General features: G+C 31.5%; 74 protein-coding genes, 2 tRNA genes and 1 pseudogene (1 of these 77 cut by a window edge). 43 read left to right on the top strand and 34 right to left on the bottom strand.

Annotation, left to right across the window (positions count from 1 at the left end):
* Positions 1–93: 93 nt before the first annotated feature.
* The 5 genes from D3P13_RS12290 to D3P13_RS12270 all read right to left on the bottom strand — a co-directional run bounded on the left by D3P13_RS12290 (position 94) and on the right by D3P13_RS12270 (position 3,664).
* Entirely contained in the window at positions 94–726 is a 633-nt protein-coding gene (locus D3P13_RS12290; protein ID WP_117882804.1) for a nitroreductase family protein, read from the bottom strand.
* A 4-nt stretch (positions 727–730) separates the two neighbouring features.
* On the bottom strand, positions 731–1,585 hold the full coding sequence (hchA, locus tag D3P13_RS12285; RefSeq protein WP_117882801.1) for a glyoxalase III HchA: 855 nt from the start codon (positions 1,583–1,585) through the stop codon (positions 731–733).
* 75 nt (positions 1,586–1,660) lie between these two features.
* Positions 1,661–2,236: a Crp/Fnr family transcriptional regulator gene (locus D3P13_RS12280; protein ID WP_117882799.1), complete on the bottom strand. Its 576-nt coding sequence runs from the start codon at positions 2,234–2,236 to the stop codon at positions 1,661–1,663.
* A gap of 131 nt (positions 2,237–2,367) precedes the next feature.
* Positions 2,368–2,979 carry a hypothetical protein gene (locus D3P13_RS12275; protein ID WP_117882797.1) on the bottom strand — a complete coding sequence of 204 codons (612 nt, stop codon included), beginning with the start codon at positions 2,977–2,979 and terminating at the stop codon, positions 2,368–2,370.
* A 175-nt stretch (positions 2,980–3,154) separates the two neighbouring features.
* On the bottom strand, positions 3,155–3,664 hold the full coding sequence (locus D3P13_RS12270) for a YceI family protein (protein WP_117882795.1): 510 nt from the start codon (positions 3,662–3,664) through the stop codon (positions 3,155–3,157).
* Positions 3,665–3,869: 205 nt separating this feature from the next.
* On the opposite strand from D3P13_RS12270, the gene D3P13_RS12265 reads away from it, so the two are divergent.
* The gene (locus D3P13_RS12265) at positions 3,870–4,586 is read left to right on the top strand and encodes a hypothetical protein (protein ID WP_117882792.1); all 717 of its coding nucleotides are present in this window, start codon (positions 3,870–3,872) and stop codon (positions 4,584–4,586) included.
* Positions 4,587–5,766: 1,180 nt separating this feature from the next.
* Here the strand turns inward: D3P13_RS12265 and D3P13_RS12255 are convergent.
* Positions 5,767–7,092 (bottom strand): sulfatase-like hydrolase/transferase, encoded by a 1,326-nt coding sequence (locus tag D3P13_RS12255; protein ID WP_117882788.1) that lies wholly within the window; start codon positions 7,090–7,092, stop codon positions 5,767–5,769.
* Between the two features lie 169 nt (positions 7,093–7,261).
* On the opposite strand from D3P13_RS12255, the gene D3P13_RS22225 reads away from it, so the two are divergent.
* The 6 genes from D3P13_RS22225 (at position 7,262) to D3P13_RS12225 (ending at position 11,552) form a co-directional block, all read left to right on the top strand.
* On the top strand, positions 7,262–8,260 hold the full coding sequence (locus D3P13_RS22225; protein ID WP_232829179.1) for a DUF2141 domain-containing protein: 999 nt from the start codon (positions 7,262–7,264) through the stop codon (positions 8,258–8,260).
* An 80-nt stretch (positions 8,261–8,340) separates the two neighbouring features.
* Positions 8,341–9,669 (top strand): 2TM domain-containing protein, encoded by a 1,329-nt coding sequence (locus D3P13_RS12245; RefSeq protein WP_117882786.1) that lies wholly within the window; start codon positions 8,341–8,343, stop codon positions 9,667–9,669.
* 30 nt (positions 9,670–9,699) lie between these two features.
* Positions 9,700–10,014, top strand: coding sequence for a 2TM domain-containing protein (locus D3P13_RS12240; protein ID WP_117882784.1), 315 nt, complete (start codon positions 9,700–9,702; stop codon positions 10,012–10,014).
* 11 nt (positions 10,015–10,025) lie between these two features.
* Positions 10,026–10,370 carry a 2TM domain-containing protein gene (locus D3P13_RS12235; RefSeq protein WP_157972908.1) on the top strand — a complete coding sequence of 115 codons (345 nt, stop codon included), beginning with the start codon at positions 10,026–10,028 and terminating at the stop codon, positions 10,368–10,370.
* A gap of 12 nt (positions 10,371–10,382) precedes the next feature.
* The gene (locus D3P13_RS12230; RefSeq protein ID WP_117882780.1) at positions 10,383–10,718 is read left to right on the top strand and encodes a 2TM domain-containing protein; all 336 of its coding nucleotides are present in this window, start codon (positions 10,383–10,385) and stop codon (positions 10,716–10,718) included.
* A 78-nt stretch (positions 10,719–10,796) separates the two neighbouring features.
* The gene (locus D3P13_RS12225; protein ID WP_117882778.1) at positions 10,797–11,552 is read left to right on the top strand and encodes a LytR/AlgR family response regulator transcription factor; all 756 of its coding nucleotides are present in this window, start codon (positions 10,797–10,799) and stop codon (positions 11,550–11,552) included.
* An 8-nt stretch (positions 11,553–11,560) separates the two neighbouring features.
* Here D3P13_RS12225 and D3P13_RS12220 read toward each other — a convergent pair whose 3' ends face one another.
* Positions 11,561–12,484, bottom strand: a complete 924-nt coding sequence (locus tag D3P13_RS12220) for a homoserine kinase (RefSeq protein ID WP_117882776.1) — start codon at positions 12,482–12,484, stop codon at positions 11,561–11,563.
* A 2-nt stretch (positions 12,485–12,486) separates the two neighbouring features.
* On the bottom strand, positions 12,487–14,931 hold the full coding sequence (thrA, locus tag D3P13_RS12215; protein WP_117882774.1) for a bifunctional aspartate kinase/homoserine dehydrogenase I: 2,445 nt from the start codon (positions 14,929–14,931) through the stop codon (positions 12,487–12,489).
* Positions 14,932–15,273: 342 nt separating this feature from the next.
* Between thrA and D3P13_RS12210 the strand changes: the two genes are divergently transcribed.
* A complete protein-coding gene (locus D3P13_RS12210; RefSeq protein ID WP_117882846.1) occupies positions 15,274–16,911 on the top strand; it encodes an aminopeptidase P N-terminal domain-containing protein in 1,638 nt (545 codons plus the stop codon).
* A 204-nt stretch (positions 16,912–17,115) separates the two neighbouring features.
* Here D3P13_RS12210 and D3P13_RS12200 read toward each other — a convergent pair whose 3' ends face one another.
* From D3P13_RS12200 to D3P13_RS12180, 5 genes are all read right to left on the bottom strand, one after another.
* Positions 17,116–17,673, bottom strand: a complete 558-nt coding sequence (locus D3P13_RS12200) for a hypothetical protein (RefSeq protein WP_117882772.1) — start codon at positions 17,671–17,673, stop codon at positions 17,116–17,118.
* Between the two features lie 144 nt (positions 17,674–17,817).
* Complete coding sequence (gene lysA, locus D3P13_RS12195) at positions 17,818–19,026, bottom strand: diaminopimelate decarboxylase (RefSeq protein WP_117882770.1); 1,209 nt, start codon at positions 19,024–19,026, stop codon at positions 17,818–17,820.
* Positions 19,027–19,104: 78 nt separating this feature from the next.
* Positions 19,105–20,343: a peptidase T gene (pepT, locus tag D3P13_RS12190; RefSeq protein WP_117882768.1), complete on the bottom strand. Its 1,239-nt coding sequence runs from the start codon at positions 20,341–20,343 to the stop codon at positions 19,105–19,107.
* 41 nt (positions 20,344–20,384) lie between these two features.
* A complete protein-coding gene (locus D3P13_RS12185; protein ID WP_117882766.1) occupies positions 20,385–20,942 on the bottom strand; it encodes a hypothetical protein in 558 nt (185 codons plus the stop codon).
* A gap of 21 nt (positions 20,943–20,963) precedes the next feature.
* Positions 20,964–22,010 carry a WD40/YVTN/BNR-like repeat-containing protein gene (locus D3P13_RS12180; protein ID WP_117882764.1) on the bottom strand — a complete coding sequence of 349 codons (1,047 nt, stop codon included), beginning with the start codon at positions 22,008–22,010 and terminating at the stop codon, positions 20,964–20,966.
* A gap of 66 nt (positions 22,011–22,076) precedes the next feature.
* Between D3P13_RS12180 and D3P13_RS12175 the strand changes: the two genes are divergently transcribed.
* The 10 genes from D3P13_RS12175 (at position 22,077) to D3P13_RS12130 (ending at position 31,995) form a co-directional block, all read left to right on the top strand.
* Positions 22,077–22,985, top strand: a complete 909-nt coding sequence (locus D3P13_RS12175; protein ID WP_117882762.1) for a patatin-like phospholipase family protein — start codon at positions 22,077–22,079, stop codon at positions 22,983–22,985.
* Positions 22,986–23,244: 259 nt separating this feature from the next.
* Positions 23,245–24,102 carry an ATP phosphoribosyltransferase gene (gene hisG / locus D3P13_RS12170; protein ID WP_117882760.1) on the top strand — a complete coding sequence of 286 codons (858 nt, stop codon included), beginning with the start codon at positions 23,245–23,247 and terminating at the stop codon, positions 24,100–24,102.
* Complete coding sequence (locus tag D3P13_RS12165; protein WP_117882758.1) at positions 24,103–24,540, top strand: GNAT family N-acetyltransferase; 438 nt, start codon at positions 24,103–24,105, stop codon at positions 24,538–24,540.
* On the top strand, positions 24,533–25,822 hold the full coding sequence (gene hisD / locus D3P13_RS12160) for a histidinol dehydrogenase (RefSeq protein WP_117882756.1): 1,290 nt from the start codon (positions 24,533–24,535) through the stop codon (positions 25,820–25,822). The genes D3P13_RS12165 and hisD overlap by 8 nt, the downstream gene beginning before the upstream one ends.
* Positions 25,815–26,858 carry a histidinol-phosphate transaminase gene (gene hisC, locus D3P13_RS12155; protein ID WP_117882754.1) on the top strand — a complete coding sequence of 348 codons (1,044 nt, stop codon included), beginning with the start codon at positions 25,815–25,817 and terminating at the stop codon, positions 26,856–26,858. Before hisD ends, hisC begins: the two co-directional genes overlap by 8 nt.
* A 2-nt stretch (positions 26,859–26,860) precedes the next feature.
* Positions 26,861–27,994 carry a bifunctional histidinol-phosphatase/imidazoleglycerol-phosphate dehydratase HisB gene (gene hisB, locus D3P13_RS12150; RefSeq protein WP_198680023.1) on the top strand — a complete coding sequence of 378 codons (1,134 nt, stop codon included), beginning with the start codon at positions 26,861–26,863 and terminating at the stop codon, positions 27,992–27,994.
* Between the two features lie 116 nt (positions 27,995–28,110).
* A complete protein-coding gene (gene hisH, locus D3P13_RS12145; protein WP_117882750.1) occupies positions 28,111–28,695 on the top strand; it encodes an imidazole glycerol phosphate synthase subunit HisH in 585 nt (194 codons plus the stop codon).
* A gap of 64 nt (positions 28,696–28,759) precedes the next feature.
* On the top strand, positions 28,760–30,193 hold the full coding sequence (locus D3P13_RS12140; protein WP_117882748.1) for a sulfatase: 1,434 nt from the start codon (positions 28,760–28,762) through the stop codon (positions 30,191–30,193).
* A 2-nt stretch (positions 30,194–30,195) separates the two neighbouring features.
* Positions 30,196–30,594, top strand: a complete 399-nt coding sequence (locus tag D3P13_RS12135; RefSeq protein ID WP_117882746.1) for an RDD family protein — start codon at positions 30,196–30,198, stop codon at positions 30,592–30,594.
* A gap of 69 nt (positions 30,595–30,663) precedes the next feature.
* On the top strand, positions 30,664–31,995 hold the full coding sequence (locus D3P13_RS12130) for a DUF58 domain-containing protein (RefSeq protein ID WP_117882844.1): 1,332 nt from the start codon (positions 30,664–30,666) through the stop codon (positions 31,993–31,995).
* A 109-nt stretch (positions 31,996–32,104) separates the two neighbouring features.
* Here D3P13_RS12130 and D3P13_RS12125 read toward each other — a convergent pair whose 3' ends face one another.
* Together D3P13_RS12125 and D3P13_RS12120 are read right to left on the bottom strand one after the other, a co-directional pair.
* Positions 32,105–33,106, bottom strand: coding sequence for a glycosyltransferase family 2 protein (locus D3P13_RS12125; protein WP_117882744.1), 1,002 nt, complete (start codon positions 33,104–33,106; stop codon positions 32,105–32,107).
* Between the two features lie 97 nt (positions 33,107–33,203).
* Positions 33,204–33,650, bottom strand: coding sequence for a type I restriction enzyme HsdR N-terminal domain-containing protein (locus D3P13_RS12120; RefSeq protein ID WP_117882742.1), 447 nt, complete (start codon positions 33,648–33,650; stop codon positions 33,204–33,206).
* 29 nt (positions 33,651–33,679) lie between these two features.
* Here D3P13_RS12120 and holA point away from each other — a divergent pair, with 29 nt between their 5' ends.
* Positions 33,680–34,684, top strand: a complete 1,005-nt coding sequence (gene holA / locus D3P13_RS12115) for a DNA polymerase III subunit delta (RefSeq protein ID WP_117882740.1) — start codon at positions 33,680–33,682, stop codon at positions 34,682–34,684.
* Between the two features lie 52 nt (positions 34,685–34,736).
* Here holA and D3P13_RS12110 read toward each other — a convergent pair whose 3' ends face one another.
* From D3P13_RS12110 to D3P13_RS12095, 4 genes are all read right to left on the bottom strand, one after another.
* Positions 34,737–35,786, bottom strand: a complete 1,050-nt coding sequence (locus tag D3P13_RS12110) for a T9SS type A sorting domain-containing protein (protein WP_117882738.1) — start codon at positions 35,784–35,786, stop codon at positions 34,737–34,739.
* Positions 35,787–36,065: 279 nt separating this feature from the next.
* Positions 36,066–36,629 carry a PepSY domain-containing protein gene (locus D3P13_RS12105; protein ID WP_117882736.1) on the bottom strand — a complete coding sequence of 188 codons (564 nt, stop codon included), beginning with the start codon at positions 36,627–36,629 and terminating at the stop codon, positions 36,066–36,068.
* A 180-nt stretch (positions 36,630–36,809) separates the two neighbouring features.
* Positions 36,810–38,054, bottom strand: coding sequence for an OmpP1/FadL family transporter (locus D3P13_RS12100; protein ID WP_157972907.1), 1,245 nt, complete (start codon positions 38,052–38,054; stop codon positions 36,810–36,812).
* A gap of 7 nt (positions 38,055–38,061) precedes the next feature.
* Positions 38,062–39,402: a DUF4270 family protein gene (locus D3P13_RS12095; RefSeq protein ID WP_117882732.1), complete on the bottom strand. Its 1,341-nt coding sequence runs from the start codon at positions 39,400–39,402 to the stop codon at positions 38,062–38,064.
* Positions 39,403–39,680: 278 nt separating this feature from the next.
* On the opposite strand from D3P13_RS12095, the gene D3P13_RS12090 reads away from it, so the two are divergent.
* The 4 genes from D3P13_RS12090 to D3P13_RS12075 all read left to right on the top strand — a co-directional run bounded on the left by D3P13_RS12090 (position 39,681) and on the right by D3P13_RS12075 (position 42,873).
* Complete coding sequence (locus D3P13_RS12090) at positions 39,681–40,655, top strand: Kelch repeat-containing protein (RefSeq protein WP_232829178.1); 975 nt, start codon at positions 39,681–39,683, stop codon at positions 40,653–40,655.
* A gap of 90 nt (positions 40,656–40,745) precedes the next feature.
* Positions 40,746–41,081 carry a DUF4907 domain-containing protein gene (locus D3P13_RS12085; RefSeq protein ID WP_117882728.1) on the top strand — a complete coding sequence of 112 codons (336 nt, stop codon included), beginning with the start codon at positions 40,746–40,748 and terminating at the stop codon, positions 41,079–41,081.
* A 284-nt stretch (positions 41,082–41,365) separates the two neighbouring features.
* The gene (locus D3P13_RS12080) at positions 41,366–42,160 is read left to right on the top strand and encodes a sensor histidine kinase (protein ID WP_157972906.1); all 795 of its coding nucleotides are present in this window, start codon (positions 41,366–41,368) and stop codon (positions 42,158–42,160) included.
* Positions 42,157–42,873, top strand: coding sequence for a LytR/AlgR family response regulator transcription factor (locus D3P13_RS12075; RefSeq protein WP_317124794.1), 717 nt, complete (start codon positions 42,157–42,159; stop codon positions 42,871–42,873). The genes D3P13_RS12080 and D3P13_RS12075 overlap by 4 nt, the downstream gene beginning before the upstream one ends.
* Positions 42,874–42,879: 6 nt before the next feature.
* Here the strand turns inward: D3P13_RS12075 and D3P13_RS12070 are convergent, their stop codons facing one another.
* The 4 genes from D3P13_RS12070 to porX form a co-directional block, all read right to left on the bottom strand.
* Positions 42,880–43,533, bottom strand: a complete 654-nt coding sequence (locus D3P13_RS12070) for a YggS family pyridoxal phosphate-dependent enzyme (RefSeq protein WP_117882724.1) — start codon at positions 43,531–43,533, stop codon at positions 42,880–42,882.
* Between the two features lie 89 nt (positions 43,534–43,622).
* On the bottom strand, positions 43,623–44,573 hold the full coding sequence (locus tag D3P13_RS12065) for a D-2-hydroxyacid dehydrogenase (protein WP_117882722.1): 951 nt from the start codon (positions 44,571–44,573) through the stop codon (positions 43,623–43,625).
* A 10-nt stretch (positions 44,574–44,583) separates the two neighbouring features.
* Positions 44,584–45,648 (bottom strand): 3-phosphoserine/phosphohydroxythreonine transaminase, encoded by a 1,065-nt coding sequence (gene serC, locus D3P13_RS12060; protein WP_117882720.1) that lies wholly within the window; start codon positions 45,646–45,648, stop codon positions 44,584–44,586.
* 203 nt (positions 45,649–45,851) lie between these two features.
* Positions 45,852–47,396 (bottom strand): T9SS response regulator signal transducer PorX, encoded by a 1,545-nt coding sequence (porX, locus tag D3P13_RS12055; RefSeq protein WP_117882718.1) that lies wholly within the window; start codon positions 47,394–47,396, stop codon positions 45,852–45,854.
* Positions 47,397–47,460: 64 nt separating this feature from the next.
* Here porX and D3P13_RS12050 point away from each other — a divergent pair, with 64 nt between their 5' ends.
* The 14 genes from D3P13_RS12050 (at position 47,461) to D3P13_RS11985 (ending at position 63,925) form a co-directional block, all read left to right on the top strand.
* Positions 47,461–48,672, top strand: a complete 1,212-nt coding sequence (locus D3P13_RS12050) for an HD domain-containing protein (RefSeq protein ID WP_394336461.1) — start codon at positions 47,461–47,463, stop codon at positions 48,670–48,672.
* A 69-nt stretch (positions 48,673–48,741) separates the two neighbouring features.
* Positions 48,742–49,785, top strand: coding sequence for a UDP-3-O-(3-hydroxymyristoyl)glucosamine N-acyltransferase (lpxD, locus tag D3P13_RS12045; RefSeq protein WP_117882716.1), 1,044 nt, complete (start codon positions 48,742–48,744; stop codon positions 49,783–49,785).
* A complete protein-coding gene (locus D3P13_RS12040) occupies positions 49,775–51,169 on the top strand; it encodes a bifunctional UDP-3-O-[3-hydroxymyristoyl] N-acetylglucosamine deacetylase/3-hydroxyacyl-ACP dehydratase (RefSeq protein WP_117882838.1) in 1,395 nt (464 codons plus the stop codon). The genes lpxD and D3P13_RS12040 overlap by 11 nt, the downstream gene beginning before the upstream one ends.
* A gap of 2 nt (positions 51,170–51,171) precedes the next feature.
* Positions 51,172–51,957 (top strand): acyl-ACP--UDP-N-acetylglucosamine O-acyltransferase, encoded by a 786-nt coding sequence (gene lpxA, locus D3P13_RS12035; RefSeq protein ID WP_117882714.1) that lies wholly within the window; start codon positions 51,172–51,174, stop codon positions 51,955–51,957.
* 8 nt (positions 51,958–51,965) lie between these two features.
* Complete coding sequence (gene efp, locus D3P13_RS12030) at positions 51,966–52,535, top strand: elongation factor P (RefSeq protein ID WP_117882712.1); 570 nt, start codon at positions 51,966–51,968, stop codon at positions 52,533–52,535.
* Positions 52,536–52,540: 5 nt separating this feature from the next.
* Complete coding sequence (locus D3P13_RS12025; protein WP_117882710.1) at positions 52,541–53,134, top strand: hypothetical protein; 594 nt, start codon at positions 52,541–52,543, stop codon at positions 53,132–53,134.
* Positions 53,135–53,143: 9 nt separating this feature from the next.
* Positions 53,144–54,079, top strand: a complete 936-nt coding sequence (locus tag D3P13_RS12020) for a UDP-3-O-(3-hydroxymyristoyl)glucosamine N-acyltransferase (protein ID WP_117882708.1) — start codon at positions 53,144–53,146, stop codon at positions 54,077–54,079.
* Between the two features lie 93 nt (positions 54,080–54,172).
* On the top strand, positions 54,173–55,051 hold the full coding sequence (sucD, locus tag D3P13_RS12015) for a succinate--CoA ligase subunit alpha (RefSeq protein ID WP_117882706.1): 879 nt from the start codon (positions 54,173–54,175) through the stop codon (positions 55,049–55,051).
* 182 nt (positions 55,052–55,233) lie between these two features.
* Positions 55,234–58,200 (top strand): M16 family metallopeptidase, encoded by a 2,967-nt coding sequence (locus D3P13_RS12010; RefSeq protein ID WP_117882836.1) that lies wholly within the window; start codon positions 55,234–55,236, stop codon positions 58,198–58,200.
* Positions 58,201–58,305: 105 nt separating this feature from the next.
* The gene (gene fabG, locus D3P13_RS12005; protein ID WP_117882704.1) at positions 58,306–59,052 is read left to right on the top strand and encodes a 3-oxoacyl-[acyl-carrier-protein] reductase; all 747 of its coding nucleotides are present in this window, start codon (positions 58,306–58,308) and stop codon (positions 59,050–59,052) included.
* Positions 59,053–59,270: 218 nt separating this feature from the next.
* Positions 59,271–61,142: a VWA domain-containing protein gene (locus D3P13_RS12000; RefSeq protein WP_157972905.1), complete on the top strand. Its 1,872-nt coding sequence runs from the start codon at positions 59,271–59,273 to the stop codon at positions 61,140–61,142.
* A complete protein-coding gene (locus tag D3P13_RS11995) occupies positions 61,129–62,073 on the top strand; it encodes a hypothetical protein (protein WP_117882700.1) in 945 nt (314 codons plus the stop codon). The genes D3P13_RS12000 and D3P13_RS11995 overlap by 14 nt, the downstream gene beginning before the upstream one ends.
* Positions 62,074–62,129: 56 nt before the next feature.
* A complete protein-coding gene (locus D3P13_RS11990; protein WP_117882698.1) occupies positions 62,130–63,023 on the top strand; it encodes a cation diffusion facilitator family transporter in 894 nt (297 codons plus the stop codon).
* 74 nt (positions 63,024–63,097) lie between these two features.
* On the top strand, positions 63,098–63,925 hold the full coding sequence (locus tag D3P13_RS11985; RefSeq protein WP_117882696.1) for a prohibitin family protein: 828 nt from the start codon (positions 63,098–63,100) through the stop codon (positions 63,923–63,925).
* 79 nt (positions 63,926–64,004) lie between these two features.
* Here the strand turns inward: D3P13_RS11985 and D3P13_RS11980 are convergent, their stop codons facing one another.
* The 3 genes from D3P13_RS11980 to D3P13_RS11970 form a co-directional block, all read right to left on the bottom strand.
* Entirely contained in the window at positions 64,005–64,841 is an 837-nt protein-coding gene (locus tag D3P13_RS11980; RefSeq protein ID WP_117882694.1) for a carboxypeptidase-like regulatory domain-containing protein, read from the bottom strand.
* A 176-nt stretch (positions 64,842–65,017) separates the two neighbouring features.
* Positions 65,018–65,101, bottom strand: a tRNA-Leu gene (locus D3P13_RS11975).
* Between the two features lie 51 nt (positions 65,102–65,152).
* A tRNA-Lys gene (locus tag D3P13_RS11970) sits at positions 65,153–65,228 on the bottom strand.
* Between the two features lie 126 nt (positions 65,229–65,354).
* On the opposite strand from D3P13_RS11970, the gene D3P13_RS11965 reads away from it, so the two are divergent.
* Positions 65,355–65,894 carry a shikimate kinase gene (locus D3P13_RS11965; protein ID WP_117882693.1) on the top strand — a complete coding sequence of 180 codons (540 nt, stop codon included), beginning with the start codon at positions 65,355–65,357 and terminating at the stop codon, positions 65,892–65,894.
* A gap of 84 nt (positions 65,895–65,978) precedes the next feature.
* Here D3P13_RS11965 and D3P13_RS11960 read toward each other — a convergent pair whose 3' ends face one another.
* Positions 65,979–66,476, bottom strand: coding sequence for a phosphoribosyltransferase family protein (locus tag D3P13_RS11960; RefSeq protein ID WP_117882691.1), 498 nt, complete (start codon positions 66,474–66,476; stop codon positions 65,979–65,981).
* Between the two features lie 182 nt (positions 66,477–66,658).
* Here D3P13_RS11960 and D3P13_RS11955 point away from each other — a divergent pair, with 182 nt between their 5' ends.
* On the top strand, positions 66,659–67,612 hold the full coding sequence (locus D3P13_RS11955) for an acetyl-CoA carboxylase carboxyltransferase subunit alpha (RefSeq protein ID WP_117882689.1): 954 nt from the start codon (positions 66,659–66,661) through the stop codon (positions 67,610–67,612).
* 44 nt (positions 67,613–67,656) lie between these two features.
* Here D3P13_RS11955 and fdhD read toward each other — a convergent pair whose 3' ends face one another.
* From fdhD to D3P13_RS11925, 6 genes are all read right to left on the bottom strand, one after another.
* Entirely contained in the window at positions 67,657–68,430 is a 774-nt protein-coding gene (gene fdhD / locus D3P13_RS11950) for a formate dehydrogenase accessory sulfurtransferase FdhD (protein ID WP_117882834.1), read from the bottom strand.
* A 10-nt stretch (positions 68,431–68,440) separates the two neighbouring features.
* On the bottom strand, positions 68,441–71,152 hold the full coding sequence (gene fdhF / locus D3P13_RS11945) for a formate dehydrogenase subunit alpha (RefSeq protein ID WP_117882687.1): 2,712 nt from the start codon (positions 71,150–71,152) through the stop codon (positions 68,441–68,443).
* Positions 71,153–71,217: 65 nt separating this feature from the next.
* The gene (locus D3P13_RS11940) at positions 71,218–72,837 is read right to left on the bottom strand and encodes an NADH-ubiquinone oxidoreductase-F iron-sulfur binding region domain-containing protein (RefSeq protein WP_117882686.1); all 1,620 of its coding nucleotides are present in this window, start codon (positions 72,835–72,837) and stop codon (positions 71,218–71,220) included.
* A 61-nt stretch (positions 72,838–72,898) separates the two neighbouring features.
* Complete coding sequence (locus D3P13_RS11935; protein WP_117882684.1) at positions 72,899–74,077, bottom strand: THUMP-like domain-containing protein; 1,179 nt, start codon at positions 74,075–74,077, stop codon at positions 72,899–72,901.
* 43 nt (positions 74,078–74,120) lie between these two features.
* On the bottom strand, positions 74,121–75,203 hold the full coding sequence (locus tag D3P13_RS11930) for an AI-2E family transporter (protein ID WP_117882682.1): 1,083 nt from the start codon (positions 75,201–75,203) through the stop codon (positions 74,121–74,123).
* Positions 75,204–75,296: 93 nt separating this feature from the next.
* The gene (locus tag D3P13_RS11925) at positions 75,297–76,319 is read right to left on the bottom strand and encodes a TlpA family protein disulfide reductase (protein WP_117882680.1); all 1,023 of its coding nucleotides are present in this window, start codon (positions 76,317–76,319) and stop codon (positions 75,297–75,299) included.
* 150 nt (positions 76,320–76,469) lie between these two features.
* Here D3P13_RS11925 and hutH point away from each other — a divergent pair, with 150 nt between their 5' ends.
* The 4 genes and pseudogenes from hutH to D3P13_RS11905 all read left to right on the top strand — a co-directional run.
* Positions 76,470–77,984, top strand: coding sequence for a histidine ammonia-lyase (gene hutH / locus D3P13_RS11920; protein ID WP_117882678.1), 1,515 nt, complete (start codon positions 76,470–76,472; stop codon positions 77,982–77,984).
* A gap of 332 nt (positions 77,985–78,316) precedes the next feature.
* Entirely contained in the window at positions 78,317–83,323 is a 5,007-nt protein-coding gene (locus D3P13_RS11915) for a S8 family serine peptidase (protein ID WP_117882676.1), read from the top strand.
* A gap of 23 nt (positions 83,324–83,346) precedes the next feature.
* A complete protein-coding gene (locus D3P13_RS11910) occupies positions 83,347–85,326 on the top strand; it encodes an adenylate/guanylate cyclase domain-containing protein (protein WP_232829177.1) in 1,980 nt (659 codons plus the stop codon).
* 410 nt (positions 85,327–85,736) lie between these two features.
* Positions 85,737–86,197 (top strand): annotated as a pseudogene (locus tag D3P13_RS11905) (aromatic amino acid lyase); the annotation flags it as partial.
* 232 nt (positions 86,198–86,429) lie between these two features.
* Here the strand turns inward: D3P13_RS11905 and katG are convergent.
* Positions 86,430–87,315, bottom strand: partial view of a catalase/peroxidase HPI gene (gene katG / locus D3P13_RS11900; RefSeq protein WP_117882672.1) — the 3' end only. It continues 1,361 nt past the right edge of the window; 886 of the gene's 2,247 nt are visible here — the last part of the coding sequence; its start codon lies off the right edge, out of view; its stop codon occupies positions 86,430–86,432.

The following is an 87,315-nucleotide window of genomic DNA, read 5'->3' as shown; positions in this document are numbered from 1 at the left end:
GCCGTATACGAGACCCGTATGTACGGTGGTGTGAGGGGTGCACTCCGTCAATTATTGGCGGAGCCATCCACTCGATTGTAAGTAGTTTTTTATCTAATCAATTACTGTAATTAAATCTTCTCTACTTTTTCTTACTTTTTTTAGACTGACTAACCAATCGTTTTTAGTATCTCTATAACCTATTGGCAACATTACACAGCTTCTTAATCCTTTTTCTCTCAACCCTAGAATTTTATCCAAAGCTGAAGGGTCAAATCCTTCTAATGGAGTAGCATCTACTTGCTCAAACGCTGCAGCTGCAATCGCTTGTGAAAAAGCAATATATGCTTGTTTTGCTGCATGATTAAAGTTTTCTTCAGCATCCTTTTGTGGGTAACTACCTAATAACATTTGACGGTAGTTTTCCCAACCTTCATTTTTAAACCCTCTAACCGTATTAGTTAAATCAAACATCTTGTTTATTCGATCTTCTGTGTACGTGTCCCAAGCTGCAAATACTAGTAAATGCGAACAATCAGTTATTACGGATTGGTTCCATGCAATAGGTTTGATTTCTTCTTTTACTTTCTGATTCGTAATTACAAAGACCTCAAAAGGTTGCAATCCGCTCGATGTTGGAGCAAGTGATATCGCTTCAATAATATTATCTACTTTTTCTTGAGGTACTTTTTTGCCGTTCATTGCTTTTGCAGCATAACGCCAATTTAATTTATCTAATAATTCCATATATTTATTTTAATTCTTTTAATAAAGTTTCTGCTGCTAGTTTTCCTAAATTATTTGAAGCCAAGGGGCTTGCTCCCGTAATTAATTTTCTATCTACGCATACTGTTTTGTCCATTTTTGTATTCATCAAATTAACTCCCAAACTTTTTAATTTTTCACTTAAACCCCAAGGCATTTGTCCTGGTAAATATCCCATCATAGGCGATTGTTTATCTACGGAATCAGGAAATACAGCTATGTTGTATCCTTCATATAAAAATTTCTGGTTATTAAGTGTTGTTGTTAATAATGAACCTGGTCCATGACATAGTGTAATGGTAAACAAATCGTTTTGATGTGCCCAATTCAATATTTTACCAACGTTTTTATCTTCTGGAATACCCAACATAGCTCCATGTCCTCCGGGAACAAAAACTGCTGCATAAGATGCCGAATCTGTTAATGAATTATCTACAAAATCTTGTAACTTACTAGGCTTTTCAAAATTAGATTTGTAGTCATTATAGATGGCTTTCACATGTTCATCTTTTTCGGGAAAAGCCCACATTTCGAACACGACTGGCTTCCCAGTTGGTGTAGCTATTTCAAATTCAAAACCTGCATTTTTTAAATGTAACATGGGCAATAAGGCCTCCACAGGATGATTTCCTGTAGAAAACAATTTACCATTTTTCATTTTTAAGTTTTTTTGTTCTGTGAAAATTACTAAGATTTTAGATTTCTTACCTTGATATTTAGTGTATGAAATTTTTTCATAATCTGTTTTATCAACCGTACCTAATTTAATGGCTAATTTTGATGGGCTAAACGAACCATCTGACTCTAATTTGGGAGCAATTCCTAATATTTTTTTAAGCATAATTTTTTGTATTTATTAATTTAATACAAAACTAGAATACTGTTGCCTCAAAAAAATAACCCTATGGTAAGAAAACTAGTTTTTTGCTCTCTCAACTCTTATACGGCTTAAGCTTTGTTGTGTAATACCTAAATAAGATGCAATGTGATAGTTTGGCGTGTACTGCTCAATGTCCTTGTATTGCTCTACGAATAAGTCGTATCTCTCTCTAGCAGTTAATTGTAATTGATTTAAAATTCTTTTATGGAGACTCACCACATGCTGTTCTAAATTTTTTCTTTGAAAAGCTTCAAATTCAGGAAATTGAGCATATATATTGTTTAATTTAGATGCGTTAAATTCAATCACTTTAGATTCTTTAATACACTCTACTGTTAGTTTTGCAAGTTCATTGTTATAGATGGCAATAAAATCGCTTATCCACCAGTCTTTAATTGCAAACTGTAAGGTGTGTTCTTTACCACTTTTATCGGTGCAAAAAGACCTTAAACATCCATCTGAAACAAAATATGTTTTCTTTACAGTTTGTCCTTGTCGGATTAAAACTTCTCCTTTTGAAATAGTTTTTTCTTTCGATATGGAATAAAGAAATTCTTCCGCTTCCGAAGTTAGATCTAGACTGCTTTTTATTTTATTGATAAAATGTTCCAATTTATTTTAATGGTTTGTCTAATTACTTACAACGTCAGTGTATAATTACTATGAACCATACATCTCAAATATAAGAAATATAGTTAATTGTTTATTTATATTTTATCTCAGTTATGTGTTAGGCGTTAGTGTTAATATTTTTCATTCCTCCAATTTTGATCATTCAATGTCATATAATGTATTGCTATTACCAATTTAGTTTTTAGTTTAGTAATTTTAAATAATTCATAATTTTCAGCCATTTCAGCAAACATAGAAGGTGATAAGCCTGCAGAGACATTATAACTTTCATCATATTTTTTAATTTCTATATTTTCTTTTCCATATTCGTTTAAAAAATTTCTATATTTTCCTTCGTAATTTAATTCAAGATTTTTCAAAGTATCTTTTCTTTCATTAAGTGGTAAATTTTTTTGAAAAACCCATATTTCGTTGAAAGTATTATTATCAATTTTGCTATATAATTTTCGCTGTTTTTCAAAGTTTAGATTAGAATTGAAAGTGCCAGTTTTTTCAAATTGTGTAATAATTTCTAAGCAATAATTAAGATAACATTCATTTATGTTCCCATAATTTGAATTACAAATTTCATTATTAAAAAAGTCCAAAATATGTTGTAAGTCTTTAATTTCTGATTTATTAAATGTTTCATTAATTAAATTATCAGTACTTAAAGTACTGTTACTTTCAGAAAAGCAACTTGTTAAGAAAAAAGCAATTAAGATGTAGGTTATTTTTTTCATTTTGGAATTTAGTCCCAACATTTTTGTATAAAACAGTAGTTGATTATAACACTCTAATTTTCGGATAACAATATACTTAATTAAATACAAAACGGTTTGAGTAGAGACTCAAACCGTTATTGCTTTTATAGCTTATTACAGTAAATTAATAACCACAAAGTTTATATTCTAAATCTTAGACTTGTTTTATGAATTGTGCATCAATTACTATTTTCACCTTATCAGAAACGACTATATTCCCTGCCTCCGTAACTGCATTCCAAGTTAGATTATAATCCTTTCTATTGATGTCTCCACTTATTTCAAAACCTGCTTTTGTTTGTCCATAAGGGTCAACCGCTATACCATTAAAATCAACATCTAATTGAACTACTTTAGTAACATCTTTTATAGTTAAATCCCCAATTAATTGTTGTCCGTCAAATGATTTAGAAATAAATTTCATTTCTGGAAATTTTTCCGAATTGAAAAAATCATCAGATTTAAGATGTGTATCTCTATCTTTATTTTTTGTGTTTATAGAATTTATTTTAGCATTAAATTCTACAGATGCGTTTTCGAAGCTTTCATCATTTGTATTAATAGTTGCATCAAAATTTTCAAAATAACCTGTTACTGTTGAAATCATCATATGTTTTACTTTGAATGTAATTTCTGAATGTGTGTTATCTATTTTCCAATTCATTTTATTATATTTTATATGTTAATAATTTATTTAATACAAAATAACTTAGAAAAAAAAATCTGTGCATTGATGTATGGTAAGAAATTATGCTTTAAAATATTTTTAAGCCAATTCTTTCAGAATGCGACTAAGAATATAAAATGGACTTAATTATTTAATGGTTTATACTGTTTGTTTTATTAATTTGCATCTATAATTCTTCTTTATGTATTATTACATTATTGTCGCTTTACAAATTTTTTGTATTTATCATTTACTTAAAAATAAAAACCAATATTATTGGATTTTTATTATTCTTTTTGTTCCTATATTAGGTAGCATCGTTTACTTAATAACGCAGGTATATAACAAACGTGATGCTGAATTAATTACTGATGGAATAACTGCAATTATCAATCCCACCAAAAAAGTAAAAGACTTACAAGCAAAACTGGAATTTTCTGATACTTTTCAAAATAAAATAGATTTAGCAGACGCCTATTTTGAAATAAACGACTTTGAAAATGCTATTATACAGTATGAATCAGCATTGGAAGGTAGATTTCAAAATGACTTTTATACGCAAAAGCAATTGGTTAAAGCATATGATAAGGTGGACAATTATAAAAAAGTGATAATGTATGCAGAAAATATTGAAAGTCATGGTGAATTTAAAAAGTCGAATACACAATTTTTATATGGAAAGGCTTTGGTAAAAGCAGGTCGGTTTTATGAAGCAGAACCAGAGTTAGAACAAATTAATAGTAGTTTTGCCAATTATGAAGAGCGTTTGGCTTATGCCAAATTATTACTTGATAATGGAAAACAAGCTAAAGGAATGGATATTTTAAACGAGTTGTCATCAGAGTCTAAACATATTGTAAAACAAAATTTACGGAAGTATAGAGCCACCTTTGCTGAAGTAGAAAAACTCCGTAACTAAGAGATAAGTATTTAATGCTCTGGTTTTATAGTTACATCCATATTGAAATCTATTTTATGCATGTATTTCACGCAATGGTCATGTTTTTCATTTGAATAAATCAATTTTTGGAACCATAAAATTCGGTAAAATTTCACTCAAATAAAAATACTTATTGAATAGCTTAATATTTTCTGATGTCATCGATTTATACATATTTGGAGAAGTTCCCCAATTTTCTATATTTCTACAAAACACTCCTATTAATCTCTCACTGAAATTTTCTTTATTAGCTTTTCTCCAATCTTTCACAAACCTTTTAATATAGCGATTTACATAATTCTTGTGATAACCTGCTATTACTTTCAATCCATCTTCTAATGGAATTATATGTATAAAACCCTGTTCGTAAGGTTTATTAGGATTGGTAGAACCAAAAGAAAAGGTTTTAGGAGGACTAAATATTGCAGAAGCATAAACTTCAAATTTAGGTAACTCAAAATACTCAAAATGAAAATTGTCTTTTGGATTTTCAATTTCAGATTCAATTAATTTTTTAAAAATATTTAAATCATTAATTCCATATTGAGTTCCAGTTACAAATGCTTCTTGATTTTCTCTTTTGTGAAATTTTATTTCTTTTGAATTTAAAATCTTTGTAAAAATATCAATTAAAATTTCCTTTTTTCTACTTTATGCTAAAGTAACTCTACAACTCAGAAGTAATTGTGCTTTATAATCATTAAACTCTAAAGGAGATGTTTCAATTGATTTGAAAATCTCACTATCGTGTTTACTGCAAAATAATGGTATTGAAAATGCTTTTTTGAGACCAATTTTTACAAACTCCGCTATTTCACCACTATCAGTCCATTTATATGGATCTTTTAATTTTCGCTCAATTAAATGCCCTTGATTAGAAATGTTCTTTAAAATTCCATTTCTCTGAAGTAGGTGTGAATTTATATCAGAATCAATACACTCATCGACGATTCAAATCCTTATTTTTTTATTTTCATCTTCAGTTATTTTAGAAATAAATTTACGATTTGAATTCATTAAATTCAGTTTTTCTCGTAATTACACCCAACAAGTGGATATGAAATCGTTTTAATTTTTTATATCTAATATTAAACGAAGGTCGTTTTTTATGGAGAAAGTTATGCCAAGAATTAATTCTTAAAAAAACAAAATTTTAATATCATTCGTTTTTAAGCCAAATTGGATGCTTTTTTAACTCACTTTCTAGCGTTGTTTTTATTGTATTTTCATTCACCGTCAATGAATCAATTGCCAATGGCATCTTTTCTAACTTATCATTATTTAAATTAAAAAACTTTCCATCTGGGTATAATTTATAGTCAACAGTTCTTACAAATTGATTTCTATATCGATTTACATTTTGACCCCATTTAGGGTCATAATGAACAAAAGCGGTTTTTCTTCCATTATATTCCTTTCCTGTCAATAAAGGGTAGAAACTTTTTCCATCAGCTGTTACTTTTTTTGCAACAATGTCTGAGAATGTGGCAAAAAAGTCGCTAAACTCAATGAGTTCTTTGGATACCTGTCCTTTTTTAATCTCTTTAGGCCAAGATATAATTAGCGGTACATGTGTACCGGCATCTATGGTATTGCCTTTTGCACCTTGTATAATTGTATTCTTTGTCTTGGTAAAAATTGTAGGATGGTTGCCATTATCACCTGTAAAAATAACAATCGTGTTATCATCTATGTCCAGTTCTTTGAGCTTATCTACTATATTTCCTACTATTTTATCTGTATATACAACCATATCTTTGAAATAAGTAGTGTCGTTTTTGTACCGTTTATCTTTATCATTCCACGCTTCAGAATCAGGTGTGGGCACAAACGGATCATGAACCAATACCATAGGATAATATATGAAGAAGGGCTTGTCTTTTTTTCTTTCTATAAAATCTAATATATAATTAGAAAATAGGTCAGGACCGTAATTTACCTCTTCTGTTGTAAGAATTTTTCCATTTTGTTCAATTAAGGGGTTGGCATACCTACCACCTTCATTTCCTTTTTTTGTCAATTGCCACAAACAATATTCTTCAAAGCCAAATTTATTAGGTTTGGTATTGTCATTCCAATCCGTAATTTTGTCTTTATAATTCAATCCGTTTAATTGCCATTTTCCAGCTATGCAGGTTGAGTATCCCGCATCTTGCATCAAATTACCAAAGGTATATTGGTCCGAAGCCAAATGTCCGAAAAAATCATAATTACGATAATTATAGAGCCCAGTCATTATTTTAACTCTTGATGGTGTACATAAAGGTTGAGAGACACAATTATCAAATCGAATACCTTCTGAAGCCATTTTATCAAGAACAGGCGTGTTATATTCCGAATTACCGTAGGTGCTTAAAGATTCGTAACCCATGTCATCCGCCATAATAAGAATAATGTTAGGTTTTTTCTTTACATTATTTGTCACACTGCAAGAAAATAGAGTAATACTTAAGGCAATTACAATTATTAATGACCGCTTATTCATAATTAATGATTTTGATTTGCTTTAGGATTTGAGTTAATACCTTCTTTTTATTAATTCAACTAATTTAACAATTCATCCTTAAAAAAATACAATTGGGTCATTACTTTTTTTAAACACCTTTCTTTTTATGGACTTTTGAAGGGTAATTAATAACTAAAAACAAATAATCATGATCAGACTCGTAACAGTACTCGTAATTTTCTTAGTAAGTCAAGTAATAACATCACAAACAAAATTTGAACAAGGCATGCAAAAAGCGTACATGCTAATGTCAGAAAATAAAAATGATGAAGCCGCCAATACTTTTGAACGGATCGCTCAAGTAGAAACCGAAAATTGGTTACCCTATTATAATTTAGCCTTATTAAAAGCCAGAACTACTTTTGAAATGAAAGACAAAAAAAAGGTAGCTACCCATTTAAAGGCTGCTGCAGAATTTGCTGATAAAGCAGCTGCTATTTCACCAGATAATTCAGAAATTTATGTGTTAAAAGCATTTATTAATGTGGCTAAAATTGTAATGGACCCTATGACATATGGTGCAAGTTTAACACCAGAAACAACTGGTTTCTATCAAAAAGCCATTGCATTAGATAAAATTAACCCAAGAGCACAAAGTGGTTTGGTAGAATTTGAAATGGGCGGAGCTCAGTTCTTTAATCAAGATTTAAGTCCGTACTGTAAACGATTAAAAGCAACGGTTGCTATGTATGATAATTTTAAACCTAAATCTAAATTTCATCCAAACTGGGGTAAAGATAGAGTGTTAGAAGTACTAAAAACATGTGGAAGTACCGAAGAAAGTACTAATGAAGTTGAAGGGATAACCCTTACTGTAAAAGTGCCAAATGTTACTAGTGATAAAGGTGTATTACGTTTTGCATTATATAACAAAGCTACTTTTATGAAAGCTCCATTAGATGGGCAAATAAGTTCCATAAAAGAAGGTGTAGCCTCAATTGAGTTAAAAAATGTAGCTCCAGGCGAATATGCTATTATTTGTTATCACGATAGTAATAATAACGATACACTTGATTATGATGAAAACGGAATGCCAAAAGAAGATTGGGGTATGTCTAATAATCCTGTTTTAATGGGACCTCCCACTTTTGATATTGCTAAATTTACAGTTGAAAATAAATCATTAGATTTAACTATTAAATTTTAAGAAGGTGCCAACTACGAACAGTATTCTTATAAAAGTGACTTGGCAACAGTAAAAACAGGGATTAATTAGAAAGATAAAAAATGTCTGAATATAGAAAAGTAATATTTATTGGGTTTATAATTGGTGTTCTGATAATGGTTATTGATATGATCTTTAGAGTATTATCAGGGTATTCAATTACTTTTAATAATCAACTATTAATTGCCTTCGGATATTATCAAATGTATTCTATAATATTAACTTTTGTAAATTCAAGTTTCTTTGGGTATTTGAATAAGATTGAGTGGAAAAAATATGGCCGATATAGGATGCTAATTGGCAGTCTAGGAGGTGTTGTGTTGACAATGATTGCCATTGTTTTTTTGAGAATGTTTCAAGAAATGGCTGTAAAAGGAGAGGGGTTTACAGAATTTTATACGGAAGAGTTAAGTAATGGTAAGTTTTATTTTACTTGTATTATCATTACTGTTGTAGCAAGCATTTTTTTTCATGCGGTTTATTTTTATCAAAAATCACAAAAGGAAAAAGTAACAGAACAGAAAATTATTGCAGGTACCGCTTCAGCTCAATTCGATGCCTTAAAAAACCAATTGGATCCGCATTTTTTATTCAATAGTTTAAATGTATTAACGAGTTTAATTGATGAAAACCCTGATGCCGCTCAAGACTTTACAACGGCATTGTCAAAGGTGTATCGCTATGTGTTAGAACAAAAGAATAAAGAGCTTATAAGTGTAGATGAAGAATTAAAATTTGCTAAAACCTATGTGAGCTTATTAAAAATGCGATTTGAAGATAGTATTGTGTTTAGCGTTCCGGAGAAGGCGAGTAATCCTGAAGCTAAAGTAGTACCATTAGCATTGCAATTGTTACTAGAAAATGCAGTAAAACACAATGTTGTAAATTCTAAGAATCCGTTAACTATAAAAATTTACGAAGAAGGTGGGCAATTGGTAGTTGAAAATAATTTACAGATTAAAGAAGTATTAAAAAAGAGTAGTGGAGTAGGGTTAACAAATATTCAACAGCGGTATCAATTGATATCAGATCGTAAAGTGAGTATAAATAAAACAGAGGATGTTTTTATTGTAAAATTACCCATGTTAACAAAACAAATTTCAGTTATGCAAACACAAGAAAATTATATAGAAGATAAACGCTATTTAAAAGCAAAAGAAAAGGTAGAAAAAATTAAGGGATTTTATAGTAATGTAATTTCTTATGTTATCATAATTCCTTGTTTAGCGTATCTTAATTATAGAACTACAAGTTTTCCATGGGTTGTTTTTCCAACGCTTGGTTGGGGGTTTGGACTTGTAATGCACGGTATGGAAGCTTATGGTTATAATCCGCTTTTAGGTAAAGATTGGGAAGATCGCAAGATTAGAGAATTTATGAATAAAGATTAATATAAATTACATAAATAAAAATTAACTAGTATGGAAAATTTAGATAACGAAAATAAATATATAAAAGCGAAAGAACGAGTAGAAAGAATTAAAAAATTTTATGGGCATTTACTTTCCTATTTAATATTTATAGGGTTTTTAGCAGGGTTAAATTATTATACCGATGGTTGGAGATATCCTTGGTTTTTATGGGCTGCCTTTGGTTGGGGTATTGGTTTATTCTTTCATGCTCTCAAAGCTCTTGATTGGAACCCATTTATGGGGAAAGATTGGGAAGAACGAAAAATTAAAGAATATATGGATAGGGATAATAAAGAGTACAAAAAGACCCAACATTGGGAGTAAAATTTATTATGATGAAAAAATATATAAATTCAACAAAATATGAAGATGCACTGGAGCATGTAACTAGGTTGAGAGAGTTTTATCAGCAGGTTTTTGTTTACATTATTTTTGTTATTGTTTGTCTTAATTTTAAAAATAATATTATAGTGTTTGTACGAACACATACTGATAATGTGGATAATAATTTTTTAAGTTGGTTAAACATAAACATAATATTGGTACCCGTTTTATGGGGCATAGCAATACTTGTTTATGGGCTGTACCTCAGTAAATTTAAACCGTCACTTCTCAAAAAATGGGAAGAGAAAAAGTTAAAAAAATTTATGGATGAACAAACCATAAGTGGTTTTCATTAAAAATATATAAGCATGGAATCAGAACACAGAAACAATAGAAAATATAGACAGGCAAAACAACGCGTTAAAGAATTGAAAGGTTTTTATTGGCATTTTGCAATTTATATGTTGGTAAATTTATTTATAACAGTTAATAAAGTGATTAGAAACTACTATAATGGAGAATCTTTAAATGAAGCTATTTGGAATTTTGACACATTCTCAGTTTGGTTTTTTTGGGGAATAGGAATCTTTTTTCATGGAATGCATGTTTTTGGTTATCCACTAATTTTAGGTAAAAATTGGGAAGAACAGAAGATCAAAAAAATTATGGAAGAAGAAGAGAATCGATCAAAACGGTATAAATAAAAAAACATATTAAATATCTAAAGTTATATACTATACTTTTATTAAGCATTAACTAATTTAATTATTTTAAAAAATTTCATGAACGTAATTATAATAGAAGACGAAAAACCAGCGGCAAGAAGATTAGATAGAATGTTGCAAAAAATTGGTGTCACAGCCATGGCTATGTTACATTCTGTAGAAGAATCTTTAACGTGGTTTAATGAAAATGAACATCCTGATCTTATTTTCTTAGATATTCAATTGTCTGATGGTTTGTCGTTTGAAATTTTTGAAAACATAGATATTAATAGTGCTATTATTTTTACCACAGCCTATGATGAATATGCATTACAAGCTTTTAAATTGAATAGTATTGACTATTTATTAAAGCCAATTGATACGGATGATTTGGAAAATGCATACACAAAATTTAAAGAACGAATCCCCACAAAACAAAAAGTGGCCATTGACTTTGATGATATAAAAAAGTTATTGGTTAATCCGTTAGAACGTGAATACAAAAAACGTTTTACCATCAAGGTCGGACAACATTTAAAAATGGTTTCTATTGATACTATTGAATGTTTTTATAGTGAGAATAAAGGAACATATATCCATACCAAAGAAGGTAGAGATTATTTAATAGATTTAACCTTAGATCAATTAGAACAAGAACTAGAACCGCAAACCTTTTTTAGAACCAGTCGTAAGTTCTATGTGAATGTAAATGCGATTAAAGACATAATATCATATACAAATTCACGCCTTCAAATCAAACTAAACACGTACAAACAACAAGATATTATTGTAAGTAGAGAACGTGTAAGAGATTTTAAAGATTGGTTGGAATAAAATATCAATTAGTTGATAATAGTAACGCCGCTTAAATTTACTTTTGAAACGTGAATATTAAAATCAATAGTTGTGTTTTGATATATGTTCCGCATAGATTCGGCTACTTTTTTAGCAATTTGTTCTCCTTTAGATAACGCAAAAATTGTTGGACCAGACCCTGAAATTCCAACACCTAAAGCTCCGGCTTTTAAGCCTTCTGTTTTAATAGCATCAAAATGAGGGATTAATTTTTTGCGAAAAGGTTCCGCAATTACATCTTCTAATGAGCGACTAATCAACTCATAATCATCTGTGTACAATCCGCTAATTAAACCCGCTAAGTTGGCACTTTGCTTTACAGCATTGGCAACGGTTACCGTTGAGTGTATTGCATTACGAGCATCTTCTGTTTTGATTTCTATTTGTGGATGAATAACGGTGGCCCATAATTCTTTTGGTACAGGTAATTTTACAATCTCTAACGGTTCATAGCTTTTTACCAATATAAAGCCACCATAAATAGCCGCGGCAACATTGTCGGCTATCGGAGATCCACAGGCTGCTTTTTCTCCTAAGCGAGCAAATTCTGTAAGTTCTAAATTGGTAAATGGTTTTCCTAATAATTCGTTCACGCCAAAAGCAGCACCTGCTGAGCTTGATGCACTGCTGCCCAATCCGCTACCTGGTTTTACTTTTTTGAAAAGTTGTATGTCTATTCCGAAATCAGGTTTGGCTTCATCTATCATTGCCCAAGCCACAACACTAGCCGCATTTTTACGACTATCATAAGTTAATTCAGCTCCTTCAATTTTACTTATGGTAACCCCTTTTTCGACCGTTTTTGTAAAGATCATTTCATCACCAACAGCATTTATTGCAAATCCTAAGGCATCAAATCCACAGGACACATTAGCAACGGTTGCGGGAGCAAATATTTTGATTGAGTTCATAATTAATTATTTGCAATTTTAATAATATCTGCAAAAAGTCCTGAAGCTGTAACGTCTGCACCAGCACCAGCACCTTTAATAATCATGGGTTGTTCTGGATATCTTTTTGTATAAAACATTACGATATTATCCTTGCCTTCTAAATTGTAAAAAGGATGTCCTACTGGTATTTCCTTTAAACCTACTTTAGCCTTACCGTTAATAAGCTCAGCTACATACTTTAACTGACATTTGTTACTGTTCGCTGATTTTAATAACGCTTTAAAGTGATCAGCATCGGTTTTTAATGAATTGTAAAAGTCATCAACACTATCAGCTTTGTGATTATTCTCCGTAAGGAATGAATCATTTTCAATATCTTCTAAGTTGATTTTTATACCACTTTCTCTTGCTAAAATCAGTATTTTTCGAGCAACATCAACACCACTTAAATCAATTCTAGGGTCTGGTTCTGTATAGCCTTCTAATTGTGCTTGTTTAACCACATCATAAAATTCAGTTTTAGTGTTAAAGTTGTTAAAGATGAAATTTAAACTTCCAGATAAAACCGCTTGAATTTTATGTACTTGATCTCCTGAAGTAATTAAATTATTTAAGGTATCTATAATAGGTAAACCTGCACCAACATTCGTTTCAAATAAATAAGGCACGTCATATGATCGTGATAATTCTTTAAGCTCTTTGTACTTTTTATAAGTAGCAGAGCTCGCAATTTTATTGCAGGCAACAACAGCTGTACTGTTTTTTAAATACTTAGCATACATATCAGCCACTTTTGCATTCGCTGTAATATCTACAAAAACGCTATTTCTAAGGTTTAATGCTTTTACTTGTTCAAGAAAACTATCTAACGAAGCTGGTAAGCCCTTATTTATCTGTTCTTTCCATGAAGATAGGTTTATGCCTTCTTCATCAAAAATCATTTGTCTTGAATTTGACAAACCAACAATTCTGATATTAATGTTTAAATTATTTAACAAAAATTCATGCTGTTGTTCTATTTGCTCAATCAGTTTAGCACCCACATTACCAACACCTGTAATAAATAAATTAAGTTGCTTGTTATTGTTTTTAAAGAAACTTTCATGTAGACTATTTAATGCTTTTTTGACATCTTTAGCCGCAATTACTGCCGAAATGTTCTTTTCAGAAGCACCTTGTGCAATGGCTCTTATGTTCACATTATTCTTACCTAAAGTACCAAACATTCTTCCGCTAATACCTTGGTGACTTTTCATATGATCGCCAACAATAGCTATAATAGATAAGTTTTTTTCTATCTGTAAGGGTTTGATTTTATTTTTTAAAATTTCGAATTCAAAAGTGCTATCAATAGCAATTTTGGCCAAATTAGCATTACTATCATCAATACCTATACAAATAGAATGCTCAGATGATGCTTGCGTAATTAACTTCACGTTAATTTTTTCAGTAGCTAATGTTTCAAATAATCGTTTTGAAAATCCCGGAATACCTACCATTCCAGATCCTTCTAAAGTAATTAATGTTACATCATCAATATGACTAATTCCTTTTACAGGATTTTTTTTGTCTTTACTGGTTTTTGTAATAAGTGTACCTGCGTCTTCTGGTTTTAATGTGTTTTTTATAAGAATAGGTATTTCCTTTTTTAAAACCGGGTGAATCGTTGGAGGGTATATAACTTTGGCTCCAAAGTGCGATAATTCCATTGCTTCTTCATAAGAAATTTGCTCTATAGGCATGGCCTGAGCAACAACATTAGGATTTGCTGTAAACATTCCACTTACATCAGTCCATATTTCTAATACATCTACATCAAGTGCTGAAGCTACAATAGCGGCAGTGTAATCAGAACCACCACGACCTAGTACTGTGGTGTCTCCATTTTCTGCAGAAGAAATAAAGCCAGGTAAAACAGTAACTTTCGCTTTATTTGATTTAAAATAATCTTGAATTTGACGATTCGAAACTTCAAAATTTACTGAAGCATTTGTATAATTTGTATTGGTTAAAATCAGTTCTCTAGTATCTTTTCGTTCCGCATCAATATGATTCACTTGTAATACTTTTGCAATTACAAATGAGGATAATAGTTCACCATGACTAACAATATTAGCTTCGCTTTTTGCTGAAAGTTCGCTTATTAATGAAATACTATCTAATATAGATTTAAGATCCGTAAGTTTTTGATTTACAAATTTTAAAACTTCATTTTTATCCTTCTCTGTAAATAAATCTAAAATTATCTGATTGTGTATTGTTTTAATATCTTCAATAACAGAAGTGTATGCTGTTTTTTTGATAGATGCAAGCTGAGCAGCTTCTAGCAATAAATTGGTGACTTTTGCAAATGCAGAAACAACAATAATTTGTTTTTCTTCTTGGTTAGCTTTTACAATTTCAATTATTTTATTAATATTTTTTGATGAACCTACTGATGTTCCTCCAAATTTTAAAACTTTCATAAATAGTGGATTACTGATAAATAATTATTTTATGGTTATTCTTTAATAGACCAAATAATACGGATGTGTAAGAATGATTAACCCCAAAGGGTGAAAACTGAAGTAAATGCATTAAAAATCGTACTTTTTATGCGTGTAGTTGTGTTGGTATGTAATGTTCTTAATTGCACACTTCAAATGTACTAGATATTGTTTTAATAACAATCTATGTTTAATGTTTTATTGTGTTTTTTATTAATTATTGATGAATCCGTAATTTTTTTTTGCAAATAATTATAATTTATGACTTTCATTGAAAGGAATATAATTGTACTTTTGATTTATAACCAATTATTACATATAATGAAATCCCTACTAACTTGTTTGTTTGCTTTACTTCTTTTTCAATTCAGTTTTGGACAAGATGATCAATTACCAACTGATTACTTGTCTAAAGAATTTCATAAAGAAAGAAGAGCTGCATTACGACAAAAAATGCCAAAAAACAGTGTTGCCGTATTATTTGCTAACCCTGTTCGGAATAGAGCAAATGATGTAGAGTATATATATCATCAAGATCCCAATTTCTATTATTTAACTGGTTATAAAGAACCTCATGCTGTTTTATTGATTTTTTCAGAAAATCAGACGGATGGAGATACTACATATAACGAAGCAATTTATGTACAAGAAAAAGATCCTAGAGCAGAACAGTGGACAGGTAAAAGGTTGGGCGTAACTGGTGTTAAAGAACAGTTAGGGTTTAATAAAGTGTTTAACGGAAGTGAGTTTAGTACTGCAACCTATGATTTTGAAAAATTCAGTAAAGTATTAATTGTTGATTTTAATGATGATTATAGAGATTCAGGTAAAAATAAGGCCGACTTATATGATTTAGTACAACAGTTTAAAGAAAAGGCAAAATATGATAAAAGTTTATTGTCAAATCCTACAACCGACAGAATATATGAAGTAATAAAAGCAACGGGAATAGAAAACAGTGCAAATGTGGCTCAAGATTTAGGTCGGTATATGGATTATTATCCAGAATTAAAGGAAGATGAATTGATCAATGGATATCATAATGCGGCGAATGATGAGCTCAGAAATGAATTTAAACAAAAAATAAGCTTAAAATTAGAAGCTCCACCTAAAACGAATATTGATATCAGTAGTTTAAATGATTTTATGGGAGCCTTACGAGAAAAAAAGCAACCCGAAGAAATGAAGTTGTTAAAAAAAGCGGTTGAAATATCAGCTATAGGACAAAGAGAAATTATGAAGGCAATGCACCCTAATATGTCGGAAGCTGAAATTCAAGGAGTGCATGAATTTGTATATAAAAAGTATGGTGCAGAATACGAAGGGTATCCATCTATTGTTGGAGGTGGTCATAATGGCTGTATTCTACATTATATAGAGAATAGTAAAACAAAAGTAGGTAATGATTTGGTATTGATGGATTTGGGAGCAGAATATAGAGGCTATACAGCCGATGTAACTAGAACAATTCCAGCAAATGGTAAGTTTTCAACGGAACAAAGAGCCATTTATGATATTGTTTATGATGCCCAAGAAGCGGGTATCGCTTTGGTAAAAACAGGAAGTACTTTTGCAACATCTCATGAAGCTACACGAAAAATAGTGAATGCAGGTTTGTTGAAATTAGGCATTATTAAAACCATCGATGAGAAACATAATTATTATCCACATGGCTCATCGCATCATATTGGTTTAGACGTACACGATGCGGGTAGTCAAGGTGAATTTAAATTAGATATGGTAGTGACCGTTGAACCGGGAATCTATATTCCTGAAAATAGTCCATGTGATAAAAAATGGTGGGGTATTGCCGTCCGCATCGAAGATGATATTTTAGTGACTGAAAAGGGGCCTGTAAATTTATCAGCCGCTGCACCAAGAAAAGCAGATGAAATTGAAATGTTAATGAAAGAAACGAGTGTATTAAACAGTTTTAACTTACCAAAGTTAGATGAATAACTTTTTTAACTTGTAAATAGAACAATAAAAGAAGCCTAAAGAATAATAAAGTTAAATTGGATAGGGAAGCAGATGAAACAACAACTGGACCTACCAGTATGATGTTAACTGACCCTGATGGTAATCACATTCTTATAGACCAACATGTTTGATACATAACTCTAAAATGTTTTAAACCCTCTCAAGGTTGAAATCTAAGTATTCTTAAAAGCGATACCCAATTCGTAAATGTAAATTAATGGCAGTACCACTTTCATTACTAGAATATCCATTTTGTTTATAAAATTCTTTGTAATATCCAATTCCAAGCCCAGTTTCATAGTTAAAATGTTTTCCTAAATTTCTTCGAATTCCCCATGTTGGGACTATTTGTAGCGTTGGAATAATAGATACATTTTCATGATTTGAAATTATAAATAAATCAGGATTAAAACTTGTTTTTATGGAGATGAAATTACCACTATTACCGTCAATTCTTTTTGACTTTTTAACACGCTTTTCTAAGTTATAGTAAAATCTAGGTTCTATAACAATAACAGGGACTAAAACGAAATTGTAATACACATTACTTTGCCAAAATCCAAAATCTAGTCCTAGTTCACCTCTGAGAGCAAATTTATCTGACAATTTAGTTTCCCCATGAAAATAGAGACCTAAAAACCCTGTTTGTACACCAAATACTTTGTTTTCAACTGAAGCATTTTGAGATTTAACACTAAAAGAAAGTAAAACCAAGACCGTGGCAACTATAATTTTTTTCATAGATGAATTTGTGTTGAGTTTGTAAACGAAATAGGTAACAACAATAATACCTAATATCTTAGAATGGTTCTAAATTAAATAACCCTGAAAGGACTTGAATTCATTTCAGGGTTATTTATGTAGTATTAAGTAAATATTTTGAATCTAAAAATTCAAATCTAAATTTTGTCCTTTCAGTAAATCTTCAATTGTTTCTCGTTCACGTATTAGATAATCTTTACCATCTTTCACTAAAACTTCTGCAGGTCTATAACGAGAATTGTAATTGGAAGCCATTGAAAAACAATACGCTCCTGCATTACTAAAACTCAAAATGTCACCTTCAGTTATTTCAGTAATTCTTCGGTTGGCACCCAAGGTGTCGGTCTCACAGATGTAACCAACAACCGTATAAAAACGTTCTTTTCCTTTTGGGTTAGAAATGTTTTCTATATGATGATAAGAATCATAAAACATCGGTCTTATCAAGTGATTCAATCCGCTATCTACACCTGCAAAAACAGTTGAAGTAGTTTGTTTTACAACATTTACATGAACTAATAGTTTACCTGCTTCACTTACTAAAAATTTACCAGGTTCAAACATAATCGTTAGCTCTCTACCATAACTTTTACAAAACTCATTAAAACGTTTACTGAGTTTTTTACCTAACTCTTCAATATCTGTAGAGATGTCGTTTTCTTTATAAGGAACTTTAAAACCACTTCCGAAATCAATAGATTCTAAGTCTTTAAATGATTCAGCCGCAGTAAAAAGAATTTCAGTTGCTCTTAAAAAGGCATCTACATCATAAATGTCAGAGCCGGTGTGCATATGTATTCCATTAATTCGCATACCCGTATTTTCTACCACACGTAGAATTAACGGTAATTGATGTACAGAAATACCAAATTTAGAATCGATGTGACCTACAGAAATTTTTGAATTTCCACCTGCCATAACGTGCGGGTTGATACGGATACAAACAGGTGTCTCTGGATATTTTTGTCCAAATTGCTCTAAAATAGAAATATTATCGATGTTAATATGAACTCCTAAATCTTTAGCTTGTTCAATTTCTTCTAAAGAAACACCATTGGGTGTAAAAATAATATCTTCTGGTGCAAAACCAGCTTTCAACCCTAATTGGACTTCTTGAACAGAAACGGTGTCAATTCCAGAATCTAATTGCTTAAAAACTTTTAATACATTAATGTTAGAAAGTGCTTTAACTGCATAATTTATTTTCAGATTTTTAACTCCTGAAAAGGCTTTAGTCATACGCTCATATTGCGAGATGATTTTGTCAGCATCGTAAACATATAAAGGTGTATCGTATTTTTTAGCAAGCGATAATAATAATTTTCTATCCATGATTGAAATTTAGAAGCGGTAAAAATAAGGAACTAATTAAAAGGATTTAACTTTTGTTTGAATAAATACAAAATTAACTTATTTGTTCAGTTCTCTCGTTGCTGTAATCTCAGCAATTTTCACAATTACTTCAACTGCTTTTTCCATAGATTCTGCAGGAACATACTCATAACGTCCATGAAAATTATGTCCACCTGCAAATATATTAGGGCAGGGTAGTCCTTTATACGATAATTGAGAACCATCGGTACCTCCACGGATGGCCTTAATTAATGGTATTACACCAACAGCCTTCATAGCTTCTTCGGCAATATCAACAATATGCATTACAGGTACTACTTTTTCCTTCATATTATAATACTGATCTGTAATTTCAACATGAACTAAATCTTTGCCTAGTTTGGCATTAAGATCATCTGCTACTTTTTGAAAAATAGCTTTCCTTTTGTTGAATAATTCCATATCATGGTCACGTATAATATAGCCTAATTCTGTTTTTTCAACTTCACCATTCAAGGTATGTAAATGATAGAATCCTTCATAACCTTCTGTTCTTTCTGGCACTTCATCTTTAGGTAGAGCGGCAATAAACTCATTTGCAATGAGCATTGAATTAATCATTTTTCCCTTAGCATAACCGGGATGAACAATCTTTCCAGTTATAATAACCTTCGCACCAGCAGCGTTAAAATTTTCATATTCAAGTTCTCCAATTTGGCTACCATCTAGGGTATAAGCCCATTCGGCTCCAAATTTATCTACATCAAAAAGATGTGCTCCTTTGCCAACTTCTTCATCAGGAGTAAAGCCAATTCTAATTTCGCCATGTTTTATTTCAGGATGTTGAATGAGGTATTCCATTGCGGTTATAATTTCTGTAATACCAGCTTTATCATCAGCACCTAATAGGGTAGAACCATCAGTTGTAATTAGTGTCTGTCCTTTGTATTGTAATAAATCATCAAAATAATCTGGAGATAAAATGATTTTTTCTTCTTGGTTTAAAACAATGTCTTTTCCATCATAATTCTTATGAATTTGTGGATTAACATTCGTTCCACTATAATCTGGACTCGTATCTATATGAGAAATAAAACCTATAGTTGGCACCTCATGATCAACATTACTTGGCAGCGTTGCCATGATATAGCAATGATCATCTAAAGTAACATCTTGTAAGCCAATCTTCTTTAAATCATCCACCAAAACGTTGGCCAAGTCCCATTGTTTTTCTGTACTTGGAAAGGCTTCGTTTTCAGGATCAGATTGTGTGTCAATGGTAACGTATTTTATAAATCTATCTATAATGTGTTGCATGCTATTATTGTTTATTATTAAGAAACGAGTACTTAAAAAGACTATTCAATAAGTTTAAGGTTGTCAAAAAGATCTATTGATTTACATATTCTTTCATCAACTAAACTGTCGCCATAAACTTTTGAAGTTAAGGTAATATATTCATCAATATTTGTTTTTAAATATACCTGTAATAATTTGTGATTAATTCCCGAACGAGATCCTTCCGATAGGTTAAAGTACATTGGTTTCTCCTTGAATTCTCCAAAACCAGATTTGACCATTTTTAGTTTCTCTTTGAATTGTAACGTATCATTTATTTTTTTTGCAAAAGACTCATCTAAAGTCAGTTCTCCTTGTTTCCAAGAAATTTCTACGACAAAAGAATCTGTAAATTGTTTTGAAGTATCGGCTGAATAAATATCTGAAGAATATTCATCATAATAAAGGGTCGTTTTCCAGCTTTTAGGAATCTCAATTTTAAAATGTTTTAAAAAATCGCGATACTCTTTCATTTCTAAATTTTCAATACCAGTATCGCAATTAAATTGCTTCTTTAAGGAATTACTTTGGCAACTAACCAAACCTATGGCCAAAACTATAATTATTAATTTTTTCATTTTTATTATTGAGTTGATTTACTATTTATTTAAAATGAGCTTTCCTATCTTATTATTTCCAGCCAACCATGCGAAATTCTTATTTACAAATCGGATCGTATAATAAGCATCGTCACTTACTTTTTTCCAAGTGGCTCCACTATCATTAGAAAAGGAAATACCAGTGGTGCCTACAGCAAATATTTCTTGTCCATTTGTGTCTGGAACATATTGCACACAGCTTTTATAACCAGGTTCCAAACCTTCGGCCACTAATTGCCAAGATTTACCGCCATCCTTTGTAACGGCTTTATTACCTTTATTATTATCTTTATTATTCCAATCGCCTCCAAATATAATTCCGTTTTTCGTATCATAAAAATCGATACTATAAATTCCTGTCATGTCATCTCCTTGAATAATTGGTGTTTCGTAAGCTTTCCAATTTTTTCCCATATCAGGAGAATGAAAGACTCTGGCTGATTTTCCTCCAGTAACTAACCATACATTTTTTCCTTGGATTGCGATGTTGCTATTACTTGCGGCAAAAGCAGCTTCGCCTTCATTAATTTTTGGTAAGACATCACATGGTAGTTTTTGCCAAGATTTACCCCCATTATTAGTTAGAATAACAGATAAGCAATCTTCCGTTGGGTCACCCATAGCAATACCATTATTTTCATCAAAAAAGGCCATGGCATCATAAAAAACTTTCGGATGATTTTCTGAATAAACAATTTCTAAATCACCTTCGTCATATTTGTACAAAAGAGCAGGGTTACCTACGCTTAGCATAAAAATATGTTCTGAATTAGAGGCTATAGCTCTGAAATGAGGAACAATAGTATCATAAAAAACCTTTTTATCTTTAATATTTTGATTTGTAGGTAACATTAAACCCAAATAACCATCAGAAGTAGCGTAAAAGAGACTAGAATCTTTCATTGGATAAATTGCTCTTATACTTGAACTATCAATAGTTATTTCTTCGATAGTGATCTTTTCAATAGCTCTAGGGATAATTGTTTTTTTACAGGAAAATATTAAAAAGGTAGTAATAAATAGAAAAATAAATAATTTCAATTTCATATAAATGTGTTAGTTTTATCAAAAGTAAAATTTTAAATTAAAACAGCTAAGAATTATAGTATAAATATGAGAGCATTAGTAATTTCAGGAGGAGGGAGTAAAGGGGCATTTGCAGGTGGCGTTGCTGAATATCTTATAGATGAAAAAAACAATAAATACGATTTATTTTTAGGTACATCAACCGGTAGCTTAATGGTATCGCACTTAGCATTAGGAAAACTATATGAGCTTAAAGCGATTTATACGACTATTAATCAACGAAAAATTTTCAGCAATAATCCTTTTGTCGTAAAAACTGTTGATGGAGAAAAAGTGGTTTCCATTAATCATTTAAATACAGTGTGGAATTTTATTAATGGACGGCGGACTTTTGGTGAAAGTAAAAACTTAAGAAAATTAATAAAAAAGTATGTAACTGAATCTTATTTTGATCGCATAAAAGCATCAGAAAAGGATGTGGTAGTAACTGTATCAAACTTAACCAAAAATGTAGTTGAATATAAAGCTATTCAAGATTGTAGCTACCTCGATTTTTGTGATTGGATTTGGGCATCTTGTAACTATGTGCCATTTATGAGTTTATTGCGTAAAAATGGAAGCGAATATGCCGATGGAGGCTTTGGTTCTTTAGTTCCTATCAGAGAAGCTATTTTGAGAGGAGCAACTGAAATTGATGTAATTATTTTAGAAACCGAAGTAAGCCAACTCAATAGAATTCCTTCAAAAAATCCCTTTTCATTAATTACTCATGTGGTTCAATTTATGATGGATCAAGTAGAAAGACATAATGTAACTATAGGTAAATTACAGGCTGCACATGATAATGTGAAGCTTAATTTATATTATACGCCAACCGTTTTAACTACAAATTCATTAGTGTTCAATAAAAAGTTAATGGCCAAATGGTGGCACTACGGTTATACTTATGCTAAAAAACAACATCAGGTAGAAATGAATAAGTTAAAGGAAGGATAAGTTATTGAACAATCGTTATATAAGTATTTCAGAAACCAGAAAAAAAAATCTTAAAAAATTTGCATTATAAAAAATTTATCCATTAAATTTGTGCTTCAATAATATAAAAAATGACTTTAAATCACATCCATCATCATTTCCATACTGGCTTTCAGGCGAGGTGAGTTGTTGTGTTTTAAATCTAAAATCATATAAACCCGTTTGAATAGTTCAAGCGGGTTTTTTATTTGTTTGCACTATCGAACCTAATTTTAAATAAATGAATAAATTAAAAATTGCCATTCAAAAATCAGGCAGATTAAATGAAGAGTCATTAGAATTGCTTAAAAATTGTGGTATTTCCATAGATAATGGAAAAGATCAGTTAAAAGCTTTTGCAAGAAATTTTCCTATTGAAGTTTTGTATCTAAGAAATGGAGATATACCTCAGTATCTTAGAGATGGTGTTGTAGATGCTGCCATAATAGGAGAAAACACGTTAATTGAAAAAGGAAACGACTTACCCATAGTTGAAAAATTAGGTTTTTCGAAATGTAAAGTTTCTATTGCTGTGCCTAAATCAGTTGAATACGGTTCAATTAAGGATTTAGAAGGTAAGAGAATTGCAACCTCATATCCAAATACGGTCAATCAGTTTTTAGATAAAAAAGGCGTAAAATCAGAGCTACATGTTATTAATGGTTCTGTAGAGATTGCTCCAAATATTGGGTTGGCTGATGCCATTGTCGATATTGTTTCAAGTGGAAGTACCTTATTTAAAAATAACTTAAAAGAAGTTGAAGTCTTATTAAAAAGTGAGGCTGTTTTAACGGTTTCACCTTCATTATCTGATGAAAAGCAAAGTATATTAAATAAACTTCAATTTAGAATTCAATCGGTTCTTAAAGCGAGAAATAGTAAATATGTGTTGTTAAATGCTCCAAACGATAAGGTAGCCGACATTATAAAAATACTGCCAGGAATGAAAAGCCCAACAGTTTTGCCTTTGGCAGAAGCAGGTTGGAGTTCAATACATACCGTAATTAATAAAGATAGATTTTGGGATGTAATTGATGAATTAAAGTTGAATGGAGCAGAAGGGATTTTAGTGTGCCCAATTGAAAAAATGGTTTTATAAATGGATTCACCTTATCAAATCAAATTTATAGCTGATGAGGATATTTTTACAATTATTCCTTATTTAAGACGGCTAGATGATAGAATAAGTGTTGAGGTTTTAAAAGAAAGGCTCCCAGAAATGCTAAAGCATCATTATAAATGTGCTGGAGTCTATGAAGAAGATAGATTGATTGGAATTTGTGGTGTATGGGTGTTGTTCAAGTATTATATTGGTAAACATTTAGAAGCTGATAATGTTATGATTCATCCAGATTATAGAGGAAAAGAAATTGGCCCATTACTTTTAGATTGGGTTAATGATTATGGCAAATCAATTGGTTGTGTTGCCACAGAATTAAATAGTTATATTGGTAACAATAGAGGAAATAAATTTTGGGAAAACTATGGTTGTCAAAAGCTAGGTTTCCATTTTAGAAAGACATATACAAATGAATAAAATATACAACCCGGAAAAAGACAGTTGGTCAACGATATTATCGAGACCTACACAGACTGTGGAAGATATTGAAGCAACGGTGTTAGAAATTTTCAATGAGGTAAAACAGAAAGGTGATGTTGCCATTGAAAAATACACCAATCTTTTTGATGGTATAGAGTTAAAGAATATACAAGTTTCTGCAACTGAAATTTCTGAAAAAGGGAAACCCATTGACGAGAGTTTAAAACAAGCCATTCTTTTGGCTAAGAAGAACATAGAAAAATTCCATAAAGCACAAAAAACATCAAAAATTGAAGTTGAGACTGCTGTTGGTGTCAATTGTTGGCAAGAAAAACGCCCTATTCAAAAAGTAGGAATTTACATTCCAGGAGGTACTGCTCCGTTGTTTTCAACGGTATTAATGTTGGCTATTCCTGCTAAATTGGCTGGTTGCTCAGAAATTGTTTTGTGTTCTCCTCCTGATAAGGAAGGAAATATAAATCCAGCAATTTTATATGCCGCTGAACTTTGTGGGGTTACTAAGGTTTATAAAGTTGGTGGGATTCAGGCTATTGCCGGAATGACTTTTGGTACCGAAACGATACCGCAAGTGTTTAAAATTTTTGGCCCTGGTAATCAATTCGTAACCGTTGCTAAGCAATTAGCAACAAAATATGGTGTAGCTATTGATATGCCAGCAGGACCATCTGAATTGTTAATAGTAGCTGATGATACAGCAAATGCAAGTTTTGTGGCTTCAGATTTATTGAGTCAGGCTGAACATGGTTCCGATAGTCAAGTAATTCTAGTTTCTACCTCTAAATCTTTGATAGATAAAGTGGAAACAGAAATAGAATTACAAATAAATGATCTGCCTAGAAAAACTATGGCTCAGAAAGCGATAGATAATTCCAAATTAATTTATGTTGATAATGATGCTATTGCCTTAAATTTAATCAATCAATATGGACCGGAACATTTTATTATTTGTACTAAAAATGAAGATTTTTATATAGATGGTATACAAAATGCAGGTTCTGTTTTTATAGGGAACTATACACCTGAGAGTGCTGGAGATTATGCTTCGGGTACTAATCATACCTTACCTACTAATGGTTATGCTAAGCAATATAGTGGTGTAAATTTAGATAGCTTTTTAAAGAGTATGACTTTTCAAAAAGTGACGAAAATAGGAATTAAGAATATAGGCAATGCCATAGAAATAATGGCTAGTGCCGAAGGTTTACAAGCTCATAAAAATGCAGTTACATTGCGGTTAAATAGTTTAAAAGATGAATAATTTTAATCTAAATAGTTTAATTCGTCCAAATGTTAAGGCGTTAAAACCGTATTCATCAGCACGTGATGAATTTAAGAATTTTGATCAGGATATGGTCTTTTTAGATGCGAATGAAAATCCTTTTGAAAATGGTGTAAATCGTTATCCGGATCCGCAACAAAGGACTGTGAAAAAAATATTAGCAGAACAAAAAGGTGTTCAACTAGAGAATATTTTGTTAGGTAATGGGAGTGATGAAGTTTTAGATCTCATTTATCGAGCTTTTTGTGAGCCCAAAGAAGATAATGTAATTACATTACCACCAACATATGGCATGTACGGAGTTTTGGCTAATATTAATAATGTTGAGAATAAGGAAGTGTTGCTAGTAAATGACTTTCAGCCGGATGTTGATGCAATTTTGGAGGCAGTTGACAAGCACACAAAGTTGTTGTTTATATGTTCACCAAATAACCCTTCGGGTAATACTTTTGATGCTGTAATTATTGAAAATTTACTAAAATCATTTAATGGTTTGGTAGTCATTGATGAAGCATATGTCGATTTTTCATCAGAAGAAAGTTGGTTGAATAAACTTCAGAATTATCCAAATTTAATAGTTACACAAACACTATCTAAGGCGTATGGTATGGCAGGAATACGACTGGGAATTTGTTATGCTTCTTCAGAAATTATTGCAGTAGTAAACAAAATTAAACCACCATATAATGTTAATGAATTAACGCAACAGCGAGCAATTAAAAGGTTGGATGATACTGAAAACGTTAAAAATGAAATCAGCATAATTACAACTGGAAAGAGTAAGTTACTTAAAGAATTACTTGAGGTGGGTTTTGTAGATACTATTTATCCCACAGATAGTAATTTTGTGTTAGTGAAAGTAGACAATGCGGATAAAAGGTATGCACAATTATTAGAAAAGGGAATTGTAGTTAGAAATAGATCAAGTCAACCATTATGTGAAAATTGTTTACGATTTACTATTGGTACAGAACAAGAAAATAAAAAATTGATAAAAGCATTAAAAGAAATATAATTATGAAGAAAGTCCTTTTCATTGATAGAGACGGAACAATTATTAGAGAGACTACTGATGAGCAAATTGATAGTTTTGAAAAATTAACATTTTATCCAAAAGCATTGGCCTATTTACCTAAAATAGCAAATGAATTAGACTATGAATTGGTTATGATAACCAACCAAGATGGATTGGGAACAGAGAGTTTTCCAGAAGATACATTTTGGCCCGTTCATAATTTTATTGTCGATGTTTTTAAAAATGAAGGTGTTGTATTTAACGAAATAGTAATTGATAAAACGTATGCTAAAGATAACGCACCGACAAGAAAGCCAAATACAGGCTTATTGACAAAGTATTTTTCAGAGGACTATGATTTAAAAAATTCATTTGTTATTGGAGATCGTTTAACTGATATTGAGTTGGCTAAAAATCTAGGGTCAAAAGGTTTTTTTATAAATGATAATACTCATTTAGGAACAGATGAGATTACCGTTAAGCGTGATGAATTAGATGAGTACATAGCATTGGAAACCAATAATTGGCAACGCATTTATGAGTTTTTGAAATTAGATAATAGGACTGCAGAGATTCAAAGAAAAACGAATGAAACGGATATTAGCATCAAATTAAATCTTGATGGTACCGGAAAAAGTAAAATTGATACTGGAATTGCTTTTTTTGACCATATGTTAGACCAAATTTCACGTCACGGACAAATGGACTTAGAAATTAGTGTTAAAGGCGATTTGGAAGTTGACGAACATCATACTATTGAAGATACAGCCATAGCTCTAGGAGAAGTTTTTAGTGAGGCATTAGGTAATAAACTAGGCATAGAACGTTACGGTTTTTCATTACCTATGGACGATTGTTTAGCTCAAGTTAGTATTGATTTTGGAGGCAGAAATTGGTTGGTTTGGGATGCTGATTTTAAACGCGAAATGATTGGAAAAATGCCTACAGAGATGTTTTATCATTTCTTTAAATCTTTTACAGATGGTGCCAAAGCGAACTTAAATGTAAAAGTTGAAGGCGAAAATGAACATCATAAAATTGAGGCAATTTTTAAAGCTTTTGCTAAAGCTATTAAAGCTTCTGTAAAACGTGATGCCGATAAAATGATACTACCAAGCACAAAAGGAATGTTGTAAATAGAGAGAGCTCCCTTTTTAACCTGTAAGCTTATATTTGTTAAGCAATTAATTTAAGGTTTGTAAAAAAAGGAGGGAGGGATTATTTATTTAAATCTTATAATAATATTTATACTATGAAGATAGTCATCATCGACTACGGAGCCGGAAACATTCAAAGCATCAAATTTGCTATTCAAAGATTGGGGTATGAAGCCATTCTCAGTCATGATGCAGTGACGATTCAATCCGCCGATAAAGTTATTTTTCCTGGTGTAGGAGAGGCGAGTAGTGCTATGGAAAAGTTAAGATCCACTGGGTTGGATACTCTTATTCCACAATTAAAACAACCCGTTTTGGGTATTTGCTTAGGAATGCAATTGATGTGTAACTATAGTGAAGAAGGCAATACAAAGGGGTTAGGTATTTTTGATGTAGACGTTGTCAAATTTAGTAACAAAGTAAAAGTACCCCAAATTGGATGGAATACACTTACGGATTTAAAATCTACTTTGTTTAAGGGGATAAGAGAGCAGGAATATATGTACTTGGTACATAGTTTTTATGCACCCATTTGTGCTGAAACTATTGCAGTCACTAATTATGAAATGGACTATTCTTCAGCTTTAAAAAAAGGTAATTTTTATGGTGTTCAGTTTCATCCGGAAAAAAGTAGCAATGCTGGGGAGTTGTTATTGGAGAATTTTTTGGAGTTGAAATAAGTCATAAATTAGTAGAATAGGACTTTAAATATATATTTTAACTTGTAATTATAAATAACTAACTATGAAGCAATTTATTTTTATATTCATTTTTTTTTGGAGTTTTAATTCCATTTCTCAACAGAAAAAACCAAACATCTTATTTATTATATCTGATGATTTAACAGCAACTGCGGTTTCATCTTATGAAAATAACGCCTGTAAAACGCCAAATATAGATAAATTAGCTTCAGAAGGTGTGCGATATACAAAAGCATATTCTCAATATCCTGTATGTGGGCCCTCTAGAGCTTCGTTTATGTCTGGTTATTATCCTAATGCTACTAAGACTTTCGGCTATGTTAGTGGACGAGAAAATATTGGTCCCGACAGAAAAACAATGACACAATTGTTCAAGGATAATGGATACTATACGGCAAGAGTAAGTAAGATTTTTCATATGGGAGTTCCTATTGATATTGAAACAGGATCTAATGGACAAGATGATGAAGCGTCTTGGACGGAGCGTTTTAATAGTCAAGGTCCTGAATGGAAAGCCATCGGAGAAGCAGAACTAGTTCAAGGGAATCCTGATGGTAAAATAGAAAGAAAGGGAGGTAATGTGATGACCATTGTTAAGGCGGAAGGTGATGACTTAGTGCATTCTGATGGGAAAACAGCTCAAAAAGCCATACAATTAATAAAGAAACATAAAAACGAACCCTTCTTTATAGCCGTAGGTTTTGTACGTCCTCATGTTCCTTTTGTAGCTCCAAAAGCATATTTTGAACCCTATCCACACGAAGAAATCATAATGCCTCAAAAAGTAAAAGGCGATTGGGATGATATTCCTAAGAGAGGGATCAATTATGTTACAAGTGTTAATGGACAAATGTCTTTAGAGCAAGAGAAAAAAGCGGTGGCTGCATATTATGCCTCGGTATCATATATGGATACTCAAGTGGGTAAAGTGCTAGAAACTTTAAAAAATGAGGGATTAGAGGATAACACTATCGTTATTTTTACTTCAGATCATGGTTTTCATTTAGGAGAACATAATTTTTGGATGAAAGTGAGTTTACATGAAGAATCTGTCCAGGTTCCTTTAATTATTAAAGTTCCAGGTAAAGAGCCGAAAGTTTGTAATTCATTTGTAGAGTTGTTGGATTTATATCCTACAATTTCTGAATTGGCGGGTATAAAATCTTCAATACACTTACAGGGTAAGAGTTTGGTTAAAACAATTGATAATGCTGAGTTTCAAGTTAGACAAGAAGCTTTTAGTGTATCACAAGGTGGTAAGTCTTTTTTGTTAAGAACAGAAAAATGGGCTTATATTCAATACAACGAAGATGCTTCTGCAGGTATTGAATTATTTGATATGGTCAAAGACCCTCAGCAATTTACAAACTTGGCAAATGACCTTAACTACAAAAAGATAGTATCCTCTTTTCAAAAGAAATTAAAGAAGAAATTAAAAAAAGTAAGGCATAATGATTTAGGTTTTAAATATCCATAATTATGAAAATAGAATACGCAATTTTACCTAGTCGAGTTAAAGCATTGTTTATTGATACGATTATAATAGTAGCCTTAATCTTTTTGGCTTCTGAAATCCTAGCTCAGTTTGAATATGTACCTAATTATGTTAGAATAATTATTTTTATCTTATTTTTTCATTTGTACGACCCATTATTTGTAAGTATTTATGGTGGAACAATCGGACATTCTAAAATGGGTATAACAGTCCGGGATGCTCAAAATCCTAAAAATAAAATTAACTTTATCCGTGCATTATTTCGATTCGTTTTTAAAGTAGCACTAGGTTGGATCTCATTTCTTACCATTTCGGGGAACAAAAAAAAACAAGCCATACATGATTTAATAGGTAATTCTATCGTAATAGAAGATGAAAAATAGTTTTCCGTTAAAATTAGTTATCAGAATCTCTTATTTTAGCTAAAAATTAGTATAGCATAGTATTCTATGATCAATCTTTTCAAAAACTTGTACATCCATCAACGCTTTTTTGTGTATATAAGCATCATAGCAGCCCTTTTTCTGGTTTCTTATTGGGTGGACTTATTATATCAAGTAGCTTGGTTATTTGTGTTAGGCTTAGCAGTGTTATTCTTATTTGATGCTTTTGTTCTATTTCGTTTTAAAAACGGAATAAAAGCAAGACGTATTTTACCAGAAAAATTTTCTAATTCTGATGAAAACCCAGTCCCAGTTACTATCGAAAATAAATATCCTATAAAAATAGTTTTAAAAGTTATAGATGAGTTGCCCAAGCAATTTCAAAAAAGAGATTTTGAACTTAATACCGAGATTGCTGCACAACAATCTCATAATTTTGAATATCAAGTGCGACCAGTAGAACGAGGTGAATATAATTTTGGGAACTTAAATTTATTTGTTTCCTCTTCTTTGCAAATGGTAGCCAGGCGTTACCGATTTGATGCTGAACAAATGGTGGCTGTATATCCGTCGTATATTCAAATGCGTAAATATGAATTTTTAGCATTGAGTAATAAATTAACTGAATTTGGACTTAAAAAAATACGTCGAATAGGGCATACGATGGAGTTTGAACAGATTAAAAATTATGTTGCTGGTGATGATGTAAGAACCATAAACTGGAAAGCAACAGCGAAGCGAGCTCAATTGATGGTGAATCAATATCAAGATGAAAAGTCGCAACCTATTTATTCGATTGTGGATACGGGACGGGTTATGAAAATGCCTTTTGAAGAATTGAAATTATTAGATTATGCCATAAATTCAACGTTGGCATTATCAAATATTGCGTTGCTAAAGAATGACAAAGCAGGTCTGCTTATGTTTTCAAAAAAATTAGAGAAACTTATTCCGGCTAGTAATAAACGGACTCATATTAACGTAATAAATAAAGCTCTTTATAATGTTGACACTCAATTTACAGATTCTGACTTTGGTTATTTATATGCTACTATTAAAAGAAAAATAAATCAGCGTAGTCTCTTAATTTTATATACTAATTTTGAACATATTTCTTCATTACATAGACAATTACCATTTTTAAAAGCAATTTCGAGACAACATTTATTAGTGACGGTATTTTTTGAAAATACAGAATTGGATGATCTAATTTCTGAAAATGTAGAAGATTTACAAAGTATATACCATAAAACAATAGCAGAAAAATTTGCTTACGAAAAACGTTTAATCGTAAAAGAATTAGAAAATAGAGGAATTCATGCTATTCTTACAAGGCCTCAGAACTTAAGTGTTAATGTAATTAATAAGTATCTAGAGTTTAAGGCTAAAGGGCTTATTTAATTCAAAAGAAATTTATAAATTAGGTTGTCCTGTAGAGGGGACTTTAGGAGGATGTTGATTTTAGAGGTTTTATGTAATTTAGAACACTTATTTTGGTGGAGGTAAATTTTCAATCTATCTCGTCAAATGTCTTCCGTTTCAATACAAAATGTTGCCAAACAATACTTTTACTTTGATAATAATTGATACTTTTAGTGTTTGTTTTTCTACGTTTTTTTAAGAATTTTGGAATATTCCAATAAAAGTTAAAATGGGCTCTGACAATTGCCCAAGTATGTCCTGGACGTAATTCTGTCAAAAATTTAACTCCAGCAAAACCATCAAGTATAAATCTTGATAATAGTACTACAATCAAATATTTGTTTGGTACATTTTTTAGAATTGAAAGTAAACTATTTCTAAAATTTAAATAGGTTTTTTTAGGATTGGCTTGGTTTAAAGTAGCACCACCAACATGATATACCGTTGAGGTTCCTATATATTTTATTGTATAGCCTTCATTTTTTATTCTCCAACACAAGTCTATTTCTTCATAATGTGCAAAAAAATCTTCATCAAAGCCATTTAACTGATGATAGATTTCTTTACGAATAAAAAAACAGGCACCTGAAGCCCAGAATATGCCCATATTATCATCGTATTGACCTTTGTCTTCTTCTACATCAGAGAATAATCTACCTCTACAATATGGATACCCATAAAAATCTATAAATCCTCCGCCAGCACCCGCGTATTCAAATTTAGATTTATCCTTGAAGTCTAAAATTTTTGGCTGAATAGCCACGGTATCTTTAGAGGACTCAAATTCAGCAATAATTGGCTTTAACCAGTTTTCTGTTACCTCTATATCTGAATTTACTAATGCGTAGATATCAGCGTCGATATGTTTTAGAGCGTCATTATATCCTTTGGCATAACCACCATTTTCGCTATTCTGAATAATTTTAACCGTAGGGAAAAGTTGCTGCACAAATGCAACAGAGTCGTCTGGTGAGTTATTGTCAGCTACATAAATATCAGCGTCACCTTTACTATATTTTAGCATTGCAGGTAAAAACTGCTCTAAGAGTTTTTTTCCATTCCAATTTAATATGACTACGGCTATTTTCAATGGGTAATTTTAGGTTGCAAACTTAAGGTTTTTATTATTCTTGTCATTCCGAGGTACTAGGAATCTATTTATTATTTATATGAGAATGCGTAATTGATTAACGACTATAATTAGGCAACGCTTCCAAAAACACATATTTTTCATTCTCTGAATCCATTTGGCAAAAATAATGATTAAGACCATTTGTAACCATTAAGTATTTTGCATTTAAATTTAAGTTGTATCGTGCAATTTGGTCAAATGTATCTTGGGTTATTTTTACTTTAGGAGCTTTGCATTCAATAATTATTTCTGGGTTTCCTTTTGTATTGAACACCAAGATATCAAAACGTTTTATTAAGGTGTTAATGGTCAATTGCTTTTCAACGGCAATTATAGATTTTGGATAATTTAGATGGTTAATTAAATAATGAACCACATGTTGCCTTACCCATTCTTCGGGTGTAAGCACCATATTTTTTTTTCTGATAATATCAAAAATAAACTGCTTATTTTCTTTACTTTTGATGCTTAGTTCGGCTTTAGGTAAATTCAATATAACCATACTACAAAAATGAATATTTTTTCTTAGAAATGGAACGTATCAATCAAATAGTTTCTGACATCAAAAACGGAAATATCAAACCCATTTATTTTTTAATGGGTGAAGAGTCGTATTATATTGATAAAATTTCAGATTACATTGAACGTAAGGTGCTTACCGAAGAAGAAAAAGGGTTTAACCAAATGGTATTGTATGGTAGAGATGTTAGCATTGATGATATTGTTTCTAATGCAAAACGATACCCAATGATGGCTGAAAGGCAGGTGGTAATTGTAAAAGAAGCCCAAGACCTATCAAGAACAATAGAGAATTTGGTTTCTTATGTTGAAAACCCACAGCCTTCCACAGTTTTGGTTATATGTTATAAATATAAAACCTTAGACAAACGTAAAAAACTAAGTAAGGTTATCGGGAAAAACGGACTGCTTTTTGAAAGTAAGAAATTATATGAAAATCAAGTAGGTGATTGGATTCGTAGAGTATTGGCCGGTAAAGGGTATCAAATTGAACCTAAAGCAGCGTTGATGCTTGTTGAATTCTTAGGAACTGATCTTTCCAAAATTGCAAATGAATTGGAAAAGTTGATGGTTGTTTTACCTAAAGAAAGTTTGATTAGGCCCATTCATATTGAAGAGAATATAGGAATCAGTAAAGATTTTAATAATTTTGAATTACGTAAAGCAGTAGGGGAAAGGGAACTGGTAAAAGCGAATCAGATTATAAATTATTTTGCTGAAAACCCCAAAAGTAATCCCTTAGTGGTTACGATCTCTTTACTCAATAGTTTCTTTACACAGCTATTAATTTATCATGGTTTATCAGATAAATCAAAAGGAAATGTTGCCAGAGCCTTACGAGTTAATCCTTATTTTGTGGGTGATTATGTAAATGCTGCACGGAATTATCCCATGCGAAAAGTGTCACAAGTTATTGCCTATTTACGAGAAGCAGATTTGAAAAGTAAGGGGGTTGGAGCTCAAAATATGCCTAACGGAGACATTCTAAAAGAGTTGTTATTTAAGGTAATGCATTAATCTTCGATTCAACAATTAATTGGTGTTTTCATTTGAAACCAAATAAAACATTTTAAAATTTCAGTAATTTCTTTACTACACTTATTTCATTATCTTTTTTAAATACAACAAAATAAATACCATTCTTTAAGTTAGAAACATTAAATGAATTATTATCCATAGGTCTTTTTAATCGCACTTCTCTACCAAAACTGTCATGAAGTTCAATAGCATCATAGCCATCTAAGTCGTTTCCTTTCATGGTTACTTTATCAGTAGCAGGATTAGGGTAAATTGAAATAGCCTTACTATCTAAGGATGATTGAAATTTAGAAATATTAACGTTTTCTTCAATGTTAAAATCAGAGAAATATATCTTTTTTTCTGTCGTAGTATCTATATCAATAGATGCTTTAAAAATACCCCATTTTGGTCTGATAAATTCAGCATCTGTTTTCCATGTTCTAATGGCATCATCATTATATTCTAATACTGTTTTTTCATCATTCAATGTTTTTATACTAATATCATAAGCACCTATTTCATTGTAGGTAATTGTCTCAGAAACTTCAATCCATTGTCCTTTTAAATTGGTAATGTCAATATATTTTAAAATAATTTGAGTATCCATTTCCGCATATCGTAATTCTAAACTTTCAAATCTACCTTTTCTAGTTGTTGTTAATGTGAATAAGGGAACATCAGCTTCAGAACCGCCAATAGCTTTTAATTGATGAATATCCATATTGTTATTACGAACAACAAAATGATCATCAAATTTAAATTTCCATGTATAAGTTATGGTTTCACCAGCTTCTCCTAATAAATTTTTTGGTGCATCTGATACAGTTTCAAATTCATTAAACTTAGTACCGAAATTTTCACAAGCTTCAGTATCATCAGATTTATGTATTTGAAATTGACCAATTGTAATATTTAATTCATCGTCATGAATTTCATTATAATGTCCTCCAAAACCATTCTGATTACAACTGGTATGAGTAACCAAATTATCGGGTGCTAACATTGCGGAAATTAATTCAGGATTATCTGAAATTGACTGAGAAAAAATAAGTTGTAACGTAAAAACGCAACTTAAAATGCATAAATTAAACTTCTTCATTTTTGAGATAAAAACATTAGGGTTATAAGAAGTAATTTATGCTACATATAATAATGGGTGTTTGTTTTTGTTAATAACTCTTAAAATATCATTTTAGTATAATAAGCGTATTAAAAACTTGTAATTTTACTAATTTAATTAAGGTAATATCTTTTAAAATGCTGTATTTCAGTATATTAATATCAAAACAAAAGATTTACTAAGAAAAGATGTAAATTGCTGTTATTCACAAAGTTGTTCAAATAGCAAGTTTTTTTATTAACAATTTTCTTTTTGGTGTTACCTCGTCTTTTTCATTCTTTTAGGTCCGTACCAAAGCCAAAAACCTGTTATTGTAAAGAGGAGTAAAGCGAAACTCATTGTTGTAGTGTAAATAATTTTTATTTGGCTGTATGAAGTGTCAAAATAATTATCTAATATAGAACCATCATGTATGTTTTCTATCGTATCTGAATGTCTTTTTCCAATATTTAATACATTGCCAGTAGCTCCGTCTAACTGAACTTCGTTAGCATGATTTAAGTAAACAAATTTAACAATACCTTTTTCTTTTCTAATATCAATTCGATCAAGTTCTAGTGATAAATTGTTATCTATAGAATCGTGTATAACCTGATTTGCTATTTCATGAAGTTGGTCAATAGCAATCCATTCCGTTAGATTAATTGAGGTACCAACATAAGTGTTAGGTAAGAGAAGTTCATTACTATTTTTTTTCAATCCTAATAGAAAGCCTGTAATTGATATGATAAAAAAAAATATAAATAAGAAAGCACCCATAGTTCGGTGTATTTTTCTGAAAATTCGTAAAATTTTAGCTTGGTTTTGTCTCTTCTCTCTCATTTAAAAATTAAAAAATAAGGTGTGAAGATATAGCTTTTATACAAGAATTTCAAAACAAATCAAATCCGAAAATTAGACAGGTGCAGTGACAGTTTAATTGATAATATTTATTAGGGTAAATACTATCAATTAAATGTATAAGGTGAATTAAATTGTTTAAAAAAAATTACTAAATTGTATTTAAAATATTTTTTTCTTTTTAAACCAATCTCCTTTTAAGCTGATATTTAATGTGAATTTATGGAAATTTTCAAGAATTAAACTATTGTCTGTAGTACCTTGTTTCCCATAGCTATAGGATAAATTTAATGTTGAATTATTTGAAGGGGTTAAAGGTATACCTAAACCTATTGATCCAAAATAGCTATCTATATCATTGTTTGATAAATTTAAGAAACCTGAATCATAATTAAATCCTAATCTATATTTTACCCTATTCCAAAAATAAAACTCGTCACCAATTTTACGATATTCTATTCCAAAAGCATAAATATCTTGATTTATGTATGATCCGGTATCATCCTTTTGGCTCGTATTTGACCAAAAGTTTTTCTTATAATCAAAGTTTAAGATTAAATTTTGATTAATTCTACTACTTATTCCGAAGCCAACCTTCATTGGCATTTGAAAATTATCTAAATCTGTTTCTTCTCCAGTTTCGAATGTAACTTCGCTCGAATTTGAAAGTGTTTTATAGCCATCCAGAGTATTTTTTCCACTCAAATTGGAAGGTACATCAAAAGTTGCCCCAAAAGTAGTTCCTTTCAATAATTTATAATTAGTATAATGTATACCAAATTTAGCATTAAAACCATTATAAAAGCTTGAGTTTTCAATATATGCACTTGAATTTGTTGTATAAACCCATTTTTCTTGACTAATTTCTCCAAAGAGAAAAGACATATCTGCCCCAACATTTATATTCTTATTAAGTTTAAAACCATTACCTAAAAAAACCTTATTTAAGCCACCAGATCCGATAATATTTGTTAGGTAACTACTCGAAGACCCTATAATGTTTTCTGATATATCTACTTCATAACCAACTTTTGTGTAGGGTAATAGTCCAAAGCTTAGTCCCCAACCTTTTTTAATAGGAAATGCTAATGCTAAGTGGGAAAAATTAAAGTCATAAGTGTTTTCATGAATTGAACTTGTTTGATTGTTTGAAATTGTGGCATTTAAACCTAACTCATATAAAAAAGTATTAATACCTATATCTGCAAGTGACGCTGGGTTTGTATTATTTAATGAAAAAGCATCTCTATAAGCAATACCAGAGTTTCCTAAAGAAGTAAAACGATTAAAGTAAGTGGTGTTTTCAACTCCTAGTCCGAATAGTGAATATGGAGAACTCGTGTCGTTTTGTCCACTAACGATACTTGATAAACCGATCGTTATTAAAATTATAAATTTTTTTATCATGATCATTTTAATAAGTTAGATATGTTATAGCTAATTCAATTTTGTTGTTTTCAGAACTTGAGAAATCGTCTAATTTTAATTTATCTATTGTTTTGTCAGAATCTGGTAATAGTAGCATTATGGAATAGTTATTATCATAGTCTGTAGTTACTATACTCTCGACGAACGAAGTTAAATTTAACGTGTAATAGGTATTATTATTAAACTCATCATCTTCATTTTGAAGTGTAGCATATAAAGTGCTTGAGTCTGAATCTAAAAGTTGACTAACATATCTGTTTTTACTATCTATAACATAGGCAATTATAGATTCACTCAATTTGGTTTTGCTGTTGTAACTACTTTTGTTGGGTACTATTTTTAATATGGCTTCTAATAGCGTACTGTTTTCTTCAAGCCTTAATAATTCTTTTAAATTTGAAATTTCAATTTTGGTACAAATACCAGTACCTGATTGTATAAAAGTTGAATTATTGGTTTCACAACTTGACAAGGAGCTTTCGCTGTCTACAATACCATTTAAAATGGAGTTTTCTTTATCATAGGATATATTGTTAAACTGATTGGCTGAACTTGTAATATAAAATTCTTTATAGTAATCATTGTTTTCATCATCGTCATCCTTTATTGTGTAATACAGCCTTAAAGCAGAATTATTAAAAGTAGCCTCTGCTGAAAAACTAAAACCTAAAAATGAGCTATTATTTTTGTCTGGAATTACAGCTATTCCTTTTAAATAATCTGTAAAATCATTATTATCTTCAATTTCATCATTCTGTATTTTATCAAATAAATCTAATCCAAACTCGTAACTAAGTTTAATATATAATGAATCATGTTCTGCATCTATAGGTTTAGGATAAAAATTTAAAGTTCCCAAAGCTGCATCATCATAAGTTAATGAAGAAGAGTTGTAAAAATTATCATCATCTTCGTCGTCATCATCATTGTTTGGTTCAAAAGTTTCATTAATTCTATGTACATTAAATGTTTGTACTTTGGTTGTGTCTCCATAATAATAAGTATCATAATATAGAACTAAGGCAATAGAGTCATATTCAGCATTTTCATCAATAGTTAGACTACTGTTTCCTACTTGGAAAAAGCTTTTTGAAGTGATACTTCCCAAATCATCATCATTAATAGTACCTAATAAAATTCTTTCTGTACCCGAAGTAACAATTGAATCAAAAACTATAGTTGAACTATTTATTGTCAATGTATCAACCAACTTAACCTTTAGGTTATTATCAACAAAATCTTCACCTATTTCATAGGTTGCACTATCACTTTCACATGACATAGAAAGTAGTAATAAACACAGTAAACCAATCGTATAATATCTCATTTAGCTTTGAATTTTGAGCAAAAGTATCTCAATCATAATGTATAAGTTCTACAAAATAGATTAAGCACGTATTTGTATCGACTAAAAAGCTAAAATTTTGTTAAAACACTGTAAATCAGTAATTTTAATGATTTGTATGTAAGTATTGTCAGTTAGTAGACAAAAAGTGATGGTTCATCTATTTTATAATTTTAATTAAAACCTTTGGTTATACTTTTGCTTCATAAAGTAATGCTAGAAGGTACTTATGCATTAATATAATTATAAATATGATAAATATGAAATTAACAAAAATGATTTTTAAAAGCATGTTCTTTATGCTTTTTATGATAACTATCGGTTGTACAGACGATGATGATGATGATTTTGGCAACTGGATTGAAAGCTCTGATTTTGATGGAGATGCTCGAGCAAATGCAGTTTCGTTTGTAATTGGTGATAAAGGATATTTAGCAACTGGTTATGATGGGGATGATTATTTAGTCGATGTTTGGGAGTACTCCGTTGAGGGTAATTATTGGGTTCAGAAAGCTGATTTTCCGGGTACGGCTCGTAGTGGAGCTGTTGGCTTTGAGTTAAATGGAGTTGGTTATTTAGGTACTGGTTATGATGGAGACGATAAACTAAACGATTTTTGGGCCTATGATGCAACAACGAATACATGGGAGCCTAGAGCCGATTTTATAGGGTCCGAACGATATGGTGCAGTAGGATTTTCAGTTTCAGATAAAGGTTATATAGGAACTGGTTATGACGGCAGTGAATTGAAAGATTTTTACAAATATGATGACGTATCTGATTCTTGGGAACAATCTGTTGGATACAGTGGTTCAAAAAGAAAAGATGCAGCTACTTTTACCATTGGAAATAATGTTTATTTAGGAACAGGTATTCATAATGGTATTTATGAGGAAGATTTTTATGTATTTGATGGTGATACAGAAGTGTGGACTAAATTGACAGATTTAGATGAGGAGGATGAATACTCAATTACTAGAAGTAGTTCTGTAGGGTTTACATTAGACGGAAAAGGATATTTTGTATCTGGTAATTACACTTCTGATGTTTGGGAATATGACCCATCTGATGATACTTGGGAGGAGTTGTCAAGTTTTGAAGGAAGTGGACGTCAAGACGCTTCAGGTTTTAATTTTGGTGATAGAGCTTTTTTAACCATGGGTAATAGTGGTAGTTACTACTTTGACGATATTTGGGAGTTTAAACCTTTAGATGAAGTTGATGAAGACGACTAAAAATTTTATAGTTCATGTTAATATAGATTAATTATTTAAAAGGGAGTAGGTTTGAAATTATAATCTACTGCCTTTTGTTATTTTGTAAAGATGAAAAATAGATTCCTAATAATAAGTATTGTTATAATATTAACAGCCTTAACTGTATTTCTTTTTAAGAAAAACAATAATTTAGACCCCGTTTTGAAAATATATTCAATTGAAACTTTTAAAGTTGATAAGGGGTGGGGGTATAAGGTATTGAAAGATAATAAAATTTTTATTAAGCAAAATTTTATACCAGCAGTAAAAGGCAATCGACCTTTTGTCTCAGAAATGGAGGCGTATAATACTGCTAATTTGGTAATAATAAGATTAGATCAAAACAAATTACCAACAATTACTATTGCAGATTTAAATAGTATTGATGTCACACTACTAAATTAACTTACAGATTTTGAACCATACTAACTGTTATTTTGATAAAAAATCATAAATATATAAACGTCATAATAATCCACGTTTTAGCATGGGTGCTCATGTTTGCAATTGGTATAATTCAGCTATATTACAAGTTGGAGTATATTCCTACTAATGTTTATATATTTTGGTTAGTTCTAGTCTTAATCTTTTATATCAATTATTTTATTTTAGTTCCCAAACTACTTTTAAAACATAAGATTTTATTTTATGTAATTATTGTATTGATAATTGCCACTACCGTCTATGTAATGGGACACGAATTCAGGCCAGATACAATGTTAAATCAGTTTAGGCCCAATCTACTTTTAAATAGGTTAGAAGGAGAGAGAAAAGCACCTCCATTTTTTGTTAAATATTCAAAATTAATAACCGTTTTATTGTTTTTTGCAATAAGCACCAGTCTTAGATTGGCATTAGAGTGGTATAAAAATGAAAAGCAAAAGGTACTTATGCAATCGGAAAAGGTTAATACTGAATTGTCATTTTTAAAAGCACAGTTAAATCCTCATTTTTTATTTAATTCGTTAAATAGCATTTATGCATTAGCTAATAAAAAATCTGATGATACTAGTGAGGCAATTATAACATTATCTGAATTAATGAGATACATGATTTATGAAACGGATAGAGCGTTAGTACCTTTAGAAGACGAATTAAATTATATCAAAAACTATATATCCTTACAGACATTAAGGATAAAAGATTCTATTGGAGTGCGTTTTAATATGCATGGTAGTTTAGACCATAAGATAGAGCCATTATTATTGATTTCATTTATTGAAAATGCCTTTAAGTATGGCACTGATTTTACGGGTAAAACTGATATTAGAATTAAGATGACCGTTGAAGATGAACATTTAATTTTTGAAGTTATCAATCATATTTCATCATTGCGTAAAAAGAATGAGCATAATTCTGGAGTTGGTTTACACAATATAAAAAACAGATTGAATTTATTATATCCCAATAATCATGAGTTAATTATAACAGATGAAAATGATCACTTTCGTGTTTTTTTAACTTTAAAATTAAAAAGAAAATGATGCGATGTTTAATTATTGATGATGAGCCACTAGCTATAGAGTTATTAGAAGATTTTGTTTCAAAGGTTCCTTTTTTACAATTAGAAAAAAGTTGTTCAAATGCAATGGAAGCAACTGAAACAATAAAATCTAGCCAAATAGATTTAATATTTACAGATATTGAAATGCCTGATTTTTCTGGTGTTGAGTTTATCAAATCATTGGAAGTAAAACCACTATTTATATTTACCACAGCTTATTCACATTATGCGTTGGAGGGTTTTAATTTAAATGCAGTTGATTATTTAGTAAAACCGATACCTTTTCATAGATTCATTAAAGCGGTAAACAGAGCTCAAGACCTTTTTAGCTTAAAAAATGATTCAAAAAAGGACATAGCAATTGCAAAATCGGCACCGCCAGAATTTATTTTTGTAAAATCTGATTATGAAAATGTTAAGGTAAATCTAAAGAGTATTCTTTATATTGAAGGTTTAAAGGATTATGTAAAAATTTATACAAACTTAAATCCTAAACCTATTTTAACCTTAAACAGTTTGAAAATTTTTGAAGAAAAATTATCAACCGCTAATTTTATAAGAGTTCATAGGTCATTTATAGTGTCATTAAAGCATATTAAATCAGTACAACGAAATAGAATTGTAATCGACGATAAAAGAATACCTATTGGATTAAACTATAAAGATGCATTTATAAAACGCATTGATGGTTGATTTTTTTTAATTTCTAGTGCCAAATATTGCACTGCCAACCCTAACCATAGTGCTTCCACATTCAATGGCGAGTTTGTAATCACCACTCATACCAATAGATAAAGAAGTAAATGCTTTGTGATCGGTTTTTAATTTTTTAAAGAGGGTATTTATTTTTGTAAACTCTCCTTTCACTTGTTCTATGTTATCGGTAAAGGTTGCCATACCCATTAAACCGGTAATCGATATGTTTTCTAATGTTTCTAGCTCTTTTGAAGATAATATTTCTTCAATTTCGGTAAACGGAAGTCCAAACTTAGTATCTTCTTCTGCTATTCTGGCTTGCAATAAGCAATGAATTACCCTATTATGTTTTTTTGCTTGTTTATTAATTTCTTGAAGGGTTTTAAGACTATCAACACCGTGAATAAGGTTTACAAAATGGGCCATATATTTTACCTTGTTTCGCTGCAAATGACCAATCATATGCCATTCAATATCTTTTGGTAGAGCATCATATTTATCAACCATTTCTTGAATTCTATTCTCTCCAAAAATACGTTGTCCAGTACTGTAGGCTTCTAAAATAGCTGAATTTGGTTTCGTTTTAGAAACAGCAACCAATTCAACATTAGAAGGTAGGCTTAGTTTAATTTTTTTTAGATTTTCAGATATGCTCATATTAATATTATTAAATAACTATAATTAAATTACTCCTTAAAAATAAGGAGTAATTTAATTATGAAAAATTTTAAATAAAAAAGATATGATTACCCTAAAATAGCAATAATCTGTTCTGCCAATTCACTACCAATTCTTTCTTGAGCTTCATTCGTAGCAGCACCAATATGTGGTGTTAATGAAATGTTTGGATTCATTAATAATTGAATTTCTGGCATAGGTTCTTTTTCAAAAACATCTAATGCCGCTTGTGCAATTTTACCATTATCAATAGCCTCAACCAACGCAATTTCATCAATAACTCCACCACGTGCAGCATTAACAATACAAGCCTTGTCTTTCATTAGTTCAAATTCCTTAGTAGAAATAACATACTCATCTTGGGCCGGAACATGTAATGTAATAAAATCTGATTGCTTTAATACTTCTTCTTTTGATATCGTATCTATTTTGAAATTTAGACTTTGCCCATCATAAAAATCTAATTCTAAATCAGCTGATTCTAGAAAAGGGTCAAATGCCACAACTTTCATTCCAACTCCTAAAGCAATTTTTGCAGTAGCTTGTCCAATACGACCAAAACCTAAAACACCTAAAGTTTTTCCTTTTAACTCTACACCCTTTGCATATGCCTTTTTTAAATCTTTAAATTTTGAATCTCCTTCTAATGGCATATTTCTGTTAGAGTCATGTAAGAAACGAACCATACCAAATAGGTGAGCAAAAACTAGCTCTGCTACCGAATGAGAAGATGCTGCTGGTGTATTAATGACTTTGAGTCCTTTTTCTCTAGCATATTCTACATCAATATTATCCATACCAACACCGCCACGGCCTATTATTTTTAAAGAAGGACACGCATCTATAAGGTTTTTACGAACAGTAGTTGCACTTCTAACCAATAATACGGCAACTTTATTTTCGTTTATATAATCAATTAATTGATCTTGTGCTACTGTGGTTAAATCTACTTTATAACCTGCATTTTCTAATGCTGTAACACCACTCTGTGCGATGCCATCATTTGCTAATACTATCATCTACTTGTTTTTATTTATTTAATTCTTTCATTACATTTACTAAGGCTTGTACACTTTCCAATGGTAGGGCATTATACATACTCGCTCTATAACCACCAACTGATCTGTGACCATTAATACCACTTAGACCAGCAGCTTTGCACATTGCATTAAATTTGTCTTTTAAGGTTTCATCCGTTAAAACAAAAGTAGCATTCATGTTAGATCTATCTTCTTTTTCGGCAACCCCTTTAAATAGAGGGTTACTATCAATTTCATTATATAATAATGCAGCTTTGGTATTGTTTATTTTTTCAATTCCAGCAACACCACCTAAATCTTTTAACCATTGTAATGTTAGCATAGATACATAAACAGCAAAAACAGGAGGTGTATTAAACATACTGTCTTTAGAAATATGTATTTGATAATCTAACATTGAAGGTATTTTACGTCCGGTTTTTCCTAAAACGTCATCTTTTACTACAACTAAAGTTGCTCCAGCTGGTCCCATGTTTTTTTGAGCTCCGGCATAGATTAAATCGAATTGAGAAAAATCTAAAGAACGAGAAAATATATCCGAACTCATATCACATACGAGTAAACTATCGTTTTTCGGAAATGATTTCATTTGGGTACCATATATAGTGTTATTACTTGTACAATGAAAGTAATCAGCATCAACTGGTATTTCAAATCCTTTGGGTATGTAATTGTAATTTTTATCTTTAGAAGATGCAACTATTTCTACATCACCAAACAATTTTGCTTCTTTGATAGCTTTTGAACTCCAAGCTCCAGTATCTAAATAAGCGGCTTTCCCCCCCTCTTTCATTAGATTATAAGGAGTCATTAAAAATTCTAAACTGGCACCACCTTGTAAAAATAATGCAGAATAACCTTTGTTTTTAAGGTTTAGTAACTCCAAAACTAGATTGCTGGCTTTTTCCATTACCGCAACAAAGGCTGGACTTCTATGCGAGATTTCTATTAATGATAAATTTTCATCATTAAAATTTAATATTGCTTCTGAGGCTTTTTGCAAAACTTCTTGTGGTAAAATAGAAGGTCCTGCACTAAAATTATGCTTTTTCATTTATTGTAAAATTAGAGCACAAATTTGAGGATTTTATAATGAATAATTGTTAAGAATTATTCAAAATTTGATAACAAAGACAGAAAATTTGTTAATAATTACTGATTTTTATCAGGTTTATAAAAGAATTAATAATGATAAACCCTATAATATTATTTAAAAAATAATATTATAGGGTTTATCTTACTGATTTCGGTCAATAATTACTTTGGGTCCATTATAACACAAGGTATAATCATTTCTTCTAAACTAACACCACCATGTTGGTATGTGTTTTTATAGTATTTTACAAAATGATTATAATTATTAGGATAAGCAAAAAAGTAATCTTCTTTGGCAAAAACAAAAGAGCTACTCATGTGAATTGAAGGTAATTGAATGTCTTCTGGGTTTTTAACCGCATAAACTTCCTTATCAGTATACGTTAAGCTTCTTCCAGTTTTGTAACGCAAATTTGAGCTGATACTTTTTTCTCCGACAATTTTTGATGGTTTTTTAGTATTTATCGTTCCGTGATCTGTAGTAATTATTAATTTAAGTCCGTACTCTTGGGCTTTTTGAATCATTTCTAATAATGGAGAGTTTTTAAACCAACTTAAAGTTAAAGAACGATATGCTTTATCGTCACTGGCTAACTCTTTTATCATTTCCATTTCAGTCCTAGAGTGCGATAGCATATCCACAAAATTGTAAACAATAACAGTTAAATCATTGTCTTTTATAGATTTGAAATTTGCTGCCAAGTCACGTCCTTTTGGCATGCTTGTAATTTTAAAGTACTCATGCTTAATATCTAATTTTAAACGTTTCAGTTGAGCTTCTAAAAATTCATTTTCAAATAGATTTTTTCCGCCTTCATCAGTATCATTTTTCCAGTAGTCAGGATGCTTTTTAGACATTTCTAAAGGTGTTAATCCTGAGAATATTGCGTTTCTAGCATACTGCGTCGCAGTAGGCAAGATGCTGAAAAAAGAAATTTCTTCTTCTTTCTTATAATAATTGTTAATGATTGGTTCTAATACGCGTAATTGATCGAAACGTAAATTATCAATAACAATAAGTAATGTTTTTTCTTTTTTTATTTGAGGAACAATAATTTCCTCAAATAAATTATGTGAAAGTAATGGTTTTTCTTCACCTTCAAACCATCCTTGGTAATTTTTCTGTATAAATTTAAAGAATTGAGAATTTGCTTCTTCTTTTTGACTTTCAAGAATTTCAATCATTCCAGGATCATCAATTGACTCCAATTGAATTTCCCAATGAACTAATTTTTTATAAAGATCAATCCATTCATCATAAGTGTTTACCATTGCAAGATCTAAAGATATTTGTCTAAATTCTTGTTGGTAAGTAGAAGTGGTCTTTTCTGAAACCAATCTCGAATGGTCCAAGTTTTTCTTCAAACTCAATAAAATTTGATTAGGATTTACGGGCTTTATCAAGTAATCAGCTATCTTAGAACCAATAGCCTCTTCCATAATATATTCTTCTTCACTTTTTGTAATCATTACAATTGGAAGATTTGGTAATTTTGCTTTTATCTTAGTTAGTGTTTCAATTCCAGATAAACCGGGCATGTTTTCATCTAAAAAAACAACATCAAAATTGCCATCGTCTACACATTCAATCGCTTCAGCACCATTATTACATGTACTTACGTCATAATTTTTCTTCTCTAAAAATAATAAGTGTGGTTTTAATAATTCAATTTCATCGTCTACCCAAAGTATTTTGATTGCATTCATTCCTTTTATATAATGATTAAAAATTAAACGTCTATTTTTGTGTTGTAATTTTAAAAAAATTCAATTGAACAAATTTAAAATTTTTAACGACCCAATTTACGGATTTATAAACATTCCGAGTGAATTAATTTTTGATATTATTGAACACCCTTATTTTCAGAGGTTAAGGCGGATTTCTCAAATGGGTTTGTCATCTTTTGTTTATCCAGGGGCACATCATACGCGTTTTGAACATGCAATAGGAGCGATGCACCTGATGGATAAAACGATAACTATATTAAAAAATAAATCTATTGCAATTTCTAAAGAGGAAGAACAGGCACTTCTTATTGCCATTTTATTGCACGATATTGGTCATGGTCCTTTTTCTCATACCTTAGAACATAGTTTGGTGACAAGCATTAAGCACGAAGACATTTCTATTATTTTTATGGAGAAACTCAATAATGAGTTTCAAGGAAAGTTAAGTTTGGCTATTGAAATATTTAAAGGAAATTATCATAGAAAATTTTTACATCAGTTAATTTCTAGTCAGCTTGATGTAGATAGATTAGACTATTTAAAACGCGATAGTTTTTACACAGGAGTAACAGAAGGTAATATTAATGCTGAACGAATAATCTCCATGTTAACGGTCGTAGATGATAACTTGGTTGTAGAAGAAAAAGGTATTTATTCTGTAGAAAAATTTATAGTCGCAAGGCGTTTGATGTATTGGATGGTTTATTTACATAAGACTAGTTTAGTTGCTGATTACTTGTTGGTTAAAATTTTAAAAAGAGCTAAGAGCCTAATTTTGAGCGGTTCCAGTTTACCATGCAGTAAACCATTAAGGTTTTTTTTGGAGGCTGATGAAAATATGAAGTTTGATGAAAGTAAACTCAACTACTTTTCACAGATTGATGATTATGATATAATTATGGCTTTAAAGGAATGGAGACATAATGATGATTTCATTTTGTCATCATTATGTACTTCAATATTAGATAGAAAATTACCCAAAATTATTATACAAGATGATGAGTTTTCTGATGAACAACTTCAACTAATAAAAGAAAAAGTCACATTAGTGAGTACATCTGATAAGTGTGAAAAACATTATTTTACAGATACGGGTATTATTAAAAACCAAGCTTATTATTTACATCATGACTCCATAAGTATTTTGTATAAAAATGGACAAATTAAAGATTTGACAGATGCTTCTGACCATATGAATTTATTGGCTTTAACTAAACCTGTAATTAAACATTTTGTCTATTACCCCAAATCATAGTTTTATATTAAACTGAAAACATAATTTATATTTAGCATATCGTTAATCTTTTTTTATATTTTTGCAACAATGAAATTTACAGCACAGCAAATCTCAGAAATACTTCATGGGGAGATAAAAGGTAATCCTTTAGTTGAAGTTTATAAACTTTCAAAAATAGAAGAGGGAGGTAAAGGGTCGTTGACTTTTTTGTCAAATCCTAAATATACTTCATTTTTATATTCAACAAATGCATCGATAGCCATAGTAAATAAGAGTTTTATACCTGAAAAGGATATAAATGCAACTTTAATTATGGTTGAAGATTCTTATAAAGCTTTTTCGAAATTATTAGAGTTTTACAATCAGGTGAAATTGAATAAAACAGGTATTGAAAGACCAAATTTTATTAGTGATTCTGCCAAACTAGGTAAAGAGGTTTACATAGGTGCGTTTGCTTATATAGGAAATAATGTGATTATAGAAGACTATGTCAAAATCTATCCCAATGTATTTATAGGTGATAATGTTACCATAGGAGAGGGGAGTATGCTATTCGCTGGTTCAAAGATTAACTCTGAAACTGTAATTGGTAAACATTGTGTAATTCACCCTGGAGTAATCGTAGGGTGTGATGGTTTTGGTTTTACTCCAGATTCAAAGGGTGTGTATAGTAAAATACCGCAAACGGGTAATGTTATTCTTGAAGATAACGTTGAAATAGGCTCGGGCAGTACTATTGATAGAGCTACTCTAGGTTCGACAATTATTAGAAAGGGTGTGAAGTTAGACAATCAAATTCAGATTGCTCATAATGTTGAAATTGATGAAAATACCGTAATTGCAGCTCAAACAGGAATTGCCGGTTCTAGCAAAATTGGAAAAAACTGTAAAATAGGAGGGCAAGTAGGTATCGTTGGGCATCTTAAAATAGGTGATAACGTGAGTATACAAGCTCAATCAGGCATTGGTAGAAACTTGAAAGATAACGAAGTTGTACAAGGAAGTCCCGCATTACCTTATGCAGACTATAATAAATCTTATGTACATTTTAAAAATCTATCCAAATTAATGGATAGAATAGATGAGTTAGAAAAAATGTTAAATGCACAAAAAGAAATTAATGAGCAATAAACAAAAAACAATAAAAAAAGAGATTTCACTTTCAGGTGTAGGTCTTCATACTGGTAAACAGGTTAATTTAACGTTTAAACCTGCTCCAGAAAATTATGGTTTTGCTTTTACTAGAGTTGATCTAGAAGGAAGTCCTGTTATAGAAGCAAGAGCAGAATATGTTGTGGACACACAACGTGGTACAAACATTGAGAAAAATGGGGTTAAAATCCAAACGAGTGAGCATGTTTTAGCTGCAGTTGTAGGATTGGGAATAGATAATATTTGTATAGAATTAGATTCTCCGGAGCCACCTATAATGGATGGTTCTTCTTGGTTTTTTATTGAGGCGTTAGAAAAAGCAGGCTTACAAGAACAAGATGCAGAAGTTGAGGAATATATAGTAAAAGAAATAGTTTCATATAAGGATGAAAATACAGGGAGTGAGATTATCTTAATGCCTGCAGATCATTATGAGGTTACTGCAATGGTGGATTTTGGGACAAAGGTTTTAGGAACTCAAAATGCAACTTTAAAGAAAATAACTGATTTTAAAGAGGAGATATCTTCTGCAAGAACTTTTAGTTTCTTACATGAAATTGAAATGTTATTGGATAACAATTTAATTAAAGGAGGCGATTTAAATAATGCTATTGTCTATGTTGATAATGAAATTTCTCCTGAAACAATGGAAAAATTAAGAAAGGCATTTAATAAAGAAGCAATAGCTGTTAAACCTAATGGGATTCTTGATAATTTGACATTGCATTATCCAAATGAAGCTGCGAGACATAAGCTTTTAGATGTTATTGGCGATTTAGCTTTGGTTGGTGTAAAAATAAGAGGTAAGGTCATAGCGAACAAACCAGGGCATGGAGTGAATACACAGTTTGCTAAGAAATTATCAAAAATTATCAAAATTGAAAAACGAAATAACGTTCCTAAGTTTGATTTAAATGAACCACCTTTAATGGATATTCATCAAATAATGGATATTTTACCACATAGGCCTCCATTTTTATTAATAGATAGGATTTTAGAGTTAACTGATAAAACAGTAGTTGGTGTAAAAAATGTTACAATGAATGAACATTTTTTTGTGGGGCATTTTCCTGGAGCACCAGTAATGCCAGGAGTTTTACAAATTGAGGCTATGGCTCAAACGGGTGGTATTTTAGTGTTAAGCACTGTGCCTGATCCTGAGAACTATTTAACATATTTCATGAAAATGGATAATGTTAAATTTAAACGAAAAGTCTTACCAGGAGATACACTTATATTTAAAGCAGAACTAATTTCACCAATACGAAGAGGTATTTGCCATATGCAAGCTTATGGATATGCTAATAATAAATTAGTTGTAGAAGCACAACTTATGGCACAAATTGTAAAAAGAACGGAGTAATTATGAACCAACCACTCGCTTATATTCATCCAGGGGCTAAAATTGCCAAAAATGTTGTTGTAGAACCTTTTACAACTATTCATAATAATGTTACTATTGGTTCCGGAACATGGATTGGGTCAAATGTTACGATAATGGAAGGAGCCAGAATTGGAAAAAATTGTAATATTTTTCCCGGTTCAGTAATCTCTGCAATTCCTCAAGATTTAAAATATCAAGGTGAGGAAACGACCGTTGTTATTGGTGACAATACCACTATTAGAGAATGTGCGACGATTAATAAAGGAACGTCTGATAGAATGAAAACGGTTATAGGGGAAAATTGTTTAATAATGGCATATTGCCATATTGCTCATGATTGTTTGATCGGCGATAACTGTATCTTTTCTAATAATTCTACATTAGCAGGCCATGTTACTATTGGTGATAATGTGATCTTGGCAGGATTGGTTGCAGTGCATCAATTTGTTTCTGTAGGTCAGCATGCTTTTGTTACCGGAGGTTCTTTAGTTCGTAAAGACGTACCTCCTTTTGTAAAGGCTGCTAGAGAGCCGCTTTCTTATGTTGGTATTAATTCTGTAGGTTTACGTAGAAGAGGTTTTAGTTCAGAAAAAATTAGAGAAATTCAGAATATTTATAGAATATTATATCAAAAAAATTATAATAATTCACAAGGGGCTCAAATTATTGAGGCGGAAATGGAAGCAACCCCAGAAAGAGATGAGATCCTTCAATTTATAAGAGATTCTCAACGAGGAATTATGAAGGGATATTTTAGTAATAATTAATAAAATTTATGGCAACTACATCAGATATAAAAAAAGGATTATGTATCGTATATAATAATGATACTTTTAAAATAACAGAATTTCAACACGTAAAACCGGGTAAAGGTCCTGCTTTTGTACGTACTAAAATGAAAAGTTTAACCAATGGTAAAACATTAGATAATACTTTTTCAGCCGGACATAAAATAGAAGAAGTACGTGTTGAAACACGTAAATATCAATATTTATATAAAGAGGGTGATGCTACATATCATTTTATGAATAATGATGACTATTCTCAAATTGCTCTTCAAAAAGATATTTTAGACAGTCCAGATTTGATGAAAGAAGGTGAAACTGTAACAATTGTAGTTCGTGCAGAAGATGAATTACCCCTTGCTGTAGAAATGCCTGCTAGTGTCATATTAGAAGTTACACAAACAGAACCAGGTGTAAAAGGTAATACGGCTACCAATGCTACAAAGCCAGCAACAGTTGAGACTGGAGCAAGTGTAAACGTTCCGTTATTTATTAATGAAGGTGACAAAATAAAAATTGAAACAGAAAAGGGTACCTATCAAGAAAGAGTGACGAATTAAGAAACATGAAGAAAATAGTTGTTGTTTTTTTATTATTGAGCTTGTTTTCTTGTAAGGAGATAATTAAAGGAGTTATCAATTCAGGTTCAAATGCTACAATAGAAAAATTAGAACCTTCTGATTACAATGAGGTTGTGACAGATAGTTTATTCAAATTATCTTTACCGAGTTACATGAAGAAGTTAAGTAATTTGAACGATGATGCTTCTTTACAATATGCCAATATTTATAAGGAAACATATACGGTTGTTATTTACGAAAATAAGCAAGAGTTTATTGATTCTTTTAAAGAGTATAATGAGTATGATGATGCTATTTCTTTTATAGATAATTATAGTAGAGCTCAAACAAATTTTATTACAGAGAGCTTGACAAATAAGCAGGTAATTCCTTATAATTTGAAAGAAATTGGAGGTTTAGATGCAAGACAAATTATGATGAAGGGAAGTTTGGATGGTGACGATATAGGTTATGTTATGGGATATGTTGAAGGGAAAGAAAATGTGTACATGATTATGACGTGGACTTTATTAGAGAAACTGAATAAATACGAGGAAACCTTTAAAGGTATAATAGGTTCTTTTAAACTGATGAATTAAATTTTTTACATGAAATTCTCTAAAACTTATACTTTAAAAAAAATAGCACAAATCATTAATAGTGAGTTTGTTGGTGATTCAAATTTTCCTGTTTTAGGAATGAACGAAATTCATGTTGTTAAAGAAGGTGATATTGTATTTGTAGACCATCCTAAATATTATGAAAAGGCATTAAATTCTGCGGCATCAGTAGTTTTAATTAATAAAAATGTGGCTTGTCCAGAAGGTAAAGCATTGTTAATATCGGACGATCCTTTTCGTGATTTCAGTAAACTTGCCAAATATTTCAATCCTTTTCAAAAAGCAGATAAAGCGATTTCAGATTCTGCTATAATTGGTGAAGGAACAATTATTCAACCTAATGTGTTTTTAGGTAATAATGTGAAAATTGGTAAAAATTGTCTTATCCATCCCAATGTTGTTATTTATGATGGATGTACCATTGGCGATAATGTTACTATACATGCGGGTACTATTTTGGGTTCAGATGCTTTTTATTATAAAAATAGGGAAACGGGATTTGATAAATTAATATCCTGTGGAAGTATAATCATAGAAGATAATGTAGATATTGGGGCTTCTTGTACTATTGACAGAGGTGTAACAGGTAATACGCATATCAAGGAAGGTACAAAAATTGATAATCAGGTTCAAATTGCACACGACACTGTAATTGGTAAAAAGTGTTTGATAGCTTCACATGTTGGTATTGCAGGATGTACTGTTTTAGAAGACGAAGTTACATTATGGGGCCAAGTAGGTGTTATAAGTGGAATTACAATAGGTAAAAAAGCAATTGTTTATGCACAATCTGGTGTGGGCGGAGATTTAGAAGGTGGTAAATCTTATTTTGGATCACCATGTGACGAAGCTAGAAAGAAATACAGAGAGTTGGCAGGAATAAGGTTGTTGCCTGAACTAATTAGTAAAGTAAATAATATTTAATCCTAATAATTTTTTAAAGTTAGTTGTAAGAATTACTTTTGTGTTAAAGAATTTGAAGCAATTGATATAATAATTAATAACCAATAACTAAAAATGAGCGTTTTAGTAAATAAAGATTCAAAAGTAATTGTCCAAGGATTTACAGGTAGTGAGGGTACATTTCATGCTACTCAAATGATAGAATATGGCACCAATGTAGTTGGTGGTGTAACGCCAGGTAAAGGTGGCCAAAAACATTTAGATAGACCTGTTTATAATACAGTATCAGAAGCAGTTGCAAAAGCAAACGCTGATACAAGTATCATTTTTGTACCGCCAGCTTTCGCTGCAGATGCAATTATGGAAGCTGCCGAAGCGGGAATAAAAGTAATTATTTGTATTACGGAAGGAATTCCTGTGGCAGATATGGTAAAAGTAAAAGCTTATATCCAAGATAGAGATTGTAGATTAATTGGCCCTAACTGTCCAGGTGTTATTACTCCTGGTGAAGCCAAGGTAGGTATTATGCCAGGCTTTGTATTTAAAAAAGGCAAAGTAGGTATTATATCTAAATCAGGTACTTTAACTTATGAAGCAGCAGATCAGGTTGTAAAACAAGGTTTAGGTATTACTACAGCAATAGGAATAGGTGGTGACCCAATAATTGGTACAACCACTAAAGAGGCCGTTGAGTTATTGATGAATGATGATGAAACTGAATGTATAGTTATGATTGGTGAAATTGGAGGTCAATTAGAAGCTGATGCAGCGAGATGGATTAAAGCAGATGGTAATAGAAAACCAGTAATCGGATTTATTGCAGGTCAAACAGCTCCTAAAGGAAGAACTATGGGACATGCTGGTGCTATTGTTGGTGGAAGTGATGATACGGCTCAAGCTAAAATGAAAATTTTAGCAGAAAATGGTATTCACGTAGTTGATTCTCCAGCTGAAATTGGCTTAAAGGTTGCTGAAGTTTTAGGAGTAATCTAAAATTAAACCAGTAAAATCATAAAAAAAGCCTGTTTGAATATTCAAACAGGCTTTTTTTATGATTTATTATTAATTATGAGACGTAAATTGTTAAAATTAGGCTGTTTATGTTAAATTTTTAATTCTAATTAATACTATTGGGTATATTTGGGAAACACATTCAACAAACTAAAATTTTTAAAATGAGAAGAATACATCTTTTATTTATGTTTGCTTTTTTAACTGTATTAATTGGTTGTAAAGGTAATTCAAGTGAAAAAGGCGATTATACTGCTGAAAAACAAACGGATGCCAACAATTTTAATTACGAAAAAGTTAATAACGATCCGACTGGGTTACGCTTATATACTTTAGAAAATGGATTAAAAGTTTATTTAAGTAAAAATACGGACGAACCAAAAATTCAAACATACATTGCTGTTAGAGCAGGTTCAAATTATGATCCTAAAGAAACTACTGGTTTAGCTCATTATCTAGAGCATATGCTGTTTAAAGGAACTGAAGAGTTTGGAACCGCTGATTGGGAAACAGAACAAGAATATTTATCTCAAATTTCAGATTTATATGAGGAGCATAAAGCTGAAGCGGATGCTGATAAGAAAAAGGACGTTTATAGGAAAATTGATAGTGTTTCTTTAGAAGCCTCAAAATTTGCTATTGCCAATGAATATGATAAAATGACAGCTTCTATTGGTGCTCAAGGTACAAATGCACATACTTGGTTTGAGGAAACGGTCTATCATAATAAAATTCCTTCTAATGAGTTGAATAAATGGTTAAGCTTAGAAGGAGAGCGATTTAGCCAATTGGTATTGCGTTTATTTCATACAGAACTTGAAGCGGTTTTCGAAGAGTTTAATCGAGGTCAAGATAATGATTATAGAAAAATTTATGCGTCCATGTTAAAGGGATTATTTCCAAATCATCCTTATGGTCAACAATCTACTATCGGTACGGCAGAGCATTTGAAAAATCCTTCTATGATTGCAATCCATAACTATTTTAATAAGTATTATGTTCCAAATAATATGGCATTGATATTGGTTGGTGATATCAATTTTGAAGAAACTATTAAAAAAGTTAATGAAACTTTTGGAAAATTAGAAAATAAAGAGGTTTCTCATCCAACTTTACCAAAAGAAGAGCCTATAACTTCTCCTATTGTTAATGAAGTGTTTGGACCAACTTCAGAAAGTGTTTCAGTAGCATTTCGATCTCAAGGAGTAGGTACCGAGGAAGAGAAATTAATGACACTTGCCGATATGATTTTGGCAAATGGAGAAGCTGGTTTAATCGACCTAAACTTAAATCAAAAACAGGCAGTTCAAAACGCAAGTTGTTCACCAACTTTTTTAAATGATTATGGGTATCATTCATTTACAGGTAGTCCAAAAGAAGGGCAGACATTAGATGAGGTGAAAGATTTACTTTTAGAGCAAATTGAAAAATTAAAAAAAGGAGAATTCGAAGATTGGATGATTGAGGCTGTGGTAAATGATTTAAAATTGAGTCGAACAAGACAATACGAAAATAATAGTGCTTTAGCTTCGATGTACTATGATGCTTTTATACATCATGAAGATTGGGCTAACAAAGTAAAGTTCTTAGACGATCTTAAAAAGATTTCAAAACAACAATTGGTTGATTTTGCTAATAATTTCTATACGAATAATTATGTACTTACTTATAAGCGTAAAGGTGAAGATAAGTCTATCGTAAAAGTTGAAAACCCTGGTATTACGCCAATAGAAGTTAATAGAGATATGCAATCTGATTACGTAAAGCAATTTAATACCGAAGTGTCGCAGGATTTAAAACCAAGATTTGTCGATTACAAAAATGAAATAAAACAGACAACCTTATCTAGTGGTATAAATGTTGATTATGTAGAGAATAAAAATAATGACCTTTTTGATTTGAATATTATTTTTGATATGGGAAGTGATAGTAATAAACAATTGTCATTAGCTGTTGGTTATTTAGACTTTTTAGGAACAGAGAAGTTATCGCCAGAAAATCTTAAAAAAGAATTTTATAAACTTGGAGTGTCTTACGGTGTTCAAGCACAAGGGGATAAATCTTATGTTTATATATCAGGATTAAATGAAAACCTAGATAAAGGTTTAGATTTGTTAGAAGACTTGTGGGATCATTCAGAAGCGAATGAAGAAACATACAAGAAGTATGTAGAAAAGATCTTAAAAGATAGGGTAGATAGTAAAACTCAAAAAGGAAACATCTTATGGAATGGATTGTTCAGTTACGCTAAGTACGGTGAAAATTCTCGTTTAAGAAATATCTTTACAGCTGAAGAATTATATGCAATTAGTCCAACGGATTTGGTAAACTTATTAAAAGACTTAAAAAGTTATAAGCAACGTGTATTTTATTATGGTAAAGATGTAGATGCTGCAGTTGGTGCAATGAATACCGCTCATAGTGTACCTGAAAATTTGAAAGATTACCCAACACCTATAGAGTACGTTGAAAAAGAAACAGGAGAGCAAGTCTATTTCACAGATTATGATATGGTGCAATCTGAATTGATTTTCCTTTCTAAAGGAAAACAGTTTGATCCAAAAGAATTGGCCTTATCCAGAGTTTTTAATTCTTATTTTGGTAGTGGTTTGTCATCTATTGTTTTTCAAGAGATTAGAGAATCTAAATCATTAGCGTATTCTGCTTTTGCAGCCTATTCAGATGCAAGTAAAAAAGGTGATTCTAATTATATTTATGGTTATGTGGGTACACAAGCTAATAAGTTGCCTCAAGCAGTTGACGCTATGTTAGAATTAATGAATAATATGCCAGAAGCAGATAAGCAGTTTAATTCCGCCAAAGAAGCTGTGTTAAAACAAATAGCAGCTGAACGTATTACCAAATCTAATATTTTTTGGAGTTATGAAAGGTTAAAGAACCGAGGATTAGATTATGATAATAGGGAGGAAATTTATAATGAAGTACAGAATATTACTTTAAAGGATTTGTCTAATTTCTTTAACACGAATATTAAAGGAAAGAAATATACGACATTGGTAATTGGCAATAAAAAAGATTTAAATGTTGAGGCCTTGAAGAAGTTAGGTAAAGTTACGGAGCTTGATGTAGATTATTTATTTAATTATAAAATAACGCCCGTTAAGCAATAACAATATTTATTCTAAGAAAAACCATTGTCTAATCTATTTAGATGATGGTTTTTTTATTTCAAGCTAAAGTATTTTCTTATATTTGAATGTTATAAAAATATTTAAATGAAACTACTAGAAAATAAAACTACATTAATTACAGGTGCCTCACGAGGTATAGGAAAAGGTATCGCGGAAGTTTTTGCAAAACAAGGTTCTAATATAGCTTTTACATACAACGCTTCGGTTGAAGCTGCCAATGCATTAGAGAAGGAATTGCAATCCTATGGTGTAAAAGCGAAAGGTTTTCAGTCAAATGCTGCAAACTTTGATGCCGCTCAACAATTAGCCGCTGATGTGATTAGTGAGTTTGGTACCATAGATGTCTTAATAAATAATGCAGGTATTACTAAAGATAATCTCTTGCTACGTATTTCTGAAGAAGATTTCGATAAAGTAATTGAAGTAAACTTAAAGTCAGTTTTTAATTTGACTAAGGCAGTTATAAAGCCTATGATGAAGAAGCGTTCGGGTTCAATTATAAACATGAGTTCTGTCGTTGGAGTAAAAGGTAATGCGGGACAATCAAATTACGCAGCATCAAAAGCAGGAATTTTAGGTTTTACAAAGTCCGTTGCTCTTGAGTTAGGTTCTAGAAATATACGTTGTAATGCTATAGCTCCAGGGTTTATTGAAACAGAAATGACAGCAGCGTTACCTGAGGAAACTGTAAAGGGGTGGAGACAAGGTATTCCATTAAAACGTGGAGGAACGCCAGAAGATATTGCTAATGCATGTGTCTTTTTAGCTTCTGATATGTCTAGTTACATCACCGGTCAAACGTTAAATGTTGATGGTGGAATGCTAACATAAGTGGCGTTTTAATTACATTAATAGCATATTCAATACTTTTAAATAACTAATAATTAAAATCGGTGTCATCAAACACTATTTTTTTAATACTTCTAGCCGCCATCATTGCTTTAATGATGGCTTTTTTTCAGTATTACTATAAGAACAAAGATCGCAGTAGGACCAATATTTTATTAACCTTTTTACGGTTCTTATCTATTTTTTCTTTGTTGGTTCTTTTGATAAATCCAAAGATTAAATCGAATGTAATCGAAAATGTTCAACCTGTGTTAAATGTGTTGGTAGATAATTCTACTTCTATAGCATATGCTAAGGCAGAAGAAAAAGTGACATCATTTATTACTGAAATAAAAGAGAATAACGCCCTTAACGAAAAGTTTGATCTTAAATTTTATGCAATTTCAGATATTTTAAAGGAGCAAGATACTTTTGCATTTAATGTTTCGGAAACTAATATAGTAAAGCCGTTGCAAGACCTTCAAACACTGCATAAGGAAATTGTTACCCCAACTATTTTAATTACAGATGGTAATCAAACGCAAGGGTCAAATTATGCCTATTATAAGGCGAAATATCCTATTTACCCGGTAGTTGTTGGTGATACTTTACAATATGATGATTTAAAAATAACTCAGGTAAATGTAAACTCTTACGCTAATCTTAATAATAATTTTCCTGTAGAGATTTTTGTTAATTATGATGGAGGTAAAAATGTAAAACAAAACTTTACGGTGTCGCAAAACGGTAAAGTAGTTTTTAGAAAAATATTAAATTTTTCTAACGAAGATTCTTCTCAGAAAGTTCAATTTAATTTAGGAGCTAACCGTATAGGAATACAAAATTATACGTGTACCATATCACCCCTAAATAATGAAAAAAACACAATTAATAATAATAATAATTTTAGCTTAGAAGTTGTAAATGAGCAAGCTAAAATTTTAGTATTGAGTGCTGTTAATCATCCAGATATAGGTATGATAAGTGGATCTATATCTTCAAATAAACAGCATAAGGTAGTTGTAGAAAATAATCTAAATAAAAATATTCAGTATAAAGATTATCAGTTAATTATATTGTACCAGCCAAATAATAAGTTTAATAAAATATTTAAAGATATTGAAGCGGTTAAAGCCAATATTTTTGTAATAACAGGTGCGGCAACTCAATGGAATTTTTTAAATAGTGCTCAGCCTTTTTTCACTAAAAATTATGTGTCAAAAATAGAAAGTTATGTGCCGGTTTATAATGAAGACTATGATGAGTTTATTACTGAAGATATTCAGTTTTCAGACCTTACTCCGCTGAAAGGATATTTTGGAGAAATAAAATTTAAAGTACCACATAAAACAATTCTTTTTCAACGTATTTCAAATTTTGAAACTAAAAATCCTTTATTGACAACTTTTTCTTTAGATGATAGAAGAGGGGCAATATTATTAGGTAGTGATATTTGGAAATGGAGAATGCAAAAGCACGTGGAGGATAATTCATTTAAGCAGTTTGATAATTTCTTTAATAAGCTAGTGCAATATTTATCATCAACAAGAAAGTATGATCGATTAGAGATTGAATATGCCCCATTTAATTATGCAAATAGAGATGTAGTTATTAAAGCTCAATATTTTGATGCTACCTATGTTTTTGATAATGAGGGGAGTTTAGTTTTAACAGCAACCAATAAGGCTACAAAAGAAACAACTAAAATACCATTTACGTTAAAGAGTAATCATTATGAGGTGGTTTTTAAAGATTTAAAGCCAGGTGATTATAGCTTTTCTGTAAAAACAGAGGATGAAAGCAGTATAAAATATGGTAGTTTCTCAGTTTTGCCATTTGATATTGAACAGCAGTTATCATCCGCTAACACAAAAGATTTAAAACTTTTAGCAACTTCTACTGGTGGTGATTTTACACATATTGATAAATTTGAAAAGTTGTTAAATAAATTGACGAGTGACAATAGATATAAAATTATCCAGAAAAGTAAAGAGAAAATACAATCATTAATTGATTGGAAATGGCTGTTGGCATTAACTCTATTGAGTTTGAGTTTAGAATGGTTTATAAGGAAATATTATGGAAAAATTTAATCAATTACACTTCTTGTTTAGTATTTTACTTATTTCGTTTTTATATAATTTTGGATATTCCCAGCAGAATGAATCTTTAGAAATACAATTATGGCAACAGGTATTAGATAAGTATGATCTTGAGGGCTATAATGGCAAAGTTCAAAACTTTATAGATAATAAAGGTTGGCAAGAGTGGGAGGAATGGTCAAACACTATGAATTCCAATGTTTTGATTAATGATGCTAAGAACGGCTATTTAGAAATTAATAGATTCTATTTGAAAACTGCCGTTGGAGCATTTAAAGATAAAAATAATGAATATACCTTCTTAAAAAATACGGTAAATCATTATTTCAATAGAAGTTTATCTTCAAATAGATTTTTAGAAGATATATTGCCGAACAATTTTGGGATTTCAGATTTTATTTCTGATACCATTAATACTTCATCAATAGGGTATACTTGTTTTTATATTGAAGCTGCAATTCCACGAAAAAGTACAGATACGCACTTGAACTTAAAATTAGTCCCTTTCGGATTGGTTAATAAGGGAGATATATTAACATATAGATTCTCAGAATATAAAGATGATAATTTGTTTTTATTTAATTTCATCAATGTAATGGTTAAAAATCTAAACGAAGAGAATACGTTATCATCCTTAGTAGAGGAAAAAATAGAGGCTATTTCGTCAAAAGATAAAAAGATCATTGATCAATTTCTTAAAGAAGATAATCAGTTTGAAAAAATTGAGGATTTAAGTACACTTTTAAAATACTTGAATAGTGTTTATCAATTAAATTCAGTTGTTATGTGTAAAAGCATCGTTTTAGGATGGGATCGTGATACATCTCGATTTTACGTAAAAAGTCGCATAAAGAATGATCATAAAACGGTTACATTCAAAACATTTTTAGAAAATTCGGAATATTATTATGCGGCTCAATAAGGTCGATTAGGCATCTTTTACAAACAATTGACGTCTTATTATAAAAATAAGTACTTATGGCACACAACCATTCACATCATCATCACAATACAGGAAATATAAAAGTTGCTTTTTTCTTAAATTTAATATTCACCATTATAGAATTTATTGGCGGTATCTATACTAATAGTTTGGCTATAACTTCAGACGCGTTGCATGATTTAGGCGATAGTTTTAGTTTAGGCCTTTCTTGGTATTTTCAAAAATTATCGAATAAAAAGGCTACTAAAAAGTATTCTTACGGGTATAAAAGATTTTCCTTATTAGGGGCAATTATCAATTCCATAGTTTTGGTAGTAGGTTCAGTCTTTATTATTAGAGAAGCAATTTCTGGAATAATAGATCCGCAGCAAGCAGATGCTAAGGGAATGATGTGGTTGGCTATTTTAGGAATTATAGTGAATGGAGCGGCAGTATTTAAGCTGAAACAAGGTAAATCATTAAACGAACGCGTAGTTTCACTTCATTTGTTGGAAGATGTGTTGGGTTGGGTTGCTGTATTAATAGCGAGTATTGTAATGCAGTTTTGGGATGTACCAATTTTAGATCCTATCTTGTCTCTTTTAATAGCTCTCTTTATTCTTTTTAATGTTTTTAAGAACATAAAAGAAGCTTTATGGGTAATTTTGGAAGGAACACCGAGAGATTTGTCATTAGAAGCTGTTCGTGAAAAATTAAAAATGTTACCCGAAATTACTGAAATTCACGATTGTCATATATGGAGTTTAGATGGTGAATACAACTTATGTACGGTTCATCTTTCATTGAAAAACGATTTACTGACCTTAGTAGAAACAAGGGCTATTAAAAAGAAAGTAAGGAAATTACTGTATGATGAATTTGATTTAGAACATATCACACTTGAATTAGAAACGTCTGATGAGGATTGTGAATACAAAGACAAGTGTTAAAGCTCTTTGAAATGGTTTTAAAATCGTAAATTTGATGAAAATAGACGATTATTTAATAAAAAAAACTAAATACGATGAGTAGCAATCAATTACAATTACCCAAGGCAATTTTACCAATTATATTTTTGGTAATTATCGCCATAATATTTATTTCTAAATCTGCTGTAACAATAGATGCCGGTGAAGCTGGAGTGCTTTGGAAACGCTTTGGTGGAGGTGTGGTAACGGACCAACCTGCAATGGGTGAGGGGTTTCATGTTGTGGCACCATGGAATAAAGTATATGTTTATGAAATAAGAAGACAAGAAGCTTTTGAAAAAATGAAAGTATTATCTTCTAATGGATTAGATATTCAATTAGAAGTATCAATTTGGTATCAACCAGAAGTTCCAGAACTGGGTAAACTTCATCAGCAAATTGGAACTGATTATGTTAAAAGGATTTTATTACCTACAATTTACTCTGCTGCAAGAAGTGTAGTTGGACGTTATACTCCAGAGCAGTTGTATGCTAGTAAAAGAGATGCGATACAGACAGAGATTTTTGATGAAAGTAAAAAAATAATAACCGACCAACATATTTTAATTAATGAGATCTTGGTAAGAGATGTAACGCTACCAGAAACAATTAAAGATGCCATTGAGCGTAAATTAAAACAGGAACAAGAATCTTTAGAATATGAATTTAGATTAGTTACGGCTGATAAAGAAGCTCAACGTCAAATTATTGAAGCTCAAGGTAAAGCAGATGCAAATAAGATCTTAAGTGCCTCTTTAACTGATAAAATTCTACAGGATAAGGGTATCGACGCCACTCTGGATCTTGCTAAATCGCCAAATTCTAAGGTTGTTATTTTAGGAAGTAGCAAAGATGGGTTGCCTCTAATTTTAGGAGATAATTAAACAAACATATATAAACAAAAAAAAAGGAGGTCAATTGACCTCCTTTTTTTTTGTTTATATATTAACGGAACATCGGTTATTAATTCTTCTCTTGATTATTAACCCTTACTTTTTCTTTAGATACTGTCCCTTCTTTAATAGCTCGATAGTTCTCGTAGCATTCTAACACCGCTTCAATTATCTGTAAATCGCTAGCTTTTTTAGTGAAACTAGAAGAGTAATTACATTCTTTTAATAAGTCGTCAAGCTCTTTCCTGCTCATATCCATATAGTCCATAAGAATTTCTCTACTGAAGTTTCCTTCCATCATGTCACGAGAGTTGTCTTGCTCTTTTAGTTTTCTTAGTTTTTTAAGTTCTTTTGGCTTTTTACCGAACTTAGTATACCAAAAATCAACAGGGTTAAACAAAGCTCCTCCAACGCCAGTATATTCTTTGCCTTGAGGTTTTCCTATTTCATAGGTTTGTGGTAAACCTTCAATATGGATTCTAGAAAATTTATCCATAGGCACATTTTTCGCATCTATTTCTAATACGCCTATTAAGTTATGAGCCTTAACAGTTACTTCGTCTATATCTATTGTTTTTTCATGAATGGCAATTTCTAACTCATTTCCTCTAAGTAAATCATTGGTAATTTTCAATTTTATGGATTGGTAACCCAGATAAGAAATGTGTAAAGTGTCATTTGCATGAGCAGGAATTTCAAAATTACCGCTTGAATTTGTAATTGTACCTACTGCTGTATTTAAATTAACGATATTGGCACTTTGTAAGGCCGTTTTGTCATTTACATCAATAATTCTACCTTTTAATATTTTAACAGGGCTCTGTGTGTCTGAAACGTCTTTATCTTGAGCATTTAAAAAGCTAACAAACAAAAAAAGAGTAAGTAAAGTGGGTAATAGTTTTTGCATAAGGCAATAATACTAATAATTAAATAAATTATTTTGTAAATGGATTACAAAAAAGGTTCCATTTGTAATAAATTAACATTTTATTTTAATTGTTTACTAGATCTTGCTAAAGTTCGATTAAAATAAGCAGTAAAATAAAGGTAATTTACTTCTATAAGATACAAAAAAATACATTGTGCACATGACAGGAGTTGAACCTGCACGTCCTAATGGACATTAACCCCTCAAGCTAACGCGTCTACCAATTCCGCCACATGTGCCTAAACAAAAAAAAGTTAAGCTAAAATAGCTTAACTTTTTTTGATAATAAATGGTGACCGGGCTGGGGCTCGAACCCAGGACCCTCTCCTTAAAAGGGAGATGCTCTACCAACTGAGCTACCAGGTCATTGTAATTGCATATCTTTGTGATTGCGGTTGCAAATATAATATCTAATATTTATTCTGCAAGCTATTTTTAAAAAAAATTTACACGATATTTGTAACCTACATATTATAAGACAAATAAGTTTTTATGAAGTTAGTTTTTATAGGATATATGGCAAGTGGAAAGTCCTCAATTGGAAGAATTATTGCCAAAAAAGTGCAAATTCCCTTTATAGATTTGGATGATTTCATCGAAAAAAAGGAAAATTTAAGTATTGTTGAGCTTTTTAAAACGAAAGGAGAGATCTATTTTCGTAAAAAAGAGACGCAATTTTTGGAAGAATTATTGAAAAATGAAGAATCTTTTGTGCTCGCTTTAGGAGGTGGAACACCTTGTTATGGAAAAAATATAGATTTAGTTAATGAATTTTCAACTTCTGTTTATTTAAAATCTTCATTGCAAAACACCTATACTACATTATCAAAATCTGAGAATAAAGAAAGTAGACCCTTAATAGCGTCAATACCCAATGATAAACTAAAAGAATTTATTGCCAAACATTTATTTGAACGTACTCAGTATTACCAACAAGCACAGCATTCTGTTTTAATTGATAATAAAGGTATGGAAGAAATTGCTGAAGAGATATTGATTCGTTTAGAGGATACTGCTTTAAAAAAGCACTAATAGATTTGCCCTTTTATTAATAGAGTACATTTCAAGAAGTATTAATATGTCCCGTAAGTTTAAATTGTAAACAGTGTCACTAACTTAATCTAAATAAGCAATCATTTTACCGTCTTCAATTTCTACAGCAATATGCTCTTGTATAGATGTTGAAAGTGATAGCCCTTTGAAATCTGCTTTTATAGGATACTTTTTATGGTTTCTATTTACCAATACCGCAGTTTTAAATTGCTTTAACGGTACATCTAGAAAATGTTTAACGGCGTACATTAACGTAGTTCCTGAGTTTAAAACATCATCTACCAAGATTAATGATTTATTTTTATAATCACTTTCAGGAAGTGAAGTTTCAACACGACTTAACGGCTTTCTTTTGTTTATAATAACTTCGCAAACAGTAGCTTTGATTGGTGAAATTTCTTCTAAAATTGTTTTTAATTGTTTTGCTAAAACAAATCCATTATTTGCAATTCCAGCGATAACAACGTCTTTTTGATTCGCATTCGATTCGTAAATCTGAAAAGCCATTCTTCTAATTTTATGCTGTATTTCTGTATTGGTAAGTATAATTGAACGCTCCATTAATAAAAGGTTTTATGATAATCAAAGATAATGATTTGTATTTTTCTAGACATTGCTTTTGCAAATGTAACAATAGTTCATAAAGTATTACTTGATAATAAATCATTTAAAGTATTTTTTCACTGTTTTATTATATGGTAAAATAGTTTCTATATATTTGTATTATCAACTAAATGAGTTTTATGGAATACTTAGATTTTGAACAACCTATACAAGAATTAGAAGAACAGCTATCTAAATGCTTGATTATAGGTAAGGAAAGTGATGTAGATGTTACAGAAACTTGTGAGCAAATAGAAAAAAAATTAGTGAAAACACGTACAGATATTTATAAAAATCTGACTGCTTGGCAACGTGTTCAATTATCAAGACACCCTTCTAGACCTTATACATTAGACTTTATAAAAGCATTGACAAAAGGGACTTTTATGGAGTTGCACGGCGATAGAAATGTAAAAGATGATAAAGCCATGATTGGTGGTTTAGGAAAGATTGGTGATCAATCGTATATGTTTATTGGTCAACAAAAGGGATTTAATACCAAAACACGACAGTTTAGAAATTTCGGAATGGCAAACCCTGAAGGGTATCGTAAAGCATTACGATTGATGAAAATGGCTGAAAAGTTTGGTATTCCTGTAGTTACGTTAATTGATACTCCTGGTGCTTATCCTGGTTTAGAAGCTGAAGAACGTGGGCAAGGTGAAGCTATTGCTAGAAATATTTTTGAGATGACCATTTTAAAAACACCTATTATTGCTATTGTTATAGGTGAAGGTGCATCTGGTGGAGCTGTTGGAATTGGAGTAGGAGATAGAGTATATATGATGGAAAACACTTGGTATACTGTAATTTCACCTGAATCTTGTTCGTCAATTTTATGGCGTAGTTGGGATCATAAAGAAGAAGCTGCGGAATCTTTAAAGTTAACAGCTAAGGATATGAAAAAGCAAGGTCTGATTGATGGTATTATTAAAGAACCTTTTGGAGGTGCACATAGTAATAGAGCCGAAGCTTTTGCAATTGTAGAGAAGCAAATTGTTAAAACCTACGCTGAATTAAGCAAGCTCACCATTAAAAAATTAATTAAAGAACGCATGGATAAATACGATGCCATGGGGGTTTTTAATGCGTAATCTCTAATGTTTTAAATTTAATTAAAAGGTTGATTTCTATTATTTTAAGTGTAATAGGTGGCATTATCATCTCTGCAAAATCCAATAAGTTTCATTCCAAATTCTTTAGCAAAATCAACAGCTAATGAAGAGCTAGCGGATACTGACACTACAGTAGGTATATGTGCTATAAATGCCTTTGATATGATTTCGTAGGAGACCCTTCCACTCACCATTAACAGTGAAGCTTCTTTTAATTTATTTTGATCTAACAAACTGCCAATTGCTTTGTCAACAGCATTGTGTCTACCAATATCCTCACGAACAGCGATCATTTCATGTTTTTTATCGAAAATGGCAGCGGCATGTGAACCACCTGTTTTGTCGAATATATCTTGATGTTTTTGCATTTGGAGGAGTAATTTTTCCAACTGATGCGGGGTTACAGTTACTTCATTTGTAAGTTTATCACCAGCAACTTTTATATCGTCAATTTTTTGCTTGCCACAGATACCACATGATGATACTGAAAGTAAGGTGCGTTTGTTTAAATAACCTTTTCCTAATTTTTCTTTTGAGATGGTTGCATTAATAATGCTAAATCCATTTTCTTGTATGTCAATAACCTTTAAATCAATATTCTCAGGTCTTTTATAGATATCTTCTGCATATAATAAACCCCTGATAAGTGCATTGTCATCACCAGGTGTTCTCATTACCACCGTATATGCTTCGTTATTTATATTTATTTGTAAAGCAGCTTCAACCACTAGGGTATCTAATACTTTTTTCACAGTAGTACCTTTGAATTTAAAAGTTTCGTAGTTAAATGTTGGCATAATTGATCCTTTAAACTTTTTCAAAATCTACCGCAACCACTTTGTATTCAGGTGTCATCGTTTCTTTATCACCAACACTTCCTGTTATTATATTGATAAACACTTCTGGTTGATGAAAAGTAGTTCTTAAGATCCCTTTTTTTACATTTTTCGATATTTTAACCGGAATATTTACACTGCCTCTGTCAGAAAATATCCGTACAATATCTTCATCTGTAATGCCTTTTATTTTTGCATCTTTAGGATTAACTTCTAAATAATCTTTAGATAAAATACTCTGATTATCGGTTCTTCGAGTCATAGTACCTGAATTGTAATGTTCTAATTCTCTACCAGTGGTTAAAATAAAAGGATAATTTGCACCATGTTCAACAATTTCTGGTGATTCTTCAAAATCGAAATGGTGAAATGTTCCTTTTCCTTTTTTAAACGCTCCATCAATGTGCAACATTTTCGTATCAGTACCATCTTCTTTAATGGGCCATTGTAATCCGTTTGTACCCAAACCTTCCCACGTCAATCCTTTCATAAAAGGAATAACATCAGCAATTTCTTCAATTATTTTGGCAGCATTATAAGTTAAGCCTGTGGGTTGGTCATAACCTAATTTATGCATCATGTCAATTATAATTTGGCCATCTGGTTTTGTATTGCCTATAGGTTCAATAACCTTATTAACACGTTGTACACGTCTTTCTCCATTGGTAAATGTCCCATTTTTCTCAAAATAAGATGAAGCGGGTAAAACTACATCTGCCATTTCTGAAGTGGCGGTCATAAATAATTCTTGAACCACAATTAACTCTAAATTTTCAAATGCTTTAATACTATGATAAGAATTGGGGTCTGTCATAATTGTATCCTCACCCATAATATATAAAGCTTTTATCTTTCCTTCAATAGCTGCATCTAGCATGTCAGGAATTTTTAAACCCTCTTTTTCAGGCATTTTAGCAATACCATATTTTTCTGCATAGTATTGTTGAATTTTAGGATCATTGACATCTAGATACCCAGCACCTTGATGTGGTTGTACACCCATATCCGCTGCACCTTGTACGTTGTTTTGTCCACGTAAAGGATTTAAACCAACACCTTTTCTACCAACATTTCCTGTCATCATAGCTAAATTGGAAAGTAGCATGACGGTTTTACTACCTTGAAAATGTTCTGTAACTCCTAAACCGTGAAATTCCATGGCTCTATCTGCCTTAGCATAAGCAATAGCTGCAGCCTTAACCACATCCTTTTTAACGCCTGTAAGCTCAGATAACTCATCCATATCTAAATCAATAACATGATCTTTAAAATCATTATACTTATCAGTGTATGTATCTATAAAATCTTGATTTACTAAATTTTCTGTAACAATATAATGAGCAATCATATTTAAAATAGCAACGTTGGTACCTGGTCTAACTTGAAGGAAATGCGTTGCTAAATCTGCTAATTTTGTTTTTACAGGGTCGACCACAATCGAGGTAACCCCTTTCATAAATGCTTGTTTTATCTTAGCTCCCGTAACAGGATGTCCTTTGACAGGATTGGCACCAAATAAAAAGATAGCATCTGTATCTTTTAAGTCTTCAACAGAATTGGTGGCGGCACCAGTACCAAATGCCTGTTGCATACCGAAAGCGGTAGGTGCGTGGCAAACCCTTGCACAACCATCAATATTATTAGTACCCAATGCTACTCTTATCATTTTTTGCATCAGGTAATTCTCTTCGTTAGTTGCTCTGGACGATGATATTCCACCAATAGCATCTACACTATATTTATTTTTTATTTGGATAAGTTTGGTAGCAATAAAATCATAAGCTTCATTCCATGTAACAATTTCAAACTTGCCATTTTTCTTAATCATGGGCTCGCGTAAACGATCAGGATGATCGTAAAATTGAAAAGCAAATCGACCTTTTAAACACGTGTGTCCTTCATTGACTTCTGCTGTTTCAGGAGCTTGTATACCTCTAATTTTTCCGTTAATCACAGAAACATCCAACTGACATCCAACACCGCAATAGGTGCAGGTAGTACGTACGGTTTTATCAGCAATAAGTGTTTTGGTTTCATATGTATCTGTTAAGGCTTCTGTAGGGCAAGTTTGTACACAAGCACCGCATGAGACACAGGCAGATTCATCAAAAGTGGTGTCAAAACCTTTAATTATATTGGTTGCGAAACCACGTCCTGACATATTTAAAATCATTTCGCCCTGTATTTCCTCGCATGCACGTACACAACGATAACAATTTATACACTGTGATAAATCTGATTTTATATAAGGATGTGCCCGGTCTGATTCAATATCTAGATGATTATCACCCTTTGGGTATCGGATAGTTGGAATTCCTATTTGAGCAATGGTTTTTTGGAATTCAGTTGGAATTTTGTCATCTGGAGCAAAAATTTTATCAGAAGGGTAATCTGTCAAGACTAATTCAACAATGTTTTTACGCAGGCGTTTCATTTTATCAGTATTGTGATAAATATATTGACCGTTAGCAACTGGCGTGTGACAAGAGGCCATCGTTTTGGTAATACCATCTTTTTGCCTTGCAACTTCGACAGAGCAAACCCGGCACGAGCCAAAGTTTTCAAGCCTATCGTCTTGACACATGGTAGGAATAGCATTTCTATCTTCAATCCTTCTTACAAAGTCAAGTATGGTTTCTCCGTGAGTTATGGGGTGTGCTATGTTGTTTATATATGCTTTCATAATTTGTTGTTCATGAGTTTTAACCGCGAGGCCTGAAAAGGCTAATAGAATGTCGGTATTACAATTTATGCAAAATACTCCTTTAACTCTTCCTCAAAATATTGTAAGGCATTTTTAATAGGTAATGGAACGCCGCCACCTAAGGCACATAAAGAACCTATTTCTAAAGTTTCAATCAGGTCATCAAATAATTGCCTGTCTATTTTGTAATTTTCGTTTTGAGCTTTTTTAAGCATTTCGTAACCACGATGAGAACCAATTCTGCATGGATAACACTTACCACAAGATTCATCAGCGGTAAATTCCAGTAAATGTTCTATAAATTTTATCATTGGAAATTGTTCAGGAATGGAAACTACACTTGCATGACCAAGTAAAAAGCCCTGTGAGGTAAATGACTCAAAATCTAAGGATAAGTCCGCTATTTTATGAATTGGGATAATTCCTCCTAAAGGCCCACCAATTTGAACGGCTTTTATATCAGATTTAAAACCGTGTCCGTATTCCTCAAATACTGTTTTTAAAGAAGTTCCCATCTCAATTTCATACATACCAGGACGATTAAAAAAACCATCTAAAGAAACTAATTTTGTACCTGTTGATTTTTCAATACCCAATTGTGAATAGGCGGTACCACCATTTTGTAATATCCAATGAATATTTGCAAAAGTTTCTACATTACTTAATACAGTTGGTTTGCCATAAAGTCCGTATTGAGCGGGATAAGGTGGACGCACCCTTACTTCAGGGCGTAAGCCTTCGATTGAACTTAATAATGCAGTTTCTTCACCACATACATAAGCACCTTGACCTCTTATGATCTTAAATCTAAAGTTATGAAGTAAGTTTAATTTTTCTAATTCTTTAATCGCTTTTTTTACCTTTCTTATAGAATTAGGATACTCACCACGGATATAAAGTACCCCGGTATCAGCACCAACGGTTATGCCCGCCATCATCATACCAAATAAAACTTTATGTGGCTGATGTTCCATTAGATACATATCAGAATAAGCTCCAGGGTCTCCTTCGTCAGCATTGCATACAATGTACTTTTGTTCCGATTCCTCCATGGAAACGGTATCTAATTTGAAAAAAAATGGAAAACCAGCCCCACCACGCCCACGTAAATGGGAAGTTTTTAGCTCATTAATTACTTTATCAGAATCGTTTTTAAAATCTTCTATTAAACTATAGAACTCAGTGATATTTTTAACTTTTGACGTTAAAATAGGTGTGGAATTATGATCTATATGGTATTGGTTTTCTAATGATTGTTTATTTGTAATTATATCTTGTAATGCTTCAATGGAATTTTCAGAATACGTTTTATCATCATATAAAAATGCATTATTCTTATGACAATGGCCAAGACATGGTACATGCCCTATTTTTTCTTCACTTACAATAGTCTTCAATTTTTTTGTTAAGCTGTCTTGTGTGCCAGCAACCATACATGCAGTTCCGTTACAGACGTGAATGGTTTTATTCTGGTTTTCAGGTTTTAAAAAATCATAAAAGGAAGCAGTACCTAAAACGACAGAGTCATCAACCATAAAACGTTCCGCTAATTGATGAAATTCTTCTTGGTTAGCTGGTTTTTTAGCTAATGTCGATATATTTTCAAAAAGATTATCGTCTAATTCTTTTCGATAAGATAGTGATCTTATATTTTTATTTGCCATTTTCGTTTGAGGTTAACAGCACTAAAATACAAAATATTGGTTCATTAAAAAAGTACGAACTTTAAACTTTATGAGTTATTAACACAATGAGATTCTCTTTATTATCTGTTGTGAAAAATAAATAGTGATTTCCGCCATCTTTTAATTTTGTTTTATTTCGAATTTTCACCACTGTTTCTGGGAAATTTCTTGTGGTAATATTTGCATTTGTTTCCTTAAAAACGTTTTTTAATTCTTTAAGGTTGTAGGGAATCTTATTGATGATTTTAAAGCGGCGTCCAGGAAATTTAATTAAATCTTCTGAAGTGTATAAGTGGCTGTTAATATTTAATTTAAATACAGTTAATTGATGTGAAACTTCATTAAATAGGCCAGCCTTTAAAATTGGGGAGTTAGGTTCGTAAAGGTAAGTGAGCGGTTCAGAAAGTTCAGCAGGAGGAGTGTTTTTTACCCAACTAGCGTCAAAGTATTCAATAGTGTCTTTTTTACTATTTATAGTCTTTATTTTAATCTCATTTTTGAATCCTTTCTCCAGTATAAACAATACTTCTTTTACCTCATTTTGAATAGCAATGACATGGATTTCCTTTACAAAATCTAATTCTGATAAGGCCGATGTTATATCTAACATAGGCGATACTTTGATCATTATATTGGCACTATACTCAAAGAGGTTGTTTAGATGTTCCGGAACATTTGGTTCACAGTCTTCCAATAAAAATACTTTGCCTTTTACATTATGCCTGCGAGAAGGGTCAATATAAATCCAATCAAATTGTTGTTTGTTTTCCTTTAAATAAGAGATTCCATCTTTATTAATTAACTGGATGTTATTCGTATCAAGTGCTTTGTAATTATGGGTTGCTATGGCAGAAAGTTCTTGATTTATTTCACAATGAACTACTTTTTTGAATCGATATGAAAAAGCAAATACATCAACACCAAAACCACCTGTTAGGTCAATTATTGACTCCCCTTTTAAAAGACTCGATTTATAATTTGCCGTAATTTCAGATGAGGTTTGTTCAATATTTAATTTATTAGGGTAATAAATGTTCTCTGTATTGAACCAAGTAGGTAATTTATGTTGAGCTTTCTTTTTTGCTTCAATTTGGGTTGCCAATTCTTGAATAGAAATAGTTTCAAACGGACTTCCTTTGAAGATAAGTTTGGTGATATCAGCATTTAAATTTTGATTAATAAATGTCTGTGATTTGGTATTTAAAATAGCAGAATTCAAAAATAACGGTTATTTTTTTCTTTGGTTATACTTGGGCAAGGAGCTATATATCCTTAGTTAACGATTTTACAATTTTATTATCAGATAAGAATTCTTTAAGAATTACCTTAATAGCTGTGTAACCCGGTACGGCAACAATCATGCCCATTACACCAAACAACAATCCACCAATAATAATCACTAAAAATATTTCTAAAGGATGAGCCTTTGTGGCTTCTGAAAAGATCTTAGGTTGGCTAAAAAAGTTATCTACCATTTGAGCAATAAAATATCCAATCATTACATAAATAGTAGTAGGTAGAATTTCAGTTCTAAAATCTAAGGTAACATCACTATTCATGGTTAAAATGGCCATTAAAACACCTGCAATTAAAGGTCCAATGTAAGGTATCAGGTTTAAAAGTGCACATAGAAATGCAATTACAATTGCGTTTTCAATACCAAAGATCACTAATATGATCGTGTATAAAATAAAAAGAATAAGTATTTGTAATAATAAACCTAAAAAATAACGAGATAGTAAGTCTTTTATCTTTTCAATTGATTTTTGGAAACGACTTTCTTTGCCTTTAGGCACTAAAGTTAATAGTCCTTTATTTAGAATACGACTGTCTTTCATTAAAAAAAAGGTAATAAACAATACGGAAAATAAACCGACGCTGATACTGCCAACTGTACTTACTACAGTATTTAGTAAATAAGGAACAGCTTTAAAGTTTTTAAAAATATCAGCACTTTCTAGTTGTTCAAAAATATTGATACCTATTTCTGAAAAATAAGTATTTACTTGAACTAAAAGCTGTTCAATAGTGGATTCTAAATTGTCTAATTTTAATAAGGAGAGGTTTTCACCTTGTTGATTAATTAGTGGAATAAACATAGAAATTAATCCGAAAATTAATCCCATAAATAAAATCATCGTTACAATGACCGCCAGCGTATTGGGGAATTTTAACCTTTTTCTTAAAAAAAATATAACAGGTCTAGCGATTAACGATAAAACAGCAGCTATAATAATGTATACGATAACAGATTGTATCATATATAAAAAATAGAGTAGGAGAGCAACACCTAATACTACTGCGATGGCTCTTAAAATACCGTTAGCTATAATTTTTGAATTCATAGGGTAAAGATAGTTAAATAATGATATTGGAAATCAAAAAAAAACCTCAAAGTAGTTTACTTTGAGGTTTTTTAATTCTGTATTTTTAAGTGCTTATATTTCTAATTCAGCAAATAATGTTCTTAACGCTGGGTCAGATGGTCTTGGAGCATTGTTATCTACAATGTTGCCATCAGGTCCTATAAGAATAAATCTTGGAATACCTGTAATACCATAACCTTTAACAAATTCTGATTCCCACTCTTTATCAGCCATAATTTGTGTTCCAGTAAGGTTTTTATCAGCTACCATTTTTTTCCACTTCTCTTGATCTGCCATTTTATCAATAGACAAACTAATAATGGCCAAATTTTTATTTTCAAAATCGCCATGTAGTGTTTTTAAAGAAGGTATTTCTTGAATACAAGGTCCACACCAAGTTGCCCATACATCAACATATACATATTTACCTTTAAAATCTTCTAGAGCTACTAATTTACCTTTTGTGTTAGGGTAACTAAAAGTTGGTGAAGGTTTGCCTTTTGCAATTGGTGCAAAAATAACATGTTGAGCGTCATAGTTTGAACTTAAGTATTCCATAAAACGCTTATTACCTTCTGTTTCTTGAGCAGTAAAAGTAGAGTCTAAATCTGAAGCATTATTTAAAAGGGTTTCCATCTTCGAAGATAAAGCACTTACTTTTTTGTCGAATTGAGATTTATCTAATTCAAAAAAGCTTGAAGGGTTACTTAAACTGTATTCATCTTCCAACTTCATTTTAGAAGCCATATATTTATTAGTTCCGGCACCCAGTCCTGAAAATTCAGCTGTATTTAGAAGATCTTCAGAATCAAAGTTTAAATTTAAATTATCGCCATTTTTTATGCTAATAATCGTTCGGGCATTACCGTGAACTAACATGAAAAAATCTTCGCTTACTTTTAATGTGTCAGAAAAAGTACCATCATCACTCACTTTAATACTTTTATTGAAATTTCTGCTGCTAATAGTGATTAAAGAGTCTTGTACATTTGTAACTTTTCCTGATAATTTGGCATAATCTTTAGATACCATTTCTTCTTTTTTACAAGAAATCATAACGATTAATAATACCAATACCGTTGCTATTTTATTCATTTTATCTGTTTTTTTGCATTTAAGTCGCGAAAATACTATTTTCCATACAATTAAACCTTAAAATTTAGTTAAGACAATCAATTTTTAGTAATTAGAATAATCTAATTTAGTGTCGTTTATTTCTTTACTTTTGAGTAATCAATTAATAAAATGACAGAAACCCACAGCATAAGCAGTAAGTACTTAAGTTTATCAATAATCGATACGATTATAAATACAAATATGATGTTAGTTTTATCAGATGAGTCTGTAGAAAAAATTAACAAATGTAGATTGTATTTAGATGAAAAGTTAGCCAAAAATAAAAACCCTATCTATGGTATTAATACTGGTTTTGGAGCCTTGTATAATGTTAAGATTTCTAAAAAGAATTTAACAATTCTTCAAGAGAATTTAGTAATGTCACATGCCTGTGGAACGGGTGAAAAGGTACCTAAACCTATTGTTAAATTAATGTTGTTTTTAAAAATTCAATCGTTAAGCTATGGCTATTCAGGTGTCCAGTTGGTAACGGTAAATAGGTTGCTTGATTTTTATAATAATGACATACTTCCAGTAATTTACACTCAGGGTTCTTTAGGTGCTTCGGGCGATTTGGCTCCATTGGCTCACATGGCTTTGCCTTTAATAGGTAAGGGGGAAGTAACTTATAAAGGTAAATTATTTACCGGGGAAGAAATCTTATCTAAATTTGGATGGGATAATATAGAGTTACAAGCAAAAGAGGGATTGGCATTACTTAATGGTACCCAGTTTATGAGTGCTTATGGAGTCTCCATCTTGTTAAAAAGTTATAAACTGTCTTATTTGGCAGACGTTATTGGAGCCCTTTCCTTAGATGCTTTTGATGGCAGAATAGAACCTTTCAATACTTTAATTCACATCATAAGACCACATAATGGTCAATTAAAAACGGCAGAAAAAATTAAGGAATTTTTAGAAGATAGTGAAATTATAAATCAAAAGAAAAAGCATGTTCAAGATCCCTATTCATTTAGGTGTATGCCGCAGGTTCATGGAGCCAGTAAAGACACTTTAAATTTTGTGAAAAAGACAATAGAAACAGAGATTAATTCGGTTACTGACAATCCTAATATTTTTGTAGCATCAGATGCTATAATATCTGGAGGTAATTTTCATGGTCAACCTTTGGCACTGGGTTTAGATTTTCTCGGTATTGCTCTTTCAGAATTAGGGAATATTTCAGAACGTAGAACTTTTCAACTAGTATCTGGTTTACGTGGTTTGCCTGCATTTTTAGTGTCTAATCCCGGATTAAATTCAGGACTTATGATTCCGCAATATACTGCAGCAAGTATAGTAAGTCAGAATAAACAATTGGCAACACCAGCTTCGGTAGATTCAATAGTTTCTAGTAACGGGCAAGAAGACCATGTGAGTATGGGAGCTAATGCTGCTACAAAAACCAAAAGAATAGTAGATAATTTAGAAACAATATTAGCAATTGAATTATTAAATGCATCGCAAGCTATGGAATTTCGAAGGCCCTTAAAAACTTCTGAATTTTTAGAATCTTTTTTAAGTATGTATCGAATGGATGTGCATTTTATAAAAGAAGATTGTGTGTTACACGACTTTATATCAAAAAGTATTGCTTTTATTGAGAATTTAAATGTGGATAATAAAGAATTATTTGATGCCTAATTATATCATTACTTACAGACTCACTTTGCATTAATTAGATAGTGTATTATACAAATTGGTGTTAATCAAGTTTTATCAATCATTTTCATAACTTTTTAGACTGCAAATTTCCACTATTTTCAAATGAATTGAGATATCATAAAGAGTATTATTACTTACAAAATAATACCTCGATAAATAAAATCCATCCTTTGGTAATGGAAAAGGGGCACTCGTCCTTGGTTATTATGATGGTTTAATAAAAGTGCGTAATTTGATATTCTATAACCCCTCTTGCAGTAGTTTATTTCTAGAATGATAAGCAAAATGCAATTAGACAAGCCTCACCTGCTATGAAAAATTACTACGCTATGCGTCCATCAAAAGTTTCTTTTTTCGGATTAGTCAACCTTAAAGTCACCAATATAAAAAAGAAAATTCTATTATTGGTTATTGCAATATCTTTAGTAAGTGTTACTAACGCTCAAGTCATCGATATAATAGGTATGGGTACTTATGGTAATCCTAATTCTAATCTAAATTTAACAGCTATTGATAATATTGATCATGTTAATGTTGCCTCCATTTATAAGGGGGCAGGTGGAATTCCCGCAGCTTCAACAGTATTATTTAATGATTCTAACGAAGGACCTTCTTCAACTTGGAATGGAGCTTCATCAATCGTTCAAAAGGGCTATCCATCACAAAGTATTGGTTATTTTTCATCAATTTTTAATTCTGCTGATGTTGGTGGTATAGACATGATTAGTACAGATACTGAAAGAGTTCATTCTTTTTATGCCCATATTTTTAGAAACATTCCCAATGCTACCTATAAGAGTTTTATCAGTCCAGAAGTTGTATTCTTTTATCACAATGGTGCTGATGACCCTTATGTTTTTAATATTCCAATTGAAACGGCTGTTGCAACCCGTAATGTAACCATAAAGATTCCGATAACGGAATTGGATGCAGGAAATCGAAATGCAATTATAGATATTACCGCGGGATCAATCGTTAAACATATTGAAGAAACAACCTATAATTTAGGAAATTCATTCTTTTTGGGTGAGTACGTTTTAGAGGATGTTCCTGGAAATATTGATAATATATCAATTAGTATATATTCTCCAGACCCTAATGCTGGCGAAGAAAATGGAGATTCGTTTTTAGTAAGTTGTATAGTTGCCGATGTTGATATTGTTGATGAACCGATTGAACTCGAGGTGTGTGTTAAAGATCTTGGAAATGACCTTTTTAGTGCCACTTTTGGCTACTATAATCCCAATGAAGTTGCAATTACTCTTGACGAGGGTAGTAGTTTAATAAACCACAATACAGGTAGTAGTACTTCTTATGAGCAAAATGGCATTCTAAGCTTTGAACCTGGCACTGTAGAAAATGTTTTTAGTAGGCAATTCATGAGGGGTGAAGATGTTGAATGGACAGTGCAAAGCTCAGGTGGACAAAGTAGGACTGCACAAGCTTCACAAAGCAGTAATCTATGTTCGGTTGAAAAGGCGGGTGTAATCTTCCCTTTATATGATCAAGGCGATGGAAAAACAGAGGTTGTTCTAGGCCTGGATCTTAATGCTTTGGCTGCAGGAAATGCTGGTACTATACCGTCACCATTGATATATCAAATCAAGGCCAACAAAGTATTGGTAGAAGTGATTCCAAAAGTTGGGCAATTACAAGCAGTTTTAAACCTGCTTCAATCCGATTACGCTCTAACATATAATACAAATCCTAATTTAACTGACTTTATCATTTCTCCTGCTCAAATTGTTAATGAAGGTATTTCAACTATTGATGTATATTTCCCTATAAACAGGTTACTTGAACTTAATTTACCTCCCGCTTCACAAATCATAAACTTTGTTAGGGTATTGAGCCCAAATGTTAATAATACAGGAATTGTAACTTCACAAGGTGATGAGGCTCAAAAAACTAATCTAGTTCGCGATTCGTATAGAGTTATCAGAAATGGTAAGGTTGCCGCTGTTGATGGAACGGGTATAAAAATTGGAGTGTTATCTGACAGTTATAACACCCAACCTTTTATTGGAAAGTCAAAGGCTGAGGTAGATGTTGAAAATGGTGACTTACCGGGGCTTTTGAACCCGAACGGATATTTGAGTGAGGTTGAAGTTTTAAAAGAATTCCCTTTTGGTGATGGGTTTGATGAAGGAAGGGCTATGTTGCAGATTATACATGATGTTGCACCAGGGGCCGAACTTGCCTTTCATACAGGAGTGGTATCGCCAAGGGATTTTGAACTCGGTATAAAAGCTTTACAAGATGTGGGTTGTACTGTGATTGTTGATGATATTACCTTTCCAGCTGAACCCTTTTTTGACCAAGGAAAAATTGCACAGGCAATACAGGGTTTTACGAGTATACCCGGGAATTCTTATATTACTTCTGCGGGTAATTTTTCAGATAAAGGATATCAAAGTACGTTCAATGCTTCAACAAATGTTCCTCAAACGAATTTTCTTCCTGAAGACAGTTTTCAAAAAGTACATGTATTTGGTTCTAACCCTGATGGGTCTCAAGATATAATTCAAAAAATCTCTGTAGTTACAGGCGTTTATATGCTTGTACTGCAATGGGATGAAGACCTTGCTTCACAAGAAAATAGTTCAGGGGCTACTGATGACCTCGATTTTTATTTGGTCGATGAAGAGGGGCGTCTGATTGTAGGGAATAACAGAGTTAATGATCTGGGAGACCCAACTGAAATAATGTTTTTTCAGGCTACCGGAACTGGCGAGGCCAATATTATGATCACCAACGCAAGTACCAATCCAAGTCCGAACTTACCCTTTAGAATCATAGCATTCAGATCTACCGGATTAGAATTTTTAGAATATGCCGGTGCACCTACAGTAAGTGGCCATGCAATGACTCCTGATGCTATTACGGTAGGAGCGGTTGATTACCGAGAGACTCAAAATCCCGAATCCCAGTTTTTTTCTTCAAAGGCAGGTAATTTATCTAACCAAAGTTCCACTGAGGTTGATCTTTCAGCACCAGACGGAGTAAATACCAATGTTAGTTCAATTGGACAAGATATTGATGATGACGGATTTACTAATTTTTTCGGGACTTCAGCGGCTGCTCCACATGTAGCAGGAGCTATGGCCTTACTGCAATCAGCGAAAGCTTCTTGGTATCCAGATGGCCTTCCTATTTCTGATTTAGATTTATTTAAGCAATCAGCAGTAATATTCGGGCAGGTTGAACAGGCTGGTGCAGGTTTAATTGATGCCAATAATGCATTCAAGCAAATAGCAACACAAACTGCCAAACTAATAGAGCTAGTACCTGAAGAAGGGAAAGTACCAAGTGCAGATTCCTTAGAAGTTACTATTGTTGGGAAGTTCTTTCCGAAATCTCAAACCATAAGTGTCGAAGGCGAAGATGTACCTTCCTTCAAGGTTTTATTTAATGGGGTTGAGATTGAAGCTGTACTTGTTAGCGAGTCTGAAATTACTGCAAATTTAGAGCCCTTTGTTGGCAACCCTCCATTAATCGTAACGACAACTGGTATTAGCCCTGGAGGTAGCGATGGAGGCGATTCTGACCCAATCTTCTTTTTTGATGGTAAAATTGCCCTTAATGTAATAGCAGACGATGTTGATGTGCTTTTTGGCGATGACATAGAAATGAGCTTTTCAGTAGAAGGCCTTGAAGATGGAGTAACCTTTGAATCGCTTGGTCTACCACCAATTGTATTTACAAGTCCAGCTGTTTTTCCTTTTCCGGATGTAAATAATTATATTATTACACCTGATTTTGAAACCCCTTTGACCGACGATCAGCTTGAATTATTTCAGATAAATTTTATTGACGGCATTTTGGCTGTTTCAAAACGAGACCTCCTTATTACACCTGAAGATGGTACTTACACATATGGTGAGCCCATTACCGTCAGTTTAAAATATGAATATAATCCTAATGGTATTTCAGATAGTACTCTATTTTTAGCAGCCATTGAAAATGCACATCAAACTGACTTCTATCCAGACAATACACTGGCATTGATTAATAAATTTCAAGCCTTGGTCAATGATTATGATATTTTAAATTTATTAAATGGAGGTAGTTGGATGTCTTCTGAACGGACCATTCAAAATCGTTTCCAAGCTCTGGTAAATGATATGAATGTTATAAATTTAGATATTGAGCACTTTACAGATTATATAGATGCTAGTAATGACGGAACAACCAATCATTTTCAGGCATTATTAAATAAATTCCAGGCACTAGTAAATGCAGAAGATTTGTTTGCTGGTTTAGTTGATTTAGGGATACCAAACAAGTTTCAAGCATTAGTCAATTCTAGCAATTTAGGAGGAGAAGATAATCTCAATGATTACACTTCAACTTTTGTTATTGTTGATGCAGAAGATGCCCCGACAGGTATTGAAGACCGTACAATTTCTAAATTTTATTCTATGAATTTAATTACTGGGTTAGGGGTAACAACAGATGAGAGCCACTATATTTTTCCAGGTGCTTTTCTAGCTCCTATAGCTGCTAATTTTAACAATTTCTATGACGCTGGAAGAATTACCATTAACCCAGCAACTCTGAACGCAAGCATAAGTGATATCAGCATTGATAAAGACAAGCCTGTTGATTTTTCTGTTATTCAGACCGAATTAAGCGGTTTTGTATTTGACGAGACAATAGAAACGGTTTTCCCTGACGGAATTCCTTATGTCTTAATTAACGCCAGTGGCAAGGAGTATGAAATTGGTGATGTTGGAGAGTTCAGTATTAAGATTGCCAACCCTCAAAATTATACTATTGAATACGGTGTTGAAGCGAAATTAACAATTAATGAGCCGGTCGTATATGAATATTGTAATGATCACCATCATAACCATGCTCACAATAATCAAGGCCATCACAGTCACAGTCATCATGGAAGTCATTGTAATGAATATAATGATGATGAACATCAGAGGGTAGTGATTTGTCATAAAGGTAAAACAAAATGTATACCAATAAGTGCAGTACAGGCTCACTTAAATCATGGGGATAGTTTAGGCCACTGTGATAGTGAGAATGATTATGATGACCACGATGATGCAACAAACTATGAAGAAGATGGTAAGTTTAAACTGTTCCCTAATCCAGTGCAAACTACCTTAACCATAGAGAATAAGAAATCTAAAAAATGCGAAATATTTATTTATGATGTTTATGGTAATTTGTACAAGTATAAGAAACTAAAACAGAATAAAAATGAAATAAAAGTTGACATGAGGTCTTACCCCGACGGAATTTATATAGTGAGAATTATCCTCAAAAATGGTGTAAGTACCTATAATATAATTAAAAACTAGATTTTTAAAATATGATTAGGAAGATGTTAAATAGAAGTGTTGTAATAGGACTGGTTTGCTTCATCTCAATGCATGCCTTAGGTCAAACAAGTATAATTGACAGCTTAAAACAAATTGTCGACTCTTCAAAAAAGGATACTAGTCTTGTCAAAAACCTCAATGCCCTGAGTATTGAGGTTTTGAACAATGAAGATATTGCAGGTTCTTTGGTCTTTTCAAAACAGGCCAATGAATTAGCAGATCAATTGGGTTTTTTGAAAGGTAAGGCCTATGCACAAAAAAGTATAGGTTTGGCTGAATATTACCAGGGAAATTATTTACAGGTTTTAGATAATTGGACAGAATCTTTAAAAATTTTTGAAAATATTAAAGATACACTGGGAATCGCCAATATGGTAAATAATCTGGGAGCCGTTTTTTATAGTCAAGGGGTTTATGATAAAGCATTAGATTATTATTTAAGATCCTTGAATATTTCTGAAGACTTAAAAGATACACTAAGGATAACCACTGCCCTTGTTAATATTGGAGGAGCTTACAGTGACGGTGTAAAAAATTATGATAAAGCCTTAAATTATTATAATCAATTAAAACCTTATTTAACACCATTAAATAACGATGAAGTAACAACCACCTACCTCATGGGAGTTGGTGAGATTTATTTTAAACAAGGAGATTATGAAAAATCTCTTAATTTTTATTTAGAAGCCCTCACTTTAAATAATACATCTTATCAGAAAAACCAATTAAATCTATTGTTAGGACAAGTTCAGTTTAAAAGAGGAAATAATGAATTGGCAATAGCCTATTTAAATGAAGCCTATGAATCTTCTTTAGGTGATAATCAGCAACTTCAAGTTTTACTATCTTTAATCGCTTTTGGTGATGTTTATCAACAAATTGATTTTTCAAAAGCAATAACTTATTATAAAGACGCTGAATTTTTAGCTAAACAAATAGAAGCACCCGATTTATTAAGAGATATTTATAAAGGTATGTCAAAGTCATATATAGCTAACAATGATTTTAAAAATGCTTATCTATATCAATCTCAATTTCTTGTGCTTAAAGATTCTGTATTTAACTTAGAAACAGATGATAAAATTAGGGGTTTACAGTTTGATTTTGATATGGAAAAGAAAGAGGATCAGATTGGACTATTGGAAAAAGAGGCAGAGATTTCATCATTAAATGAGAAAAGACAAAAAATTGTGAAGTATATCTCATTTATTATTGCTGGACTGATATTTCTCCTTGCATTGGGGCTATACCGACGAAATAAATTTATACAAAAGACGAAGAAGATTATTGAAGAAGAAAAAAATAGATCAGATAAGCTATTATTGAATATTTTGCCTGAGGAAACGGCCATAGAATTAAAAGAGAAAGGAAAAGTTCAAGCCAAACAATTTAATTCAGTAACTGTACTGTTTACAGATTTTAAGGGTTTTACTCAATATTCAGAACATTTATCTCCTGAGGCATTGGTTGAAACGATTGGATTTTACTTTTCAAAATTTGATGAGATTGTTAAAAGTTATGGTTTAGAAAAAATCAAGACCATTGGAGATGCCTATATGTGTGCTGGTGGTTTACCATTTCCAACAGTAGATCATGCACAAAAGATGATAAGGGCTGCTTTTGATATTGCTGAATTTGTAGCACAGACTAAAAAAAATGAAGAGGCCGCTGAAAAAATTTTTGATATCAGGATTGGAATCAATACAGGTCCAGTAGTGGCGGGAGTAGTAGGTAGTACAAAATTTGCTTACGATATTTGGGGTGATACCGTAAATGTAGCCTCACGAATGGAGTCAATGGGCGAGCCAGGAAGAATTAACATTTCTGAGAATACATATAACTTGATAAAAGATGATTTTGTCTGTAAATACCGAGGCGAAATTGAAGCTAAAAATAGAGGGAAATTAAAAATGTATTTTGTTAATGGGATAAAAGAAAAGGTGATTTCAGAAGTTACTACCGAAAGTGTAATTGATGTTTAAAATTATTTAACTAAAGAATAATTTTTAAATGGTTTATCCTATGAGAAAATTATAATTAAAACATTTTTTATGAAACATTATCCAAATAATTTTTGGAATTATTAGAGCGGCTTTAAAAATTAATTCGTGGCTCCGAACTAAAATCAGGTCTGATATTGTTTTTCCAAAATTAAATTCTAGGCTTATTTTTTGACAGATAAGATACACTACAAGTTACCTTTGAAAAAAATGTTGTATTCATAATTTTAATGAGTCTTTGGTTAATGAGTACTGTGATTTCAATCTATTTTTCCATTAATTTTTTTAGACTAAGGTTAAAGTTTAAATATAACAAAAATGTGGTTTTTTTCGAGATGCTTCTAGAGCCTATAGCAGTATAGGAGAATGTGCAAAGGCATTATTAAATGTATATTTCAGAACGTAGAACTTTTCAACTAGTATCTGGTTTACGTGGTTTGCCTGCATTTTTAGTGTCTAATCCCGGATTAAATTCAGGACTTATGATTCCGCAATATACTGCAGCAAGTATAGTAAGTCAGAATAAACAATTGGCAACACCAGCTTCTGTAGATTCAATAGTTTCTAGTAACGGGCAAGAAGACCGAGTGAGTATGGGAGCTAATGCTGCTACAAAACCAAAAGAATAGTAGATAATTTAGAAACAATATTAGCAATTGAATTATTAAATGCATCGCAAGCTATGGAATTTCGAAGGCCCTTAAAAACTTCTGAATTTTTAGAATCTTTTTTAAGTATGTATAGAATGGATGTGCATTTTATAAAAGAAGATTGTGTGTTACACAACTTTATATCAAAAAGTATTGCTTTTATGGAGAATTTAAATGTGGATAATAAAGAATTATTTGGTTAGAGGACCAATATAATATAAATTAACCTGGTTCAATCAGGTATAATTATTCTGACTAATTGCAATTATCTTAAAGTTAAGATATTAAACATTACATAACTTGTGGTTATCGTTTTTAAAATAAAAGAAGCCCACAAATAAGTAGAAAATAGTAGTTTTCTACAAATGTTATGTGGGCTATTATTGTTATTGAATATAATCTCAGCTCTTATTAATAAAAAGCTGTTGCTTTATATTATTTTAAATCGAACCGGTCTGCATTCATAACTTTTACCCATGCATTTACAAAATCATTCACAAATTTTTCTTTGTTATCGTCTTGTGCGTAAACTTCAGAATAGGAACGCAAAATGGAATTAGAACCAAACACTAAATCCATACGTGTGGCTGTCCATTTTACTGCTCCAGTTTTACGGTCACAAATATTATAAAGTCCTTTTTCTAATGGTTTCCATGTGTTTGACATATCCGTTAAGTTCACAAAAAAGTTATTCGTTAATTTACCAACGGTATCTGTGAAAACGCCATGTTTTGTATTGCCATAATTTGTACCTAACATTCTCATACCACCAACAAGCACTGTCATTTCTGGTGCGGTTAGTCCCATTAGTTGTGTTCGGTCTAGCATTAATTCTTCGGGACTTACAACATAGTCCTTTTTACTATAATTTCGATAGCCGTCGGCTAAAGGTTCTAAAGGTTCAAAAGATGCTGCATCTGTCATTTCATCAGTAGCATCTCCACGACCTGGTGCAAATGGAACGTTAATATCAAAACCTGCGGCTTTAGCAGATTTTTCAATACCAACATTACCAGCTAAAACAATGGTATCAGCAATACTAATACCAGATTCAGCAGCAATAGGCTCTAGAACAGATAAAACATGAGCTAAACGCTTTGGTTCATTTCCTTCCCAATCTTTTTGTGGAGCTAAGCGAATACGAGAGCCATTGGCTCCACCGCGAATATCTGAACCACGGAAGGTACGAGCACTATCCCAAGCTGTAGCTACCATTTCTGAAATAGATAAATTAGATGAACTAATTTTTTTCTTTACAGCTGCTACATTATAATCAGCAGTTCCTGCAGGAATTGGATCTTGCCAAATTAAATCTTCTTTT

The organism is Aureibaculum luteum, from assembly GCF_003449015.1.
Classification (GTDB): Bacteria; Bacteroidota; Bacteroidia; order Flavobacteriales; family Flavobacteriaceae; genus Aureibaculum; species Aureibaculum luteum.
The sequence above is the reverse complement of the archived record's forward strand: the minus strand, read 5'-3'. Positions and strand labels throughout refer to the sequence as shown.

Excerpts from the sequence above, each read along its gene's own strand:
- D3P13_RS12165 (WP_117882758.1), top strand. The coding sequence starts at position 24,103 with ATGGATTCACCTTATCAAATCAAATTTATAGCTGATGAGGATATTTTT.
- hisC (WP_117882754.1), top strand. The coding sequence starts at position 25,815 with ATGAATAATTTTAATCTAAATAGTTTAATTCGTCCAAATGTTAAGGCG.
- D3P13_RS12010 (WP_117882836.1), top strand. The coding sequence starts at position 55,234 with ATGAGAAGAATACATCTTTTATTTATGTTTGCTTTTTTAACTGTATTA.
- D3P13_RS11910 (WP_232829177.1), top strand. The coding sequence starts at position 83,347 with ATGTTAAATAGAAGTGTTGTAATAGGACTGGTTTGCTTCATCTCAATG.
- D3P13_RS12085 (WP_117882728.1), top strand. The coding sequence starts at position 40,746 with ATGAAAAATAGATTCCTAATAATAAGTATTGTTATAATATTAACAGCC.
- D3P13_RS11960 (WP_117882691.1), bottom strand. The coding sequence starts at position 66,476 with ATGGAGCGTTCAATTATACTTACCAATACAGAAATACAGCATAAAATT.
- D3P13_RS12120 (WP_117882742.1), bottom strand. The coding sequence starts at position 33,650 with ATGGTTATATTGAATTTACCTAAAGCCGAACTAAGCATCAAAAGTAAA.
- D3P13_RS12240 (WP_117882784.1), top strand. The coding sequence starts at position 9,700 with ATGGAAAATTTAGATAACGAAAATAAATATATAAAAGCGAAAGAACGA.
- hisB (WP_198680023.1), top strand. The coding sequence starts at position 26,861 with ATGAAGAAAGTCCTTTTCATTGATAGAGACGGAACAATTATTAGAGAG.
- D3P13_RS11965 (WP_117882693.1), top strand. The coding sequence starts at position 65,355 with ATGAAGTTAGTTTTTATAGGATATATGGCAAGTGGAAAGTCCTCAATT.
- lpxD (WP_117882716.1), top strand. The coding sequence starts at position 48,742 with ATGAAATTTACAGCACAGCAAATCTCAGAAATACTTCATGGGGAGATA.
- D3P13_RS12095 (WP_117882732.1), bottom strand. The coding sequence starts at position 39,402 with ATGAGATATTATACGATTGGTTTACTGTGTTTATTACTACTTTCTATG.
- D3P13_RS11985 (WP_117882696.1), top strand. The coding sequence starts at position 63,098 with ATGAGTAGCAATCAATTACAATTACCCAAGGCAATTTTACCAATTATA.
- D3P13_RS12040 (WP_117882838.1), top strand. The coding sequence starts at position 49,775 with ATGAGCAATAAACAAAAAACAATAAAAAAAGAGATTTCACTTTCAGGT.
- D3P13_RS12105 (WP_117882736.1), bottom strand. The coding sequence starts at position 36,629 with ATGAGAGAGAAGAGACAAAACCAAGCTAAAATTTTACGAATTTTCAGA.
- D3P13_RS12210 (WP_117882846.1), top strand. The coding sequence starts at position 15,274 with ATGAAATCCCTACTAACTTGTTTGTTTGCTTTACTTCTTTTTCAATTC.
- D3P13_RS12020 (WP_117882708.1), top strand. The coding sequence starts at position 53,144 with ATGAAATTCTCTAAAACTTATACTTTAAAAAAAATAGCACAAATCATT.
- porX (WP_117882718.1), bottom strand. The coding sequence starts at position 47,396 with ATGAATGCAATCAAAATACTTTGGGTAGACGATGAAATTGAATTATTA.
- D3P13_RS12080 (WP_157972906.1), top strand. The coding sequence starts at position 41,366 with ATGGGACACGAATTCAGGCCAGATACAATGTTAAATCAGTTTAGGCCC.
- D3P13_RS11940 (WP_117882686.1), bottom strand. The coding sequence starts at position 72,837 with ATGGCAAATAAAAATATAAGATCACTATCTTATCGAAAAGAATTAGAC.
- efp (WP_117882712.1), top strand. The coding sequence starts at position 51,966 with ATGGCAACTACATCAGATATAAAAAAAGGATTATGTATCGTATATAAT.
- D3P13_RS12230 (WP_117882780.1), top strand. The coding sequence starts at position 10,383 with ATGGAATCAGAACACAGAAACAATAGAAAATATAGACAGGCAAAACAA.
- D3P13_RS12175 (WP_117882762.1), top strand. The coding sequence starts at position 22,077 with ATGAGAGCATTAGTAATTTCAGGAGGAGGGAGTAAAGGGGCATTTGCA.
- pepT (WP_117882768.1), bottom strand. The coding sequence starts at position 20,343 with ATGCAACACATTATAGATAGATTTATAAAATACGTTACCATTGACACA.
- D3P13_RS11915 (WP_117882676.1), top strand. The coding sequence starts at position 78,317 with ATGAAAAATTACTACGCTATGCGTCCATCAAAAGTTTCTTTTTTCGGA.
- D3P13_RS12270 (WP_117882795.1), bottom strand. The coding sequence starts at position 3,664 with ATGAATTGGAAAATAGATAACACACATTCAGAAATTACATTCAAAGTA.
- fdhD (WP_117882834.1), bottom strand. The coding sequence starts at position 68,430 with ATGCCAACATTTAACTACGAAACTTTTAAATTCAAAGGTACTACTGTG.
- D3P13_RS11925 (WP_117882680.1), bottom strand. The coding sequence starts at position 76,319 with ATGAATAAAATAGCAACGGTATTGGTATTATTAATCGTTATGATTTCT.
- D3P13_RS12180 (WP_117882764.1), bottom strand. The coding sequence starts at position 22,010 with ATGAAATTGAAATTATTTATTTTTCTATTTATTACTACCTTTTTAATA.
- D3P13_RS12185 (WP_117882766.1), bottom strand. The coding sequence starts at position 20,942 with ATGAAAAAATTAATAATTATAGTTTTGGCCATAGGTTTGGTTAGTTGC.
- lpxA (WP_117882714.1), top strand. The coding sequence starts at position 51,172 with ATGAACCAACCACTCGCTTATATTCATCCAGGGGCTAAAATTGCCAAA.
- D3P13_RS12265 (WP_117882792.1), top strand. The coding sequence starts at position 3,870 with ATGTATTATTACATTATTGTCGCTTTACAAATTTTTTGTATTTATCAT.
- D3P13_RS12070 (WP_117882724.1), bottom strand. The coding sequence starts at position 43,533 with ATGAGCATATCTGAAAATCTAAAAAAAATTAAACTAAGCCTACCTTCT.
- D3P13_RS12235 (WP_157972908.1), top strand. The coding sequence starts at position 10,026 with ATGAAAAAATATATAAATTCAACAAAATATGAAGATGCACTGGAGCAT.
- D3P13_RS12275 (WP_117882797.1), bottom strand. The coding sequence starts at position 2,979 with ATGAAAAAAATAACCTACATCTTAATTGCTTTTTTCTTAACAAGTTGC.
- sucD (WP_117882706.1), top strand. The coding sequence starts at position 54,173 with ATGAGCGTTTTAGTAAATAAAGATTCAAAAGTAATTGTCCAAGGATTT.
- D3P13_RS12290 (WP_117882804.1), bottom strand. The coding sequence starts at position 726 with ATGGAATTATTAGATAAATTAAATTGGCGTTATGCTGCAAAAGCAATG.
- D3P13_RS12245 (WP_117882786.1), top strand. The coding sequence starts at position 8,341 with ATGTCTGAATATAGAAAAGTAATATTTATTGGGTTTATAATTGGTGTT.
- D3P13_RS11990 (WP_117882698.1), top strand. The coding sequence starts at position 62,130 with ATGGCACACAACCATTCACATCATCATCACAATACAGGAAATATAAAA.
- D3P13_RS11930 (WP_117882682.1), bottom strand. The coding sequence starts at position 75,203 with ATGAATTCAAAAATTATAGCTAACGGTATTTTAAGAGCCATCGCAGTA.
- D3P13_RS12225 (WP_117882778.1), top strand. The coding sequence starts at position 10,797 with ATGAACGTAATTATAATAGAAGACGAAAAACCAGCGGCAAGAAGATTA.
- holA (WP_117882740.1), top strand. The coding sequence starts at position 33,680 with ATGGAACGTATCAATCAAATAGTTTCTGACATCAAAAACGGAAATATC.
- fdhF (WP_117882687.1), bottom strand. The coding sequence starts at position 71,152 with ATGAAAGCATATATAAACAACATAGCACACCCCATAACTCACGGAGAA.
- D3P13_RS12140 (WP_117882748.1), top strand. The coding sequence starts at position 28,760 with ATGAAGCAATTTATTTTTATATTCATTTTTTTTTGGAGTTTTAATTCC.
- D3P13_RS12025 (WP_117882710.1), top strand. The coding sequence starts at position 52,541 with ATGAAGAAAATAGTTGTTGTTTTTTTATTATTGAGCTTGTTTTCTTGT.
- lysA (WP_117882770.1), bottom strand. The coding sequence starts at position 19,026 with ATGGATAGAAAATTATTATTATCGCTTGCTAAAAAATACGATACACCT.
- D3P13_RS11955 (WP_117882689.1), top strand. The coding sequence starts at position 66,659 with ATGGAATACTTAGATTTTGAACAACCTATACAAGAATTAGAAGAACAG.
- D3P13_RS12220 (WP_117882776.1), bottom strand. The coding sequence starts at position 12,484 with ATGAACTCAATCAAAATATTTGCTCCCGCAACCGTTGCTAATGTGTCC.
- hchA (WP_117882801.1), bottom strand. The coding sequence starts at position 1,585 with ATGCTTAAAAAAATATTAGGAATTGCTCCCAAATTAGAGTCAGATGGT.
- D3P13_RS12100 (WP_157972907.1), bottom strand. The coding sequence starts at position 38,054 with ATGATAAAAAAATTTATAATTTTAATAACGATCGGTTTATCAAGTATC.
- thrA (WP_117882774.1), bottom strand. The coding sequence starts at position 14,931 with ATGAAAGTTTTAAAATTTGGAGGAACATCAGTAGGTTCATCAAAAAAT.
- D3P13_RS12065 (WP_117882722.1), bottom strand. The coding sequence starts at position 44,573 with ATGATAGTATTAGCAAATGATGGCATCGCACAGAGTGGTGTTACAGCA.
- D3P13_RS12200 (WP_117882772.1), bottom strand. The coding sequence starts at position 17,673 with ATGAAAAAAATTATAGTTGCCACGGTCTTGGTTTTACTTTCTTTTAGT.
- D3P13_RS22225 (WP_232829179.1), top strand. The coding sequence starts at position 7,262 with ATGATCAGACTCGTAACAGTACTCGTAATTTTCTTAGTAAGTCAAGTA.
- D3P13_RS12075 (WP_317124794.1), top strand. The coding sequence starts at position 42,157 with ATGATGCGATGTTTAATTATTGATGATGAGCCACTAGCTATAGAGTTA.
- hisD (WP_117882756.1), top strand. The coding sequence starts at position 24,533 with ATGAATAAAATATACAACCCGGAAAAAGACAGTTGGTCAACGATATTA.
- D3P13_RS12090 (WP_232829178.1), top strand. The coding sequence starts at position 39,681 with ATGAAATTAACAAAAATGATTTTTAAAAGCATGTTCTTTATGCTTTTT.
- fabG (WP_117882704.1), top strand. The coding sequence starts at position 58,306 with ATGAAACTACTAGAAAATAAAACTACATTAATTACAGGTGCCTCACGA.
- D3P13_RS11995 (WP_117882700.1), top strand. The coding sequence starts at position 61,129 with ATGGAAAAATTTAATCAATTACACTTCTTGTTTAGTATTTTACTTATT.
- serC (WP_117882720.1), bottom strand. The coding sequence starts at position 45,648 with ATGAAAAAGCATAATTTTAGTGCAGGACCTTCTATTTTACCACAAGAA.
- hisH (WP_117882750.1), top strand. The coding sequence starts at position 28,111 with ATGAAGATAGTCATCATCGACTACGGAGCCGGAAACATTCAAAGCATC.
- D3P13_RS12135 (WP_117882746.1), top strand. The coding sequence starts at position 30,196 with ATGAAAATAGAATACGCAATTTTACCTAGTCGAGTTAAAGCATTGTTT.
- D3P13_RS12110 (WP_117882738.1), bottom strand. The coding sequence starts at position 35,786 with ATGAAGAAGTTTAATTTATGCATTTTAAGTTGCGTTTTTACGTTACAA.
- hutH (WP_117882678.1), top strand. The coding sequence starts at position 76,470 with ATGACAGAAACCCACAGCATAAGCAGTAAGTACTTAAGTTTATCAATA.
- D3P13_RS11980 (WP_117882694.1), bottom strand. The coding sequence starts at position 64,841 with ATGCAAAAACTATTACCCACTTTACTTACTCTTTTTTTGTTTGTTAGC.
- hisG (WP_117882760.1), top strand. The coding sequence starts at position 23,245 with ATGAATAAATTAAAAATTGCCATTCAAAAATCAGGCAGATTAAATGAA.
- D3P13_RS12255 (WP_117882788.1), bottom strand. The coding sequence starts at position 7,092 with ATGAATAAGCGGTCATTAATAATTGTAATTGCCTTAAGTATTACTCTA.